Origin of the sequence: Gryllotalpicola koreensis, assembly GCF_039538185.1 — a bacterium.
Lineage (GTDB): Bacteria > Actinomycetota > Actinomycetes > Actinomycetales > Microbacteriaceae > Gryllotalpicola > Gryllotalpicola koreensis.
In genome coordinates, this window is sequence record NZ_BAABBW010000002.1 from 113,022 (window position 1) to 227,119 (window position 114,098).

The 114,098-nt window shown below is 69.9% G+C and carries 108 protein-coding genes, 5 tRNA genes and 3 pseudogenes (2 of these 116 cut by a window edge); 85 read left to right on the top strand and 31 right to left on the bottom strand.

Annotated elements, in window-relative coordinates:
• From ABD708_RS05470 to pepN, 5 genes are all read right to left on the bottom strand, one after another.
• Window positions 1-260: the 5' portion of a response regulator gene (locus ABD708_RS05470; protein WP_425553260.1), read on the bottom strand. It extends 346 nt beyond the left edge of the window; the window shows 260 of its 606 coding nt (coding positions 1-260); its start codon is at window positions 258-260; the stop codon falls past the left edge of the window.
• A 38-nt stretch (window positions 261-298) separates the two neighbouring features.
• Window positions 299-1,564 (bottom strand): sensor histidine kinase, encoded by a 1,266-nt coding sequence (locus ABD708_RS05475; RefSeq protein ID WP_344752290.1) that lies wholly within the window; start codon window positions 1,562-1,564, stop codon window positions 299-301.
• Between the two features lie 12 nt (window positions 1,565-1,576).
• Window positions 1,577-2,491 carry an ABC transporter permease gene (locus ABD708_RS05480; RefSeq protein WP_344752291.1) on the bottom strand — a complete coding sequence of 305 codons (915 nt, stop codon included), beginning with the start codon at window positions 2,489-2,491 and terminating at the stop codon, window positions 1,577-1,579.
• Window positions 2,488-3,399: an ABC transporter ATP-binding protein gene (locus ABD708_RS05485; RefSeq protein ID WP_344752292.1), complete on the bottom strand. Its 912-nt coding sequence runs from the start codon at window positions 3,397-3,399 to the stop codon at window positions 2,488-2,490. Before ABD708_RS05485 ends, ABD708_RS05480 begins: the two co-directional genes overlap by 4 nt.
• 92 nt (window positions 3,400-3,491) lie before the next feature.
• Window positions 3,492-6,053 (bottom strand): aminopeptidase N, encoded by a 2,562-nt coding sequence (pepN, locus tag ABD708_RS05490; RefSeq protein WP_344752293.1) that lies wholly within the window; start codon window positions 6,051-6,053, stop codon window positions 3,492-3,494.
• Window positions 6,054-6,098: 45 nt separating this feature from the next.
• Between pepN and ABD708_RS05495 the strand changes: the two genes are divergently transcribed.
• The 6 genes from ABD708_RS05495 to ABD708_RS05520 all read left to right on the top strand — a co-directional run bounded on the left by ABD708_RS05495 (window position 6,099) and on the right by ABD708_RS05520 (window position 11,901).
• Window positions 6,099-6,701 (top strand): mycothiol-dependent nitroreductase Rv2466c family protein, encoded by a 603-nt coding sequence (locus tag ABD708_RS05495; RefSeq protein WP_344752294.1) that lies wholly within the window; start codon window positions 6,099-6,101, stop codon window positions 6,699-6,701.
• 86 nt (window positions 6,702-6,787) lie between these two features.
• The gene (locus tag ABD708_RS05500) at window positions 6,788-7,489 is read left to right on the top strand and encodes an ABC transporter ATP-binding protein (RefSeq protein WP_344752295.1); all 702 of its coding nucleotides are present in this window, start codon (window positions 6,788-6,790) and stop codon (window positions 7,487-7,489) included.
• Window positions 7,486-8,823, top strand: coding sequence for a permease (locus ABD708_RS05505; RefSeq protein ID WP_344752296.1), 1,338 nt, complete (start codon window positions 7,486-7,488; stop codon window positions 8,821-8,823). The genes ABD708_RS05500 and ABD708_RS05505 overlap by 4 nt, the downstream gene beginning before the upstream one ends.
• Before the next feature lie 85 nt (window positions 8,824-8,908).
• Window positions 8,909-9,397 (top strand): ribose-5-phosphate isomerase, encoded by a 489-nt coding sequence (locus ABD708_RS05510; RefSeq protein WP_344752297.1) that lies wholly within the window; start codon window positions 8,909-8,911, stop codon window positions 9,395-9,397.
• Between the two features lie 15 nt (window positions 9,398-9,412).
• On the top strand, window positions 9,413-10,429 hold the full coding sequence (locus tag ABD708_RS05515; protein ID WP_344752298.1) for an Fpg/Nei family DNA glycosylase: 1,017 nt from the start codon (window positions 9,413-9,415) through the stop codon (window positions 10,427-10,429).
• On the top strand, window positions 10,408-11,901 hold the full coding sequence (locus tag ABD708_RS05520; RefSeq protein WP_344752299.1) for an amidohydrolase: 1,494 nt from the start codon (window positions 10,408-10,410) through the stop codon (window positions 11,899-11,901). The genes ABD708_RS05515 and ABD708_RS05520 overlap by 22 nt, the downstream gene beginning before the upstream one ends.
• On the opposite strand, the gene ABD708_RS05525 is transcribed toward ABD708_RS05520, so the two are convergent.
• On the bottom strand, window positions 11,836-12,510 hold the full coding sequence (locus ABD708_RS05525; protein WP_344752300.1) for a Pr6Pr family membrane protein: 675 nt from the start codon (window positions 12,508-12,510) through the stop codon (window positions 11,836-11,838). The genes ABD708_RS05520 and ABD708_RS05525 overlap by 66 nt on opposite strands.
• An 86-nt stretch (window positions 12,511-12,596) precedes the next feature.
• Between ABD708_RS05525 and ABD708_RS05530 the strand changes: the two genes are divergently transcribed.
• The 6 genes from ABD708_RS05530 to clpX all read left to right on the top strand — a co-directional run bounded on the left by ABD708_RS05530 (window position 12,597) and on the right by clpX (window position 17,083).
• A tRNA-Gly gene (locus ABD708_RS05530) sits at window positions 12,597-12,667 on the top strand.
• Window positions 12,668-12,697: 30 nt separating this feature from the next.
• A tRNA-Pro gene (locus ABD708_RS05535) sits at window positions 12,698-12,775 on the top strand.
• A 35-nt stretch (window positions 12,776-12,810) separates the two neighbouring features.
• Window positions 12,811-14,229: a trigger factor gene (tig, locus tag ABD708_RS05540; RefSeq protein WP_344752301.1), complete on the top strand. Its 1,419-nt coding sequence runs from the start codon at window positions 12,811-12,813 to the stop codon at window positions 14,227-14,229.
• 164 nt (window positions 14,230-14,393) lie between these two features.
• Window positions 14,394-14,984, top strand: coding sequence for an ATP-dependent Clp protease proteolytic subunit (locus ABD708_RS05545; protein WP_344752302.1), 591 nt, complete (start codon window positions 14,394-14,396; stop codon window positions 14,982-14,984).
• Window positions 14,985-15,009: 25 nt separating this feature from the next.
• Complete coding sequence (locus ABD708_RS05550; RefSeq protein ID WP_344752303.1) at window positions 15,010-15,678, top strand: ATP-dependent Clp protease proteolytic subunit; 669 nt, start codon at window positions 15,010-15,012, stop codon at window positions 15,676-15,678.
• 124 nt (window positions 15,679-15,802) lie between these two features.
• Window positions 15,803-17,083, top strand: coding sequence for an ATP-dependent Clp protease ATP-binding subunit ClpX (gene clpX / locus ABD708_RS05555; RefSeq protein WP_344752304.1), 1,281 nt, complete (start codon window positions 15,803-15,805; stop codon window positions 17,081-17,083).
• 8 nt (window positions 17,084-17,091) lie between these two features.
• Here clpX and ABD708_RS05560 read toward each other — a convergent pair whose 3' ends face one another.
• Window positions 17,092-19,137, bottom strand: a complete 2,046-nt coding sequence (locus ABD708_RS05560; RefSeq protein ID WP_344752305.1) for a M3 family metallopeptidase — start codon at window positions 19,135-19,137, stop codon at window positions 17,092-17,094.
• Between the two features lie 79 nt (window positions 19,138-19,216).
• Between ABD708_RS05560 and ABD708_RS05565 the strand changes: the two genes are divergently transcribed.
• The gene (locus ABD708_RS05565) at window positions 19,217-19,807 is read left to right on the top strand and encodes an ArsR/SmtB family transcription factor (RefSeq protein WP_344752306.1); all 591 of its coding nucleotides are present in this window, start codon (window positions 19,217-19,219) and stop codon (window positions 19,805-19,807) included.
• Entirely contained in the window at window positions 19,804-20,010 is a 207-nt protein-coding gene (locus tag ABD708_RS05570; protein ID WP_344752307.1) for a hypothetical protein, read from the top strand. The genes ABD708_RS05565 and ABD708_RS05570 overlap by 4 nt, the downstream gene beginning before the upstream one ends.
• Window positions 20,011-20,013: 3 nt before the next feature.
• On the opposite strand, the gene ABD708_RS05575 is transcribed toward ABD708_RS05570, so the two are convergent.
• From ABD708_RS05575 to ABD708_RS05590, 4 genes are all read right to left on the bottom strand, one after another.
• A complete protein-coding gene (locus tag ABD708_RS05575) occupies window positions 20,014-20,283 on the bottom strand; it encodes a hypothetical protein (RefSeq protein WP_344752308.1) in 270 nt (89 codons plus the stop codon).
• 17 nt (window positions 20,284-20,300) lie between these two features.
• A complete protein-coding gene (locus tag ABD708_RS05580; protein WP_344752309.1) occupies window positions 20,301-20,687 on the bottom strand; it encodes a GNAT family N-acetyltransferase in 387 nt (128 codons plus the stop codon).
• Between the two features lie 103 nt (window positions 20,688-20,790).
• Complete coding sequence (valS, locus tag ABD708_RS05585) at window positions 20,791-23,370, bottom strand: valine--tRNA ligase (protein ID WP_344752310.1); 2,580 nt, start codon at window positions 23,368-23,370, stop codon at window positions 20,791-20,793.
• 63 nt (window positions 23,371-23,433) lie between these two features.
• A complete protein-coding gene (locus tag ABD708_RS05590) occupies window positions 23,434-24,495 on the bottom strand; it encodes a hypothetical protein (protein ID WP_344752311.1) in 1,062 nt (353 codons plus the stop codon).
• Window positions 24,496-24,742: 247 nt separating this feature from the next.
• Between ABD708_RS05590 and ileS the strand changes: the two genes are divergently transcribed.
• Genes ileS through ndk form a run of 4 tightly spaced genes read left to right on the top strand, consistent with a single transcriptional unit; the run spans window position 24,743 to window position 30,124 of the window.
• A complete protein-coding gene (gene ileS, locus ABD708_RS05595) occupies window positions 24,743-27,964 on the top strand; it encodes an isoleucine--tRNA ligase (RefSeq protein WP_344752312.1) in 3,222 nt (1,073 codons plus the stop codon).
• Window positions 27,961-29,343, top strand: a complete 1,383-nt coding sequence (locus tag ABD708_RS05600) for a bifunctional folylpolyglutamate synthase/dihydrofolate synthase (protein WP_344752313.1) — start codon at window positions 27,961-27,963, stop codon at window positions 29,341-29,343. Before ileS ends, ABD708_RS05600 begins: the two co-directional genes overlap by 4 nt.
• Window positions 29,340-29,705 (top strand): DUF4233 domain-containing protein, encoded by a 366-nt coding sequence (locus ABD708_RS05605; protein ID WP_344752314.1) that lies wholly within the window; start codon window positions 29,340-29,342, stop codon window positions 29,703-29,705. Before ABD708_RS05600 ends, ABD708_RS05605 begins: the two co-directional genes overlap by 4 nt.
• Window positions 29,702-30,124, top strand: a complete 423-nt coding sequence (ndk, locus tag ABD708_RS05610) for a nucleoside-diphosphate kinase (RefSeq protein ID WP_344752315.1) — start codon at window positions 29,702-29,704, stop codon at window positions 30,122-30,124. The genes ABD708_RS05605 and ndk overlap by 4 nt, the downstream gene beginning before the upstream one ends.
• Before the next feature lie 21 nt (window positions 30,125-30,145).
• Here ndk and ABD708_RS05615 read toward each other — a convergent pair whose 3' ends face one another.
• Window positions 30,146-30,757: a vitamin K epoxide reductase family protein gene (locus ABD708_RS05615; protein WP_344752316.1), complete on the bottom strand. Its 612-nt coding sequence runs from the start codon at window positions 30,755-30,757 to the stop codon at window positions 30,146-30,148.
• A gap of 255 nt (window positions 30,758-31,012) precedes the next feature.
• Between ABD708_RS05615 and ABD708_RS05620 the strand changes: the two genes are divergently transcribed.
• Window positions 31,013-33,448 (top strand): Rne/Rng family ribonuclease, encoded by a 2,436-nt coding sequence (locus ABD708_RS05620; protein ID WP_344752317.1) that lies wholly within the window; start codon window positions 31,013-31,015, stop codon window positions 33,446-33,448.
• On the opposite strand, the gene ABD708_RS05625 is transcribed toward ABD708_RS05620, so the two are convergent.
• On the bottom strand, window positions 33,419-33,685 hold the full coding sequence (locus tag ABD708_RS05625) for a DUF4031 domain-containing protein (RefSeq protein ID WP_344752318.1): 267 nt from the start codon (window positions 33,683-33,685) through the stop codon (window positions 33,419-33,421). The two genes, ABD708_RS05620 and ABD708_RS05625, sit on opposite strands and share 30 nt — an antisense overlap.
• Before the next feature lie 204 nt (window positions 33,686-33,889).
• Between ABD708_RS05625 and rplU the strand changes: the two genes are divergently transcribed.
• The 10 genes from rplU (at window position 33,890) to ABD708_RS05675 (ending at window position 40,605) form a co-directional block, all read left to right on the top strand.
• Entirely contained in the window at window positions 33,890-34,198 is a 309-nt protein-coding gene (gene rplU, locus ABD708_RS05630; RefSeq protein WP_344752319.1) for a 50S ribosomal protein L21, read from the top strand.
• Between the two features lie 28 nt (window positions 34,199-34,226).
• Window positions 34,227-34,484 (top strand): 50S ribosomal protein L27, encoded by a 258-nt coding sequence (gene rpmA, locus ABD708_RS05635; RefSeq protein ID WP_120790651.1) that lies wholly within the window; start codon window positions 34,227-34,229, stop codon window positions 34,482-34,484.
• Window positions 34,485-34,559: 75 nt separating this feature from the next.
• The gene (gene obgE / locus ABD708_RS05640; RefSeq protein WP_344752320.1) at window positions 34,560-36,083 is read left to right on the top strand and encodes a GTPase ObgE; all 1,524 of its coding nucleotides are present in this window, start codon (window positions 34,560-34,562) and stop codon (window positions 36,081-36,083) included.
• 13 nt (window positions 36,084-36,096) lie between these two features.
• Complete coding sequence (gene proB / locus ABD708_RS05645) at window positions 36,097-36,861, top strand: glutamate 5-kinase (RefSeq protein WP_425553249.1); 765 nt, start codon at window positions 36,097-36,099, stop codon at window positions 36,859-36,861.
• Window positions 36,862-36,871: 10 nt separating this feature from the next.
• A complete protein-coding gene (locus ABD708_RS05650) occupies window positions 36,872-38,167 on the top strand; it encodes a glutamate-5-semialdehyde dehydrogenase (RefSeq protein ID WP_344752321.1) in 1,296 nt (431 codons plus the stop codon).
• A 40-nt stretch (window positions 38,168-38,207) separates the two neighbouring features.
• Window positions 38,208-38,441 carry a hypothetical protein gene (locus tag ABD708_RS05655; RefSeq protein WP_344752322.1) on the top strand — a complete coding sequence of 78 codons (234 nt, stop codon included), beginning with the start codon at window positions 38,208-38,210 and terminating at the stop codon, window positions 38,439-38,441.
• 21 nt (window positions 38,442-38,462) lie between these two features.
• Window positions 38,463-39,065, top strand: a complete 603-nt coding sequence (gene nadD, locus ABD708_RS05660; RefSeq protein WP_344752323.1) for a nicotinate-nucleotide adenylyltransferase — start codon at window positions 38,463-38,465, stop codon at window positions 39,063-39,065.
• Window positions 39,062-40,099, top strand: a complete 1,038-nt coding sequence (locus ABD708_RS05665; RefSeq protein ID WP_344752324.1) for a hypothetical protein — start codon at window positions 39,062-39,064, stop codon at window positions 40,097-40,099. The genes nadD and ABD708_RS05665 overlap by 4 nt, the downstream gene beginning before the upstream one ends.
• A gap of 13 nt (window positions 40,100-40,112) precedes the next feature.
• On the top strand, window positions 40,113-40,487 hold the full coding sequence (gene rsfS, locus ABD708_RS05670) for a ribosome silencing factor (protein ID WP_344752325.1): 375 nt from the start codon (window positions 40,113-40,115) through the stop codon (window positions 40,485-40,487).
• A 42-nt stretch (window positions 40,488-40,529) separates the two neighbouring features.
• A tRNA-Ala gene (locus tag ABD708_RS05675) sits at window positions 40,530-40,605 on the top strand.
• Between the two features lie 57 nt (window positions 40,606-40,662).
• On the opposite strand, the gene ABD708_RS05680 is transcribed toward ABD708_RS05675, so the two are convergent.
• Window positions 40,663-42,171: an MFS transporter gene (locus tag ABD708_RS05680; protein WP_344752326.1), complete on the bottom strand. Its 1,509-nt coding sequence runs from the start codon at window positions 42,169-42,171 to the stop codon at window positions 40,663-40,665.
• Between the two features lie 26 nt (window positions 42,172-42,197).
• Window positions 42,198-42,857 carry a type 1 periplasmic-binding domain-containing protein gene (locus tag ABD708_RS05685; protein WP_344752327.1) on the bottom strand — a complete coding sequence of 220 codons (660 nt, stop codon included), beginning with the start codon at window positions 42,855-42,857 and terminating at the stop codon, window positions 42,198-42,200.
• Between the two features lie 128 nt (window positions 42,858-42,985).
• Here ABD708_RS05685 and ABD708_RS05690 point away from each other — a divergent pair, with 128 nt between their 5' ends.
• The 3 genes from ABD708_RS05690 (at window position 42,986) to ABD708_RS05700 (ending at window position 47,448) form a co-directional block, all read left to right on the top strand.
• Window positions 42,986-44,200 carry a HupE/UreJ family protein gene (locus ABD708_RS05690; protein ID WP_344752328.1) on the top strand — a complete coding sequence of 405 codons (1,215 nt, stop codon included), beginning with the start codon at window positions 42,986-42,988 and terminating at the stop codon, window positions 44,198-44,200.
• 66 nt (window positions 44,201-44,266) lie between these two features.
• On the top strand, window positions 44,267-46,264 hold the full coding sequence (locus ABD708_RS05695) for a purple acid phosphatase family protein (protein ID WP_344752329.1): 1,998 nt from the start codon (window positions 44,267-44,269) through the stop codon (window positions 46,262-46,264).
• Between the two features lie 95 nt (window positions 46,265-46,359).
• A complete protein-coding gene (locus tag ABD708_RS05700; RefSeq protein ID WP_344752330.1) occupies window positions 46,360-47,448 on the top strand; it encodes a WxL protein peptidoglycan domain-containing protein in 1,089 nt (362 codons plus the stop codon).
• Between the two features lie 2 nt (window positions 47,449-47,450).
• Here the strand turns inward: ABD708_RS05700 and ABD708_RS05705 are convergent, their stop codons facing one another.
• The 4 genes from ABD708_RS05705 to ABD708_RS05720 form a co-directional block, all read right to left on the bottom strand.
• Complete coding sequence (locus ABD708_RS05705; protein ID WP_344752331.1) at window positions 47,451-48,725, bottom strand: sugar ABC transporter permease; 1,275 nt, start codon at window positions 48,723-48,725, stop codon at window positions 47,451-47,453.
• Complete coding sequence (locus ABD708_RS05710; protein ID WP_344752332.1) at window positions 48,722-49,480, bottom strand: ATP-binding cassette domain-containing protein; 759 nt, start codon at window positions 49,478-49,480, stop codon at window positions 48,722-48,724. The genes ABD708_RS05705 and ABD708_RS05710 overlap by 4 nt, the downstream gene beginning before the upstream one ends.
• Before the next feature lie 84 nt (window positions 49,481-49,564).
• Window positions 49,565-50,635, bottom strand: coding sequence for a sugar ABC transporter substrate-binding protein (locus ABD708_RS05715; RefSeq protein WP_344752333.1), 1,071 nt, complete (start codon window positions 50,633-50,635; stop codon window positions 49,565-49,567).
• 126 nt (window positions 50,636-50,761) lie between these two features.
• The gene (locus tag ABD708_RS05720) at window positions 50,762-51,886 is read right to left on the bottom strand and encodes an aggregation-promoting factor C-terminal-like domain-containing protein (RefSeq protein ID WP_344752334.1); all 1,125 of its coding nucleotides are present in this window, start codon (window positions 51,884-51,886) and stop codon (window positions 50,762-50,764) included.
• A gap of 148 nt (window positions 51,887-52,034) precedes the next feature.
• Between ABD708_RS05720 and ABD708_RS05725 the strand changes: the two genes are divergently transcribed.
• Window positions 52,035-53,399, top strand: coding sequence for an MFS transporter (locus tag ABD708_RS05725; protein WP_344753351.1), 1,365 nt, complete (start codon window positions 52,035-52,037; stop codon window positions 53,397-53,399).
• Here the strand turns inward: ABD708_RS05725 and ABD708_RS05730 are convergent.
• The gene (locus ABD708_RS05730; protein WP_344752335.1) at window positions 53,377-54,423 is read right to left on the bottom strand and encodes an FUSC family protein; all 1,047 of its coding nucleotides are present in this window, start codon (window positions 54,421-54,423) and stop codon (window positions 53,377-53,379) included. The two genes, ABD708_RS05725 and ABD708_RS05730, sit on opposite strands and share 23 nt — an antisense overlap.
• Complete coding sequence (locus ABD708_RS05735; RefSeq protein ID WP_344752336.1) at window positions 54,424-55,494, bottom strand: App1 family protein phosphatidate phosphatase; 1,071 nt, start codon at window positions 55,492-55,494, stop codon at window positions 54,424-54,426.
• Window positions 55,495-55,613: 119 nt separating this feature from the next.
• Between ABD708_RS05735 and ABD708_RS05740 the strand changes: the two genes are divergently transcribed.
• The 11 genes and pseudogenes from ABD708_RS05740 (at window position 55,614) to holA (ending at window position 66,305) form a co-directional block, all read left to right on the top strand.
• Window positions 55,614-56,264, top strand: coding sequence for a TetR/AcrR family transcriptional regulator (locus tag ABD708_RS05740; protein ID WP_344752337.1), 651 nt, complete (start codon window positions 55,614-55,616; stop codon window positions 56,262-56,264).
• A gap of 74 nt (window positions 56,265-56,338) precedes the next feature.
• Complete coding sequence (locus tag ABD708_RS05745; protein WP_344752338.1) at window positions 56,339-57,082, top strand: ABC transporter ATP-binding protein; 744 nt, start codon at window positions 56,339-56,341, stop codon at window positions 57,080-57,082.
• Window positions 57,079-57,789, top strand: coding sequence for an ABC transporter permease (locus ABD708_RS05750; RefSeq protein ID WP_344752339.1), 711 nt, complete (start codon window positions 57,079-57,081; stop codon window positions 57,787-57,789). The genes ABD708_RS05745 and ABD708_RS05750 overlap by 4 nt, the downstream gene beginning before the upstream one ends.
• Window positions 57,786-58,526 carry an ABC transporter permease gene (locus tag ABD708_RS05755; protein ID WP_344752340.1) on the top strand — a complete coding sequence of 247 codons (741 nt, stop codon included), beginning with the start codon at window positions 57,786-57,788 and terminating at the stop codon, window positions 58,524-58,526. Before ABD708_RS05750 ends, ABD708_RS05755 begins: the two co-directional genes overlap by 4 nt.
• The gene (locus ABD708_RS05760; protein ID WP_344752341.1) at window positions 58,502-59,452 is read left to right on the top strand and encodes an ABC transporter substrate-binding protein; all 951 of its coding nucleotides are present in this window, start codon (window positions 58,502-58,504) and stop codon (window positions 59,450-59,452) included. Before ABD708_RS05755 ends, ABD708_RS05760 begins: the two co-directional genes overlap by 25 nt.
• Before the next feature lie 137 nt (window positions 59,453-59,589).
• The gene (gene leuS, locus ABD708_RS05765; RefSeq protein ID WP_344753353.1) at window positions 59,590-62,148 is read left to right on the top strand and encodes a leucine--tRNA ligase; all 2,559 of its coding nucleotides are present in this window, start codon (window positions 59,590-59,592) and stop codon (window positions 62,146-62,148) included.
• A 96-nt stretch (window positions 62,149-62,244) separates the two neighbouring features.
• On the top strand, window positions 62,245-62,913 hold the full coding sequence (locus tag ABD708_RS05770) for a helix-hairpin-helix domain-containing protein (RefSeq protein ID WP_344752342.1): 669 nt from the start codon (window positions 62,245-62,247) through the stop codon (window positions 62,911-62,913).
• Window positions 62,910-63,392 (top strand): annotated as a pseudogene (locus ABD708_RS19430) (DUF4131 domain-containing protein); the annotation flags it as partial. The gene ABD708_RS05770 and the pseudogene ABD708_RS19430, both read left to right, overlap by 4 nt.
• Window positions 63,381-64,340 (top strand): annotated as a pseudogene (locus ABD708_RS19435) (ComEC/Rec2 family competence protein); the annotation flags it as partial. The pseudogenes ABD708_RS19430 and ABD708_RS19435, both read left to right, overlap by 12 nt.
• 183 nt (window positions 64,341-64,523) lie before the next feature.
• Window positions 64,524-65,267, top strand: a pseudogene (locus tag ABD708_RS19440) (ComEC/Rec2 family competence protein); the annotation flags it as partial.
• Window positions 65,268-65,306: 39 nt separating this feature from the next.
• The gene (holA, locus tag ABD708_RS05780) at window positions 65,307-66,305 is read left to right on the top strand and encodes a DNA polymerase III subunit delta (RefSeq protein ID WP_344752344.1); all 999 of its coding nucleotides are present in this window, start codon (window positions 65,307-65,309) and stop codon (window positions 66,303-66,305) included.
• A 46-nt stretch (window positions 66,306-66,351) separates the two neighbouring features.
• Here the strand turns inward: holA and rpsT are convergent, their stop codons facing one another.
• The gene (gene rpsT, locus ABD708_RS05785; protein WP_344752345.1) at window positions 66,352-66,612 is read right to left on the bottom strand and encodes a 30S ribosomal protein S20; all 261 of its coding nucleotides are present in this window, start codon (window positions 66,610-66,612) and stop codon (window positions 66,352-66,354) included.
• Window positions 66,613-66,751: 139 nt separating this feature from the next.
• Between rpsT and ABD708_RS05790 the strand changes: the two genes are divergently transcribed.
• The 4 genes from ABD708_RS05790 to hemW are packed head-to-tail and all read left to right on the top strand — an operon-like array spanning window position 66,752 to window position 71,656.
• On the top strand, window positions 66,752-67,912 hold the full coding sequence (locus ABD708_RS05790; RefSeq protein ID WP_344752346.1) for a pyridoxal phosphate-dependent aminotransferase: 1,161 nt from the start codon (window positions 66,752-66,754) through the stop codon (window positions 67,910-67,912).
• A 15-nt stretch (window positions 67,913-67,927) separates the two neighbouring features.
• On the top strand, window positions 67,928-69,781 hold the full coding sequence (gene lepA / locus ABD708_RS05795; protein ID WP_344752347.1) for a translation elongation factor 4: 1,854 nt from the start codon (window positions 67,928-67,930) through the stop codon (window positions 69,779-69,781).
• Window positions 69,778-70,440, top strand: coding sequence for a DUF1990 domain-containing protein (locus ABD708_RS05800; RefSeq protein WP_344752348.1), 663 nt, complete (start codon window positions 69,778-69,780; stop codon window positions 70,438-70,440). The genes lepA and ABD708_RS05800 overlap by 4 nt, the downstream gene beginning before the upstream one ends.
• A complete protein-coding gene (gene hemW, locus ABD708_RS05805) occupies window positions 70,430-71,656 on the top strand; it encodes a radical SAM family heme chaperone HemW (RefSeq protein WP_344752349.1) in 1,227 nt (408 codons plus the stop codon). The genes ABD708_RS05800 and hemW overlap by 11 nt, the downstream gene beginning before the upstream one ends.
• Here the strand turns inward: hemW and ABD708_RS05810 are convergent, their stop codons facing one another.
• Complete coding sequence (locus ABD708_RS05810; protein ID WP_344752350.1) at window positions 71,657-72,028, bottom strand: DUF4870 domain-containing protein; 372 nt, start codon at window positions 72,026-72,028, stop codon at window positions 71,657-71,659.
• A gap of 101 nt (window positions 72,029-72,129) precedes the next feature.
• Here ABD708_RS05810 and hrcA point away from each other — a divergent pair, with 101 nt between their 5' ends.
• The 16 genes from hrcA to ABD708_RS05890 all read left to right on the top strand — a co-directional run bounded on the left by hrcA (window position 72,130) and on the right by ABD708_RS05890 (window position 87,002).
• Window positions 72,130-73,173: a heat-inducible transcriptional repressor HrcA gene (gene hrcA, locus ABD708_RS05815; RefSeq protein WP_344752351.1), complete on the top strand. Its 1,044-nt coding sequence runs from the start codon at window positions 72,130-72,132 to the stop codon at window positions 73,171-73,173.
• 25 nt (window positions 73,174-73,198) lie between these two features.
• Window positions 73,199-74,311 carry a molecular chaperone DnaJ gene (gene dnaJ / locus ABD708_RS05820; protein WP_344752352.1) on the top strand — a complete coding sequence of 371 codons (1,113 nt, stop codon included), beginning with the start codon at window positions 73,199-73,201 and terminating at the stop codon, window positions 74,309-74,311.
• 7 nt (window positions 74,312-74,318) lie between these two features.
• A complete protein-coding gene (locus ABD708_RS05825; RefSeq protein WP_344752353.1) occupies window positions 74,319-75,047 on the top strand; it encodes a 16S rRNA (uracil(1498)-N(3))-methyltransferase in 729 nt (242 codons plus the stop codon).
• Between the two features lie 23 nt (window positions 75,048-75,070).
• Window positions 75,071-75,421 (top strand): histidine triad nucleotide-binding protein, encoded by a 351-nt coding sequence (locus tag ABD708_RS05830; RefSeq protein WP_344752354.1) that lies wholly within the window; start codon window positions 75,071-75,073, stop codon window positions 75,419-75,421.
• A 52-nt stretch (window positions 75,422-75,473) separates the two neighbouring features.
• Window positions 75,474-76,481 carry a PhoH family protein gene (locus tag ABD708_RS05835; RefSeq protein WP_344753355.1) on the top strand — a complete coding sequence of 336 codons (1,008 nt, stop codon included), beginning with the start codon at window positions 75,474-75,476 and terminating at the stop codon, window positions 76,479-76,481.
• A gap of 3 nt (window positions 76,482-76,484) precedes the next feature.
• Entirely contained in the window at window positions 76,485-76,946 is a 462-nt protein-coding gene (ybeY, locus tag ABD708_RS05840) for an rRNA maturation RNase YbeY (RefSeq protein WP_344752355.1), read from the top strand.
• 6 nt (window positions 76,947-76,952) lie between these two features.
• The gene (locus ABD708_RS05845) at window positions 76,953-78,158 is read left to right on the top strand and encodes a hemolysin family protein (RefSeq protein ID WP_344752356.1); all 1,206 of its coding nucleotides are present in this window, start codon (window positions 76,953-76,955) and stop codon (window positions 78,156-78,158) included.
• Window positions 78,151-79,056 carry a GTPase Era gene (gene era, locus ABD708_RS05850; RefSeq protein ID WP_344752357.1) on the top strand — a complete coding sequence of 302 codons (906 nt, stop codon included), beginning with the start codon at window positions 78,151-78,153 and terminating at the stop codon, window positions 79,054-79,056. Before ABD708_RS05845 ends, era begins: the two co-directional genes overlap by 8 nt.
• A 98-nt stretch (window positions 79,057-79,154) precedes the next feature.
• Complete coding sequence (locus tag ABD708_RS05855; RefSeq protein ID WP_344752358.1) at window positions 79,155-80,354, top strand: sensor histidine kinase; 1,200 nt, start codon at window positions 79,155-79,157, stop codon at window positions 80,352-80,354.
• On the top strand, window positions 80,351-81,022 hold the full coding sequence (locus ABD708_RS05860) for a response regulator (protein WP_344752359.1): 672 nt from the start codon (window positions 80,351-80,353) through the stop codon (window positions 81,020-81,022). Before ABD708_RS05855 ends, ABD708_RS05860 begins: the two co-directional genes overlap by 4 nt.
• 80 nt (window positions 81,023-81,102) lie before the next feature.
• A complete protein-coding gene (locus tag ABD708_RS05865) occupies window positions 81,103-81,741 on the top strand; it encodes a M15 family metallopeptidase (protein WP_344752360.1) in 639 nt (212 codons plus the stop codon).
• Window positions 81,738-82,865 (top strand): alanine racemase, encoded by a 1,128-nt coding sequence (gene alr / locus ABD708_RS05870; protein ID WP_344752361.1) that lies wholly within the window; start codon window positions 81,738-81,740, stop codon window positions 82,863-82,865. The genes ABD708_RS05865 and alr overlap by 4 nt, the downstream gene beginning before the upstream one ends.
• Complete coding sequence (locus ABD708_RS05875; RefSeq protein WP_344752362.1) at window positions 82,862-83,830, top strand: D-alanine--D-alanine ligase family protein; 969 nt, start codon at window positions 82,862-82,864, stop codon at window positions 83,828-83,830. Before alr ends, ABD708_RS05875 begins: the two co-directional genes overlap by 4 nt.
• 122 nt (window positions 83,831-83,952) lie before the next feature.
• A complete protein-coding gene (gene leuA / locus ABD708_RS05880; RefSeq protein ID WP_344752363.1) occupies window positions 83,953-85,725 on the top strand; it encodes a 2-isopropylmalate synthase in 1,773 nt (590 codons plus the stop codon).
• Window positions 85,726-85,806: 81 nt separating this feature from the next.
• The gene (locus ABD708_RS05885) at window positions 85,807-86,418 is read left to right on the top strand and encodes a ClpP family protease (protein ID WP_344752364.1); all 612 of its coding nucleotides are present in this window, start codon (window positions 85,807-85,809) and stop codon (window positions 86,416-86,418) included.
• Window positions 86,415-87,002 (top strand): ClpP family protease, encoded by a 588-nt coding sequence (locus ABD708_RS05890; protein WP_344752365.1) that lies wholly within the window; start codon window positions 86,415-86,417, stop codon window positions 87,000-87,002. The genes ABD708_RS05885 and ABD708_RS05890 overlap by 4 nt, the downstream gene beginning before the upstream one ends.
• A gap of 11 nt (window positions 87,003-87,013) precedes the next feature.
• On the opposite strand, the gene ABD708_RS05895 is transcribed toward ABD708_RS05890, so the two are convergent.
• The 3 genes from ABD708_RS05895 to ABD708_RS05905 all read right to left on the bottom strand — a co-directional run bounded on the left by ABD708_RS05895 (window position 87,014) and on the right by ABD708_RS05905 (window position 89,062).
• On the bottom strand, window positions 87,014-87,331 hold the full coding sequence (locus ABD708_RS05895) for a helix-turn-helix domain-containing protein (RefSeq protein WP_344752366.1): 318 nt from the start codon (window positions 87,329-87,331) through the stop codon (window positions 87,014-87,016).
• 137 nt (window positions 87,332-87,468) lie between these two features.
• Window positions 87,469-88,296, bottom strand: coding sequence for a class I SAM-dependent methyltransferase (locus tag ABD708_RS05900; RefSeq protein ID WP_344752367.1), 828 nt, complete (start codon window positions 88,294-88,296; stop codon window positions 87,469-87,471).
• Complete coding sequence (locus ABD708_RS05905) at window positions 88,289-89,062, bottom strand: trimeric intracellular cation channel family protein (RefSeq protein ID WP_344752368.1); 774 nt, start codon at window positions 89,060-89,062, stop codon at window positions 88,289-88,291. Before ABD708_RS05905 ends, ABD708_RS05900 begins: the two co-directional genes overlap by 8 nt.
• Before the next feature lie 49 nt (window positions 89,063-89,111).
• Here ABD708_RS05905 and recO point away from each other — a divergent pair, with 49 nt between their 5' ends.
• From recO to ABD708_RS05930, 5 genes are all read left to right on the top strand, one after another.
• Entirely contained in the window at window positions 89,112-89,852 is a 741-nt protein-coding gene (gene recO / locus ABD708_RS05910) for a DNA repair protein RecO (protein ID WP_344752369.1), read from the top strand.
• Window positions 89,849-90,664, top strand: coding sequence for an isoprenyl transferase (locus ABD708_RS05915; protein ID WP_344752370.1), 816 nt, complete (start codon window positions 89,849-89,851; stop codon window positions 90,662-90,664). The genes recO and ABD708_RS05915 overlap by 4 nt, the downstream gene beginning before the upstream one ends.
• On the top strand, window positions 90,661-91,125 hold the full coding sequence (locus ABD708_RS05920) for a DUF402 domain-containing protein (protein WP_344752371.1): 465 nt from the start codon (window positions 90,661-90,663) through the stop codon (window positions 91,123-91,125). The genes ABD708_RS05915 and ABD708_RS05920 overlap by 4 nt, the downstream gene beginning before the upstream one ends.
• 9 nt (window positions 91,126-91,134) lie before the next feature.
• Window positions 91,135-91,647 carry a GNAT family N-acetyltransferase gene (locus tag ABD708_RS05925; RefSeq protein ID WP_344752372.1) on the top strand — a complete coding sequence of 171 codons (513 nt, stop codon included), beginning with the start codon at window positions 91,135-91,137 and terminating at the stop codon, window positions 91,645-91,647.
• 156 nt (window positions 91,648-91,803) lie between these two features.
• Window positions 91,804-92,493 carry a DsbA family oxidoreductase gene (locus tag ABD708_RS05930; protein WP_344752373.1) on the top strand — a complete coding sequence of 230 codons (690 nt, stop codon included), beginning with the start codon at window positions 91,804-91,806 and terminating at the stop codon, window positions 92,491-92,493.
• 112 nt (window positions 92,494-92,605) lie between these two features.
• Here the strand turns inward: ABD708_RS05930 and ABD708_RS05935 are convergent, their stop codons facing one another.
• Together ABD708_RS05935 and ABD708_RS05940 are read right to left on the bottom strand one after the other, a co-directional pair.
• The gene (locus tag ABD708_RS05935) at window positions 92,606-93,481 is read right to left on the bottom strand and encodes a hypothetical protein (protein ID WP_344752374.1); all 876 of its coding nucleotides are present in this window, start codon (window positions 93,479-93,481) and stop codon (window positions 92,606-92,608) included.
• Between the two features lie 21 nt (window positions 93,482-93,502).
• Entirely contained in the window at window positions 93,503-93,991 is a 489-nt protein-coding gene (locus ABD708_RS05940; RefSeq protein WP_344752375.1) for an aminoacyl-tRNA deacylase, read from the bottom strand.
• 43 nt (window positions 93,992-94,034) lie between these two features.
• On the opposite strand from ABD708_RS05940, the gene dusB reads away from it, so the two are divergent.
• The 8 genes from dusB to ABD708_RS05980 all read left to right on the top strand — a co-directional run bounded on the left by dusB (window position 94,035) and on the right by ABD708_RS05980 (window position 104,765).
• Complete coding sequence (gene dusB / locus ABD708_RS05945; protein ID WP_425553250.1) at window positions 94,035-95,228, top strand: tRNA dihydrouridine synthase DusB; 1,194 nt, start codon at window positions 94,035-94,037, stop codon at window positions 95,226-95,228.
• The gene (locus tag ABD708_RS05950; RefSeq protein WP_344752376.1) at window positions 95,218-96,486 is read left to right on the top strand and encodes a deoxyguanosinetriphosphate triphosphohydrolase; all 1,269 of its coding nucleotides are present in this window, start codon (window positions 95,218-95,220) and stop codon (window positions 96,484-96,486) included. Before dusB ends, ABD708_RS05950 begins: the two co-directional genes overlap by 11 nt.
• 29 nt (window positions 96,487-96,515) lie before the next feature.
• Window positions 96,516-98,360: a DNA primase gene (dnaG, locus tag ABD708_RS05955; protein WP_344752377.1), complete on the top strand. Its 1,845-nt coding sequence runs from the start codon at window positions 96,516-96,518 to the stop codon at window positions 98,358-98,360.
• A gap of 95 nt (window positions 98,361-98,455) precedes the next feature.
• Entirely contained in the window at window positions 98,456-100,096 is a 1,641-nt protein-coding gene (locus ABD708_RS05960; protein ID WP_344752378.1) for an ABC transporter substrate-binding protein, read from the top strand.
• Between the two features lie 66 nt (window positions 100,097-100,162).
• Entirely contained in the window at window positions 100,163-101,266 is a 1,104-nt protein-coding gene (locus ABD708_RS05965) for an ABC transporter permease (protein ID WP_344752379.1), read from the top strand.
• A 1-nt stretch (window position 101,267) separates the two neighbouring features.
• Window positions 101,268-102,245 (top strand): ABC transporter permease, encoded by a 978-nt coding sequence (locus ABD708_RS05970; protein WP_344752380.1) that lies wholly within the window; start codon window positions 101,268-101,270, stop codon window positions 102,243-102,245.
• Entirely contained in the window at window positions 102,242-103,936 is a 1,695-nt protein-coding gene (locus ABD708_RS05975) for a dipeptide ABC transporter ATP-binding protein (RefSeq protein WP_344752381.1), read from the top strand. Before ABD708_RS05970 ends, ABD708_RS05975 begins: the two co-directional genes overlap by 4 nt.
• Before the next feature lie 10 nt (window positions 103,937-103,946).
• On the top strand, window positions 103,947-104,765 hold the full coding sequence (locus tag ABD708_RS05980) for an ATP-binding cassette domain-containing protein (protein ID WP_344752382.1): 819 nt from the start codon (window positions 103,947-103,949) through the stop codon (window positions 104,763-104,765).
• Window positions 104,766-104,780: 15 nt separating this feature from the next.
• On the opposite strand, the gene ABD708_RS05985 is transcribed toward ABD708_RS05980, so the two are convergent.
• Together ABD708_RS05985 and def are read right to left on the bottom strand one after the other, a co-directional pair.
• Window positions 104,781-104,853: transfer RNA gene (locus ABD708_RS05985), tRNA-Asn, on the bottom strand.
• Between the two features lie 73 nt (window positions 104,854-104,926).
• A complete protein-coding gene (gene def, locus ABD708_RS05990; RefSeq protein WP_344752383.1) occupies window positions 104,927-105,493 on the bottom strand; it encodes a peptide deformylase in 567 nt (188 codons plus the stop codon).
• Window positions 105,494-105,533: 40 nt separating this feature from the next.
• On the opposite strand from def, the gene ABD708_RS05995 reads away from it, so the two are divergent.
• The 8 genes from ABD708_RS05995 to ABD708_RS06030 all read left to right on the top strand — a co-directional run bounded on the left by ABD708_RS05995 (window position 105,534) and on the right by ABD708_RS06030 (window position 112,459).
• The gene (locus ABD708_RS05995; protein WP_344752384.1) at window positions 105,534-106,451 is read left to right on the top strand and encodes a DMT family transporter; all 918 of its coding nucleotides are present in this window, start codon (window positions 105,534-105,536) and stop codon (window positions 106,449-106,451) included.
• 64 nt (window positions 106,452-106,515) lie between these two features.
• Window positions 106,516-107,751, top strand: a complete 1,236-nt coding sequence (locus tag ABD708_RS06000; protein WP_344752385.1) for a glycosyltransferase — start codon at window positions 106,516-106,518, stop codon at window positions 107,749-107,751.
• Window positions 107,742-107,815: transfer RNA gene (locus ABD708_RS06005), tRNA-Ile, on the top strand. Before ABD708_RS06000 ends, ABD708_RS06005 begins: the two co-directional genes overlap by 10 nt.
• Before the next feature lie 122 nt (window positions 107,816-107,937).
• Complete coding sequence (locus ABD708_RS06010) at window positions 107,938-108,876, top strand: NAD(P)-binding protein (protein ID WP_344752386.1); 939 nt, start codon at window positions 107,938-107,940, stop codon at window positions 108,874-108,876.
• Window positions 108,877-108,906: 30 nt separating this feature from the next.
• The gene (locus ABD708_RS06015; RefSeq protein WP_344752387.1) at window positions 108,907-109,419 is read left to right on the top strand and encodes a P-loop nucleotide/nucleoside kinase family protein; all 513 of its coding nucleotides are present in this window, start codon (window positions 108,907-108,909) and stop codon (window positions 109,417-109,419) included.
• A gap of 29 nt (window positions 109,420-109,448) precedes the next feature.
• Window positions 109,449-111,125 (top strand): bifunctional 3'-5' exonuclease/DNA polymerase, encoded by a 1,677-nt coding sequence (locus ABD708_RS06020; protein WP_344752388.1) that lies wholly within the window; start codon window positions 109,449-109,451, stop codon window positions 111,123-111,125.
• 29 nt (window positions 111,126-111,154) lie between these two features.
• Entirely contained in the window at window positions 111,155-111,991 is an 837-nt protein-coding gene (locus tag ABD708_RS06025) for a DUF1684 domain-containing protein (protein ID WP_344752389.1), read from the top strand.
• A 15-nt stretch (window positions 111,992-112,006) separates the two neighbouring features.
• Window positions 112,007-112,459 carry a nitroreductase family deazaflavin-dependent oxidoreductase gene (locus tag ABD708_RS06030; RefSeq protein WP_344752390.1) on the top strand — a complete coding sequence of 151 codons (453 nt, stop codon included), beginning with the start codon at window positions 112,007-112,009 and terminating at the stop codon, window positions 112,457-112,459.
• A gap of 30 nt (window positions 112,460-112,489) precedes the next feature.
• Here the strand turns inward: ABD708_RS06030 and ABD708_RS06035 are convergent, their stop codons facing one another.
• Window positions 112,490-114,098, bottom strand: the 3' portion of a protein-coding gene (locus tag ABD708_RS06035) for an FtsX-like permease family protein (RefSeq protein ID WP_344752391.1). It continues 1,193 nt past the right edge of the window; the window shows 1,609 of its 2,802 coding nt (coding positions 1,194-2,802); its start codon lies off the right edge, out of view — the gene reads right to left on this strand; the stop codon is at window positions 112,490-112,492.

Consider the following 114,098-nt stretch of genomic DNA (forward strand, 5'->3'; position numbering starts at 1 on the left):
AATCCGCTCGCACCCGCCCGCAGCGCGCCGAACGCGTACTCGTCGAGGTCGAAGGTGGTGAGCACGAGCACCCGCGTCTCCGGCAGCTCGACCGCGATGTCGGCGGTGGCGGCAATGCCGTCGACCCCGGGCATCCGCACGTCCATCAGCACCACGTCAGGACGGGTGCGGCGCGCGAGTTCGAGAGCGGAGGCGCCATCGGATGCCTCGCCCACGACCTCGATGTCGGGCTGAGCCTCCAGCACCATGCGGAAGCCCATGCGGACGAGGGACTGGTCGTCGGCGATGGCGACACGCGTCACGTGCTCTCCTTCGATCGAGGTTGCGGGTTTCGGGGAAGCGCGGCGGCGAGGTGCCACCCCGCTCCGTTGTCGTGGTGGCCGGAAGACAGGGTGCCGCCGAGCGATGCCACCCGTTCGCCAAGCCCGATCAGGCCCCGTCCGGCGCCGACCGACGGCGTCGGCATGCCCGGCAGCCCGTCGTCGTCGACGACGACCGCGATAGGGTCGCCGTCGGCGTCGATGAGCACCTCGACGCGCGTCGGTCCGTGCGAATAGCGCAGCGCGTTGGTCAGGCCCTCCTGCACGATGCGGTAGACGGCGAGCTCGAGGGCCGGGTCCTCGGGCAGCGCGCCCTCGCTGCGGAAGGCGATCGGCAGGCCGAGTTCCCGGAAGCGTTCCACGAGCCGGGGCAGATCGGCGGCCGTCGGCTGCGGGGCGAGCGTCGCCTCCTCGCGGTCGCTGCCGAGCACCCCGAGCATCTGGCGCATACCGGAGAGCGCCTCGCGCCCCGTGTCGGCGACCTGTCTCATCGCGGCGGCGGCGCGCGCGGCATCCGTCTGCGCGGCGAGCGCCGACCCGTCGGCCAGCGTGACCATCACGGTCAGCGAGTGCGAGACGACGTCGTGCATGTCGCGCGCGATGCGCGCCCGCTCGGCGACGGCGGCGAGCAGAGCCTGCTGGTCGCGCTCGCGTGCGAGCTGGCGCGCCCGGTCGATGAGCGCCGCGAGGTAGCGCTTGCGGTTGCCGACCGTGATGCCGATGGCGAGCGCGATGAGCAGCTCGAAGCCGAAGATCGGCACCCACTGGGCGGGAAGGTGGGAGGCGGTGCGGGCGGCTCCGAAGGGGGAGGCGAGCCACACATACAGCGTCGAGGCGGCTTCGACGATTCCGGCGCCGACCCACGCGGCGGCGTTGGAACGGTACACGGCGAGGCTGTACACGCCGAAGACGGGGATCAGCTCGGAGGCGCCGGTGTCGGTGAACGGCACCGGGATCAGCGCGATGCAGAGCACGCCGAACGCGAGGACCGGGCGAGTGCGGCGCAGGCGGATACCGGCGCAGGAGGCCACGACGAGAAGGGCGGCGATCACCGCACCCCAGCGGCCGAGCGCCGTGTGGGAGCTCGTGATCAGCGAGATGAGCGTGATCAGGGTGGCGGGCAGCCCCCAGAAGATGGCGATGAGCCAGTCCGCGAGCTGCTCGTGCCGCGCCCAGAATCGCCGGACGACCCCCGGCTGGCGAGGCAGCCGGAGGTCGTCGTGGGCGTCAGGAGCGGCGGTCACGCGACTCCGCGATCAGGCGTCGCGACGCTTGAGGAGCGTGATCGCGGCGATGCCGACGGCCAGCACCTCCGCACCCAGAACGCCGAAGCCCTGCCAGCCGTTGAGGCTGATGGTGTCCGAGGTGGCCGAGACCGTGGTCTGGCCCCCGCCGGTCGTCTGCGCGGCCGTCGAGGCGTCGCTCGCATACGCGAACAGCTGCCCGCCTGCGTTCGACGGCAGGAACGCGCTGACGTCGGCGGGCCAGTGCGTGCCGCTCAGCAGAGCGCTCAGGATCTGCAGGATGAGCGGCGCGACGAGCAGCAGGCCCAGGGTGATGGCAATGCCGCCGGCGCTGACGCGCACCAGGCTGCCGATGCCGAACGCGAGCAGGGCGATCAGCACGACGTAGACCGAAGAGCCGAGGATCGGCAGGAAGATCTTCGAGTCGCTGAGGCTGAAGTCGACGTTCTGCCGCCCCAGGATGGGGTGCACGGCGAGAGCGGCGATCCAGGTCGACACGGCGCTCACGACGAAGGTCGCGACGGCCAGCACGAGTGCCTTGGCGAAGAACGCGCCGAGGCGCCGCGGGTCGGCGGTGAACGTGCTGCGGATCATGCCCGTGGCGTATTCGCCCGAGATGATCAGCACGCCGAGCACGCCGACCACGAGCGAGGTGAAGTTCACTCCGAGCGTGACGACGGTGACGGCGATCGTCCCGGCCGAGTCGCCGGTCAGATGCGGGTTGCTCGTGCCGCCGAAGTTGCCGACCGAGGCGATCAGGATCGGGAAACCGATGTTGAGCACGAACAGGATGCCGAAGCACCACATGGTCGAGCGGATGCTGCGCAGCTTGATCCACTCGCTGCGGACCAGCCGGGGGAAGCTCAGGCGGATGTTGTCGAGCCCCGCGAGCGCGTTGCTCTGCGTGGGTGCGGTTGCCGTGGTCATGACACCACCTCCGAGTGGTATTCGACCTCGTCCTGGGTGAGTTCGAGGTAGGCCTGCTCAAGGCTGGCCGTGACAGGGGTGAGTTCGTGCAGCACGACGCCGGCGCGGGCCGCGGCCTCGCCGATGGCCTGCGCATTGATGCCGTTGACCGACAGCGCCCCGTCGGCCGCTTTCTGCACGTTGACGTCGGGCGATGCGATCGCCCCGATCAGCAGATCGGGAGTGGGCGTGCGCACGGTGACGCGCTGGCCGGATGCCCCCGAGAGGATCTCGCCGATCGGGGCATCCGCCAGCACCTTGCCGCGTCCGAGCACGACGACATGGTCCGCCGTCTGCGCCATCTCGCTCATCAGGTGGCTCGAGAGGAACACGGTGCGGCCCTGCGAGGCGAGGTAGCGCGAGAGCTGCCGCACCCAGAGCACGCCCTCGGGGTCGAGGCCGTTGACCGGCTCGTCGAGGATGAGCGTCTGCGGGTCGCCGAGCAGCGCGACGGCGATGCCGAGGCGCTGGCCCATGCCGAGCGAGAAGCCGCCGACCCGCTTCTTGGCGACCGACTCGAGGCCGGTCATGTGAATCACCTCGTCGACGCGCGTCTTCGGGATGCCGTGCGTCGCGGCGAGGGCCAGCAGGTGGTTGAACGCGCTGCGGCCGGTGTGCACCGCCTTCGCCTCGAGCAGGGCGCCGACCTGTCGCAGCGGGTCGCGCAGGCTGGCGTAGGGCCTGCCGTCGATGGTGGCGGATCCCGAGGTCGGGCGGTCGAGCCCCATGATCATGCGCATGGTGGTCGACTTGCCGGCGCCGTTCGGGCCAAGGAACCCGGTGACGACTCCGGGCTGGGCGGTGAACGAGATGTCGTCCACCGCGAGCTTTGGACCGTACCTCTTCGAGAGGTGCTGGATTTCGATCATGCGCCCACCGTATTGAAAACGGGCCCCGGCAGGCATCAGCCGCGGGGCCCGTTTCGAGGCGCGGACGCCTCAGACCTGGGTACTACGAACGATCAGTTGTCCGCTGCCTGCACGCGCAGCGCGCGCTTGACGCGGGCGAGGTTCTCGACCACGAGGCGGCGCAGCGCGGCGGGCTCCGGGTTCGCGTCGACCCAGGCGCGGGTGGCATCCGCCAGCTCCTGGTTCGCGAGCGTGAACGGATAGAGCCCGTTGATGAGCCCGGCCGCGATCGCGTAGCTGCGCGAGTCCCAGATGGTGCGCAGGCTGTCGAAGTACTTCGCGATGTAGGGCGTGAGCAAGGCAGGGTCGTGCGCGCGCTGGAAGCCGGCGCCCGTTGCGCGGACGATCAGGTTGGGCGCGCCGTCCTGTTCGACGACGGAGGCCCAGGCCGCGGCCTTCCCTGCGGCGGTCGGCAGCGCTGCGCGGGCGTGGGCTGCCGCCTGGTTGCCGCTCGCGGTGTTGTCGCCCGCGAGCGCCGCGTCGATCTCCTCGGTGCCGGCCTTGCCGCCCACGACGAGCGACTGCAGCAGCTCCCAGCCGAGGTCGGTGTCGACCTCGAGCCCGGGCAGGGCGACCGAGCCGTCGCGGAGCCCGGCGACGGTCGCAAGCTGCGCGTCGGTGCGCGCGAGCTGCGCGAACACCTTCACGAACTGGAACTGCGCATCGCTGCCCGGCTCGGCCGCCTGCGCGAGGGCCCAGATGCCGTCGGCTGCCGCGATGCCCGCGGCCTCCTGGCGCGCGGGCGCAACGTAGGCCCCCACCGACAGCACGAGCTGGTTCAGGGCGGTGCGCATCGTGGTCGACCCGGTCTCAGCGCCGACGTTGTTCAGCACGAGCTGCACGAAGTCGCTCGCCTTCGCCTCGGCGTCGCGCGTGGCATCCCATACGGCGCCCCAGACGATCGAGCGCGCGAGCTCGCTGTCGATCTTGCCGAGGTGCGCGATCGCCGTCTGCAGCGAGCGCTCGTCGAGCCGGATCTTCGCGTAGGCCAGGTCGTCGTCGTTGAGCAGCACGAGGTCGGGCTGTGCGAGCCCGACGAGCTCGGTCACCTCGGTGCGCTCGCCGTCCACGTCGAGCTCGACGCGGTGCGTGCGCGACAGCTTGTCGCCTGACAGCGTGTAGAAGCCGATCGCGAGCCGGTGCGGGCGGATCGTCGGGTAGTCGGATGCCGCGGACTGCAGCACCGCGAACGAGGTGATGTTGCCCTCGGCATCCGTCTCGATGTCCGGTCGCAGCGTGTTGACGCCCGCCGTCTCGAGCCACTTCTTCGACCAGTCGGCGAGGTCGCGCCCGCTCGTCTTCTCGAGCTCGGCGAGCAGGTCGGCGAGCGTGGCGTTCGAGAACTCGTGCTTCACGAGGTACTCGTGCACGCCGGCGAGGAACGCGTCCTGCCCGACCCAGGCCACGAGCTGCTTGAGCACCGACGCGCCCTTGGCATACGTGATGCCGTCGAAGTTGACCTGCACGTCTTCGAGATCGCGGATGTCGGCGACGATCGGGTGCGTCGAGGGCAGCTGGTCCTGGTTGTACGCCCACGACTTCTCGGTCGAGGCGAAGGTCGCCCAGGCCTCCGTCCACTCAGTGGCCTCGGCGGTGGCAAGCGTCGACGCGTACTCGGCGAACGACTCGTTGAGCCAGAGGTCGTTCCACCACTTCATGGTGACCAGGTCGCCGAACCACATGTGCGCGAGCTCGTGCAGCACCGTGACGACGCGGCGCTCGCGCACGGCATCCGTCACCTTCGACCTGAAGACGTATGCCTCGGTGTGCGTGACCGCGCCCGCGTTCTCCATCGCGCCGGCGTTGAACTCGGGCACGAAGACCTGGTCGTACTTCGCGAAGGGGTAGGGGTAGCCGAACTTCGACTCGAAGAACGCGAAGCCCTGCCGGGTCTTCTCGAAGATGTAGCCGGCGTCGAGGTAGGGCACGAGCGACTTGCGCGCGTAGACGCCGAGGGGGATCGTGCGGCCGTCGGCCGAGGTGAGCTCGCTCGTCTCGCCCTGGTACGGGCCCGCGATGATCGCGGTGATGTACGAGGACAGCACGGGCGTCGGGTCGAAGACGAAGGTGTGCGCGTCCTTGAGGGATTCCCCGTCGATGGGCCCCGAGAAGATCGGCTCGGGGGTGGGGGAGTTGCTGATGACGATCCAGTCCGACGGCGTCGTCACCGTGAACTGGAAGCTCGCCTTGAGGTCGGGCTGCTCGAACACCGCGAAGACGCGCCGCGAGTCGGGCACCTCGAACTGCGAGTAGAGGTACACCTCGCCGTCGACCGGGTCGACGAAGCGGTGCAGGCCCTCGCCGGTGTTCGTGTAGAGCGCGTCGGCGACGACGACGAGGGTGTTGGATGCCGCGAGCTCGGGCAGCTGGATGCGCACTCCGTCGTTGACGGCCGCCACATCGAGCTCTGCGCCGTTGAGCTTCACCGAGTGCACGGTCTTCGAGATGAAGTCGATGAAGGTCGACGCGCCCGGGGTCGCCGAGAAGGTCACCTTCGTCTCGCTGCGGAAGACCTCGGGGCCGGTCGTCAGGTCGAGTTTGACCTCGTAGGCGTGGGTCTGGACGACCGCCTTGCGTTCGGCGGCTTCGATTCTCGTGAGGTTCTCTCCGGGCATGACCTCAACCCTACGTAAGTCGCACGGGCGGAGTAGAAACGAGGCATGGCTACCTCCGTTGACTTCTGGTTCGACCCCTCGTGCCCCTGGGCCTGGATGACCTCGCGCTGGGTCGACGAGGTGAGCGGTGCGCGCGAGCTTGGCGTGACCTGGCACATCATGAGCCTCGCGATCCTGAACGAGGACAAGGATGTGCCGCAGAGCTACCGCAAGAACTTCCCGCGCTACCTGCGCTACGCGCGGCTCGTGACGGCTGTCGAGCAGCTCGAGGGGCAGGCGAAGGTGAAGCCGCTGTACGACGCGCTCGGCACGCGCATCCACCCGGGCGGCTCGAAGGACGCCGACGAGGTAATCGCCGGCGCGCTCGCCGAGGTGGGCCTGCCCGCCGAGTACGCGGCCTATGCCGACAGCGACGCGTACGACACCGAACTGCGCGCGAGCCACAATGACGGCATCGAGCGGGTCGGGCAGGAGGTCGGCACCCCGATCATCGCCGTGAACGGCGCCGCGTTCTTCGGCCCCGTGATCTCGCCGACGCCGCGCGGCGAGCAGGCGCTGACGCTGTGGGACGGCATCGTCGCCGCCGCGTCGTACGACGGCTTCTTCGAGCTGAAGCGCACCCGCACGAGGGCACCGCAGTTCGACTGATCTAGGTCGGCGGTATGACGGATGCCGCCGCGATCCCCGCCTCGCGGCCGATGCGCCCGGCATCCGTCGCCAACCAGCCTTGAGGCATGCAGAACCTCATCGAGGCCCGCAGCCTCTTCAAGGACTTCGGGCCGACCCGCGCCCTGCGCGGCGTCGACCTCGCCGTCGCGGCGGGAGAGTCCGTCGCGATCATGGGCCCCTCCGGCAGCGGCAAGACCACGCTGCTGCACTGCCTCGCCGGCATCGAGACGCCGGGCGCCGGGCAGGTGCTGTTCGACCGGCTGGGCGAGGTCGTCGATGTCGCGGCTCTCTCCGACCGCCGCCGCAGCGAGCTGCGCCGCACGGCGTTCGGCTTCGTCTTCCAGCAGGGCCTGCTGCTTCCCGAGCTCACGGCCGGCGAGAACGTGGCGCTTCCCCTGCTGCTGCTCGGCAGGCCGCGAACGGATGCCGAAGCCGAAGCCGCCCGTCTGCTCACCCTGCTCGGCATCGGCGACAAAGCGGGCGCGCGCATCGGCGAGCTCTCCGGCGGCCAGCAGCAGCGCGTCGCCATCGCCCGCGCCCAGGCGGCACAGCCGTCGGTCGTCTTCGCGGACGAGCCGACCGGCGCCCTCGACTCCGTGACCTCTGCCGAGGTCATGACCGCGCTGCTCGCCTCGACGGTCGGGTCGGGGCGAGCGCTCATCGTCGTCACGCACGACGCCGGTGTGGCCGCCCGCTGCGACCGGACGCTGCACATGGCCGACGGGGTCATCGTCGAGGCGCCGGCCCGCGTGGGGGAGGCGTCATGAGGCTCGTCGCCCTCACCCGGGTGTTCGCGCGCCGCGCCGGCGGCGACGCCGCCACCCTCGTGCTGTCCGTGGTCGCCTTCGCCGTCGTGACGCTGTGCACGACGGTCGTCACCGGCGGCGCCTTCGCGTTCTTCACCTTCACCGGCCCGAACGCGAGCACCTACCGCATCCTCGCGCTGCTCGCGCTCATCCTGCTCGTGATCCCGCTCGCCTCGCTCGGCGGTGCGGCGGCCCGTCTCGCCGCCCGACGCCGGGACACCAGGCTGTCCAGCCTGCGGCTGCTCGGCGCGTCGGCGGGCCTCGTCTCGGCGCTCACGGTCGTGGAATCGACGGCGGTCGCCCTCGCGGGGGCGGTGGTCGGCGCCGCGGCATCCCTGCTCGCCCTGCCGCTCTTCGGCCTGTTGCACTTCGATGGCCGGGCGCTCGGCGGCGCCATCTGGCCGCCGTTCTGGGTGTTCTTCGCGGTCATCGGCGCCGTCGCCCTGTTGAGCGCTGTGAGCGCGACCATCGGCCTGCGCTCGGTCGTGCTCACGCCGCTCGGTGTGCGCACCCGCGTGGTGGGCGCGCGCGTCCGGTGGATCCGGGTCGTGATCGGCGCCGTCGTCGTCATCGGCGCCTACGTCGCGCTCAGTGCGCTGAATCTCATCGGCGGCATCGGCGGCATGATCCTCATCTACGCGGTTCTGCTCGGCTGCTTCGCGGCGGTGCTGTCGGTGCTCGGTGCGGTCGGCCCGGTCGTGCTGCGGATGTTCGGGCGCCGCTGGCTGAAGCGGGCTGCTCGGCCCGCCCGGCTGATCGCCGCGCGCACCGTTCTCGACGACGTGAAGGCGGCGTGGCGGCAGGTCGGGGCGCTGTCCTCCGTGAGCTTCGTCGCGGTGTTCGCGGGTGTCGGCGTCGCGCTCACGGGCTCGGACTCGACGAGCTCGGTCGCGCGGCTCCTCGCTGCCGACATCCGCACCGGCGTCGTCCTGACGCTGATCATGTCCTTCGCGATGGTCGCCTGCGCGATCGGCGTCAACCAGGCGGCGGCGATCCTCGACCGCCGTGCGCTCTATGTGAGCCTTGATCGGGTCGGCATGCCGGTAGGAGTGATGGATGCCGCGCGCCGACGCGCCGTGATGGGCCCGCTGCTCGTCGTGACGATCGGCTCGGCCGTCACCGCCGCGATCGTGATGTTCCCGCTCACCGGCTACGCACTGCTGGTCAAGCCGCTCGCGGTCGGGATCATCGCGGGCTGCCTCGCGCTCGGCATCGCGCTCGTCTGGGCGGGCCTCGCCGCGACGCGTCCCGTCCTCACGCGCGTTCTCGCCACAGGCATGCCGGATCCCGCGTGATCGCTACGCTGATCCGCCCGCCGGTCCCCGCCCGGCGGGCCCGCGAGGGCGCCGTACACGCCGCCGCCCTCGCTACGCTGAATCCATGCGCATCCACATCGCCACGGACCACGCCGGACTCGACCTCAGCCAGAAGATCCAGGCGCATCTGCGCGAGGCGGGCCACGAGGTCGTCGACCACGGCCCGACGGCGTACGACGCGCTCGATGACTACCCGGCGTTCTGCATCAACGCGGCGCAGGCGGTCATCACCGACCAGCGGGCGGGCACCGAGGCGCTCGGCGTCGTCTTCGGCGGCTCCGGGAACGGCGAGCAGATCGCGGCGAACAAGGTGAAGGGCATCCGCGCCGCTCTCGTCTGGAACGACTCGACGGCGCTGCTCGCCCGCCAGCACAACGACGCGAACGTCATCTCCATCGGCGCGCGCCAGCACACCGAGGACGAGGCGATCCGCTTCATCGACCTGTTCATCGCCGAGCCGTTCAGCGAAGAGGAAAGGCACGCGCGCCGCATCGCCCAGCTCGCCGAGTACGAGGCCACCGGCGACATCGCCGGCAAGGGCGTCGACCACTGACGGAGGCCGCCCACCATGCCTGAGGGCCACTCCGTCCACCGCATCGCCCGCCAGTTCGCCCGCAACTTCGTCAGGCATCGGGTGGCTGTCTCGAGCCCGCAGGGCCGATTCGCGGCCGGCGCGAAGATGCTCGACGGAGCCACGATGACGCGGGCCACCGCGGTCGGCAAGCAGATGTTCCTCGAGTTCGACAACGGCCTGTGGCTGCGCGTGCACCTCGGGCTGTACGGCGCGTGGGATTTTGCGGGCGAGATCACGACGGATGCCACGATCCGCTCGGCCGGCGGCCGGATGGGCCAGACCAACCAGCGCGGCACCGAGATCGACGGCGAGCCGCTCGAGACGGACCGCGACTACCTGGACGACGCCGCGGGCGAGGACTCCGTGCGCTCGATCGGCGCCCCGCGCAAGGCGCGCCTGCACATGGCCGAGTCGGAGAAGGAGAACGACGACGCCAACTTCGAGTTCCCACCGCCGCCCGTTGGCCAGGTGCGCGTGCGCCTGCTCACCGACACCGCTTGCGCCGACCTGCGCGGGCCCACCGCGTGCGAGGCGATCTCGGCGTTCGAGGTGCAGCAGGTCATCGACCGGCTCGGCCCCGACCCCCTCAACGACGCGTCGCAGGAGGCCGAGGATCGTGTCGTCGCCGGCATCCGCAAGTCCAATCAGCCGGTCGGCCAGCTGCTCATGGACCAGTCCGTCGTCTCCGGAATCGGCAACGTGTACCGCGCCGAGCTGCTCTACCGCGCCCGGCTCAACCCCTTCACCCCGGGGAAGAAGGTGCCGGAAGAGACGGCTCGGCAGCTCTGGCGCGACTGGGTGCACCTGCTCGACGTCGGGGTGCGCACCGGGCAGATGATGACCATCGACGGCCTCACCGGCGAGGCCTATCGCAAGGCCATGGCGAAGCGCGACGACCGGCATTGGGTCTACCACCGCACGGGGCTGCCGTGCCGCACCTGCGGCACCCACATCGCCATGCAGGACATGGCGAACCGCAAGCTGTACTGGTGCCCGACGTGTCAGGCCTGACCTTCAGCGGAGCACGACTGCTCGACGGCCGCGTCGTCGACGTGACGGTGTCGGGCGGCCTCATCACTGCCGTGACCCCGGCGGGCGAGCTGCCCGCCGTCGGCGAGCATGTCGAGCTCGACGGCCACCTGCTGATCCCAGGGCTCTGGGACCGGCACACGCACTTCGCGCAGTGGGCGCAGTCATCGCGCCGGGTGCAGCTCGGTGATGCGGAGTCGGCGGCGGATGCCGCGGGCGTGCTCGCCGCGCACGCCGAGGCGCACCCCGACGGAGCCGTGGTCGGCGTCGGCTTCCGCGATGCGCTCTGGCCCGACCGGCCGCACTTCTCGCTTCTGGACGACGCGCTGAGCCCAGGGGGAGTGAGCGACGACGCCGACCCTGAGCGGAAGGTCATCGCGATCAGCGCCGACCTGCACACCGTCTGGCTCAATTCGGCGGCGCTCAGGGCGCACGGCTTCTACGAGCACCCGAGCGGAGTGCTGCGCGAGCAGGACGCCTTCGCCGTGATCGACGCGCTCGGCGACGTGTCCGTCGACACCGTCGACCGCTGGGCGCACGAGGCGGCCGAGGCCGCAGCCGCGCGCGGCGTGGTCGGCATCGTCGACTTCGACATGGACTTCGCGCCGGATGCCTGGCGGCGGCGCTTCGCCGCGGGCTTCGACGAACTGCGCGTCGAGGCGGCGTTCTATCCGCAGGACCGCGAGCAGGCTTTCGCACTCGATCTGCCGAGCGGTACCCCGCTCGAGGAATCCGGGCTGCTCGTCCTCGGACCCCTCAAGGTGATCACGGACGGTTCGCTCAACACGCGCACCGCGTACTGCGACGCCCCGTACCCGGGCCGCTCCGGCGACGACCGCTTCGGCCTGCTCACGGTGCCCCCGAACGAGCTCGCTCCGCTCCTCGCGCTCTCGGCGCGCCGGGGGATACACGCCGCCGTGCACGCGATCGGCGACCACGCGGTCGCGTACGCGCTGGACTGCTTCGGAGCAACCGGAGCGCGCGGCACGATCGAGCATGCGCAACTTCTCCGGCCGGAGGACCTGCCCCGCTTCGCCGAGCTCGGCGTCACCGCGAGCGTCCAGCCGGAGCACGCCATGGACGACCGGGACGTCGCCGACCGCTACTGGCGCGGGCGCACCGGCCGAGCGTTCCCGCTGCGCAGCCTGCTCGACGCGGGCGCGCAACTCGCCTTCGGCTCCGACGCCCCCGTCGCGCCGCTCGACCCCTGGCTCGCGATCGCCTCGGCCGTCTTCCGCACGCGGGGTGGCCGTACGGCGTGGCACGGGGAGCAGCGCCTGACGTTGCAGCAGGCGGTGCAGGCATCCGTTCGCTCCTCGATCGCCGTCGGTCAGCCGGCCGACCTCGTCGTGCTGGGCGCCGACCCGCGCGCGGCGGACGTCGCCGAGCTACGCAGCCAGCCTGTCGTCGCCACGATGGTCGCGGGTCGCTTCAGCTACGACGCGATTCGTTGAGCGCCGCAACAGAATGCCGCTCGTGCGGCTCGCGGCCCAGAACGCGTACGCGACGACGATCGCGATGACGACGATCGCGGCGCAGTAGAGCGCGACGCTGCCATAGCCGGACGCGGGGTCGAGGAACGGATAGGGCACCCAGTGATCCGTGGCCCCGCGGGTGAGCGTGACGCCGAGCCAGACGACCGCGTACGGGAAGATCACCCAGACTTTCGAATACCGCAGCGGGGCGCGGTCGCCGATCAGCAGCCAGTCGAGCAGCACATAGGCGGGCATGACCCCGTGCACGATGGCGTTGGTCCAGACGATCTCGGGCGGCCCCAGGGGCGCGAGCAGCGTCCAGTACACCGAGCCGACGATGAAGAGGTAGGTGGCGACGGCGCCGCGCGCGTATTCGAGCCAGCGCAGCCGGCGCCCCGTGAGCAGCGCGACGGCTGCGAGAGTCAGCACGAAGCCCGCGGCGAGGTTGTTCTGGTTGGTGAAGTAGCCGAACCAGTCCCACGGCCAGATGTCGCCGCCGTGGGTCGCGTCGTAGACGAACGAGCGGGTGACGGCGATGAGCATGAGGGCGCTGAATCCGAATCGCAGCACTGCGACGGTGTACTTCACGTCGGCGAGCGTAACCCACGGCCCGAAACCCGGCAGGCCCATGCCTTATGCTGGACAGGCTGCCTTCCGGCGGCAGAACACCCTTCGGGGGCGTAGCTCAATGGTAGAGCCTCAGTCTTCCAAACTGATTACGCGGGTTCGATTCCCGTCGCCCCCTCGCGGTACCACCGTGCGGATCGCATGCATCCGGGGCGTAGCTCAGCTTGGCTAGAGCGCCCGCTTTGGGGGCGGGAAGTCGCAGGTTCGAATCCTGTCGCCCCGACCACCGCCGCAGAAGTCCACCATCTAGGAGAACCACCAGTGCCCACCACGGTCGAACAGCTGAGCCCGACGCGCGTCAAGCTCACCACCACGGTCACGCCGGAGCAGCTGAAGCCCAGCATCACCCACGCTTACGAGCACATCGCCGCCGACGTCACCATCCCCGGCTTCCGCAAGGGCAAGGTGCCGCCGGCCATCATCGACACCCGCGTCGGCAAGGGCGCCGTGCTCGAGCACGCGATCAACGACTCGCTCGACGGCGCCTACCGCGAGGCCGTCACCGAGACCAAGGTGCGCCCGCTCGGTCGCCCCGAGGCCGACGTGGTGACCGTTCCCGATGTGAACACCTTCGCCGGCGACCTCGTCGTCACCTTCGAGGTCGACGTGCGCCCCGAGATCACCGTCCCCGACTACGACAAGGTCGCGATCACCGTCGAGTCGTCCGAGATCACCGACGCCGACGTCGAGGAGGAGCTCGACCGCCTGCGCAGCCGCTTCGGCACGCTCGTCACGGTCGACCGCCCGGCCAAGTCCGGCGACTTCGTTCAGATCGACCTGCAGGCGAAGATCGGCGACACCGTCGTCGACAACGCCGAGAACATCTCCTACGAGCTCGGCTCCGGCGACCTGCTCGACGGCCTCGACGACGCGCTGGAGTCCCTCACCGCCGGCGAGGAGACCACGTTCCGCTCGAACCTGCTCGGCGGCGACCACGAGGGCGAGGAGGCCGAGATCTCGGTCACCGTCAAGGCCGTCAAGGAGCGCGAGCTGCCCGAGGCCGACGACGACTTCGCCCAGATCTCGAGCGAGTACGACACCATCGCCGAGCTGCGCGAGGGCCTCAAGTCCGAGGCCGCCAAGTCGAAGACCTTCGCCCAGGGCAACGAGGCGCGCAACAAGCTCGTCGACCTGCTGCTCGAGCAGGCTGACATCCCCGTGCCTGAGGCCGTCATCGAGGACGAGATCCACCGCCACCTCGAGGCCGAGAACCGCCTCGAGGACGACGAGCACCGCGCCGAGGTCAAGGAGGCGAGCGAGAAGGCCCTGCGCACGCAGATCCTCTTCGACGAGATCGCCGAGGCCGAGAAGGTCACCGTGAGCCAGAACGAGCTCACCTCGTACCTCGTGCAGGCATCCGCCCAGTACGGCATGGACCCCAACGAGTTCATCAAGATCCTGGCGGACAACGGCCAGATCCCGCAGATGGTCGGCGAGGTCGCGCGCAGCAAGGCGATCTCGATCGCGCTGGGCAAGGCCGTCGTCACCGACGAGGCCGGCAACGCGGTCGACCTGAGTGAGTTCGCCGCCGTGCAGAACGACGAGGACGACTCCGACATCATCCTGCAGGCCGAGCCGCAGCCGACCGAGGACGAGGCCGTCGAGAGCGCGGCTGAGGCCATCGCCGAGGCGAACAAGCCGGCCAAGAAGAAGACGAAGAAGAAGGACGACGCCGAGTAGTCGACGAGTCCACATGACGGATGCCGGGGCTGATGCGCCTCGGCATCCGTTGTCGTTAATCAGCACTGCAGTGCTCTGCATGCGCCGTGGGCGAACAGCCCCGGTCCCGTGCGTTGGCCCCCGATAGATTCATTGAAGCTACTCACTGAAACGGAGCATCACACATGGCCGAACCGACACTGACTCCCAGTGTTTTCGATCGACTGCTGAGGGACCGGATCGTCTGGCTCGGCGAAGAGGTCCGCGATGACAACGCGAACGAGATCGCCGCGAAGCTCCTGCTCCTCGCCGCAGAGGACCCCAAGAAGGACATCTACCTCTACATCAACTCGCCCGGCGGCTCGATCACGGCCGGCATGGCGATCTACGACACCATGCAGTTCGTGCCGAACGACATCGTGACCGTCGGCATCGGCATGGCCGCGTCGATGGGGCAGCTGCTGCTGACCGCGGGCACCAAGGGCAAGCGCTACATCACGCCGAACGCGCGCGTGCTGCTGCACCAGCCGCACGGCGGCTTCGGCGGCACCGCGAGCGACATCCAGACGCAGGCCGCTCTCATCATGGACATGAAGAAGCGCCTCGCCGAGATCACGGCCGCGCAGACCGGAAAGACCGTCGAGCAGGTCACCGCCGACGGGGACCGCGACCACTGGTTCAACGCGCAGGAGGCGCTGGAGTACGGCTTCGTGGACCACATCCGCGACAGCGCCGTCGATGTCGCCGGTGGCGGCGGCACGGACCGGCAGGCGTAGGCGAGCGAAGAAGAGAGACTGACTGATGGAGAATCCCACGTTCATGGCGGGCGGCAGCGCCCTCCACATGCCGAGCTCGCGCTACATCCTGCCGAGCTTCGAAGAGCGCACGGCCTACGGCTACAAGCGCCAGGACCCGTACGCGAAGCTGTTCGAGGACCGCATCATCTTCCTGGGCGTCCAGGTCGACGACGCGAGCGCCGACGACATCATGGCCCAGCTGCTCGTGCTCGAGAGCCAGGACCCCGACCGCGACATCGTGATGTACATCAACTCGCCCGGCGGCTCGTTCACCGCGATGACGGCGATCTACGACACGATGCAGTACATCCGCCCGCAGATCCAGACGGTCGTGCTCGGTCAGGCGGCTTCTGCCGCCGCCGTGCTCACCGCGGCCGGCACGCCGGGCAAGCGCCTCGCGCTGCCGAACGCCCGCATCCTGATCCACCAGCCGGCGGTCGGCGAGGCGGGGCGCGGGCAGGCGTCCGACATCGAGATCCAGGCCAACGAGATCATGCGCATGCGCACCTGGCTGGAGGAGACGCTGGCCAGGCACTCGGGGCGCACCCAGGAGGAGGTCAACAAGGACATCGACCGCGACAAGATCCTGTCGGCGGCCGAGGCCCAGGAGTACGGCCTCATCGACCAGGTGCTCTCCAGCCGGAAGACCATCCAGGCGGCTCTGACCAAGTAGCCGCATCGGCCGGATAACACTCGGGGCCGACATCGCGCAGATACCTGCCGATGTCGGCCCCTCGCGTTAGGCTCGTCACCAGGCAGCCCGCCACCCGCGATTGCACTTTCGGAGGAGTTTAGGAATGGCACGCATCGGAGAGAGCGCCGACCTGCTCAAGTGCTCGTTCTGCGGGAAGAGCCAGAAGCAGGTCGTGCAGCTGATCGCCGGCCCCGGCGTGTACATCTGCGACGAGTGCGTCGAGCTGTGCAACGAGATCATCGAAGAGCGCATGGCGGATGCCGAGGCGGGCGCCTCCGGTGAGTTCGAGCTTCCCAAGCCGAAGGAGATCTACTCCTTCCTCGAGGAGTACGTGATCGGGCAAGACGCCGCGAAGAAGGCTCTGGCCGTCGCCGTCTACAACCACTACAAGCGGGTGCGTGCCCGAAACGCGATCGGTCCGGCCGACGTCAAGGCCGACGAGGTCGAGATCGCGAAGTCCAACATCCTGCTGATCGGCCCGACGGGCTGCGGCAAGACCTATCTGGCGCAGACCCTCGCCAAGCGGCTCAACGTGCCGTTCGCGGTCGCCGACGCGACCGCCCTCACCGAGGCGGGCTATGTCGGCGAAGACGTCGAGAACATCCTGCTCAAGCTGATCCAGGCCGCCGACTACGACGTCAAGCGCGCCGAGACCGGCATCATCTACATCGACGAGGTCGACAAGATCGCCCGCAAGGCCGAGAACCCGTCGATCACCCGCGACGTCTCCGGCGAGGGCGTGCAGCAGGCGCTGCTCAAGATCCTCGAGGGCACCGTCGCCTCCGTGCCGCCGCAGGGGGGCCGCAAGCACCCCCACCAGGAGTTCATCCAGATCGACACGACGAACGTGCTGTTCATCGTCGCCGGCGCCTTCGCCGGGTTGGAAGACATCATCTCGGCTCGCGCAGGCAAGAAGGGCATCGGCTTCGGCGCCCCCTTGCATGTGAAGGGCGACGATCTCAACCTGTTCAGCGAGGTCCTTCCGGAGGACCTGCACAAGTTCGGGTTGATCCCCGAGTTCATCGGCCGCCTTCCCGTCGTCACGACGGTGACCCCGCTCGACCGCGAGGCGCTGATCCAGATCCTCACCGTTCCGAAGAACGCGCTCGTCAAGCAGTACCAGCGCATGTTCGAGCTCGACGGAGTCGAGCTGGCCTTCGAGCCCGGCGCTCTCGAGGCGATCGCCGATCTCGCCGTGCTGCGCCAGACGGGCGCCCGCGGCCTGCGCGCCATCATGGAAGAGGTGCTCGGGCCGGTGATGTTCGAGGTGCCGTCGACCGACGAGGTCGCCCGCGTCGTCATCACCCGCGAGTCGGTCGAGTCGAATGCCGCGCCGACGATCGTCCCAGTGCGCGCTTCGCGCCGCGAAGAGAAGTCAGCCTAGGGCCTCGTTCAGTCGAGCAGGCCGCGGCGCTTCAGCAGCGGCTCGAGCTCAGCGCGGCGCCCGCGGAAGTCGACGTAGGCCTCGATCGGGTCCTTCGTTCCGCCGACGCCCAGCAGGCGCGAACGGAAGCGGTCGCCGTTGTCGCGCGTCAGCCCGCCGTTCTCCTTGAACCACTCGACGGTGTCCGCATCGAGCACCTCGCTCCAGATGTACGAGTAGTACTGCGCGTCATAGCCGCCCGAGAAGGTGTGGGCGAAGTACGAGCTCTGATAGCGCGGCGGCACGGGCGCGAAGTCGAGGCCGACGGCGGCGAGGGCGGATGCCTCGAACGCGGCGACATCGGTCACGGCATCCGCCTGGTCCGGACTCAGCACGTGCCATGCCTGGTCGAGCAGCGCGGCGCCGAGGTACTCGCTCGTCGCGAAGCCTTCGTTGAACGTCTCGGATGCGACGATCCGGTCGACGATGTCCTGGGGGATCGGCTCGCCCGTCTCGTAGTGCTTGGCGTAGTTGGCGAGCACCTCGGGCCACAGCATCCACATCTCGTTCACCTGCGACGGGAACTCGACGAAGTCGCGGTGCACGCTGGTGCCCGCGAAGCGCGGGTAGACCGCGTGTCCGAACAGCCCGTGCAGGGCGTGCCCGAACTCGTGGAAGAGGGTGTGCACCTCATCGAAGGTGAGCAGCGTCGGCTCACCTGCCGCCGGCTTGGGAACGTTGTGGTTGTTGACGACGATGGCCGTCGGCTCGCCGAGGAGCTCGGACTGGTCCACGAGGCTGTTCATCCAGGCGCCGCCGCGCTTCGAGTCGCGCGTGTAGAGGTCGTACAGGAAGAGCCCCAGCGCCGAGCCGTCCGCGTTGAACACCTCGAAGACGCGCACGTCGGGGTGGTACCCGACGAGGTCGGGGCGTTCGGTGAAGGTGAGTCCAAAGAGCTTCGTCGCGGCGAAGAACACGCCGTCGTGCAGCACCCGCTCGGCCTCGAAATAGGGACGCAGCGCCGCTGTGTCGACGTCGTACTGCGCGACGCGCACCTTCTCGGTCCAGTAGTCCCAGTCCGCGGAGGAGACGGCGGTGCCCGCGGTCGCCTCGAGCGCCTCGTGTTCGCGGCGCGCGTTGCGCCCCGCGGCGGGCGCGAGCGCGCCGAGCATGTCGGCGACGTTGGCCGCAGTGCCCGCGGTCTGGCCGGCGGTGACGAAGTCGGCGTGGCTCGCGAAGCCGAGCAGCTGGGCGCGCTGCGCCCGCAGCCGCACGAGCTCGAGCACGATCGGTCGGTTGTCATTGGCGCCGTCGCGGGCCCCGCGCGAGCGTGACGCCGTCATGATGCGATCGCGCACCTCGGGGCGAGTGAGCGAGGCGAGCCAGGGATGCCCCGTCGGAAGCACCAGCGTCACGAGGTACTTCCCCTCGAGCCCGCGCTCCTTGGCGGCCTCGGCGGCAGCGGACAGCTCGCCCTCGCCGAGCCCCTCGAGCTCCGCAGCCTCGTCGAAGACCACGGCGAGTTCGTTGGTGTCCGCGAGCAGCTGCTTCTCGAACTTCGCCTGAAGGCCGGAGATGCGCTGGTTCAGGGCCGACAGCTCGGCCTTGGCCGCGTCGTCGAGGCCGGCACCGGCGAGGGTGAAGTCCACGAAGTAGCGCTCGACGAGGTAGCGCGACTCGGCGTCGAGATCGTTGCGGGACGGCAGCCCGTCGTGCACCGCACGGATGCGCTCATAGAGCGCCGCGTTGAGCTTGATGGCGTCCTCGTGGGCAGCCATGCGCGGCGCGAGGCGCTCGTCGAGCGCGTTCGTCGCGTCGGTCGAGTCGGCCGACGACTTGTTGTAGAAGACGTAGGCGACGCGGCGCAGCGTCTGGCCGGCGCGCTCCAGCGGAATGAGGGTGTTCTCGAACGTCGGCGCCTGAGGACTCGCCGTGATGGCCTCGATCTCCGCGAGGTGCTCCGCGAACGCGGCGTCGAAGGCGGGCTCATAGTGCTCGTCCGCGATGAGGGCGAACGGCGGAAGCCGGTAGTCGAGCGTGCTGGGGGAGAGAAGCGGGTTGGAGGCATCCGTCATGTCTCAAATCTAGCGAGGCGCCCGCAACTCATGCAAAGAAACAGTTGCAAAGAATCATTTGCATATTTACAGTGGGGTCATGACCGAACGCCAGCACCGCGACCTCGACCTGGCCGCGCTCAAGGGGCTCTCGCACCCCCTGCGCGTGCGCCTCTTCGACACGCTCAGCTCGCTGGGCCCGATGACGGCGAGTCGTCTGGCGGAGCAGCTGGGGGAATCGAGCGGCGCGACGAGCTATCACCTGCGTCAGCTCGAGAAGCACGGCCTCGTGCGCGAGGTGGAGGGGCGGGGAACCGCCCGTGAGCGCTGGTGGGAGCGCACGCCGGGCTCGGTGACGATCAGCGACCGCGGCCCCAACGACACGCCCGCGGGCCGCCAGATCGTCGAAGAGGTCTCGCGCCAGCAGCAGGAGCTGCAGTCGCAGAACGTGCGCGAGTTCCTGCGCTATGCGCGCGAGCGGCTGCCGGAGGCCTGGCAGCTCGCGAACGACTTCACCCTGAGCAACCAGTTCCTGCCACCCGAGGTCGTCGAAGAGCTCGTCCGCCGCTTCCACGAGCTGCTCGACGAGATCATCGAGCCATACCGGGGCAAGCAGCTCCCGGGCACCCGCCCCGTCCAGATCCAGTTCAACGCCTTCGCCCTCATCGGGGGAGAGGAAATGACCGAATGACCGCCATCTCCGTGCGCGCCGCACACACCGCACCGTCCGACCGCCTGTTGATCCAGCTCGGCCTCGCGCTCGTGCGTCTCGGCCATGCCCGAGCGCGGCGCCGCGAGCGGATCCTGCGCCGCGAACGCGCCATGATCGCCGCCGAGCGGCGACTCGCCGAGTACGAGCGGGGGATGCTCGACGTGATCGGCGCCCGCCGATAGCAGCTACTCGGCTGCAGCGCCCTCGGCGTGCGCCTCGAAGTCGTTCGAGGTGATCGTGGCGGTGCCGCTTGCCGTGTTGTAGCGGATGACGGTGCCGTCGTCGAGCTCGACGACGGGCTTGCCCTCGAGCCACGTCAGCGTCCAGCGCCAGGTAGACGCGTCGACACCGTCGGCGCGGAGCTCCTCTTCGACGGCCCTGACCGCCGCCGTGACCACCTCGGGCAGGGTTGCCGGGGCGACGCCGCCGACAGGCCAGCGAGTGCCGAGCTGCATCACGCCTCCGTATGCGTTCAGGCGGGCTGCGCCGCGGTCTGCAGTTCAAAGTACGCCGACGAGCTCGCCTCGCCGCCGGCGTCGGCCAGAACAGGCGGCAGAGTCTCGCCGTCGGCCTGGGTCCACCTGATGACGCTCGCGCCCTGGGCGGCGGCGGCCTCGCGGACCGCGTTGAACAGCTCCTGTGCGACGGACTCGTCGCCTGCGTGGATCGCGTCGACAAAGACGCCGGTCTCGCCGAGCAGCGGCCGCGGGAACGCGTGGAAGTGGACGAAACCGCTCACATCGCCCTCCTCGTCGAGTGCGACGAGAGCCGACTCGGGGTGAGCAGGGTCCGAGAGCCAGGTCCACAGCTGCAGGGCGCGTTGCTCGGTCAACTCGACCCCGCGTTCCGACGCGTACACCTCATACAGGCTCAGTCATGGGAAGAAATCGCTGTCGCGAGCTTCCCGGATCGTAACGGTCATTGCACCCCTCCTGCGGCGACGATAGCGCGAATTGTGCTGATCAGGCGAGATCTCCGAGCGTGACGTCGCGCACGGCGACCTCCTCGGCGATCTCGTAGGCGATCGCCGAAATGCGCCCGACGGCCTTCAGATCGTCCTCGGCGAGCCGCAGCGCGGCGAGCTGCTCCTCGGTCCCCGTGAGCGTCAGCGAGACGATCGGCGTCTTCTGCGAGACCTTCGCGTCGGTCTTGGCGCGGCGGATGCCCACGAGCGCGCTGCTGGCGACCGAGAGCACCGCTGCGCCGTCGCCGGCGACGGCGAGCTCGTCGACCGCGGGCCACGCGGCGGTGTGCACCGAGCCCTCGTTGAACCAGCTCCAGGTCTCCTCGGTCGCGAACGGGATCACCGGCGCGAACAGGCGGATCATGACGCTGAGCGCGAGGCGCAGGGCGGCGACGGCGGATGCCTGGCCCGAGGCATCCCCGGCTCCATGAGCCCGCTCCTTGACGAGCTCGAGATAGTCGTCACAGAACGTCCAGAAGAACGACTCGGTGATCTCGAGCGCGCGGGCGTGGTCGTAGGACTCGAGCGCGGCGGTCGCATCGGCGACCACCTTGGCGAGCTCGCGCAGCATCGCCTTGTCGAGCTCCGCGGTGATCTCGGCGCCTGCGGCGGCCTCGAAGCCCAATACGAACTTCGCCGCGTTGAGCACCTTGATCGCGAGGCGGCGGCCGATCTTGATCTGCGTGGGATTGTTCATGTCGAACGCCGCGTCGGCGCCGAGACGGCTGGAGGCCGCCCAATAGCGCGTGGCGTCCGAGCCGTGCTGGTCGAGGATCGCGGCGGGCGTGACCACATTGCCCTTCGACTTCGACATCTTCTTGCGATCGGGGTCGACGATGAAGCCGGAGATCGCGGCGTGCCGCCACGGCAGTGAATCATGCTGCTGCACCGAGCGAAGCAGGGTCGAGAACAGCCAGGTGCGGATGATGTCCTGGCCCTGCGGGCGCAGGTCGAACGGGAAGAGCGCGCCGAAGAGCTCGGGGTCGCGCTCCCACCCGGCGGCGATCTGCGGGGTGAGCGACGACGTCATCCAGGTGTCCATGATGTCGACCTCGCCGACGAAGCCGCCGGCCTGGCCGCGCTGCGATTCGTCGAAGCCGACGGGTGCGTCAGACGACGGGTCGACGGGCAGTGACTCGGCCGTGGGCAGGATCACCTGGTCGAACTGCGTCTCGCCGTTCTCGTCGACGCGATACCAGACGGGCAGTGGCACACCGAAGAAGCGCTGCCGCGAGATCAGCCAGTCGCCGGCGAGGCCGTTCACCCAGTTCTCATAGCGCACGCGCATGAAGTCCGGGTGCCAGTCGAGGCCGCGGCCGGCCTCGAGCAGCCGTGCGCGCAGCGCCTCGTCCTTCCCGCCGTTCTTCACGTACCACTGGCGGGTCGAGACGATCTCGAGCGGGCGGTCGCCCTTCTCGTAGAACTTCACCGGGTGCTGGATGGGCTTGGGCGCGCCGATGAGCTCGCCGGACTCGGTGAGCAGCTCGACCATGGTCTTCTTCGCGGTGAACACGGTGGCGCCGGCGATGCGGGCGTACGCCTCGCGCCCGGCATCCGTCGTGATCGCCTCAGGCGCGTCCGCGACGATGCGGCCATCGAAGCCGATGATCGCGCGCGTCGGAAGCTGCAGCTCGCGCCACCAGGTGACGTCGGTGATGTCGCCGAAGGTGCAGATCATCGCGATGCCGGAGCCCTTGTCGGGTTGCGCGAGGTGGTGGGCGACCACCGGCACCTCGACGCCGAACACGGGCGTGCGCACCGTCGTGCCGAACAGCGGCTGGTAGCGCTCGTCGTCGGGGTGCGCGACCACCGCGACGCAGGCAGCGAGCAGCTCGGGGCGCGTCGTCTCGATGAACACGTCGCCATCGGCGCCGTGGAAGGCGAGCCGGTGATAGGCGCCGGGCTGGTCGCGGTCCTCGAGCTCGGCCTGCGCGACGGCGGAGCGGAAGGTCACATCCCACAGGGTCGGCGCCCAGTCCTGGTACGCCTCGCCGCGCTCGACGTTCTTCAGGAACGCGAGCTGCGACGCGCGGATCGACTCCGGCCCGATCGTGCGGTAGGTCTGCGCCCAGTCGACCGAGAGGCCCAGCTTGCGCCACAGCGCCTCGAACTGCTTCTCGTCCTCTTCCGTGAGGCGCTCGCACAGCTCGATGAAGTTGCGGCGCGAGACGGGTACCTGGTCGGCGGCGCGGCTGGACTTGTTGTCCCCGCCCTCGTACGGCGGCACGAAGTCGGGCGTGTACGGCAGCGACGGATCGCAGCGCACGCCGTAGTAGTTCTGCACGCGGCGCTCGGTCGGTAGCCCGTTGTCGTCCCACCCGATCGGATAGAACACGGTCTTGCCCCGCATGCGCTGGTAGCGCGCGATCACATCGGTGTGCGTATAGCTGAAAACGTGGCCGATGTGCAGCGAACCCGACGCGGTCGGCGGCGGCGTGTCGATCGAGTAGATCGAGGAGCGATCGGATGCCTCGAGTGCGGCCTTCTTGTCGAAGGCGTACGTCCCAGACCGCTGCCAGGACTCACCCCACTTGGATTCGAGGCCCTCGAGGGCGGGCTTGTCAGGGATCGCAGTCATGTCGGGGCCTCATTCGGTATATGCGGCACCGCGTCAGAGGGTGCCTGAGTGTGGGATGTGCGCTCAGTCTACCGGTCGGCGCTGCGGATGGCCGTGTTGCCTGCGCGCCTGCCGCCTGGCGAGGGCGCGCCAGATGCCGACGGCGATCGCAGCGAGGGCGTACGGCCCGGCGACCGTGAGGGCGCGCCAGATGAGCAGGCCCGCCGTCGCGGCGTCGACCGCGGGGCCGCCGCCCGTGCCGAACAGCGCGAGAAGGATCGCGACGTCGACCACGCCGACGCCCTGCAGCGGGAACATCGTGAGCGGATAGGCGAAGAAGAAGATGGTCGCGATCGCGAGGGTGCTCGCATCGGACGGCGTCACGCCCACGAAGCGGAACGCGAGGAGCACGAGTGCGAACTCGACCCCCAGCATGACGGCCAGCACCAGGGATGCCCGCGGCAGACGTCGCGGCAGGCCTCCGGCCGCAGCCTGCTGGAAGGTGGCGCAGGCCTGCGCCCACCGCTCTGGCTCGACGCGGGGGCGGAAACGCTGCGCGACGCGGCCCGCCCACCTGCCGAGCCGGAGCGCGGTCTCCTGAGCGCTCGCCACCATCAGCATCGCGGCGACGAGCACGGCCGCGAAGGCGAGGCTGACCATGTCGAGCAGTTGAAGGGGGCGGTACGCACCGGTGACGGCGACCAGCAGGAATCCGACGATCGGGATGCCGAACCGGGCGACGAACATCGTCAGGGTGTTCAGCACCGACCCGGCGAGGGCTGAGCCCGTCGAGATTCCGCCCGAGCTGAAGATCGCCACGCGGGCCGCGATCTTCCCCGGGGCCGACGCGAACGCGGCCGTCGTCAGCGCTGTCACGTCGGTGGCGAAAGCGCGCCAGAAAGTGACGCCGGGAATGTAGATCGTCAACGGCAGCGCACTGAGCAGCTGCCGCAGCACCAGCACCGCGAGCAGCACGACGATCTCCCACCAGCGCAGCCGGCCGAGGGCGGTGCCGATCGCGCCGACGTTCAGATCGTGCATCGTGCGAACCACCGCGATGATGACAAGTGCGACCAGCACCAGCAGCCCGATCCGCAGCACCCACCGCCACGTGCGGGAGCGGGTGTTCGCGGATGCGATCGCCATGGCCGCACCTTAGCGCGCTCCTCACCCGTCGGGGCGCGGCACCCGATAGACTTTTCCGCATCGACTGCGATCCGGCCATCACCGGGGAGTCTTCGGAAGAACGGCGCGAGCCAAGTAGAACCGAACGGGTCGGGCCCGTCACAGCCTAGGAACGAGAGGGTGAGACATCCGTTCTCACCAATCGAGGTGGTACCGCGCGACGTGAGCCGCGTCCTCGTCTGAAGCACAAGACACCCGAGGAGCCCCGTTGCCGTACCCCAAGTCCGATGAGCCGGAAGTCGTGCCGAGCCCGCGCTTCCCGGAGATCGAGCAGAAGGTGCTCGCGTTCTGGAAGCGCGACGACACCTTCCGCGCTTCGGTCGAGCAGCGCGACGGATGCCCGGAGTGGGTGTTCTACGACGGGCCGCCGTTCGCGAACGGCCTGCCGCACTACGGCCACCTGCTGACCGGCTACGCGAAGGACCTGTTCCCGCGCTATCAGACCATGCGCGGCAAGCAGGTCAAGCGCGTCTTCGGCTGGGACACGCACGGCCTGCCCGCCGAGCTCGAGGCCGAGCGTCAGCTCGGCATCAACGGCAAGGCCGACATCGAGAAGATGGGCCTCGCCGCGTTCAACCGCGCCGCCAAGGAATCCGTGCTGCGCTACACGCAGGAGTGGCAGGAGTACGTCACCCGCCAGGCGCGCTGGGTCGACTTCGACGGCGGCTACAAGACCCTCGACCTCACCTTCATGGAGAGCGTGCTGTGGGCGTTCAAGCAGCTCTACGACAAGGGCCTCGCCTACGAGGGCTACCGCGTGCTGCCGTACTGCTGGCGCGACGAGACCCCGCTCAGCAACCACGAGCTGCGCATGGACGACGACGTCTACAAGATGCGCCAGGACCAGACCGTGACGGTCACCTTCCCGCTCGTCGGTGAGAAGGCCGAGGCGCTCGGCCTCACCGCCGTGCGCGCGCTCGCGTGGACGACCACGCCGTGGACGCTGCCGACGAACCTCGCGCTCGCGGTCGGCCCCGACATCACCTATGCCGTGGTGCCCGCGGGCCCGAACGGCGCCGCCGACACGCCGGAGGAGGCGGGGGAGTACCTGCTCGCCCGCGAGCTCGTCGGGAACCACGCGAAGGACCTCGGCTACGACGATGCGGCGCAGGCGCTGGCATCCGTCACCCGTGAATTCACGGGCGCGCAGCTGGCGGGCGTGCAGTACGACCGACTCTGGGATTTCTATGCGGATGCCGAGACCTGGGGCACCCAGAACGCGTGGCGCATCCTCGTCGACGACTACGTGACGACCGCCGACGGCACCGGCATCGTGCATCAGGCGCCCGCCTACGGTGAGGACGACCAGCGGGTCTGCGAGGCGAACGGCATCCCCGTGATCGTCTCGGTGGACGACGGCGGGAAGTTCCTCGCCAACGTGACGCCGGTCGCCGGGCTGCAGGTGTTCGACGCGAACAAGCCGCTCACGCAGCTGCTGCGCGCCGAGGGCCGGCTGTTGCGCCTCGCGAGCTACGAGCACTCCTACCCGCACTGCTGGCGGTGCCGGAACCCGCTGATCTACAAGGCGGTCTCCAGCTGGTTCGTGCGCGTCACCGAGTTCAAGGACCGCATGGTCCAGCTCAACCAGGAGATCACCTGGGTGCCCGAGAACGTCAAGGACGGCCAGTTCGGCAAGTGGCTCGAGGGCGCCCGCGACTGGTCGATCAGCCGCAACCGCTTCTGGGGCTCGCCCATCCCGGTGTGGAGATCGGATGACGCGAACTACCCGCGCATCGACGTGTACGGCTCGCTCGAGGAGCTCGAGCGCGACTTCGGCGCACTGCCCCGCAACGCGGAAGGCCAGGTCGACCTGCACCGGCCGTACATCGACGAACTGACGCGACCGAACCCCGACGACCCGACGGGCCGCTCCACCATGCGACGCATCGCCGATGTGTTCGACGTGTGGTTCGACTCGGGCTCGATGCCGTTCGCCCAGGTGCACTACCCGTTCGAGAACCAAGCCTGGTTCGACTCGCACAATCCGGCGGACTACATCGTCGAGTACATCGGGCAGACGCGCGGCTGGTTCTACGTGCAGCACGTGCTCGCCACGGCGCTGTTCGACCGGCCGGCGTTCCGCTCGGCGCTCAGCCACGGCATCGTGCTCGGCTCCGACGGGCAGAAGATGTCGAAGAGCCTGCGCAACTATCCCGACGTGTCGGAGGTCTTCGATCGCGACGGCTCGGATGCCATGCGGTGGTTCCTGATGTCGTCGTCCGTGATCCGCGGCGGCAACCTCATCGTGACGGAGGAGGGCATCCGCTCGGGCGTCCGTGAGCTGCTGCTGCCGCTGTGGAGCTCGTACTACTTCTTCACGATCTACGCGAACGCCTGCGGCTACGAGGCCAAGCGGTCGACGGCGTCGGGCAACGAGCTCGACCGCTACATCCTCGCCAAGCTGCGCGAGACCGTCGAGACCGTCACCGAGCACTTCGACGACCTCGACAGCCCGTTCGCCGCGGCTGCCCTGCGCGACTTCGCCGACGTGCTCACCAACTGGTATGTGCGCCGCTCCCGCGACCGGTTCTGGGTCGGCGTCACGGAGTCGGGCGAGAACGCCGAGGCATTCGACACCCTCTTCACCGTGCTCGAGACGCTCTGCCGCCTCGCCGCGCCGCTGCTGCCGCTCGTCACCGAGGAGATCTGGCAGGGGCTCACCGGCGGTCGCAGCGTGCACCTCACCGACTGGCCGGAGGCGGCCGAGTTCCCGGCGGACCACGAACTGGTCGCGGCCATGGACGCCGTGCGCCAGATCGCCTCGACGGGCCTCTCGCTGCGCAAGGCGGGCGGCTTGCGCGTGCGGCTTCCGCTCGCGAAGCTGACGGTCGTGGTTCCGGATGCCTCGCGCCTGGCTGGCTTCGAGGGAATCCTGCGCGACGAGCTGAACGTCAAGGCGGTCGCATTCGTGGCCGAGACCCCGACCAGCGCCGACGACTACGGCATCACCCGCCGGCTGTCGGTCAACGCGCGCGCTGCGGGCCCCCGCCTCGGCAAGCAGGTGCAGGAGGCCATCAAGGCTGCGCGCACGGGCGACTGGTCCGAGGCCGACGGCATCGTGACGGCCGGCGGCATCCCGCTCGAGGCGGGGGAGTACGAGCTCGTGCTCGAGGTGGCACAGAGTGCCGGAGATGCCTCAGAGGCGCTGGCACTGCTGCCTGCCGGCGGCTTCGTGCTGCTCGACACGCACGTGACGCCCGAGCTCGCCGCCGAGGGAACCGCGCGCGACCTGATCCGCAGCGTGCAGGACGCGCGCAAGGCGGCGGGGCTCGACGTGAGCGACCGCATCCGGCTGCGGTTGACGCTTGATCAGGAGTCCGCCCGCGCCGCACGCACGCACGCCGAGCTGATCGCGGCCGAGACCCTCGCGGTCGACTACGCCGTCGCCGAGGGCGAGCAGAGCATCGAAGTCGAGAAGGTGCACGCATGAGTGACAGATCGCACCGGGATGCCGCCGACGCGGTGTACGCCCAGCTGCTGACACGCGTCGGCGAAGGCAAGCCCGAGCGCCGCCTCGATGCGACCCGGCGCGCCGTCGAGGTGCTCGGCGACCCGCAGAAGGCGTACCCGATCATCCACATCACGGGCACTAACGGGAAGACGTCGACGAGCCGCATCGCCGAGAGCATCCTGCGCGCCTACGGGCTGCGCACGGGCCTGCTGACGAGCCCGCATCTCGAGCGCTTCAACGAGCGCATCCTGATCGACGGCGAGCCGATTGACGACGAGGCCCTCGCCCGCAACTGGGAGGAGATCACGCCGTATCTGGAGCTCGTCGACGCCGAGCTCGAGGCGGCGGGCCGGGCGCGTCTCACTTTCTTCGAAGCCGTCACCGCCCTCGGTTTCGCGTGCTTCGCCGACGCCCCGATCGATGTCGCCGTCGTCGAGGTCGGCATGGGCGGCGAATGGGATTCCACGAACGTGGGCGACGGGACCGTCGCCGTGTTCACGCCGATCTCGCTCGACCACATGGCCCAGCTCGGGAACACCGTCGCTGAGATCGCCCGCACCAAGGCGGGCATCATCAAGGACGGCGCAACGGTCGTGACCGCCCGGCAGACGCCCGAGGCGATGCGCGAGCTGCAGGCCGCGGCGGCGCAGCACGGGGCATCCGTCATCTCCCAGCCTGCGCAGTTCGACGTGACCTCGACGTCCGTCGCCGTCGGGGGCCAGCTCGTCGACGTGCGCGGCGTGGCGGGCGCCTACGACGGTCTCGCGCTGCCGCTCTACGGCGACCACCAGGCGCAGAACGCGGCCGTCGCGATCGCCGCCGTCGAGGCGTTCATCGGCGGGGGCGAGCACGCGCTGACCTACGACCTCGTCGCAGAGGGCATCGCGGGGGCGACGTCGCCCGGCCGGCTGCAGCTCATCGGCACCGAGCCGACGGTGATCGTGGATGCCGCGCATAATCCGTCCGGCGCCGCCACCCTGCGCGCCGCACTCGAGCGCTTCTTCGACTTCGACGAGGTCGCCGTCGTGCTCGGCGTGCTCAAGGACAAGGACGCGCACGGCATCATCGACGCACTCGGCCCGGTCGCGACCCAGCTGATCGTGACGCAGTCGCATTCCGAGCGCGCGCGGGCGAGCGAGGACCTCGCCGAGGACGTCTACGAGTGGACCCACGAGCACGTCGACGAGGCCGACGACCTCGGTGAGGCGATCGAGGCCGCTCGCGCCTGGGCGCTCGAGGGCGAGAAGCGCGCCGTCGTCGTGACCGGCTCGATCACGCTCGTCGGCGAGGCCATGACGCTCGCGGGCGAGCGCGGCTGGAAGAGCACGCGCCCCGGCGACGGGGAGGGCGACGAGTGAGGCAGCGCGGAGTCCGGGAATCCGTCGGCTCGATCGTGCTCGGCTTCGAGCTGATCGTGCTGTTCCTCGGCACGCTCGTCGCGTGGGGGCTGCACGCCGCTCCCGCGGGCATCGTGATCGGCGGCGGGGCGGGGCTCATCGTGCTCGCGATCGTCGCGATCCTGACCCTGCGCTACCGCATCGGGACCTGGATCGGATTCGCCGTCCAGATCCTCGCCGTCGTCGCGGGCGTCTGGGTGCACATGATGTTCATCGTCGGCGCGCTCTTCCTCGCCATCTGGATCTACGCGATGTACTCGGCCGAGCGCGCCGAGCGAATCAGGGCGAATCAGCCCGCCAACGGAACGGAGAACCCGCAGTGAGCACCCCTGTCGAAGAGACCCTCGTCCTCGTCAAGCCGGACGGGGTCGCCCGCAATCTGACCGGCGAGATCCTGCGCCGCATCGAGGCGAAGGGCTATCAGCTCGTCGACATCCGCCTCGTCGAGGCCGACCTCGATCTGCTCTCGCAGCACTACGCCGAGCACCAGGGCAAGCCGTTCTACGAGCCGCTGCTCGAGTTCATGCAGTCGGGGCCGATCGTCGCGATCCGCGTGGCGGGTCAGCGCGTCATCGAGGGCTTCCGCTCGCTCGCCGGCACAACCGACCCCACGACGGCGGCGCCCGGCACGATCCGCGGCGACCTGGGCCGCGACTGGGGTCTCAAGGTGCAGCAGAACCTCGTGCACGGCTCCGACTCGCCCGAGTCGGCCGCGCGCGAGCTCGCCCTGTGGTTCGCGTAGAGCGCCGGTCCGTTCCCGAGCTCAGCCGAACAGCTGGCTGATCAGGTCGAGCCGCAGCTGCGCCTCGAGGGCGATCACCACGTAGAGTGCGAGCGAGAGCAGCGGCACCCAGGTGATCAGCGCGCTGCCCGCGCCGATCAGCCGGGTGCCGTATCGCCCCGCCGCCATGTTGTGCAGCGTCACGGCGAGCCACATCGGGATCACGACGGCGTAGACGAGCGAGCACCACGGGCACAGCGTGCCGATGAAGAAGATGCTCTCGGTCGACAGCCACCCGATGAAGATGATCGCGAACCAGTGGCCGGCGTTGAAGACGAGCCAGAACCAGTTCGGGAAGCGCACCCGCCCGAGCATCGCGACGCCGACGATGACCGGCGCGGTGAACATCATGAGTCCGAGCATCGGATTCGGGAATCCGAAGACGCTGCCCTGCCACGATCCGATGTTCTTGCCGCACTGGATCGCCGCCGAGACGGTGCAGCCGAGCTTCGTGCCTGGGTCGGCAAGCAGGGCGAGATCGTCCTTCATGAGCGAGAACGAGGCCAGCAGGCCGAGCGCGCCGCCGACGATCAGCAGGATCGCGAGCGCGAGGTGGCGGGGAGGGGCTTCGATCTCGGTGGCGGTCTCAGACACGCCCTGAGTATCGCATGCCTCCTTCGGCATGAACCGGGTCGGAAGACACGCCGTGCGATAATGAGGTGCAGGTCATCCCGCGAGGCGGACGATGACCACAGAGAACAAGGTTTTCGCGCACCCCAAGCGTGTGCGAGCAGGCGGGCGACACGGCCCGCCGGAAGGTTTGCGGCGGCTCGCGAAGCCGCCCCTGGAGAGTTCCCGTAGCGACCGGGGTGAAGGCTTCGGCCGCTCGGTACGAGGAGTGCACCAGCGATGGTGGAAAAAGATGAATACAACGGTTCGAACGATGGCAAGCGCCGTGGGCGCTTCTTCGGCGGGCGGCGGCGCAAGACGGACGAGGCGGATGCCCGGCCAGAGGCCGTGACCACGGAGACGGTCGCCGTCCCTGCCGCCGAGACCGTAGAGGCGGCGGCCGTCGGAATGCCGGCCGAGCCGAAGCCCGCGGTCGATGAAGAGGCCATCGCCGCCGAGCAGGACCACCCGCTCGCCCCCGCCGTGCCGCAGCCGTTGACCACGCCGATTCCGGTCGTGGGCACGCAGGCCGGCTCGGTCACGGGCCCCGTCTCGACCACGATGCTGCTTTTCCAGGCGCCGCCGGCGCTGCCGACCCCCGCCTTCGACGAGGAGGACGAGACGGATGCCGATGCCGGCGCCCCCGGCACGCGACGCCGTCGCCGCCGCGGCGGTGCAGGCGGGGCATCCGACGACCAGCCGCGCGAGCGGCAGCAGCCTGCCAAGCGCGAGCCCGAGCTCATCACCGAGCCGCAGAAGGTCAAGGGCTCGACGCGTCTCGAGGCGAAGAAGCAGCGCCGCCGCGACGGCCGTGATGCCGGCCGCCGCCGCGCGGTCATCACCGAGGCCGAGTTCCTCGCCCGACGGGAGGCCGTCGACCGCACCATGGTCGTCCGTTCCAAGGGCGGCCGCATCCAGATCGGCGTCCTTGAGGACAAGGTGCTCGTCGAGCACTACGTCGCGAAGTCCCAGGAGGCGTCGCTGATCGGCAACGTCTACCTCGGCAAGGTGCAGAACGTGCTGCCCAGCATGGAAGCCGCGTTCGTCGACATCGGCCGCGGCCGCAACGCCGTGCTGTACTCCGGCGAGGTCGACTGGGAGGCCGCGCAGGCCGAGTCCGGCGAGAAGAACCAGCCGCGCCGCATCGAGCTCGCGCTGAAGCCCGGCGACAAGGTCCTCGTGCAGGTCACGAAGGACCCGGTGGGCCACAAGGGCGCCCGCCTCACGAGCCAGGTGTCGCTGCCCGGCCGCTACCTCGTGTACGTGCCGAACGGCTCCATGAACGGCATCAGCCGCAAGTTGCCGGACACCGAGCGCGCGCGCCTCAAGAAGATCCTCAAAGCGGTCCTGCCCGACAACGTCGGCGTTATCGTCCGGACCGCGGCCGAGGGGGCCACCGAGGAGCAGCTCACCCTCGACGTCACGCGCCTCACCTCGCAGTGGGCGTCGATCCGCGAGGCCGTCGAGAAGGTGCAGGCGCCCGCTCTGCTGCACAGCGAGCCCGACCTGCTGATCAAGATCGTCCGTGACGTCTTCAATGAGGACTTCCAGAAGATGGTCATCCAGGGCGACGACGCCCGCGAGACCATCGAGCGCTATCTCGGCCACGTCGCGCCCGACCTGCTCGACCGCGTCGAGCCGTATGCCGGCGACAAGGACGACGCGTTCGACGAGTACCGCATCTCCGAGCAGATCGAGAAGGCGCTCGACCGCAAGGTCTGGCTGCCGTCCGGCGGTTCGCTGATCATCGACCGCACCGAGGCGATGACGGTCATCGACGTCAATACGGGCAAGTTCGTCGGTTCCGGCGGCAACCTCGAGGAGACAGTGACCAAGAACAACCTCGAGGCGGCCGAAGAGATCGTGCGCCAGCTGCGGCTGCGCGACATCGGCGGCATCGTCGTGGTCGACTTCATCGACATGGTGCTCGAGTCCAACCGCGACCTCGTGCTGCGACGTCTTGTCGAGTGCCTGAGCCGTGACCGCACGAAGCACCAGGTGGCCGAGGTCACCTCGCTCGGCCTCGTGCAGATGACCCGCAAGAAGCTGGGCCTCGGCCTGCTCGAGACCTTCAGCGAGCCCTGCGAGGTCTGCGCCGGCCGCGGCGTGATCGTGCACCACGACCCTGTCGTGAAGCATCGCGTGCAGCAGCCCGAGCGCGGCGGCGAGCGTCGGCGCGGGCGCGGCGGCAGCGGCGCGGCTTCGAACAACGGCAATGGGAACGGCAACGGCGCGCATGCGCATGAGGGCACGCACCAGCTCACCGAGGAGGCGCGCAGCAGCCTGGCCCGCATCGCGGCCAGCACGCTCGGTCACCCGGTGACCGGCGCCGTGCCCGTCGTCGAGGTCGACGCGCAGCTCGAAGAGGCCGCCGCGGAGGAGGCGCCGCGCTCCGGCAGCCGTCGCTCGCGCTCGCGCCGCGCACGCGGCGGGGAGGCGGGGGATGCCCCGCAGGGCGAGCCGCAGCAGGAGGCATCCGTCATCGAGCTGCCGCAGGCGCAGCCCGTGCAGGAGCCGCGCATGGTCAATGCAGAGGCGACCGCGCAGCTGCTCGACTCCGTGCTCGACGCGCTGCCGGCGAAGCAGGCTCCGCGCCGCAGCCGCCGCGTGTCGACAGGCGCGCTGACGGCCGAGTCCGGTGCGGGGTCAGCGCCGGTCGACCGCGCGGACGCGTAGGCCGCTCGCGCGCAGGCGCTCGACGAGCTGCCGCATCGACACCGGCTGGGCGCCGAGGGCGACGAGCTCGTCGTAGCGCTCGGCCGGAACGTCGTAGTGGTCGAGATCGAACGCACGGCGTGGCACTCCGGCTCTGTCGGCGAAGGCGTGCAATTCTGAGAGCGACGCATCGCTGACCAGGTGCGACCACAGCGTGCCGTGAGCCGGCCACGCAGGGCGGTCGATCAGCACGGTCATGGGCGTCGAGCCTACCGGAGCGCCCCGTGCGCAAAGGCGGCACCGGTTTTGACCGGCCATGCGCCATCAGGTACTCTTGATTGTTGGCGTGCGCTGGCTCTTGCCGTGCCCCCACCCCCGGTTTCCCGCGCCTCACCTGGCCGGTCATCAAACCAGAAATCAAGCATCGGAGCGGCTTCGCTCCCCGGAGAAGTAGGTACTCAAGTGGTTTTCGCAGTTGTGCGCGCCGGCGGTCGGCAGGAGAAGGTCGAGGTCGGCACCATCGTGACGCTCGACCGCATCAAGGCTGACGAGAACGGCAACGTCGAGCTCGCCCCGGTGCTGCTCGTCGACGGCGACAAGATCACCTCCGACGCCAAGGCGCTCGCCAAGGTGAAGGTGACCGCTGAGGTCCTCGGCGACCTCCGCGGCCCGAAGATCGTGATCCAGAAGTTCAAGAACAAGACCGGTTACAAGAAGCGCCAGGGCCACCGTCAGGACCTCACGCGCGTCAAGGTCACCGGCATCAAGTAAGACCCGAGAGACATAGAGGCAGACTGAGATGGCACACAAGAAGGGCGCGAGCTCCACTCGTAACGGCCGCGACTCCAACGCGCAGCGCCTCGGCGTCAAGCGCTTCGGCGGCGAGCAGGTCAACGCGGGCGAGATCATCGTCCGCCAGCGCGGCACCCACTTCCACCCCGGCGCCAACGTGGGCCGCGGCGGCGATGACACCCTGTTCGCCCTCTCGGCCGGCGCGGTCGAGTTCGGCGTCAAGGGCCGCCGCAAGGTCGTCAACATCGTGACGGCCGAGGCGTAATTCCGCGAGTCGTTGAGATTCAATGGAGGGGCGGGCTTCGGCCCGCCCCTCTTCTTTTTCTAAGGAGCACACCTCATGGCGACGTTCGTCGACCACGTGACCCTGCACCTGCGGGCCGGTCACGGCGGCAACGGCTGCGTGAGCGTGCGCCGTGAGAAGTTCAAGCCGCTGGCCGGTCCCGACGGCGGCAACGGCGGCCACGGCGGCGACATCGTGCTCGTCGCCGACCCGCAAGTGACGACGCTGCTCGGCTACCACCGGCGGCCGCACCAGTCGAGCGACAACGGCGGCTTCGGCATGGGCGACATGCGCCACGGGGCCCGAGGTGAGGATCTCGAGCTGCCCGTGCCGGTCGGCACCGTCGTGAAGACGCCAGACGGCGACGAGCTCGCCGACCTCGCCGAGCCCGGTATGCGCTTCGTCGCAGCCGCCGGCGGCGTCGGGGGGCTGGGCAATGCGGCCCTCGCCAACCCGAAGCGCAAGGCGCCCGGATTCGCCCTGCTCGGCACGCCCGGGTGGGAGGGCGACGTCGAGCTCGAGCTCAAGACGATGGCGGATGTCGCGCTGGTCGGCTACCCCTCTGCGGGCAAGTCCTCGCTGGTGGCGGCGCTGTCGGCGGCGAAGCCGAAGATCGCGGACTACCCGTTCACGACCCTCACCCCGAACCTCGGGGTCGTGCAGGCGGGGGAGTCCCGCTACACGATCGCCGACGTGCCGGGCCTCATCGAGGGCGCCAGCGAGGGCAAGGGCCTCGGCCTCGATTTCCTCCGTCACGTCGAGCGCTGCACCGCGCTGCTGCACGTGCTCGACTGCGCGACGCTCGAGCCCGGCAGGGACCCGATCACCGACCTCGAGGTGATCCTCGCCGAGCTCGGCAGGTACCCGGTTCCCGCCGGCCAGACGCCGCTGCTCGAGCGCCCGCAGCTCGTCGCGCTCAACAAGATCGACGTGCCGGACGCCGCAGAGCTCGCCGACTTCGTGCGCCCCGAGCTCGAGGCCCGCGGCTTCCGTGTGTTCGAGATCTCGACGGTGAGTCACGCGGGGCTGCGCTCGCTGTCCTTCGCGCTCGGCGAGTTGGTTGACGCGGAGCGCGCCCGCCTCGCGAGCGAGCAGGAGGAGAGGCCGCGCATCGTCATGCGCCCGCAGGCCGTCGACGCCGCACCCTTCACGATCAAGGTCGAGGGCGGCAGCGACGGCACCTATTACCGCGTGCTCGGCCAGAAGCCCGAGATGTGGGTCGCTCAGACCGACTTCCAGAACGACGAGGCCGTCGGCTTCCTCGCGGACCGGCTCGCGAAGCTCGGCGTCGAGGACGGGCTGTTCGCGGCGGGCGCCGTGGCCGGCGACACCGTCGTGATCGGCCCCGGCGGTGGCATCGTCTTCGACTGGGAGCCGACGCTGACCTCGACGGCCGAGCTCGTGACCGCGCCGCGCGGCACGGACGAGCGCCTCAGCCAGAGCGGCCGCGCGACGCGCCGCGAGCGCCGCGAGCAGTACTACGAGCGGATGGACGGCAAGGCCGCCGCACGCGCCGAACTCGACGCCGAGCGCGAGGCCGGCATCTGGAACGACGACGATCTCGAAAGGGAAGACGATTAGCACCCGCACCACCGTGGCCGAGGCCAAGCGCATCGTCGTGAAGGTCGGCTCGTCGTCGATCAGCGGCGACAACTCCTGGCAGATCGCTCCGCTCGTCCTCGCGCTGGCTGCGGCGCACCGCCGCGGCGCCGAGGTGGTCCTCGTCTCATCGGGCGCCATCGCGACGGGCATGCCGTTCCTCGAGCTCGATGCGCGGCCCGACGACCTCGCCACCCAGCAGGCCGCCGCGGCGGTCGGCCAGAGCGTGCTCGTGCACCGCTACCAGGCCGCGCTCGACCCCTACGGCATCGTCGCCGGGCAGGTGCTGCTCACTGCCAATGACATGGAGGACCCGACGCATCGCGAGAACGCGCACCGTGCGATGGAGCGGCTCCTCGCCCTGCGCATCCTGCCGATCGTCAACGAGAACGACACCGTCGCGACCAACGAGATCCGCTTCGGCGACAATGACCGGCTCGCGGCGCTCGTCGCCCGCCTGATCGGCGCCGAGGTGCTCGTGCTCCTCTCCGACGTCGACGCGCTCTACACGAAGCCGCCGCAGCAGCCGGGCGCCGAGCCCATCCCGTACGTCGGCATCGGCGACGAGCTCGAGGGGGTCGAGATCCAGGCGACCACGGTGAACAGCGTCGGCACAGGCGGAGCGCTGACGAAGGTGTCCGCCGCGCGGCACGCGGCCGAGGCGGGCATCGCCGTGGTGCTGACGTCGACGCATCTCGTCGCGGACGCCCTCGATGGGGCATCCGTCGGCACCTACTTCGAGCCTGCTCCCGCGAACTAGACTGGGCGGCATGTCCCTGCTCGAGAACGCCGCGCCCGCGGCGGCGGGCGACCTCGACTCCGCCGCCTTCCTCGCGAAGCTCGACGCCGCGAAGTCCGCTGCCCGGGTGCTCGCCACGACGAACACCGCCGCGAAGGACGCCGCACTCGAGGCCATCGCCCAGGATCTGCTCGCGTGCGTCGACGACATCGTCGCAGCCAATGCCGAAGACCTCGCGCGCGGCCGCGAGAACGGACTCAGCACAGGCCTGCTCGACCGCCTCACGCTCACCCCGCAGCGCGTGCAGGGACTCGCGGATGCCGTGCTCGACATCGTCGGCATCGCCGACCCCGTCGGCGAATCCGTGCGCGGCAAGACCCTTCCGAACGGTGTGCACCTCGAGCAGGTGCGGGTTCCGTTCGGCGTCGTCGGCGCCATCTACGAGGCGCGCCCCAACGTCACGGTCGACATCGCGGCGCTCGCGCTCAAGAGCGGCAACGTCGCGGTGCTCCGGGGCGGCTCGGCCGCCGAGCGCACGAATGCGGTGCTCGTCGCGGTGATCCAGGCGGCTCTCACGCGCACTGGCCTGCCTGCGGCATCCGTGCAGACCATCGACGAGTTCGGCCGCCCAGGGGCCGCCGCGCTGATGCGGGCGCGCGGCCACGTCGACCTGCTCGTGCCGCGGGGCAGCGCGCAGCTGATCCAGACCGTCGTCACCGAGTCGACCGTGCCCGTCATCGAGACCGGTGCGGGCGTCGTGCACATCGTGCTCGATGCGAGCGCGCGCGAGGACTGGGCCGTCGACATCGTGCGCAATGCGAAGGTGCAGCGGCCCAGCGTCTGCAACGCGGTCGAGACCCTGCTGGTGCATGCGGACGCCGCGCAGCGGCTGCTTCCGCCGGTGCTGGGCGCTTTGCGCGCGGAGGGCGTGACGATCCACTCCGACGAGCGGGCGCTCGCGATCTTCCCCGACGCGGTGCCCGCCACCGAGGAGGACTGGGAGACCGAGTACATGAGCCTTGACCTCGCCGTGCGCGTCGTCGACGACCTCGACGAGGCCGTCGAGCACATCCGCCGCTACTCGACGAGCCACACCGAGTCGATCGTCACGAACGACCTCGCGAACGCCGACCGCTTCCTCGCCGAGGTGGACTCCGCGGTCGTCATGGTGAACGCCTCGACGCGTTTCACCGACGGCGGCGAGTTCGGCTTCGGCGCCGAAGTCGGCATCTCAACCCAGAAACTGCACGCGCGCGGGCCGATGGGACTTCCCGAGCTCACCAGCACGAAGTGGCTGGTGCGCGGCTCAGGGCAGATCCGCGGATAGACTGAGCCCGACGCCCCACGTCGAAAGGAACGAATCCGCAATGCTGCACACTGCCGTCCTCGCCGCGTTCGAGTACCAGGAACACGAGCTTCCTATCCCGGCGATCGTCTACGGCATCATCGGTGCAGTGGTGTTCATCTTCCTCGGCGCCGTGACGTGGAGCTACAAAGACGTGTCGCGGCGGCATGCGCCGTCCGGGGACCCCGAGGCCGCGCAGCACCAGACGTCGACCGGCTCGGAGTCGCACAGCGGCGGCCACCCGGGCCACCACTAGGGCCGGCAGCCAGCAGCTCGCATGGTCGCGCCTCAGCTCGGCCGCCGACGCGTCGGGGTCATGGGTGGAACCTTCGACCCGATCCACCACGGCCACCTGGTCGCGGCCAGTGAGGTCGCGCAGTCGTTCGGGCTCGACGAGGTCGTCTTCGTGCCCACCGGGCAGCCCTGGCAGAAGGGGCCGGTGAGCCCGGCCGAGCACCGCTACCTGATGACCGTCATCGCGACGGCATCCAACCCCCGCTTCACGGTCAGCAGGGTGGATATCGACCGGCCGGGGCCGACGTACACGATCGACACTCTGCGCGACCTCAAGGCGCAGCGCCCAGATGACGAGCTCTACTTCATCTCAGGCGCCGATGCGATCGCCCAGATCCTCACCTGGCACGACGTCGAGCAGCTCTGGGAGCTCGCTCACTTCGTCGCTGTGAGTCGTCCGGGACATGAACTGAGCATTACGGGTTTACCCAAGGGCGACGTAAGCTTGTTGGAAGTTCCGGCACTGGCGATCTCCTCCACGGATTGCCGCAGCCGGGTGAGCAGGGGCTTCCCCGTCTGGTACCTGGTTCCTGACGGCGTTGTCCAGTACATCTCCAAGCATCATCTCTATCGGAGCGTGGCATGACGTTGAGGCAGGATCAGCAGCAGCCGCTGACGCGCCGTCAGCTTCGCGAAAGGGAGCGGGCGGCTCAGGAAGCCGGCACCGGCGAGCAGCAGGTCCCCGCGGTCGAACTCCCGTTCTCCGCTTCTCCGCCTCAGCCGGCCGTGCCGGCACCGGTTCCCGCAGACCTGCGTCCCGTCATCTCGACGGATGCCCCGCAGGCGCCCGCCCCGGACACGGTGCCGCCGGCAACTCCGGCCGCCCCCGTCGTGCCGCTGACGCGCCGCCAGCTGCGCGCGCTGCAGCAGGCGCAGGAGATCCAGTCGGCTCCGGTCGAGGAGGCCGCGCAGGCGCCGCAACCGGCCGAGCAGGCATCCGCGCCCATCGTCGATGTGCCGATCGGCGCCCTGCCGCTGCCGCAGCCGCCCGTGCTGCCGCCCGTCGTCATCCAGTCGGCGCCCGAGACGGAGATCCCGGCCGCGTTCACGGCCGCCACGCCCGAGGTCATCGACGATGCGCCTGTCGGCCCGACCACGGGCGAGGTGCGCGCCTACCAGCCGCCGACCGGTCACTGGTCGCTCAGCGCCAGCGAGAGCTTCGACGACGTGCTCGCCTCGGGTGTCGCCGACGCGCACATTCGATCGGTCGAGTCCTCGGGCGCGACCACCGCGTCGAACGCGCTCATCATCCCCGTCGTGCCCTCGGCCGTCGATATGACCGGCCCGCTGAACGCGACCGGCGAGATCCTGTTGACGGGGTCGATCGACCTGCCCCGCGGCCTCGGTTCGACCGGCCAGGTGCAGGGTCATTTCGACGGCTCAGACATCGACCGGCTGCTCGATCAGCATGACCGCGACGTCGCTCCCAACTCCAGCGTCGAGCCGGTGGCCGCGACGAAGGCGGTCTCGACGCACGTCCCGACCGTCAGCACCAATATCGTTCCGCCCAAGAAGACGAGCCACCGCGTCGGCGCGATCGTCGGCATCTCCGCCGGCGGCGTCGCTGCGCTCGGTGTGATCGGCGCGGTCATCGCCGGGTTCGTCTTCCACGCATTCTGAGAGAGACCACTGCATGACGGCATCCGCCCAGGCCCGAGAGCTGCTCCACCTGGCTGCGACCGCAGCCGACTCGAAGGCCGGCGAGGACCTGGTCGCGCTCGACGTCAGCGGCCCGCTGCCGCTGACCGACATCTTTCTGCTGGCATCCGGCAACTCCGAGCGCAACGTCGTCGCGATCTCCGATGCGGTGGAGGACGCGCTGAACGAGGCCGGTGTGAAGACGTTGCGCCGCGAGGGGAAGGAGCAGGGCCGCTGGGTGCTGCTCGACTTCGGCGACCTCGTTGTGCACGTCTTCCATCAAGAGGACCGGCAGTACTACTCCCTCGAGCGGCTGTGGCGCGACTGCCCCGTCGTGCCCCTCGATTTCTTGGCACGCTCATCGCTGTAGTAAGCTGAACGGGTTGCCGCGAGAGCGGGAACAACCCGGTACGGGTCTGTGGCGCAGCTGGTAGCGCACCTGCATGGCATGCAGGGGGTCAGGGGTTCGAGTCCCCTCAGATCCACCAAGAAATCCCGGTCAGAACATGATTCTGGCCGGGATTCCTCGTTTGCTGAACGTGGCGCTAGTCGTCGCTGTTCTTCTGCGTGAGATCCAGCGACCCGGTCAGCGTCTTGTCTGCAAGCGAGGAGTTCGGCAGCGCGGGGGAGCGATCCGAGCCGTCGGCGCCCTCGCCCGCGTGGCGCGCCTCGATCTCGCGGTTCATCTCCACGAGCTGCTCGTCGCTCAGCCTGTAGCGGCTGATGATGACGATCGCGAGGATCAGCAGGATCGCCGGGATCACGGACACGAGCCAGAGGATGCCCTGCTGCGCGGAATCCGATTGCCGCTCCGTGTCCGACACGTAGCCCGTGACCGCGAGCACGATGCCGGGCACGACACCGCCGAGCGCGAAGCCCGCCTTGAAGAAGATGCCGGTGAGCGCGTTGACGATGCCCGAGATGCGCCGCCCGGTCTTCCACTCGCCGAAGGTGATGACCTCGGGCACGAGCGCCCACATGTAGCCGGTCGCGACGATGATGCCGATCGACCGGATGATCTGCGCCACGAGCACCCACGCGACATGGTGGGAGGGGTCCGGGATGAAGTAGAGCATCGCGAGACCGACGATGCCCACGAGCAGGAACGCGATGAACAGCGCGCGCTTGCCGATCGCGCGGCGGATCGCCGGGACGAGCGGCAGGAAGACGAACGCGGGCAGGACGCCGAGCGCGTTGAACCAGCCCGCGAGGTCCTCCCGGTGCACGACCTCGGTCATGTAGTAGGCGGCGCCCGAGTTGCCGACCGCCATCATCGCGAACGCCGTGACGAAGAAGAACGCGAGCGTGCGCAGGTGCTGGTTGCGGCGGAATTCGACGAGCAGGTCGGAGAGCTTCACGTCCTCTTGGTGGGCGGTGTCCATGACGACGCGCTCACGGGTCTGGCTGAAGCAGAACACGAGGACCACGAGCCCGACCGCGGCGAAGATCGTCATGGTGGTCTGCCAGGCGCCCGCGGCATCCGGCGTTCCCCAGTCGCCCGTCGGCGAGATGGCCTGCACGATCACGGGAACGCCGAACGCGACCGCGAGGCCGCCGATGTTCGCCATGAACATGCGCGTCGTGGTGAGGACCGAGATCTCCTGGTTGTCGCGCGTGAGCGACGCGTTCAGCGCGCCGTAGGGCACGTTGAGCAGCGTGTACAGCATCGACAGGCCCACATAGGTGATGTAGGCGTAGAGCAGCGAGCCCGAGAAGCCGTTCCAGAAGACGAGGACCGCGAAGACGGAGAGGGGGATGCCGGCGAGCACCAGATACCCGCGGTAGCGGCCCCACGGCGTGGTGTGCTTGTCGACGAAGGTGCCGACCAGCGGGTCCCAGACGACGTCGATGAGGCGCACGACGAGGAACATCGTCGCGGCGACGCCGGCGCCGAGGCCGAACACCTGCGTGTAGAAGAACAGCAGGTAGGTCGCGACCGTGTTGTAGATGAGGTTCTGCGCGAGATCGCCCGCGCCGAATCCGATGCGCTGCAGCCAGCTCAGGCGATGGAAGCCGTGCTCGGCGGCGTCGGGGCTTGCGTCAGTGCTCGCCATGGTTTCCGAGTGTAGAGCCGGGCCCGTCAGTCGATCCAGAGCACGACACCGGTCATCCCGGTGAGGACGGCGGCGATGCCGGCACGGATGCCGCGGCCGCAGCGCTCGGCGGTGAAGCTCGCCGCGTCGTAGCTCGAGGACATGCCGAGGCCCTCGCCGCGGAAGGAGGCACCCGTCCAGTCGACGGCGGTGACGTTGCCGGTGGGCTCGGCGATCTCGGCGCCGACGACGAGGAACTGCTGGTCGAGGTGGTTCGCCGTCACGGTCGCGAGCGGGTCGATCAGGTCGTTGCCGGCCGTCACGATGAGGTCGGGGTTCAGCTTCATCGCCTGCACGATGCCGTCGATGAGGTCGTCGCCAGCGGCGACCGTGCGCAGTTCGACGTCTTCGGCGTTCGCCCACGACGTGATCGCCGCGACGAGCGTCTTCGTCGGCCGGTCGCTGCCCGCCTTCAGCAAAACGACACGCATTCCGGGCGACGGGTGGACATTCTTCCACGAGCCGGGCGCTGGGTGCACGGTCGCCTCCGGACTCGGCGAGGTCGCAGGAGCGAAGCCGACGGCCGGCTCTCCGACGGCGGTGGGGTCGGGGTGAGGAGCGCTCCAGTCGGACTGCGCGCAGCCGGCCAGAACGGCGGTCGCGAGGAGCGCGGCGGTGAGCGCGGCGAGAGGGCGATGGAGGGGCACTCAACCACCTTCGCCGATGCGGCGAGCCGCTCGGCGCGATTCCGAAGCGCGTTCACCTTCCGTTCGTTTGCCGACAGGAATCCATTAATTCTCGCACTGAATGGTCATAGGCAACCCGAAGGAGTTCCATGCCCGCCCCCGCCCGCAGGGTCGCCCTGACGCTGCTCGCCGCCGCCGCGGTCGCCGTGCTCGGCTTCCTGACCTCGGCGCCGGCCGCCGCCCACGGCTTCACCTCGGTCGTCTACGCCACGGTGACGGGCGACCGCTCGGGGCACGTGCGCGCGGTTGTGGATCTCGAGTACGACCTGCTGGTGGTCTCCGCCGCCGACGCGCAGGGCGACGGCGCGCTGTTCGAGGCCGGGCAGCCGGCCTTCGACGACGGCGATGAGAAGGCAGAGGCGGCCGCGCTCGACGCGCACGCCGACACGGTGCTCGGCTATGTGGCCGAGCACTTCACCGTGGCATCCGCCGGCACGCCCTGCACCCCGCGGATCGACGGGCCCGCGACGATGAGGCAGCGTGACGGCGCCCCCTACGCGACCATCGTCTTCGACTACGCCTGTCCCAAGCCGAGCCCGGCGCACGTGATCACGAGCACGCTCTTCCCGGATTCGGAGGGCTATGTGCGCGACACGAAGACCGTGCTGAGCTACACCCTTGACACGCACTCCGGCAGCGCGGCCCTCGACGCCCAGCAGCCGTCGTTCTCCACTGAGCAGAGCACGGGGGAGCGGTTCTGGGAGTTCTTCCGGCTGGGCGCCGAGCACCTGCTCGGCGGCATCGACCACATCCTGTTCCTGCTCGCCCTCATCGCCGGCTCCCGCCGCCTCCGCGAGGTGATCTACGCGGCGACGACCTTCACGCTCGCGCACTCCGTGACCTTCATCCTCGCGGCGACGCACGTGGTGAGCGCCCCGGCGGCCCTCGTCGAACCCGTCATCGCCCTCTCGATCACTGCCGTCGCGGCCTGGTACCTCTGGCGGCTCTGGCGCGGGCGAGCGGATGCCGCACGGCTCGACATCGCGCGCGGGCCGCTGGGGCTCGACCGGCCCGGCTGGCTGCGCCTCGGCGTCGTGTTCGTCTTCGGGCTCGTGCACGGGCTGGGCTTCGCCAGCGCTCTCGGCATCGACGAGCCGTGGTCGTGGACGCTGCTGTGGTCGCTGCTCGTCTTCAACGTCGGCATCGAGGCCGTGCAGCTGTCGATCATCGCGATCGTCTTCCCGCTGCTCGCCCTGCTGCGGCACCGCTCGCCGCGGCTCTTCATCTGGGTGACGGTCGTCATCGCCACCGCCGTCTCGATCGCGGGTCTCGTCTGGTTCGTCCAGCGGGTGCTCGGACTGTGAGACGCCCCTTGAGCTCATCCCCGAAGAAACACAACGCAGTTCCCATCTCATAGAACGGATCACCCCATGCCCGAAACCGCAGCAACGCACATGCTGCGCCGCGGTCGCCGTCGCGCGACCGTCGTCCTCTCCGCCGTCGCGCTCGGCGCGTCGTGCGTGCTCGGCGGCATCGCCGCCGCCCCCGCCCCCGCCCTGGCCGCCGACACCCCGTCGGCGAACCAGACCGGCATCGTCCTGGGCGTCGGCGCCACGGAGTCCCAGCGCATCCTGAGCTGGTACACCGCCGTCGACACCGCGCAGGAGGTGCAGCTCGCCCCCACCGCCGCACTGGTGGACGGCGCGTTCCCCGCCGACGCGCTGAGCTTCGCCGCGCTCGGCGCCGCGAACACGACGACGACCGGCTACAACCGGCACGCGACGCTGGACGGCCTGCAGGAGAACACGCAGTACTCGTACCGCGTGGGCTCCGACGGCGACTGGTCGGCGACCTACTCGTTCAAGACGCAGTCCTTCGACGGGCCGTTCGACTTCCTGTTCTACGGCGACCCGCAGATCGGCTCGTCGGGCGACGCCGTGGCCGACGGCGCGGGCTGGGCCGACACCTTGAACGTGTCGCTGGCCGCGAACCCGAACGCCGAGCTGCTCGTCTCCGGCGGTGACCAGGTCGAGACCGCGAACACCGAGGCGCACTGGAACAACTTCCTGATCTCCGACAAGCTGCGCCAGTACCCGTGGGCGGCCACGATCGGCAACCACGACGTCGGCGGCAAGGCGTACGAGCAGCACTTCTACACGCCGAACACCGATCGCACGGCCCCGTACTACAGCAACGGGAACCCTGCGGGCGCCAGCTCGGGCGGCGACTACTGGTACATCTACAAGGACGTGCTGTTCATCGACTTGAACAGCAACAGCTACGCCACCTCGCAGGGCGGCGGCGGCGATGCCGCGCACGTCTCCTATGTCACCGACGTGGTGAACCAGCACGGCGCCGAGGCGAAGTACACCGTGCTCGTCTACCACCACGCGATCTACTCGCCGGCCGATCACGCCAAGGACGGCGACAACAAGGTGCGCCGCGTGGACTTCCCGACGACCTTCTCGAAGCTCGGCGTCGACCTGGTGCTCCAGGGCCACGACCACAGCTACTCGCGCAGCTATGAGATCAAGAACGGCGCGAAGGCGAACCCCGACGAGCAGCCCGGCCAGGAGGAGGTCAACGTGGGCCCCGGCGGCGTCATCTACGTCACCGCGAACTCGGCCTCCGGCTCGAAGTACTACGACATCACCGCCCCCGATAACAGCGGGACGAGCGGCGCCGGCAACGGCGCAGACCCGCTGAAGCCGCAGGACTACTGGTACAACTCCGTGCAGAACCAGGAGCACGTCCGCACCTATGTGAAGGTGTCCGTGCAGGCCGACCAGCTCGTCGTGCAGAACATCCGCAGCGGCACCTGCGCCGCGCCGAACGCGGCCGTCGAGCGCGGCAAGGTCGCATGGTGCGGGCCGGACAGCGGGGCATCCGCCGCGCAGCCCGTCGGCTCGATCGTGGACAAGGTGACCATCCGCCCGAACCACGGCGACGGACAGGACATCCAGGTCACCGTGCCGCAGGCCGCCCCCGGCGAGTTCGGCTGGACGATCGACGGCCGCAACGGCCTCGTCGACCTCGGCACCGCCGTCGAGAAGCCGGGCGACTACTTCGAAGCACAGGGCCAGATCAACCCGATCGCCGTGACCGACACACGCAACTCGCGTGCGCCGTGGTCGATCTCGGCCTCGGTCGGGGACTTCCGCGACGGCGCCAACACCTTCTCGGGCAAGTTCCTCGGCTGGACCCCGAAGGTCACCACCCCCGGAGCGGGTGCGGCGGCGGGCGCGCCCGTGAAGTCGGGCTTCGACGGCGGCGACGGCCTCTCGGTGTCCCGCACGCTCGGCACCGCGGGCCAGGGGCACGAGCGCGGCACGGCGAAGCTCGGCGCCGGCCTCGATCTCAAGATCCCGACCGAGGTGAGCAAGGGCAGCTACCGCGGCACGCTCACCATCACCGCGCTGAGCGAGTAGCCCGCGCAGCATCACAGACGACCCGGCGCGGGTGGGACACGCACGCCCACCCGCGCCGGGTCACCACCGTCTCACCACCCACCGGCAGGAACGCCATGCACACCATCACCTCTCGCCGCCCGACGCGCCCCGTGCGCGCGCTCATCGCCCTCGCCACTGCCGCGCTGCTGCCGGCCCTCACGCTTCTCGCGGCAGCCCCCGCCCGCGCCGCCGGCGACGACGATGTCACCTGGACCGTGCGGACCGCCTCGAACTCCTACGGCGCCGAGCGCACGAGCTTCCGCTACACGGCGGGCGTCGGCACGAAGCTGTCGGACGCGATCGTCGTGACGAACCGAGGCGACGAGCCGCTCGACCTCGGGGTCTACGCCGCCGACGGCTACACGACCTCAGCCGGCCAGCTCGACCTGCGGCTGCCCGATCAGAAGCAGCGCGGAGTGGGCGCCTGGGTGACGGCGTCAGCCGACACGGTCCGCGTCGCACCGGGGGAGACGAAGCAGGTGCCCTTCCAGGTGGCAGTGCCGAAGGGCAGTGCCCCTGGCGACTATGTCGGCGGCATCGTCACGACGCTGACGCAGCCCGGGCAGGCATCCGGCATCAACGTCGACCGCCGCCTCGGCATCCGCATCGCGCTGCGCGTCAGCGGCGCACTCAGCCCGGCGCTCGCGGTCACGGACGCCCGGGCGCACTTCAGCGGCGGCCTGAACCCCTTCGCCGGCGGCGACGCGACCCTCAGCTACACGATCCGGAACACGGGGAACACGACGCTGTCGGCGACGCAGAGCGTCTCCGCAGCCGGTCCGTTCGGGCTCTTCCCCGTCGCGGCCGGGAAGATCGCGCCGCCGCCCGCGCTGCTGCCGGGGGAGAGCCGGAAGGTCACGGTGCCGCTCCACGGCGTCGCCGCCGCGTTCTGGTTCGCCGCGACCGCGAAGGTCACGCCGACGTTCGTCGACGCGTCCGGCTCGACGAACCCGCTCGCCGCGGTGACGGCGACCGCAACGGCGCCGGCCGTCCCGTGGATGCTGCTCGTCGTCATCCTCGTGATCGCCGCGCTGGCGTTCGGAGCGGGGATGCTGCAGCGCCGACGCCGCGCCCGGGCGAAGCAGCGCGAGGAAGCGCGCGTGCAGCAGGCCGTCGAGCAGGCTCTGGCCGACGCCGCCGAGACGGCGCCGGCCGAGCGCTGACGCTATCGCCGGAACAGGCTGCCACCTGAGCGCAGCCGCGACAGTGCGTCGATCGTCGCGGCGAGCACCAGCACGGCGCCCGCGATGACGTTGTTGAGGCCGGAGGGCAGATTGAGCAGTCCGAGGCCGTTCGTGATCACCGTGATCACGAGCGCGCCGACGGCGGCGTGCACGAGCCGGCCGCGGCCCCCGAACAGGCTGACGCCGCCGACCACCGCCGCAGCGACACCCGACAGCACGATGTCCTTGCCGGCGGTGGCATCCACCGATCCCACGCGCCCCGCCGTGAACAGACCGGAGCCCACCGCGAGGAACGAGCAGATCACGAACACGAGGAAGCGGATCAGCACGACGTTCACCCCCGAGCGGCGCGCCGCCTCTGCGTTGCCGCCGACCGCGTAGATGTAGCGGCCGAACTTCGTGCGGTCGAGCACGAAGGTGCCGATCCACAGGACCGCGAGCACGATCGGCACGACGATCGGCACGCCGCGGATCGCGATGATCGACGACGAGCGGTCCTGGCTGAGCAGGAACACGGCGATGCCGCCGAGCACCAGCAGCGCGCCCGACTTGACGAAGACGAGCGAGAGCGGGCCGTTCGGCACCTTCGCCGCGGTACGGCGGCCACGATCCCAGAACGCGGTGGCGAGCGACAGCGCGACGAACACCGCGAGCATGAGCCAGCCGCCCCACACCGGCAGGTTGCTGTTCATCAGCGCGACGATCGCGGGGGTCTGCACCTGGTAGTTGCCGCCCGCGCCGATGATGATCAGCTCGAGCCCCTGGAAGCCGAGGAACAGGCCCAGGGTGACGACGAAGGAAGGGATGCCGACCCGTGCCACGAAGAAGCCGATGAAGGAGCCGATCGCGAGGCCCGCCACGAAGGCGATGAGCAGCGCGAGGAACCAGTTCAGCTTCGTGGCATCCGTCAGCACGATCCAGATGCACATCGTGAGGCCGCCGGTCACGCCGGCGGACAGGTCGATCTCGCCGAGCAGGATGACGAACACGAGCGCCATGCCGAGCATGACGAGTTCGGCCGACTGGGTGAGCAGGTTCGCGAAATTGCGCTCGGTGAGGAAGTACGGGCTCAGGAACGAGAACAGGATGCTGAGCACGATGAAGCCGGCGACGGCGGGCAGCGCCCCCATCTCGCCCTGGCGCACGCGTGAGGCCCAGCCGCGGATCTGGTCGCCGAGGCTGCCCTCCTGGCCGCTGCCGATCAGGTCGCTCGTGGGCTCGGGGAGAAGGGTGGTCGTGTTGGTGTCGTTGCTCATGCGCCGGCTCCGCTCGGGGTGTAGGTCTTGCTGCCGGTGATGTAGCCGACGACGTCGTCGTACGTGGTCTCCGCGGTGCGCACCTCGGCCACCATCGTGCCGAGGTACAGCACGCTGATGTAGTCCGCCACCTTGAAGACGTCGGCGAGGTTGTGGCTGATGATGATGACCGCGACGCCCTGGCTCGCGAGGCGCTGGACGAGGCTCAGCACCTGCTCGGTCTGGGCGACGCCGAGCGCCGCGGTCGGCTCGTCGAGGATCACGACCTTCGCCTTCTTGAGCACCGCGCGCGCGATGGCGACGGTCTGGCGCTGTCCGCCGGAGAGCGAGGCGACCTTCTGCCGCACCGACTTGACGGTGCGGACGTTGAGGGAGCGCAGGACCTCTGAGCTCTGCCGCTCCATCTTGCCCTCGTCGAAGGTGCCGGCGACCAGCTCTTCACGGCCGAGGAACATGTTCTGGACGATGTCGAGGTTGTCGCAGAGCGCGAGGTCCTGGTAGACGACCTCGATGCCGAGGGCGGAGGCGTCGCGCGGGTGGGTGAGCGAGACCGGCTCGCCCTCGAAGCGCACCTCGCCCTCGTCATAGGGCTGCACGCCGGCGAGGCCCTTGATGAGCGTCGACTTGCCGGCGCCGTTGTCGCCGACCAGGGCGGTCACCTTGCCCGGGTAGGCGCGCAGCTCGACGCCGCGCAGCACGTTCACGGGCCCGAAGCTCTTGACGACCCCCGTCAGCTCGATGATGGGAGTTTCCATGTGGGGATTCCTTCCGGACGTCAGGCGGAGGGGCCGGAGGCCGGATTCACCGGCACACCGACCCCTCCGCCCGGGTTGCTCCGACTACTTGACGCCGTAGGTGGTGCAGGCGGCGGCGACGGCTCCGGTGCAGAGATCGGATGCCTTGGCGTCACCGGCCTGGACGACCTTCTCGACATCGGCGGCCTTCACCAGCACGGGCGTGACCGCGATGTACGGCGTGCCGTCGTCGAGCTTCTTGTCGACCTTCGGCTTCTGGCCCTTCAGCAGCTCGATCGCGAGGTCGCTCGCGGCCTTCGCCTCATCGGGCACGTGCTTCCACACGGTGCCCGTCTGCTTGCCCAGGAGGACGTTCTGCAGGCCCTCGGTCGAGGCATCCTGGCCCGAGACCGGAACCTTCAGGTGGTTCTTGTCGAGGATCGAGATGACGCCGGCCGCGTCGGTGTCGTTGGCGACCCACACCGCGTCGACCTTGCCGCCGAGCGAGGTCAGAGCCTGCTCGAAGTTGGTCGCGGACTTGGCGCCGTCCCAGACACCCGGCGGCTCCTTGGCGGGCTTGATGCCCGCATCGCCCATGACCTTGGCTGCGCCGTCATGGAACATCTTGGCGTTGCCGTCGGTCGGGTCGCCGCCCATGTAGACGACGACCGCGGTCGCCGGGTCCTTGTTCTCGGCCTTGAGGCCGTCGACGATCGCCTGGCCCTCGAGCTCTCCGACCTTCTCGTTGTCGAACGACACGTAGTAGTCGGCGCCGGCGATGGGACGGTCGTAGGCGATGACGGGGATGCCTTGGGCCTTCGCCTTCTTCGCCACGGAGACGCCCGCGCCGTTGTAGTCGACGAGCAGCATCACGCCGCAGCCCTGCGAGAGCTCCTGGTCGGCGATGGTGGCGTACTTGCTGGTGTCGCCCTGGGCATTCTGGATGTTGGTCTTGAAGCCGGCGCCCTCGAGCGCCTGCTTCAAGTCGGGGCGGTCCATGTTCTCCCAGCGGGGCGAGGACGCCGCGTCGGGCAAGATGACGCAGGCCGTCTTCGAAGATGCTTTGCCGGCCGAGCCGGACTTGCTGTTGTTGCCGCCGCTGCCAGAGCACCCGGCCAGCACCAGTGCTGCCGCGGATGCCAGAACAGCGAGCGAAACCAATGAGCTGCGCTTCACGTCGCGCTCTCCTTCGATTGCTGTGTGAGCGAGAACTCTCTCGCTGCCACGTCGTCATTGAGCGTGGCATAGGAATCATGCCTGAATCCGGCGACTATTGCACGGAACCGGTTAAGGGTTTTTCTGTCAGTACCAGTTCGGCGTGTGCGACATCTCGAAGGACCACGCGCCGCAGGGGGTTCCATACGAGCTCTTGATGTACGCGAGACCCCAGTTGATCTGGGTCACGTAGCTCGTCATCCAGTCGCTGCCGTATGTTGCCATCTTCTGCCCGGGCCAGGCCTGGGGGATGCCGTAGGCGGCGCTCGACATGTTGTAGGCGTTCACCCGCCAGCCCGATTCGTGCGTCCACAGGTCGTACAGGCAGCCCCATTGATCGCCGCCCCAGCCGTGGGCGCCGAGCTGCGAGCGGGCATACGCCTGAGCGGCCGCGGGGTCGGGCGTGATGCTCCGCGAGACCTGGTACAGGTACGAGCTGTCGCCCTGCGCGGCGCGCTGCGCGGCCAGCGCCGCGAGATACGCCTGGTGCTCCGCGTCCAGCTGCTGCAGGCGCGCGCTCTCGTTCTTGAGCTCGGCCATCTGCGCGAAGGCGGTCTTGCTCTGCGCCTGCGACTTCGCGAGCGCGCTGTCGGCGTTCTTCTGCGCGGCCTGCGCCGACGCGAGCGCGGTCTGGGCGTCGCCGGCCAGCTTCTGCCTCACCTGGCGGGCGGCGGCGGCCTCGGCCGACAGGGACGCGGCGACGTTCGACTGCTGGGTCGCCTGGTCGCGCAGGCCCGCGGCGAGATCGGTGAGGCGGCTCATCGCGCTCAGCTTGTCGAGGAGCTCGGATGCCTTCCCGCGGTCCAGCAGCAGCAGCTGGGTGGTCAGCCCGCTGTTGCCGCCGGCCAGGTACAGCTGGGAGGTGATCGAGCCGAAGCGGCGGTCGGCCGACGTGGCGGCCTGCTTCGCGGCATCCGCCTGCGCCTGCAGCTTGTCCGCCTTGGTGCTGGCGGTCTGGTACGCCTGCTCGGCCTTCGCATAGTCGTTCTGCTTCTCGAGCGCGGTGGCGGCCGCAGCGATCGCGGCGCTCTGGTTCTTGCGCACGAGTCCCTGGATCTTGGCGTACTCGGCCTGCGACGCCGCCGCGTTCTGCTTCGCGGCCTGGATCTCGGCCTGGGTGGGCCACTGCTGGTCGGCCGCCGCGGGAGCGGCCGCGCCGATGCCGCTCACCAGCACGGCGGCGACAGCCGCGGCCAGGGCGCTCAGGGTCACTCTCGTCCTACGCATACGCACGTCACCCTACAAAGCGCGGGGCGGGGCGGGCCGCGCGAACACGCGGTGACCCGAGAAATCCTGTCGACCCCCGCACGGGGGACAGTGCTGGGCGCATGTCGCACGCCGGTGCTTGACTGGGCGAGTGATGCAGCGCACGGTCCTGCTGGTGGCGATCCTCGCCTCGTTCGTGGCCTTCCTCGACGGCAGCATCGTGAACGTGGCACTGCCGGCGATCGAGCGCGAGCTCGGCGGGGGCCTCGCGCTGCAGCAGTGGGTGGTCGACGCGTACCTCGTGACCCTGGGCGCGCTCATCCTCGTGGCGGGCTCGCTGAGCGACCTGTTCAGCCGCACCCGAGTGCTGTTCGCGGGGCTGATCGGCTTCGGTGCGGCATCCGTGCTGTGCGCCGTCGCGCCGACGGCCGGCGTGCTGATCGCCGCGCGGGCGGTGCAGGGCGTGGCCGGCGCGCTGCTCGTGCCGAGCTCGCTCGCCCTGATCATCTCGGCTTTCGAGGGCGAGGACCAATCGAAGGCGATCGGCCGGTGGACGGCATGGACCGGCGTCGCCATGCTCATCGGGCCGTTCCTCGGCGGGGTGTTCGTCGACGCGCTGTCCTGGCGGTGGGTGTTCGCGGTCAACGTGCTGCCCATCGCGGTCACGCTGATGCTGCTCAGCCGGCTGCCCAAGGCGGCGTCGCGCCCGGGCGCCCGCGTCGACGTTCCCGGTGCCGTGCTCGGTGCGCTCGCGCTCGGCGGCATCGTGTTCGCGCTCATCGAGCAGGGCCAGCGCGGCTGGGCCGATGTCGTCGTGCTCGCCTCCGCGGTGATCGGCGTCGCGGCGGCCGTCGCGTTCGTGCTCGTGGAGCGCCGGGCGCGGCAGCCGATGCTGCCGCTGTCGATCTTCCGCGTGCACGACTTCGCCGTCGGGAATGTCGCGACCGCCGCGATCTACGCCGCGTTCTCGCTCGGCCCGCTGATGGTCGGGCTCTACCTGCAGCAGGTCGCGCACCTCGCCGCGTCGCTCGCCGGGCTCGCGCTCGTCCCGTCGACGGTCGTCTCGCTGCTGCTCGCGGGGCGGTTCGGGGCACTGGCGGGCAAGATCGGCGCACGATGGTTCATGGCAGCCGGCCCGACGATCGTCGCGATCGGATTCCTCACGATGCTGCTGATCAGAGACCCGTTCGACTACTGGACCCAGCTGCTGCCCGGCACGGTCATCTTCGGCTTCGGCGTCGCGATGACCGTCGCCCCGCTGACCTCGGCCGTGCTCGGCGCGACACCGCCCGCGCAGGCGGGCATCGCCTCGGCGGTCAACAACGCCGTCGCGCGCGTCGCGGGCCTGGTCGCGATCGCGTGCGCGGGATTCATCGTGGGGGAGCACCTCGACCTCGCCGGACTGCAGCGCACGATCATCGTGCTCGCCGTGCTGCTGGTCGCGGGCGGGGCGGTCTCGGGCGTCGGCATCCGCGACGAGTTCCTGCAGAACCGGGCTACACCAGCTCCTCGCCCGTGATCTCCTCGCGGATGCGGCGCAGGTCCTCGAGCAGTGAGCCGATCAGGATCCAGTGCGTCGGGTCGGGGCGCGCCACCGTGAGCGGGGCGGTGAGCGCGGGCGGCTCGACGACGTGATCGGATGCCTCGGCCGCGGCCTCCGCGGGGGTGAGCCGCAGCAGCCTGAGGTCATGCGCGGCCCGCCGGGTCTCCTCCGCGAGCGCCGCGATGGTCGGCTCATCGAGCAGCTCGTCGGTGTAGCGGTCGTGCAGCGTGCGCGTCATCGCGGTGGTGCGGTTCACGAGGTGCGCGAGACGGTCGCGCAGCGCGAGCGCCTCGGTGAGGCCCGGCTGATGGCGGTTGCGCCTCGGATTGATCGACAGCGACTCGTCGGCGGCCTTCAGCGCGGCATCCGTCTTCTCCACCATCGGGCGCAGCAGCCGCGCGAGCACCAGCAGCTCCTCGAGCCGCGCCGGGCTCTGCGGCGCGGTGAGGGCGCCGGCGATCGCGTCGATACGGTCGGCGATCTCGTCGAGCAGCTCGTCGACGGCGGCCCGCGCGGGCGCGATCGCGATCGGCGGCACGACGAAGATGTTCACGACGAGGCCGATCGCGGCGCCGATCACGGTCTCGACGATGCGGTCGACCGCGTAGCCCGGCGTCGTCGCGCCGAGAGAGAGCACGAGCATCGCGCTGATCGGCACCTGCACCGAGGTCGTCGGGGTGAGCCGGAGCGCCCACGACACGGCGATCGCGGCGACGATCGAGAGCAGCACGACCCAGTAGCCGCCGCCGAACACGATGCCGACGATGTACGCGACGAGAACCCCGGCGATGACGCCGAGACTGCGCTCGACGGCCCGCGACAACGACTGGTTGAGGCTCGGCTGCACCACGAGCAGGGCGGCGATGCCGGCGAACGCGGGGAGCTGCCCCGGGATGATGAGGCCCGCGACGATCCACGCCGCGATGGTCGCGAGCGCCATCTTCGCCGCCTGCAGCAGCGGGATGCGGGCGGAGGCGCGCAGCGTGTCGAGGTAGCGCACCTAGACCCGTCTGCCTTCGTCGTGGTGCCCGCCGACGAACCCCAGGTCGCGCAGCTGGCGGTACAGGCTCATGCCGTCGGGGCCGTAGACCCAGGGCACGCCGCCCGCCTCGCTGTGCCGCTCGGCCTTCGAACGGCCACCGGCGAGCACCGCCTCCGTCGGGTAGAGCTGCCTGATCGCGACCGCGGCGACGGAGTCCGGATGCTGCGCGATGAACTCGCTGTAGATCGCCTCGTCGTGCTGGCCGTCGTCGCCGAAGAGCAGCCATTTCACGTGCGGGAACTCGCTCGCCAGGCGGTGGAGGTTCTCCTCTTTGTGGACGCGGCCGCTGCGGAAGAAGCGGTCATGCGTCGGGCCCCAGTCGGTCAGCAGCAGGGGGCCGGAGGGGAAGAGGTTGCGGGTCAGGAACCGACGCAGCGTCGGCGCGACGTTCCACGGGCCCGTCGAGAGATAGACGAACGGCACACCGCGGTGCTCCGAGCGGATGCGCTCGTAGAGCACCGCCATGCCGGGCGTCGGCACGCGGGCGTGCTCGTTGAGCACGAAGGTGTTCCATCCGGCGAGGAACGGCCGCGGCAGCCAGGTCACCATCACCGTGTCGTCGACGTCGCTCACGACGCCGAACTCGGTCTCCGACCCCACGATCAACAGGGTCGCCGTAGTGGGGGAGTCGATCCCCTGCAGGTGCAGGGTGATCTCGTGCCGCCCCGGCGGCAGTTCGACGGGCACCACCTGGTCGATGACGCCGCCGCGGTCGGGTTGCAGCAGGTACTCGGCGCCCGCGATCTCGGCGACGACGGGCACGTCGTTGATCGGCACGCTCGTGAAGCTCCGCCAGCCGCGCACGCTCTCCTCGCGTCTGCGATACTGCCCGCCGAACCGGGTGCCGGGGCGCGGGTCTTTCGCGAGCACGACACGCCCGAGCACGCGGGCCCAGTGCGGAGTGCCGTAGCCCGCGTACGGGACGACCGTCGGCAGGAATCCCTTGGCCCGCGCGCGCTTCGCGCGATAGCGGTTCACCGCGTCGTCGAACTGCGCCGCGCGGTGCGGGTGGGTGCCTTGCCTGGACATCGGAAAGAGTCTGGCATGCCCACACGACGCGCCGATTCAGGAATCCGCAAGTGAAGCCCCGTCAAGAACTGACGGTCTACACTCAACCGCAAGACCACATCGAAGGGGACTTAACTTCCGTGCCTATCCACGACCTGGCCAAGGACCCTGAGCGCTCACTGGCCGCGCTCGTTCGCACAGAGCCGATTCAGGAGCGCAGCGCAGCGCGAGTCGACGCCTTGCTGGACGCCGCGGCCGCTGTCGTCGACGAGATCGGCTTCGACCGCCTGACGACGGCGATGGTCGCGGAGCGGGCGGATGCCTCGATCGGCACGGTCTACCGCTATTTCCCCGACCGCATCGCCCTGCTGCAGGGGCTGCGCGAGCGCGCCATAGGGCGCTTCCGCGTCGCCGTGGTGCAGCGCATCGAAGAGGTCCGCCCGGGCACCTGGCTCGAGGCGGTCGAGTGCTCGATCGACGCATCGGCCGCGATGTACCGCACCGAGCCCGGCTTCCGCATCATCCGCTTCGCCGACGACGAGCGCGGCAACGAGGGGACCGGCGAGTTCTCGGGCGAGACGGCAGCGTTCTCGCGCGGCCTCGCCGAGGTCCTCTCTGCCGAGTTCGGCCTCCCCGCCGGCGAGGACCTCGAGTTCCGCCTCGGCATCGCGGTCGAGATCGGCGACGCTCTCGTCGGGCGCGCATTCGCGTCGTCGGCCGAGGGCGACGAGCGCTACATCGACGAGGCGCGCGCCGTGATCGGCGCCTATCTGGGCCGCTTCTACAGCTGAGTCGCCGCCGTGCACCGTGTACGCGTATTGCGGACATCGTTGCCAGTGTCAGTGGTCCGTGGTCGGATTGACCCGTGATCGAATTCCGCGCCGTCACGAAGCGCTTCCCTGACGGCACGCTGGCCGTCTCAGAGCTCGACCTGGTGATCCCACCGCGTCAGGTGACCGTCTTCGTCGGCTCCTCCGGCAGCGGCAAGACGACGATCCTGCGCATGATCAACCGCATGGTCGACCCGTCGAGCGGCTCGATTCTGATCGACGGCGTCGACATCGCCACCCGCGAGCCCGTCGCCCTGCGCCGATCCATCGGCTACGTCATGCAGAACTCGGGCCTGCTGCCGCATCGCACGGTCGTCGACAACATCGCGACGGTGCCGCTGCTGCGGGGTGAGAAGAGGGCGGATGCCCGGGCGAAGGCGCGCGAGCTGATGACCGTCGTCGGCCTCGATGCCACGCTCGCCGACCGCTACCCCGCCCAGCTCTCCGGCGGCCAGCAGCAGCGGGTCGGCGTCGCCCGCGGGCTTGCGGTCGACCCCAACATCCTGCTGATGGACGAGCCGTTCGGCGCCGTCGACCCGCTCGTGCGCGTCGAGCTGCAGACCGAGCTGAAGCGGCTGCAGCACGAGCTCGACAAGACCGTGGTCTTCGTCACCCACGACATCGACGAGGCGTTCCTGCTCGGCGACCAGGTGGTGCTCTTCAAGCCGGGCGGCATCATCGCGCAGGCCGGCGCGCCCGCCGAGCTGCTCGAGAAGCCGGCCGACGACTTCGTCTCGCAGTTCATCGAGGCCGGCCGGCCGAGGAGCATCCTCCGGTGAACTGGGTCGTCACCAACTGGAGCCAGGTGTCGGAGTACGGCCTGGCGCACATCTGGCTGTCGATCCCGCCGATCGTCCTGGGCTTCGTGATCTCGATCCCGATCGGGTGGATCGCGAACAGATTCGCCTTCTCGCGAGGTGCGATCCGCGTCGTGTCGCCGGTGCTGCTCGCGATCGCCGGCATCCTGTATGCGGTCCCCTCGCTCCCGCTGTTCACGCTGCTTCCTTCTCTGATCGGAACCAAAATCCTCGACCCGATCAACGTCGAGATCGCCTTGACGCTGTACGCGCTCGCGCTGATGGTCCGCACGACGGCCGACGGTCTCGCATCCGTCTCGGGCGACGTCAAGCTCTCCGCGTCGGCGATCGGCTACAGCACCTGGCGGCGGTTCTTCGGGGTCGAGCTGCCGCTCGCCGGGCCGGTCCTGCTCGCCGGCATCCGGGTCGTCTCGGTGAGCACCGTGTCGCTCGTGACCGTCGGCTCGGTCATCGGGGTGAACAGCCTGGGCTTCTTCTTCATCGAGGGCTACCAGCGGGCGTTCTTCACCGAGGTGTGGGTCGGCATCATCGGCACCGTGCTGATCGCCCTCGTCTTCGACACGCTGCTCGTCCTGCTGGGCCGCTGGCTCATGCCGTGGACGAGGCGGCAACGGGTCGTCGCCCGGGCCACCGCCACGGCCCAGAGTCGATGGGCGGTGCTGCGATGAACTCGTATTCGCAGGCGTTCGCCTGGCTGGCCGAGGCGGCGCATTGGTCGGGGCCTGCCGGCATCCCGCAACGGGTTCTCGAGCACCTCGGCTACACGGGGCTCACCCTCGTGATCGCCATCGCTGTCGCGCTGCCCGTCGGTCTGTTCATCGGGCACACCGGCCGCGGGCGCGAGATCATCGTGCCGTTCACCGGCGCGCTGCGCGCGCTGCCCACCCTCGGGCTGCTGATCGTGCTCGCGCTGGCGGTCGGCAGCGGCATCCTCGCGCCCCTGATCGCCCTCGTCATCCTCGCGCTGCCGCCGATCATCGCCGGGGCGTACTCCGGCCTCGAGTCGGTCAGCCGCGAGGTGGTCGACGCCGCCCGGTCAGTGGGCTTCACGGGTTCCGGCGTACTTTGGAAGGTGGAAGTCCCGCTGGCGCTGCCGCTCATCGTGGGCGGCATCCGATCCGCCGCCCTGCAGGTGATCGCCACCTGGACGGTCGCCGCGTACCTTCCGTTAGGAGGCCTCGGCCGCTTTCTTTACGATGCGTTACCCAATCAGGATTACGCGCAGCTTCTGGCTGGTTCGATTCTTGTGATCGTGCTTGCGCTGCTGGTCGACGGGCTGTTCGCCCTGATCCAGCGGCTGGTCACTCCCCGGGGAGTGAGCGCAGGGCGCACCGCCGACATCCGCACCAAGACGCAATCACCCACCCGAAAGGACCCGTCATGGCTCGCACCAGAAAAGGCTTGATCGCCGCAGCAGGCGCTCTCAGCCTCGCAGCCCTCGTACTCACGGGCTGCTCCGGCAACAACGGCAACCCGCTTTCGAACGACTCCGGGTCGAAGGGGTCGTCCGACACGATCACCATCGGCTCGGCCGCGTTCCCCGAGTCCGCGATCCTCGCCTACATCTACGCCGACGCGCTCGAGGACGCCGGCGTCAAGACCACGGTCAAGGCGAACATCGGCCAGCGCGACCGCTACATCGCCGCGCTCAAGGACAACGAGATCCAGCTGGTTCCGGAGTACACCGGCAACCTGCTGCAGTTCCTCGACCCGAAGGCCACCGCCAGCTCGAGCGACGACGTCTACAGCGCGCTGCAGTCCGCCCTGAAGACGGGCGGCGACAAGCTCGACGCGGGCAAGGCCGAGGTGCTCGACCAGTCGCCCGGGCAGGACGCCGACTCGTACACCGTCACGAAGAAGTTCAGCGAGCAGTACGGCGTGACGAGCCTCGCCGACCTCAGCAAGGTCAAGGTGCCGCTCTCGGTCGGCGCGAACCCCGAGTTCGCGACGCGCCCCTACGGCATCCCCGGCCTCAAGTCGGCCTACGGCGTGACGGCGACGCTCAAGCCGTTCAGCGACAGCGGCGGCCCGAACACGCTGAAGGCGCTGCTCGACAACACCGTGCAGCTCGCGGACATCTACACGAGCGACCCGTCGATCAAGGCGAACGACCTCGTCACCCTGAAGGATCCGAAGAACCTCATCGCCGCGCAGAACATCGTGCCGCTCATCGCGAGCGACAAAGCCTCGGCCAAGGTGAAGGACACGCTCAACAAGGTCTCCGCGAAGATCACGACCGCCGAGCTGAGCGACATGCTCACGAAGAGCTACACCGACAAGCAGTCGTCGGACGCGATCGCGAAGGCCTGGGTCAAGGCGAACGGCTTCTGATCCGGCATCCGTGAGTCCCGAACGCCCCCTGCCGCTCGCAGGGGGCGTTCGTCATGCTCCGGTAACCTTGAGAGTCGGCGCCCGGCGCCGGAACACGCAGCACGGAAGACAGGAAACACGTGGCAGACGAGCAGACGGTGACGCGGGAGAGCGACGAGGAGCGCGAGGCGCGCTACGACTTCGCCGCCATCCAGGACAAGTGGGCTCCCGTGTGGGAGGCGCTCAAGCCTTTCGCGACCGACGACCCGGCCGACAAGCGGCCGCGCAAGTACGTGCTCGACATGTTCCCGTACCCCTCAGGCGACCTGCACATGGGCCACGCCGAGGCGTTCGGCTTCGGCGACATCGTCGCCCGCTACTGGCGCCAGCAGGGCTTCAACGTGCTGCACCCGATCGGCTGGGACAGCTTCGGGCTGCCCGCCGAGAACGCCGCCATCAAGCGCGGCTTCGACCCCCGGGGCTGGACCTACGACAACATCGCCCAGCAGAAGGCGTCCTTCAAGATCTACGCGCCCAGCTTCGACTGGTCGCGCGAGCTGCACACGAGCGATCCCGAGTACTACAAGTGGAACCAGTGGCTGTTCCTCAAGCTGTACGAGAAGGGCCTCGCCTACCGCAAGGACGGCAGCGTCAACTGGTGCCCCAACGACCAGACCGTGCTCGCCAACGAGCAGGTCATCGACGGGCACTGCGAGCGCTGCGGCTTCCTCGTCACGAAGAAGAAGCTGACGCAGTGGTACTTCCGCGTCACGGATTACGCCGACCGCCTGCTCGATGACCTGAACCAGCTCGAGGGCACCTGGCCGACGCGCGTGCTGACCATGCAGCGCAACTGGATCGGCCGCTCGGTCGGCGCCGATGTGCGCTTCACGATCGAGGGGCGTGACGAGCCGGTGCCTGTCTACACGACGCGGCCCGACACGCTCTACGGCGTGACGTTCATGGTGGTCGCGCCCGACTCCGACCTCGCTCAGGAGCTGGCGGCCGGGGCATCCCCCGAGGTCAAGGCCGAGTTCGACGCCTACCTCGAGAAGGTGCGAGGCACGACCGAGATCGAGCGCCTCTCGACCGAGCGCGAGAAGACCGGGGTGTTCCTCGGCCGCTATGCGAAGAACCCGCTCACGGGTGAGCGCCTGCCGATCTGGGCGGCCGACTACGTGCTCGCCGAGTACGGCCACGGCGCGATCATGGCCGTGCCCGCGCACGACCAGCGCGACCTCGACTTCGCCCGCGCCTTCGACCTGCCGGTGCGCGTCGTCGTCGACACGAACGCGCCCGTCACCGGCGCGATCCCCGTGATCACCGGCGACGAGCTGCCCGACGAGCCCGAGCCCGTGCTGCCCGACCCCGCCGTGACCGGCGAGGCGCTCACCGGTGTCGGCCGCCTGATCAACTCGGGCCCGTTCAACGGGCTGAGCAAGAACACGGCCATCACGAAGGTCACGGAGGCGCTGCAGGCCTCCGGAATCGGGGGAGCCGCGCGCAACTACCGCCTGCGCGACTGGCTGATCTCGCGGCAGCGCTACTGGGGCACGCCCATCCCGATCATCCACTGCCCGGTGGACGGCGAGGTGCCGGTGCCTGAGGACCAGCTGCCGGTCGTGCTGCCGGATGCCGCGGGCCTCGACCTGCGCCCGAAGGGCTCGAGCCCGCTGGGGGCGGCGGAGGACTGGGTGAATGTCACCTGCCCGACGTGCGGCGGCCCCGCCAAGCGGGACAGCGACACGATGGACACCTTCGTCGACTCGTCCTGGTATTTCCTCCGCTTCCTGTCGGCGAACGACGACACGCGCGCCTTCGACCCGGCCGAAGCCCTGAAGTGGGCGCCGGTCGACCAGTACGTCGGCGGCGTCGAGCACGCGATCCTGCACCTGCTGTACGCGCGTTTCATCACGAAGGTGCTGTTCGACCAGGGCCTGATCGACTTCACCGAGCCGTTCATGTCGCTGCTGAACCAGGGCCAGGTACTCATGGACGGCTCGGCGATGAGCAAGAGCAAGGGCAATCTCGTCGAGTTCGCCTCGCAGCTGCGCGAGTACGGCGCCGACGCCCTGCGCGTCACGATGGCCTTCGCCGGCCCGCCGGAGGACGACATCGACTGGGCCGACGTCTCGGCGACCGGCTCGTCGAAGTTCCTGGCCCGCGCGTGGCGCATCGCGCGCGACGTGACCTCGTCGCCCGACGTGATCTGGAAGGACGGCGACCTTGCGCTGCGCAAGCAGACCCACCGTTTCCTCGCCGATGCACCGGGTCTCGTCGAGTCGTTCAAGTTCAACGTCGTCGTCGCGCGCCTCATCGAGCTCGTGAACGCGACCCGCAAGGCGATCGACTCCGGCCCGGGCGCAGCCGACCCGGCCGTCCGCGAGGCGGCCGAGGTCGTCGCGATGTCGCTGAACCTGTTCGCGCCGTACACCGCAGAGGACATGTGGCAGCTGCTCGGCTACGAGCCGACGGTCGCCAATGTGCAATGGCGCAAGCCCGAGCGCACCCTGCTCGTGGAGGAGACCGTGACCGCGATCGTGCAGGTCAACGGCAAGGTGCGCGACCGGCTCGAGGTGCCGGCCAAGATCGGCGCCGATGAGCTCGAGCAGCTCGCGCGCTCGTCCGCGGCGGTGGCGCGCGCCGTCGGCGATCAGCAGGTCGTCAACGTGATCGTGCGGGCGCCCAGGCTCGTCAACATCGCGACCAAGCCTTAGGGCACTTCCCCAGCACAGCGCGCGGCAGCGCACGGGCATCCACAAAACGGATGCCCGGCACGTCGCCGTCCCGGAGCCGGCTTCTAACCTCACCGGGTGAGCGATTCCGAACCGGACCCGGGCGAGGTGCTGGCCGACTCCGCGCGGGTCGGCTCGCGCTGGCGCGTCGGGCTCGGCGCGGCCGTCGTGCTGCTCGTGCTCGGCGTCGCTGTCGCGGTGATCGCGGGACTCGTCTCCGGCGGCGGGGGAGCCCAGCCGATCGCCGAGCTCACCCCGTCTCCGGGCGTCGGGGTCACCCCCGCGTCGCCGGTGCCGACGGCGATGGCATCCGTCGTCGTCCATGTGCTGGGGCAGGTGAAGCGGCCTGGAGTGTACGAGCTTCCCGACGGCGCGCGCGTGATCGACGCGATCGGCGCCGCGGGCGGGTTCGCCGCGGGCGCCGATCAGGGCGGGCTGAATCTCGCCCAGGTGCTCACCGACGGTGAGCAGGTGGCGGTGCCGAAGCCGGGTCAGATGCCAGTGGCATCTGACCCCGCCGGCTCGGCCGGCGGCACCACTCCGGCTCCTGGGGCGAAGGTCGACCTGAACTCGGCGACGCCCGAGCAGCTCGAGACACTGCCGCGGGTGGGTCCCGCGATGGCGCAGCGCATCATCGACTGGCGCACCCAGAACGGGCGCTTCGCGTCCGTCGACGACCTGAAGAACGTCTCGGGCATCGGCGACAAGACCTTCGAGCAGCTCAAAGATCTCGTGGTGGTGCGATGAGGGTGCGCGGCGTCGACCTGCGGCTGGCTGGTCCGGCCGCCGCCGCATGGCTCGCGGCCGGCGTGCTGCTCGCCCGGCCGGGTGCGGCCTGGTGGTGCGCGGCGGCCTGCCTCGTGCTCGCGGTCTGCGGGGCCGTGATCGGATTCCTGCGCCGCAGCCGCCTCGCCGGGCTGGTCGTGCTCGTCCTGGCGGCGATCGGCCTCGCTGCCGCTGCGACCGCCATCGCCGCCCCCGTGCGTCACCCGCCGGCGCTCGACGCGGCGGCCGACGGGCACACGGTCGCCCTTGTCGCGACGGTGGACTCCGGCGCCCGTGCCGCCGCGGGCAGTCCCTTCGGCGGCGGCGACCGGGTGAGCTTCCGGGTCACCGCGACCGAGCTTACGGTCGGGCGCGAGCGCATCACCGGCCGCATCCCCGCACTTGCCTACGCGAGCCGCAGCGGTCGTGCGCTGCAGATCGGCGAGCGGGTGCGCATCAGCGGCACCGCGAAGAGCGGGCCGCCCGCCGACGACGTCGCCCTGATCGTCTACGCCGACGCCGTTCACGAGACCGCGCCGCCGCCCGCATGGCTCGCCTGGTCGGACGGACTGCGCGCCCGCTTCGACGCCGCGACCGCCCGCCTGCCCGGCGACGGCGGCGAACTGCTTCCCGGCCTCGTGATCGGCGATGAGACCCGGGTCGGCGCCGACTTGGACTCCGCGATGAAGGCGGCGTCACTCAGCCATCTGACCGCCGTCTCCGGATCGAACTGCGCCGTGATCATCGCGGGGCTGCTCGCACTCGGTGCCGCCGTCGGCCTGCCACGCGGCTGGCGCGCCGCGCTGGCCCTCGCGGGCCTCTCCGGCTTCGTCGTGCTCGTCACCCCGGGCGCGAGCGTGCTGCGCGCCGCCGTCATGGCGGCGATCGTCGTGCTCGGCACCGCGCTGGGGCGGCCAGGCCGCGCCGTTCCCGCTCTCGCGCTCGCGGTGCTGGTGCTGCTCGTGCAGAATCCCTGGCTGGCCCGCGACTACGGCTTCGCGCTCTCGGTCGTCGCGACGGCAGCGCTGCTCGTGCTCGCCCCGCCACTCGCCCGCAGACTCGAGCGCTGGCTGCCCCGCTGGCTGGCACTCGGCCTGTCCGTGCCGCTGGCTGCGCAGCTCGCCTGCCAGCCCGTGCTCGTGCTGCTGAATCCGACGGTGCCGCTGTACGGCGTCGTCGCGAACGTGCTCGCCGAGCCGGCCGCGCCGCTCGCCACCGTGATCGGACTGATCGGATGCCTGCTCGTGCCCCTCTCCACCCAGCTGGCGGCGCCGCTGCTGTGGGCGGCGTGGGGTCCCGCCTCGTGGATCGCGGGCATCGCGCGCACCTCGACGGGGCTGCCCGCGAGCGCCCTGCCCTGGCCGGGCGGTGTCGCCGGCTTCGGCCTCGCGACGGTGCTCATCGTCGCCCTCGTCGCGGTCGTGGCGCGACCGCGCACGGTGCGGGGCCGACGGGTGCGAGGCGCGACGGCCGGGGCATCCGCCCTGCTGCTCGTCGCCGCGCTCGGCCTGCAGGCCGGTCCGGCCATCGCCGCCAAGGCGGCGATGCCACGCGACTGGGTCGTCGGCCTGTGCGACATCGGGCAGGGCGACGCGATCGTCGTGCGCGACGGGGCGAGCTACGCACTCATCGACACCGGGCCCGACCCGAAGGCGCTCACGGCCTGCCTGCACCAGCTCGGCATCCGCCGCCTCGCCCTGCTCGTGCTGACGCACTACGACGCCGATCACGTCGGGGGCCTCGACGCGGTCGCGGGCATCACGAACACCGCGGTGATCGGCACACCGCCGCCTGGTGACGCGGCCGCCGCGCGGCGCGTGGAAGAGCTGCGCGAGCACGGGGTGCGGACCCGCTTCGGGCTGCGCGGCGATCAGGGCTCGCTCGGCGGACTGCGCTGGCAGGTGCTCTGGCCCGACGGCGTCCACCCCGACATGTCGACGAGCAACGAGGGCGGCGTCACGCTCGAGGTCGAGGGGCACGGCATCCGGATGCTGTTCCTCGCCGACCTCGACGAGAAAGCCCAGGACGCCGTGCTCGCCGACGGCGCGCTGCCGCGCGTCGACGTCGTGAAGGTCGCCCATCACGGCTCAGCGGATCAGAGCGCGAGGCTGTACGGCCTCATCCATGCGCGCCTCGGCCTGATCTCGTCAGGCCTCGGCAACAGCTACGGTCACCCGACGGCGAAAGCGCTCGCCCTGCTGCGCGCGGCGGGAACGCAGCTCGCCCGCACCGACCTCGAGGGCACCGTGCTCGTGACCGCCCGCGACGGGGCGCTCGCCCTGTGGACACAGAAGAAGGCGACGGATGCCGCCCTGTGGACTCCCGCCCGGCGATGACGGCGCGCGCGGCTAGGCTGGGAGAGGCAAGGAGGACGAGTGGCCGCGAAGACCGCCATCCCGCAGGTGAGTTGGGCGCAGGTGAAGCCCGCTCCCGTCGTGCTGGTCTCCGGGACGGAGACCGTGCTCGCCGACCGTGCGATCCGCCTGCTGCGCGATCAGCTGAAGGACGCCGACCCGAGCCTCGAGGTCAGTGACCTCGACGCGGCGGACTACGCGCCGGGCGAGCTCGTGACCCTCGCGAGCCCGTCGCTGTTCGGCGAGCCGCGGCTGATCAGGGCGAGCGGAGTCGAGAAGGCATCCGACGCGTTCATCCTCGAGACGCTGGACTACCTGGCCGCGCCCGATGACGGCGCGGTGCTCGTGCTGCGCCACGGCGGGGGAGTGCGTGGGAAGAAGCTGCTCGATGAGATCCGCGCCGGGCGCGGCGGCGGCATCGAGGTGGTCTGCGCCGAGCTCAAGCGCGATTCAGACAAGTTCGACTTCGCCCGCGACGAGTTCCGCCGTGCGGGCAAGAAGATCACGGCTCCGGCGCTGCGCGCCGTCGTCTCGGCGTTCGCCGACGACCTCGCCGAGCTCGCGTCCGCGTGTCAGCAGCTGATCAGCGACAGCGCGGCCGAGATCGATGAGAAGGTCGTGGACAGCTACTACGGCGGCCGCGTCGAGGTGAACTCCTTCGCGGTGGCCGACGCCGCGATCGCGGGCCGCTACGGCGAGGCCCTCGTGACGCTGCGGCACGCGCTCGCGAGCGGAGCCGACCCGGTGCCGATGGTCGCCGCGTTCGCGAGCAAGGTGCGCACCATGGCGAAGCTGAAGGGCTCCCGCGGTGCCGACGGTCAGCTCGCGAGCCAGTTCGGCCTCTCACCGTGGCAGGTCAAGCGCGCCCGCGAAGAGCTGCAGGGGTGGGATGAGCGCGGCCTCGCCGTCGCGATCCAGGCGCTGGCCGCGGCCGACGCCGAGGTGAAGGGCGCGGGGCGCGACCCCGTGTTCGCGCTCGAGCGGCTGGTGCGCATCGTGAGCGCGAAAGGGCGCGCCTAGGCAAAGAAAAAGGCCCCGCCGAGGCGGGGCCTTGATCGTGGGCTGCTTACAGGCTGTTCACCAGCTTGGCCAGGCCCGACTTGCGGTTCGCGGCCTGGTTCTTGTGGATGACGCCCTTGCTGACGGCCTTGTCGAGCTTCTTCGACGCGGTCTTGAGCGCGGCGGCGGCCTTCTCGGCGTCACCGGCGGCGACGGCGGTGCGGGTCGCGCGGACGAGCGTCTTGAGCTCGCTCTTGACGGCCTTGTTGCGCTCCTCGGCCTTGCGGTTGGTCTTGATGCGCTTGAGCTGCGACTTGATGTTTGCCACTGAGATGTTCTTTCGGTTGAACGGACTGATGAAGGCCACCAGGTGGTAGAGGGGCACCGGCGGCGATTCGCACGCGTGTGGGACACGTGCGGAAGTCGACCACTCATGCTATCAGAGCGTCCCCGATAGCCTCGAGAGCATGCCAGAGCTCGCGCGCCACATCGCCTCCGTCCCGGCATCCGGGATCCGCCGCGTCTTCGACGTCGCGCATCACCTGCCTGACGTGATCATGCTGGCGATCGGCGAGCCCGATGCCGAGCCGGCTCCGCACATCGCGGCCGCTGCCGCGCGCGCGTGGGCCGACGGCTTCACCGACTACACGCCGAACGGCGGCATCCTCGAGTTCCGCGAGGCGGTCGTGAACAAGCTCAAGGCAGTGAACGGCATCGATGTCGGGCTCGACCAGGTCTGGAGCACCATCGGCGCGACGCAGGCGCTCTACCAGGCGCAGGGGCTCGTGCTCGATCCGGGCGACGAGATCCTCGTGCCCGACCCCGGCTACACGACGTTCCCGATGGCGGCGCGCATGCACAGCGCGGTTCCCGTGCGCTACGCGCTCAGGCCGGAGAACGGATTCCTGCCGCAGACCGCCGACCTCGAGGCCCTCGTCACTCCGCGCACGCGGGTGCTTCTCATCAACTCGCCCTCGAACCCGCTCGGCGCGGTCTTCCCCGAGGAGACCCTGCGGGAGCTGCTCGATTTCGCCCGCCGCCACGACCTCTGGGTGATCAGCGACGAGGTGTACGAGTACTTCGCCCACGGCCGGAAGCACGTCAGCATCGCGAGCCTCGCGGAGCCGGGCGACGACCGCGTGCTGTCGGTGTTCTCGCTCTCGAAGACGTACGCGATGACGGGCATCCGTGCGGGCTATCTCGTCACCCCGCCGGGGTTCGGCGACGAGCTGCGCCGCGTGCAGGAGGGCTCGATCAGCTGCATCAACGCGCCGGCGCAGTACGCCGCCATCGCCGCGCTCACCGGCCCGCAGGACGCCGTGGCCGAGGCCGCCGCCCACTACCGCGACAACGTCGCGCAGGCGACGGCGCTGCTCACCGAGCGCGGCATCCGCCACTACGAGCCGCAGGGCGCCTTCTACCTCTGGGTCGACGTGTCGCACGCCATCTCGTACGACACCGGCGGCGACGTGCTGGCCTGGGCCGAGCGCTTCGTCACCGAGAAGCGGGTCGCCGTCGCGCCCGGCAGCGCCTTCGGGCCGTCGGGCGAGGGCTGGATCCGGGTGTGCGCGGCGAGCCCCACCGACGCCCTGCTCGAAGGGCTGAGTCGGCTTCCACCTGTCGTCTGAGAGAATCGTCGGGACATGTCACCACGAGCCCAGACGGCCCTCGAGCCCGCAGCGACCGACCCGGCGCGCATCCGCAATTTCTGCATCATCGCGCACATCGACCACGGCAAGTCCACGCTGGCCGATCGGATGCTGCAGTTGACCGGCATCGTGCAGGAGCGAGACATGCGCGCGCAGTACCTCGACCGCATGGACATCGAGCGCGAGCGCGGCATCACGATCAAGAGCCAGGCGGTGCGGATGCCGTGGCAGCGCGGCTCCGACACCTACGCCCTCAACATGATCGACACCCCCGGCCACGTCGACTTCACCTACGAGGTCTCGCGCTCGCTCGCCGCGTGCGAAGGCGCGATCCTGCTCGTCGACGCGGCGCAGGGCATCGAGGCGCAGACGCTCGCGAACCTGTACCTGGCGCTCGAGAACGACCTCGAGATCATCCCGGTGCTCAACAAGATCGACCTGCCCGCGGCCGACCCCGACAAGTACGCCGCCGAACTCGCGAACCTGATCGGGGGCAGCCCCGACGACGTGCTGCGCGTCTCGGGCAAGACGGGCCAGGGCGTCGACGTGCTGCTCGACCGCGTCGTCGAGCGCATCCCAGCCCCGAAGGGCGACGCCGACGGGCCCGCGCGGGCCATGATCTTCGACTCGGTCTACGACGCGTACCGCGGCGTCGTCACCTATGTGCGCATGGTCGACGGCACGCTCACGCCGCGCCAGCGCATCCAGATGATGTCGACGCGCGCGACGCACGAGCTGCTCGAGATCGGCGTGAGCTCGCCCGAGCCGACGCCCACCAAGGGACTCGGCGTCGGCGAGGTCGGCTACCTCATCACGGGTGTGAAGGATGTGCGCCAATCGAAGGTCGGCGACACCGTGACCGACGCGGTGAAGCCCGCCAAAGAGGCGCTCGCGGGCTACACCGACCCGAAGCCGATGGTGTTCTCGGGCCTGTACCCGATCGACGCGAGCGACTACCCCGAGCTGCGCGAGGCCCTCGACAAGCTGAAGCTGTCGGATGCCGCGCTGAACTACGAGCCCGAGACCTCGGTGGCTCTCGGCTTCGGCTTCCGCTGCGGCTTCCTCGGCCTGCTGCACCTCGAGATCGTGACGGAGCGGCTCGAGCGCGAGTTCGGCCTCGACATCATCACGACCGCGCCGAGCGTGGTCTACGAGGTGACGACGGAGGACAAGAAGACCGTCACCGTCACGAACCCGTCCGAGTTCCCGACGGGCAAGATCGACTCCGTGCGCGAGCCGATGGTGCGCGCCGCGATCCTCGCGCCGAAGGACTACGTCGGCACGATCATGGAGCTCTGCCAGTCGCGCCGAGGCACGCTCATCGGCATGGACTACCTCAGCGAGGACCGGGTCGAGATCAAGTACACGATCCCGCTGGGCGAGATCGTCTTCGACTTCTTCGACCAGCTGAAGAGCCGCACACAGGGCTACGCGAGCCTCGACTACGAGCCCGCCGGCGAGCAGGAGGCCGACCTCGTCAAGGTCGACATCCTGCTGCAGGGCGAGCAGGTCGACGCGTTCAGCGCGATCGTGCACCGCGACAAGGCCTACGCCTACGGCGTGCTGATGACCGGCCGCCTCAAGGAGCTCATTCCCCGCCAACAGTTCGAAGTGCCTGTGCAGGCGGCCATCGGGGCCCGTATCATCGCCCGCGAGTCGATTCGCGCGATGCGCAAGGACGTGCTCGCCAAGTGCTACGGCGGCGACATCACCCGCAAGCGCAAGCTGCTCGAGAAGCAGAAGGAGGGCAAGAAGCGCATGAAGATGGTCGGTCGGGTGGAAGTCCCGCAGGAGGCGTTCATCGCCGCGCTCTCCGGCGACACGGAGCGGAAGGACAAGGACAAGTGAACGCCGTCCGCCGCGGTCGCGACGGGGCATCCGAATCTCCCGTCACCTACGGCGCGATCGGCGGCACTCAGGCGGCCGACCTGCTGCAGTACCCTCCGCACGGCTACAAGCCGATGGAGCGCAGCGTGCGCCTCGGCAGCGGGGAGGAGCGCTGGGAGACGTCCAAGGCGGCGCTCATGTCGTGGGGCGTGCAGCGCGGCGCCGGCCTCAAGGTGACCAACGTCGACCTCGGCACGGGGGAGCAGTACGCGGGCATCCGCTACAACGAGGACGGCACGCCCGCCGGCATGCGCGAGACCGGGGGCGGCGAGTCGGTGTTCAACGACGAGGGCGAGCCGCTGATCTCCAACGGCATGTCCGCCGTGCTGCGCACGAAGGTCGGCCCGATCATGGTCGACGCGCCCGTGCGCATCGTCTATGTGATCGACGACCCGAAGCGCGTCGGCTTCGCCTACGGCACCCTGCACGGGCACCCCGAGAGCGGCGAGGAGTCTTTCGTGCTCGAGCACCGCGACGACGACTCGGTGTGGCTCACCGTGCGCAGCTTCTCGCGCCCCGCCTCGTTCGGCTGGCGGCTGCTCGCGCCGGTCGCGAGCACGGTGCGCAAGGGCATCACCGCGAAGTACCTGCGCGCGCTGCATCCGATCAATGCCGCCTAGCGCCCTTCCCCTCGGCGACCCGGCGCCCACTGACGGGCGGCTGCCCGCACAGGCCGCCGTCGGTGCCGACGGCCGTGACTTCGGCGTGTACCTGCACGTGCCCTTCTGCCGGGTGCGCTGCGGCTACTGCGACTTCAACACCTACACGGCGAACGAGCTGCGCGGCGTGAGGCAGACCGATTACGCCGACCAGGCGGTGGAGGAGATCGGATTCGCCGCCCGAGCGCTGCAGGAGTCGGGGGTGCCCTCCCGCCCGGTCTCGACGGTGTTCTTCGGCGGCGGCACGCCCACCCTGCTGCCGGCGGGCGACCTCGGCCGCATGCTCGCGGCGGTGCGCGACACCTGGGGCCTCGCCGAGGGTGCTGAGGTGACCACCGAGGCGAACCCCGACTCGGTCGACGCCGCCGCGTTGCGCGCGCTCGCCGACGCCGGCTTCACGCGGGTCAGCTTCGGCATGCAGTCGGCCGTGCCGAGCGTGCTCGCGACCCTCGAGCGCACGCACGACCCCGAGCGCGTCCCGCTCGTCGTCGCGTGGGCGCGCGACGCGGGACTCGACGTCAGCCTCGACCTGATCTACGGCACCCCCCGGGAGAGCCTCGACGACTGGCGCCGTTCGCTCGACGCGGCACTCGCGATGGCGCCCGATCATCTGAGCGCCTATGCGCTCATCGTCGAGGAAGGCACTAAGCTCGCCCGGCAGATCCGCCGCGGCGAGGTCGCCCAGCCCGACGACGACCTCACGGCGGACATGTACGAACTGGCGGATGCCGCGCTCGGCGCCGCCGGCTACCACTGGTACGAGGTGTCGAACTGGGCGAAGGCGCCTGAGCATCGCTCGCGGCACAACCTCGGCTACTGGCGCGGCGCGGACTGGTGGGGCGTGGGCCCCGGCGCGCACAGTCACGTCGGGGGCGTGCGCTGGTGGAACGTCAAGCACCCCGCCGCCTACGCGGCGCGTGTGCTGCAGGGCGAGTCGCCCGCCGCAGGCCGCGAGACGCTCGATGACGAGACGCGGCGCATCGAGGACGTGCTGCTCAAGGTGCGCATCGTCGAGGGGCTGCCGACCGCCGAGCTCGACGACGAGGCGCGCGGCGAGGTGGCCGGGCTGATCGCCGAGGGGCTGATCGACGGCGCGGCGGCGATCAGCGGAAGCATCCGTCTCACCCTGCGCGGGCGCCTGCTGGCCGACGCCGTCGTGCGTCGACTCGTGCCCTGACTACTTGAAGAACTTGATGGCGAGCGGGTAGGTGTACGGCTCGCCGCGGTTCGCCGCAAGCGCGCCGAGGATGCTGAAGATGATGTTCAGCACCCACGCCGCGGCGAGGATGACGAAGCCGACGATGATGATGGACAGGATCCAGCCGATGATCTCGACGATGATCAGTGTGATCTGGAAGTTCAGCGTCGTGGTCGCGTGCTGCCGGATGAACGGCCCCCGGTCCTTGTAGACCACGTAGATGACGATCGCGCCGATGAGCCCGGCGAACAGGCCGCCGGTGATGAGGTTGAGGCCGCCCGCGATGACGTGCGTGAGGACGGACCAGGTGCGCTCCTCATCGGGGCGCAGGGGCGGCGGTGTGTACGACAAGGTGTGCGACCTCCCGGCACATAGGTTAGGTGTCAGCGTAGCCGCGATAGTATTGGCACTCATAGGTCCTGAGTGCTAGTCGTGTGAGGGAGGCGTCGTCGATGGTTTCTGAGCGGGGGCTCGCCGTGCTCCGCGCGATCGTGCAGGACTATGTGTCGACCCGTGAGCCGGTCGGCTCGAAGAGCATCGTCGACAAGCACCACTTCGGCGTCTCGGCCGCGACGATCCGCAACGACATGGCGCTCCTCGAGGACGAGGAGCTGATCGCGGCGCCGCACACGTCTTCCGGCCGGGTGCCGACCGACAAGGGCTACCGCGTCTTCGTCGACCAGCTCGCCGACGTCAGGCCGCTCAGCTCGGCGCAGCGGCACGCGATCGAGATCTTCCTCGGGGCATCCGTCGACATCGACGACGTGCTCTCGCGCACGGTGCGCGCGCTGGCGCAGCTGACGCACCAGGTCGCGCTGATCCAGTACCCGTCCGTCTCCCGCGCGCGCATCCAGCACCTCGAATTCGTGGCGCTCGCGCCGCGCCGCGTGCTGACGGTGCTCATCGCCGACACGGGCGTGGTCGAGCAGCGCGTCGTCGAGCTCGGCGTCGACTACGACGAAGCGGCTCTGCGCGCCCTGCGCGACGCGGCGAACGGCACGCTGGTCGGCATGCCGATGGCGGATGCCGCGACGACGCTTCCCACGATCGTCGACGCCTTCCCCGAGAGCGCCCGCCCGCTCGTCGGCGAGCTGTTGGGCTCGGTGGCGGGCATCATCGGCGCGACCAAGCAGGAGCGCCTCATCATGGCGGGCACCGCGAACCTGGTGCGCACCGAGCACGATTTCACCGGCAGCATCTTCCCGATCATGGAGGCCATCGAAGAGCAGGTCGAGCTGCTCAAGCTCTTCAGCGAGATGGCCGCCGAGCAGCACGGCGTCGTCGGCAACCGCGACGTGAGCGTGTCGATCGGGCGCGAGAACGAGCCCTTCGGGCTCGCCGAGACCTCGGTGCTGACCACGGGCTACGGCGCGGCGGGCGGCGCGGTCGCGCGCCTCGGCGTGCTCGGCCCGACGCGCATGGACTACTCCACCAACATGGCCGCGGTGCGCGCCGTCGCCCGCTATCTGAGCCGCGCGCTCGGCGATCAGGCCTGAACCCCGAACTAAGGAGCCGCCACCTGTGGCAGCAGACCACTATGAAGTCCTGGGCGTCGATCGCGACGCCAGCCCCGACGAGATCAAGAAGGCGTACCGCCGGCTCGCGCGCGAGCTGCACCCCGATGTGAACCCGAGTCCAGAGGCCGCGGAGCGTTTCAAGCTCGTGACCCACGCCTACGACGTGCTCTCCGACCCCCAGCAGCGCCAGCAGTACGACCTCGGCCCCCAAGCCGGGCCGTTCGGCGGCGGCGCGCAGGGCTTCGGCGGCTTCGAGGACATCTTCTCGACCTTCTTCGGCGGCGGGGGCGGCAGCCGCGGCCCCAAGTCGCGGCGCGAGCGCGGCCAGGACGCGCTGTTGCGCGTCGAGATCGACCTCGCCGACGTGATCTTCGGCGCACACCGCGACCTCGAGGTCGACACCGCGGTCGTCTGCGACCGCTGCCAGGGCTCGTGCTGTGAGCCGGGCACCCACCCCGTGACGTGCGACATCTGCAACGGCACCGGCTCGATCCAGCGCTCGGTGCGGTCTCTGCTCGGCAATGTGATGACCTCAAGCCCCTGCGGCACCTGCCGCGGCTACGGCACGATCATCGCGACGCCCTGCGTGACCTGCCAGGGCCAGGGCCGCGTGCGCGCGCGCAAGACGATCCCCGTCGACATCCCCGCCGGGGTCGACACCGGCCTGCGTCTGCAGCTGCCCGGCCACGGCGAGGTCGGCCCGGCCGGCGGCGCCAACGGCGACCTGTACCTCGAGATCAAGGTCAAGCACGACGACGTCTTCAGCCGCGACGGCGACGACCTGCTGGCGACGCTCGAGGTGTCCATGCCCGACGCGATCCTCGGAACGACAACCTCGTTCCACGCCCTCGACGGCGATGTCGACATCGAGCTGCGTCCGGGAACGCAGAGCGCCGAGATCATCACCGTCAAGAACCGCGGCATCACGCACCTGCGCGGCAACGGCCGCGGCGATCTGCGCATCGGCGTCCAGGTGGTCACGCCCACCAAGCTCGGGCGCAGCGAGCGCGAGCTGATCGAGCGCTTCGCGCAGCAGTACAAGGGCGACAAGCCGCGGCTCTCGCAGTTCCAGCAGGGGCTGTTCGCCAAGATCCGCGACCGGTTCCTCAACCTGTAGCGAGCCCGTGGCGAATTTCTACCTGCTCGAGGAGCTCGCCGACGCGAGAGCCGGCGGCACCGTCACCGTGGCGGGCGCCGAGGCGAAGCACATCGCGACGGTCGCGCGCACGCGCGTCGGCGAGCGGCTGCTCGTCGGCAACGGCCGGGGCCTCGTCGTCGACGGCGTGGTCGAGCAGGTGACGCCGGCGTCGGTCTCGGTGCGGGCCCTGCAGGTGGAGCAGACGGATGCCGCGAGCCCGCGCATCCTGCTTGCGCAGGCGCTCGCGAAGGGCGACCGTGACGAGCTCGCGATCCAGGCGGCCACCGAGTTGGGCGTCGACGGGGTGATCCCGTGGCAGGCCGAGCGCTCGGTCTCGCGCTGGGCCGGCCCGAAGCTCGACAAGGGCCGGGAGCGCTGGGCGACGATCGTGCGCGAGGCGGCGAAGCAGTCGATGCGGCCGTGGCTGCCTGCTGTCGCGCCGCTCGCCACGACGAAGGAGCTCGCGGGGCTCGGCGCGCGCCACCGCGTTCTCGTGCTGGAGCCCGGCGCTCGGCATCCGATCACCTCCCTCACCCCTGATGGGCGCGATCTGCTGCTCGTGGTGGGGCCTGAGGGCGGTGTCGCGCCGGCTGAGCTCGAGGTGCTCGAGGCAGCGGGGGCCGAGCTCGTGCGGCTCGGGGACACCGTGCTGCGCACCTCTACCGCCGGCCCCGCCGCCCTCGCGGTGCTCAACGCGGCGCTCGGCCGCTGGTGACCTCTGATCCCTAGACTGGAAGCATGAGCGACCGCGCCCCCTCCGTCTTCTCGCGCATCATCGCGGGCGAGATCCCCGCAGACGTCGTCTACGACTCCGAGCGCGTGATCGCGTTCAAGGACATCGCGCCCCAGGCGCCCGTGCACCTGCTCGTCGTGCCGAAGACCGAGGAGTACGCGAACGTCGGCGAACTCGCCGCCGGTGACCCTGAACTGCTCGCCGAGGTGGTCGAGACCGCGCAGCGGCTCGCCGACGAGCACGCCGACGGCGACTACCGCCTCATCTTCAACACCGGCCCCGGCGCGGGCCAGACCGTCTTCCACGTGCACGCGCACGTCCTCGCCGGCGGCCTCACGGAAGGATCCCTTGTCTGACACCCCAGCCCCGCAGCCGTCGGAGGCGCACCTCGAGATCGACGGCGTCGCCATGGTGCGGCTGCTCGGCCCGCAGGACAGGCTGCTGACGACGCTCGAGAAGCAGTACCCGGCGGTGCAGGTGCACGTGCGCGGCAACGAGCTCACCCTCGTCGGCGACCCGGAGCAGGTCGCGAGCGCCCGCACCCTGGTCGAGGAGCTCATCGCGCTCGTGCGCAACGGCCACGACCTGCACCCCGCCGAGGTGAGCCGCGGCCGCCAGATGGTCGACGCGGGCCTCAGCCCCTCCGCCGTGCTCGGCGAGGCGATCCTGCAGGTGCGCGGGAAGACGATCCGGCCGATGACGCCCGGCCAGGCCGACTATGTGCACGCGATCGATCAGAACACGATCGTGTTCGGCATCGGGCCCGCCGGCACCGGCAAGACCTACCTCGCCATGGCGAAGGCCGTGCAGGCGCTGCAGCGCCGGGAGGTCGAGCGGATCATCCTGTCGAGGCCGGCTATCGAGGCGGGGGAGCGGCTCGGCTACCTGCCCGGCACCCTGACCGACAAGATCGACCCGTATCTGCGGCCGCTGTATGACGCGCTCAACGAGATGATGGACCCTGAGCTCGTGCCCAAGCTGCTCGCCGCGGGCACCATCGAGGTCGCGCCGCTCGCCTATATGCGCGGCCGCACCCTGAACTCGTCCTTCGTTGTGCTCGACGAGGCGCAGAACACCACGCCCGAGCAGATGAAGATGTTCCTCACCCGGCTCGGCTTCGGCTCGCACATGGTGATCACGGGCGATGTCACGCAGATCGACCTGCCCGCAGGGGCATCCGGTCTCCGTCTCGTCACGCGCGTGCTGAAGGACATCGACGACATCGAGTTCTCGTACCTGACGAGCGACGACGTCGTGCGCCACAGCCTGGTGGGCCGCATCGTCGACGCCTACACCGAGTACGACCAGCGGCAGCAGGCGCAGCACTTCGAGCGCGAGCAGGCACGTGATTTCGCGAACCGCGCGGAGCGCCGCGCCGCCGACCCGAACCTCCGACCCAGAAGGCCGAGGACCTAGCTCGTGACGATCGAAGTCAACAACGAGTCCGCAATGGAGGTCGACGAGGCCGCCCTGCAGCGTCTCGCCGTCTATGCGCTCGACGCGATGCACGTGAGCCCAGAGGCCGAGCTCGCGATCCTGCTCGTCGATGAGGCCGCCATGGAGCAGCTGCACGTGCAGTGGATGGACGAGCCCGGCCCGACCGACGTGCTCAGCTTCCCGATGGACGAGCTGCGCCCAGGAACCGAGGACCAGCCGAGCCCCGCCGGCCTGCTCGGCGACGTCGTGCTCTGCCCGCAGGTGGCGCAGCTGCAGGCCGAGAAGGCCGGGCATGGGACGCAGGAGGAGCTCCAGCTGCTCACCGCCCACGGCATCCTGCACCTGCTCGGCTTCGACCACGCCGAGCCCGCGGAGGAGCGCGAGATGTTCAGCATCCAGCGCGACATCCTCGTCGGCTTCGCGCTGCAGGAACGGCGCCGGTAGGCGAGCTTGTTCGCCGCCCTGCTCTTCATCGGCGCGTTGCTGCTCGTCGCGCTCGGTGGCTTCCTCGCCGCCCTCGAGTCCGCGCTGTCCGCCACCGGCGGCGAGTTCCGCGACCAGAACGCCGTCAGCTTCCTGCGCATCGTCGCCGAGACGACGGCCGCCGTGCTCGTCACACTCGGCTTCGTCATCGTGCTCGACCACTGGTGGCTCGCCCTCATCCTGAGCGCGCTCATCATGACCGGCGCGAGCTTCGTGCTCGTCGGCACGAGCCCCCGCAGCGTCGGCCGCGCCCACCCCGAGGGGCTGCTGCGCTTCGCCCGCCCCCTGCTCGTCGCCGTGCGCACCGTGCTCGGCCCCGTCGCCGGCTTGCTGGTCGCGTTCGGCGACCGGGTCACGCCCATGCGGGCCCGCTCGACGGTCGGCAGTGAGGAGCAGCTGCTCACCCTCATCGACGACGCCGCGTCGCACGACGTGCTCGAGGAGCAGGACGCCGAGCTGATCCACTCCGTCTTCGAGTTCGGCGACCGGCTCGTGCGCGAGGTGATGGTGCCCCGCACCGACATGGTGACAGTGGATGCCGATGCCACCGTCGCGGCGGCGATGAGCGTGTTCCTCGGCCGAGGCGTCTCGCGCGTGCCGGTGATCGGCGAGGGTCCCGACGACGTCACCGGCGTGCTGTACCTGCGCGATGTCGCGCGCCTCGTGTACGAGCGACCGAGCGGGGCGGATGCCTCGGCTGCGGCATCCCTGCAGCGGCCTGCCGTCTTCGTGCCGGAGTCCAAGCCGGCCGACGCGCTGCTGCGGCAGATGCAGCTCGAGAAGAACCACCTGGCGCTCGTCGTCGACGAGTACGGCGGCATCGCCGGCCTCGTCACCATGGAAGACCTGATCGAGGAGCTCGTCGGCGAGATCACGGACGAGTACGACAAAGGCGCGCCGCTGATCGAGCCGCTCGGCTCGGATGACAGCGGGTTCCGCGTCAGCGCGCGCCTGTCGACCGACGAGCTCGGCGAGCTGTTCGACCTCGAGCTCGACGACGACGACGTCGACTCGGTCGGCGGCCTGCTCACGAAGGCGCTCGGCCGCCTGCCTGAGCCCGGCGATTCCGCGGTCGTCGCAGGCCTCGAACTCACGGCCGAGCGCACCGAGGGGCGGCGCGGCCGCCTCGCGACCGTGCTCGTGCGGCGTGCCACCATGGAGAGCAATGAGTGAGTCATCCGCCGCCGGTTTCAAAGCCGGGTTCGTCAGCTTCGTGGGCCGCCCCAATGTCGGCAAGTCGACGCTCACCAACGCGCTCGTCGGCGAGAAGGTGGCGATCACCTCGTCGAAGCCGCAGACCACGCGCCGCGCGATCCGGGGCATCGTGAACCGGCCAGACGCGCAGCTCGTCATCGTCGACACCCCGGGCGTGCACCGCCCCCGCACCCTGCTGGGCGAGCGGCTCAACGCCGTCGTGGAGGAGACGCTCGCGTCGGTCGATGTGATCGGCATGTGCTTTCCGGCCGACGAGAAGATCGGCCCGGGCGACCGCTTCATCGTCGAGCGCATCGAGGGAGCGCCGCGTGCGAAGAAGGTCGCGATCGTGACCAAGACGGATGCCACGGGCAAGACCGCCGTCGCCGAGCAGTTGCTCGCCGTGAGCGCCCTGCGCGACTGGGACGCCATCATCCCGATCTCCGCGGCGAAGGGCCGCCAGCTGGACGAGCTCGTCGACGAGCTCGTGAAGCTGCTGCCGGAGTCACCGAAGCTCTACCCCGACGATCAGCTCACCGACGAGGCGACGATCGACCGCATCGCCGAGTTCGTGCGCGAGGCGGTGCTCGAGGAGGCCCGCGAGGAGCTGCCGCACTCGCTCGCCGTCACGATCGACGACATGGTCGAGCGCGAGGACAAGGACCTGGTCGAGATCTACGCCAACCTCTTCGTCGAGCGCGACAGCCAGAAGGCGATCGTGATCGGCCGGGGCGGCGCGCGCCTCAAGCAGATCGGCGCCGATGCGCGTGCGCAGATCGAGGGGCTGCTCGGCCGCAAGGTGTTCCTGTCGATCCACGTGAAGGTCGCGAAGGATTGGCAGAGCGACCCGAAGCAGCTCGGACGGCTGGGTTTTTGATCAGCGCGCGTGCGCCGTGGCAGCAGCCTCCTACATCTCGCGGATGATTCCGCCTGTGGCTGCGTGGCCGTCGCAACACGCCCAACTACCGTTGGTGCATGCGCACGATCACGGGCCGGCAGTTCGGCTTCGACGTCGCCGCGGCTGCGCTGTTCGCGCTCGTGTGCGGATTCATCATGCTGGTGAACCTGCGCGGGCTCGGGTCGGAGCGGTTGCAGTTCGTTCCGCTCCTGCTCATCACGGCGGCGGTGGCACTGCGGCGCCTGTCGCCGGCGGTCGCTCTCGCGTTGGCGTGGATCTCGGCGATCGCGCAGCTGGGACTCCGACTCGACCCATCGATCCACAACCTCGGCATCTGCGCGGTGCTGTTCGCCACCGCCGCATACGGCGGTCGAGTGCTCCGCTGGTTCGGCCTCGCCTCCGCGGTCGCGGGGGCGACCGTCGCCACGGCTTACCTGCTGGTCGTCCAGAGCTGGTTCGGCGGCGTCTCCTACTATCCGCTGCTGTTCCCCGGCCAGCTGCGCGACTTCTCCCTGCTGTTCATCGGGTCGCTCGCACTGCTGGTGCTGTCTTGGGTCTCCGGTCTGCTGATCCGCTCGACCCGCGCCGGACGGGCGGCGCGTGAGAGAGAGGAAGAAGCGCGGCACGACGCCGACCTTGCCGAGTACCGCGTCGTCGTCGAGCAGGAGCGCAACCGCATCGCACGCGACATGCACGATGTGGTCGCACACTCTCTCGCCGTGGTCATCGCGCAGGCGGACGGAGCGCGATTCGCGGCATCCGCCCGTCCCGAGGTCGCCGTCGGAGCGCTCGAGACGATCTCGAGCGTCGCGCGCGATGCGCTCGGAGACGTCCGGATGCTGCTCGCCGAGCTGCGGCACGACGAGGGGTCGACCCCGCAGCCGAGTGTCGCGGATCTCGACGCGCTGTTCGGCCAACTGCGGGGCGCGGGCCTCGAGCTGCGCGTGCACGAGTCCGGCGAGCGGCGCTCGCTCGGGGCGGGCCACGACATCGCCGCATATCGCATCATTCAGGAGGGCCTCACGAACGCGCTGCGGCATGGCACACGGGGGGAGCCCGTCGATCTGACCCTGTTCTGGGCCGCCGACGCCCTGCATCTCGAGCTGGTCAACGCCGTGGGGTCCGCGACGGACACGGCAGGCGTCGGCCACGGACTGCCCGGCATGCGCGAGCGCGCTCAGCTCGCGGGCGGCATGCTCGAAGCGCGTGCCGACGACGTCGGCCACTTCGTCGTGCGGGCCGGCATCCCGTTCGGGCCGGCCGGGGTGACGACATGACCGCGATCCGCGTGGCGCTCGTCGACGACCAGGCGCTGTTCCGCGCCGGCGTCCGCATGCTCATCGAGTCGCAGGACGACCTCGTGTTCGCCGGCGAGGCAGGCGACGGCGCGGCGGCGCGCGAGTTGGCCGCGCGCAGCAGGCCCGACGTGGTTCTGATGGACGTACGGATGCCGCGCGTCGACGGCATCCAGGCGACGCGCGACATCCTCGCCGACGCTGCCGCGGGCGGCTACCAACCGCCGCGCATCATCATGCTCACGACCTTCGACCTCGACGAGAACGCCGCCCGGGCGATCCGAATCGGCGCGAGCGGATTCGTGCTGAAGGACGCAGACGCCGAGTTCCTGCTCGCCGCGATCCGCACGGTGCACCAGGGCAATTCGGTGATCGCCGCCGCCGCGACCCGCGAGTTGTTCGCCCACGTCGACCGCGGAGTCGAGCGGCGGCCCGCGCCGCCCAGCTGGGGCGAGCTGACCCAGCGCGAGCGGGAGATCTTCCGGCTCGCGGCCCGCGGGCTGTCGAACGGGGAGATCGCCGCTGCCGAATTCCTCTCCGAGGCGACCGTGAAGACCCACATCAGCCGTGTGCTCGCGAAGCTCGGCCTGCGCGATCGGGTGCAGCTCGTCGTGTTCGCCTATGAGCACCTGCTGCCGACGGAGGACTGAGCAGCGTCATCCTCTGGGATGACCCGAAGCAGACTTTCGGACGACGCGCAGCCGGCCCGGGCATCCGTAGCGTCGGGATCATGTTGCTGCTCTCCGACCCGCGCGTCGCGCTCGTCCCGGTCCTCGACGACTCCGAGCCCCTGATCCCGTTCCCCGCCGTCATCGGGAACGCGACCGGCCTCACCGGAGAGACCGTGCACGTGCGCCGCGGACTCGGCGCGCGCCTCGTCACCGCCGCGCTCAGCCTGCCGGAGGGGGTCTCGTTCAAGATCGCGGAAGGGCACCGCAGCGTGGAAGCGCAGCTCGGCATCATCGCGCGGTACTCCGACGAGGTGCGCCGTGCGCATCCCGGCCTCGACCGGCGCGAGCTCGCCCGGCTGGTGAGCCGCTTCGTCTCGCCCATCTCGGTCGCCCCGCATGTCGCGGGGGCGGCCGTCGACGTGACCCTCGTCGACGACTACGGCGCCGAGCTCGACCTGGGCACCGAGATCGACGCCACCCCGGAGGCGAGCGGCGGCGCCTGCTACTTCGACGCCCCCGGCATCTCGGCCCGGGCCCGGGCCAACCGTGAGCTGCTCGCCCGGGCGCTCGGCGGCGCGGGGCTCGTCAACTACCCGACCGAGTGGTGGCACTGGTCGTACGGCGACCGGTACTGGGCTCTCGTGACCGCCGCTCCGCACGCGCTCTACGGCGCGGTCGAAGAGGGAGTGGCGGCGTGACCGGCGCGCGGCTGCTCGTCGACGCCGACGCGATCGCGGCCAACACGCGCCTCTTCGCGAGCCTCACCGCAGGCGAGCTGATGGCGGTCGTCAAGGCGCAGGGTTACGGCGCGGGCGCCGGGCTGGTCGCCCGCACGGCGCTCGAGGCCGGGGCGACGCGCCTCGGCGTGACGAGCGTCGCCGAGGCGCTGGCCCTGCGCGTGGCGGGCATCGACGCCCCGATCCTCAGCTGGCTGAACCCGATCGACGCGGACTTCAGCGCCGCGATCGCGCACGACATCGACCTTGCGGCGCCCGGCGTCGCGCACCTCGACGCCGTCCGGCGCGCGGCGCGGGGGCTGGGCCGACCTGCCCGTGTGCACCTGCAGGTCGACTGCGGTCTCGCCCGCGAGGGCTGCCCGCCCGAGCTGTGGCCGCAGCTGCTCGCCGTCGCCGCCGCGGCGTCCGCCCGCGGCGAGCTCGACGTCGTGGGCGTCATGGGGCACCTGAGCTCGGCGGACGACCCCGCCGACCCGGCGAACCGCCGCGAGCGCACCCGTTTCGCGCATGCTTTGCGGCTCGCGCGGGCCGCGGGGCTGTTCGTGCCGCTGCGGCACCTCGCAGCGACCTCGGCCACCCTGACCCAGCCCGGCGCGCGGCACAGCATGTGCCGCGTCGGGGCGGGGCTCGTGGGCATCGACCCGACCGGAACTCACCGGCTGCGCGGCGCCCTCGCCCTCGAGGCGCAGATCGTCGACGTGCGCGATGTGGCAGCGGGAACGCCCGTGGGATACGGCCACAGCTGGCTCGCACCGCGCGCGACGCGGCTCGCCCTGGTGGCGGCGGGGTACGCCGATGGCGTGCCGCGCACGGCGACGACGGATGCCGCGGTGCTCGTCTCCGGCCGGCGCCGCCCGATCGTCGGGCGGGTCTCGATGGACCAGTTCGTCGTCGACCTCGACGGCGCACCAGCGCTGCCGGGGGAGTACGTGACGGTGTTCGGTCCGGGTGACCGCGGCGAGCCGACCGTGGCGGAGTGGGCCGCGTGGTGCGGCACCATCCCGAACGAGATCGTCACGGGGGTCGGACCGCGTGTCGAACGGATGCCGGTCGCGGCATCCGCGCCCCTGGCGGTCGCCCGTTGAGCGGCCGCACCCGCGTCGCGATCATCGGCGGCGGCGCGAACGGCGAACACGAAGTGTCGCTCGCCTCGGCCGCGGCGGCGCGTGCCGCGCTCGACCGCGACCGCTATGAGTCGGTGGCATTCACCATCGAGCGTGACGGCGGCTGGCTTCTGGACTCGCGGCGCGTCAGCTTCGCCGAGGCCGTCGCCGAGCTCGCCCGGTGCGAGATCGCCCTTCCGCTGGTGCACGGTGCGCCGGGGGAGGACGGCACCCTGGCGGCGCTGTGCGAGCTCGTCGGCGTGCCGCATGTGGGCAGCGGAATCGGCGCCGGCGCGCTCGCGATCGACAAGCACGCCACCAAGCTCGTCGCGGAATCCGTGGGCCTGCACACCGCGGCAGGCGCCCTGCTCACCCCCGCGACCCGCGACGCCTACGCCTGGTGCGGTCCCGTCGTCGTCAAGCCGGTGACCGCGGGGTCGAGTCGCGGCGTGACGGCCGTGCGCGCGGCATCCGATCTGCCTGCCGCGCTCGACGCGGCCTTCGCCTGGGACGCGCGGGTGCTCGTCGAAGAGCTCGTCGTCGGCCGTGAGATCGACATCGCCGTGTTCGAGTCGCGTGGGGAACCGCGCATCAGCCCGCCGCTCGAGATCCGCTCGGAGGGCTTCTTCGACTACGACGCGAAATACGGCGAGCGGCACGACTCCGAGGTCGTGTTCGAGGTGCCCGCGCGGCTCACCCCGCTCGAGCTGCGCCGCCTCGAGCAGGGTGCCCTGGCGCTCTACCGCGCCCTCGGCTGCCGCGGCGTCGCGCGCCTCGACTTCTTTCTCACCGCCCGAGGCTGGGTGCTCAACGAGGTGAACACGGTGCCGGGTTTCACCGCGGTGTCGCAGGTGCCGCAGATGTTCGCCGCCGCGGGCATCCCATACTCCGAACTGCTCGAGCTGCTGATCGATGAGGCGCTGAGTCAGACTCGGGTGTTACTCTGATCCCAATGTTCGGCCAGCTCCTCCTTAGCTGCCGCGCCGAGTCCTCCATCTGAGGCCAGACTCGTCGCGGAGTTTTCTGTCGGCTTCTTCCCTGAACGTCAGAGAGCAAGAGAGTCAGAGCGATGAAGAACAACCAGAAGCCGAGCTCGATGCCGATCCACCGGTATCGCCCCTTCCACGAGCAGATCACCGTCGAGCTGCCCGACCGCACGTGGCCGACCAAGCGCATCACCGAGGCGCCGCGCTGGTGCGCGGTCGATCTGCGAGACGGCAACCAGGCCCTGATCGACCCGATGAGCCCCGAGCGCAAGCGCATCATGTTCGATCTGCTGGTGAGGCTCGGCTACAAGGAGATCGAGGTCGGGTTCCCCTCTGCGAGCCAGACCGACTTCGACTTCGTGCGCAGCCTCATCGACGAGGGCGCCATTCCGGACGACGTGACGATCCAGGTGCTGACGCAGAGCCGTGACCACCTGATCAAGCGCACTTACGAGGCCATCGCCGGCGCGAAGCAGGCCATCGTGCACCTGTACAACTCGACCAGCATCCTGCAGCGCGATGTGGTGTTCCGCACCGACGTGCAGGGCGTCATCGACATCGCGCTGCACGGCGCGCGGCTGTGCCGAGAGTACGAGAAGACCATTCCCGAGACGCAGGTGTTCTACGAGTACTCGCCCGAGTCGTACACGGGCACCGAGCTCGAGGTCGCCGCGCGCATCTGCAACGAGGTGCTCGAGGTCTTCGAGCCGACGCCCGAGCGCAAGGTCATCATCAACCTGCCCGCCACGGTCGAGATGGCGACCCCGAACGTGTACGCGGACTCGATCGAGTGGATGTCCCGCCACCTGAACCACCGCGAGAACGTCATCCTCTCGCTGCACCCGCACAACGACCGCGGCACCGCGGTCGCCGCCGCCGAGCTGGGTTACCTGGCCGGCGGAGACCGCATCGAGGGGTGCCTCTTCGGCAACGGCGAGCGCACCGGCAACGTCGACCTGGTGACGCTCGGCGTCAACCTGTTCACGCAGGGCATCGACCCGCAGATCGACTTCAGCGACATCGATGACATCAAGCGCACGGTGGAGTTCTGCAACCAGCTGCCCGTCGGCGAGCGCGTGCCGTGGGGCGGCGACCTGGTCTTCACGGCGTTCTCGGGCTCTCACCAGGATGCGATCAAGAAGGGCTTCGAGAAGATGGCGGCGGATGCCGCGGCCGCCGGTGTCTCGGTCGACGAGATCGAATGGGCCGTGCCGTACCTGCCCGTCGACCCGCGGGATCTCGGCCGCAGCTACGAGGCCGTCATCCGCGTCAACTCGCAGTCCGGCAAGGGCGGCGTCGCGTACCTGCTGAAGACCGACCACGCACTCGACCTGCCGCGCATGCTGCAGATCGAGTTCTCGGGCGTCGTGCAGGCGAAGACGGACGCCGAGGGCGGGGAGGTCTCGAGCGACGAGCTCTGGGCGGTCTTCCAGGACGAGTACCTGCCCGCCGCCGACGCCGACGACAAGTGGGGCCGCTTCGAGCTGCTCGGCACGAAGATCGACAGTGAGGCGACGGGGGAGTGCTTCTTCACCGCGCGCCTGCGGGACGGCGACGGCGTCGACATCGCGAGCGGCGAGGGCAACGGCCCGATCGACGCCTTCATCAAGGTGCTGGAGCAGCGCGGCATCCGCGTCTCCCTCTATGACTACGTCGAGCACACGATGAGCGCGAGCGGCGACGCGAAGGCGGCCTCGTACGTCGACCTCGACGTGAACGGCACGCGCCTGTGGGGCGTCGGGATCGACGCGAACACGTCGATCGCGTCGCTCAAGGCCATCGTGTCGGCCGTGAACCGGGCGATCCGCGCGCAGCAGGCGGCTGACGCGCCCGAGACCGAGCTGGTCGGCGCCTAGCTTTCAGCCTTCTGCTCTCGGCAGATCGGCCCTCGGCAGAAAACGCCGAGGGCCGATCGCCCTGCGGGTGACAGTGGGGTCATGACAGACGAAGCCCCCAAGACCCCGGTGTTCACCGAGCGCGCCCGACGCGAGCTGTTCGAGCAGCGCGTGCTCGTGCTCGACGGCGTGCTCGATGACGACAACGGCACACTGCTCACAACCGAGCTGCTCGCCCTCGCGGCAGAGGACCCTGCCGCCGACATCGCACTGTGGATCCACTCGCCTGGCGGATCGGTGCCTGCCATGCTGGCGATCCGCGACGTGATGCGGCTGGTGCCCTGCGATGTGTCGACACTCGTGCTCGGCATGGCGGCCAGCGCCGGCCAGTTCCTGCTCTCGGCGGGCGCACCGGGCAAACGCCGCGCGCTGCCGCACTCGCGCGTGCTCATGCACCAGGGCTCGGCTGGCATCGGCGGCACGGCGGTCGACGTCGAACTGCAGGCCGATGACCTGCGTCGCCTGCGCGACACCGTGCTGGGGTTGATCGCCGCCGACACGGGCCAGCCGATCGAGCGGGTGTTCGAGGACTCGCTGCACGACCGCTGGTACACGGCCGAGCAGGCGAGGACTTACGGATTCATCGACGAGATCGTCTCGGCCTTCGATGAGGTGCGCCCGCGGGGCCGCGACCGGGCAGGGTTCCACGCATGAGCAGCTACACGATCCCCAACGTGATCGCCCGCGACGCGCGCGGCGAGCGGATCATGGACGTCTACTCGCACCTCCTGACGGAGCGCATCGTCTACCTCGGCACCGCCATCGACGCCGGCGTCGCCAACACCCTGATCGCGCAGTTCCTGCACCTCGAGGCGGACAACCCCGAGAGCGACATCCAGCTCTACATCAACTGCGAGGGCGGCGACCCGAGCGCGATGCTCGCGATCTACGACACCATGCGGTATATCCGGCCGCAGGTGGCGACGACGTGCGTCGGGCAGGCCGTCGCAGTGGGCGCGGTGCTGCTCGCCGCAGGGGCGGAGGGGAAGCGTGCGGCGCTGCCGCACACCCGGGTGATCCTGCACCAGCCGGCCGCGCAGGGTCGCGGGGCGATTCCCGACCTCATCCTGCAGGCCGACGAGGTGGTGCGCATTCGCGCCGATCTCGAGGGGATCCTCGCCCGGCACACCGGTCAGAGCGTCGAGACCCTGCGCGCCGACACCGACCACGACCGCATCTTCACGGCCGAGGCCGCGCGGGCCTACGGACTGCTCGACCACGTCATTGAGCAGCGGTGACGGATGCCGGCTCAGGCGGCCAGGGCGAACATCGACGGGCCGCGCGGCGCGTGCACCGGCGCACTCTGTGTCGCGCGCAGCCCCTCGGCCACCGCGACCGTGAGATCGAGCAGTGTGACATCGAGCGCGTCGGCGACGGCGGCGATGACCTCGCTCGACGGCTCCTTCGCGCCGCGCTCGATCTCGGAGAGATACTGCGTCGAGACCCCGGCCCGGCGAGCGGTTTCGTTCAGCGTCTCGCCGCGGCCGTGGCGCAGCGCCCGGAAGCGGTCGCCGAGCATGTGCCGCCAGAGCGGCTGACGATCGAAGTGCGGCGTCGGTTCTGACATGGCCACATGCTAGGCCGCGGATTCGGCGGCGCTCCCGCCGTTCTGCTCAGAGCAGAACGTGGCACCGCCGGCGAGTACAGAGTCGTTGCTCGCACGACGACCGCATTCGCGCGAATACTCCGTACTCGGCGGCGCGATCAGCCGCGCGCCACGATCGAGAAGGTCATCGGGACGCGCTCACGGCCTTCAGGCAGCACCCAGTTCGCGCCCTCGGGCACCATCCCGGCAAGGAATGGCCATTGCAGCGTGTCCTGCTCGCCGAAGGCCTCGATTGTGAGGCCCACCCCGAGCAGGGCGCCGATGATCTCCGACAGCGGGTGCTGCCACTCGTACTGCGCGGAGTTCGTGAGGCGCGCATCGCCCGCGTAGCTGAACTCGTTGTCGAAGCGCGACGGCTCCGGCGAGTGGAAGTAGGGGTACGTCACGGCGAGCACCCCGTCGGCGCGATCCGGATCGAGGGTCATCACCATGGGGTGCGACTCGCGGATGTAGAAGAGGCCACCGGGCTTCAGCAGAGCGCGGATGGTGCGCGCCCAGGCCGCGAGATCGGGCAGCCAGCACAGCACGCCGATGCTCGTGTAGACCACGTCGAACTTCTCGTGGATGAGATCGGATGCCGCATCGACGGTGGTCTGCACGAAGCGCGCCTCGAGCCCGGCCCGCTCGGCCAGGGTGCGCGCCGCAGCGACGGCCTCGCCCGAGAAGTCGAGCCCCGTCACCTGCGCGCCGAGCCGCGTGAAGCTCAGTGTGTCGGTGCCGATGTGGCACTGCAGGTGCAGCAACGACAGGCCATTGACCGAGCCGTTCGGCAGGTGGGGCGCCATCAGCGCCAGGTCGTCGCGCACGACGGAGGAGATGCGCGCGGAATCCGCCACGAACCCGTCGGTGTCGTAGGCGACGAGGTGCCCGGCGACGCGCTCGTCCCAGTTGGCGCGGTTCGCGTCGAGGGGCGTCGGGTCAGTCATCCGTTCTCTCCTTGCCGTCGCCACGCGACACGACCTTGTAGACCGGGATCGTGCCGGTCGGAGTGGCCACGTACTCGCGCGGTGCGGTCTCGCGGCGGCGCAGCAGCCCGAAGCCGACGCGTGCCCGCGAGAGCTCGAGGCTGCGCTGCTCGGGAAGGCTCCAGCCGAACGCCACGGCGAGCAGCCGCACCGCGAAGACCACCGCGGCGCAGATCGCGGCCGAGAGGAACACCGACACGTTCGCGTCGTGCAGCAGCACGAGCGTGAGCGTGCCCGCGCCGGCCGCGACGGCGTAGAGCGAGCCGACGTGCATGACCGTGATCGGCATGTTGAGCAGGATGTCGCGCAGCATGCCGCCGCCCACCGCGGCGATCAGTCCGACGAACGCGGCGGGCACCTCTGGCAGGCCGAAGGCGAGCGCCTTGGTCGTGCCGATCGCGCCAAACAGGCCAAGGGTCAGCGCATCGAGCACGGTGATGACGGGGTCGATGCTCGAGAACACGCGGGCGAGCAGCATGCCGATGAGCGCTGCCGCGATCGCGACCGGGATGTACCAGTTGCTCGAGAGCGCGACGAGCGCCGTGCCGAGCGAGACGTCGCGCAGGATGCCGCCGCCGAGCCCCGTCGCCACACCGATGAACGCGACGCCGAACAGGTCGATGCGCCGCTCGCGGAAGCCGCTCGCATAGGCCGCTCCCTGGATGCTGCCGACGGCCACCGCGGCGAACTCGGCCCATGCCGGAATGCTGAAAGTCGCGCCGCCCACGGCTGACCATCCTGCCAGTCGAACGGCACGCACGCTGAGATAATCGATCGTGCCTGTTTACCGTGACGAGGCCGTCGTCCTGAGGACCCACAAGCTGGGCGAGGCCGACCGCATCGTCACGCTGCTCTCGCGGCGGCACGGGAAGATCCGCGCCGTCGCCAAGGGCGTGCGGCGCACGGGCTCGAAGTTCGGGGCACGGCTCGAGCCGTTCATGGTCGCCGACCTGCAGCTCTACGAGGGGCGCAGCCTCGACGTGATCCAGCAGGCCGAGACGCTCGGCGCGTACGGCGCCGAGATCGCGGGCGACTACGCCAGCTATACCGCGGCGAACGCCATGGTCGAGACCGCCGACCGGCTCACCGAGGCCGAGGGCTCGCTGCAGCAGTACCTGCTGCTCGTCGGGGCGCTGCGCTCCCTCAGCCGCCGCGAGCACACACCGGGTCTCACCCTCGACTCCTACCTGCTGCGCAGCCTGTCGATCGCCGGCTGGGCGCCGTCGTTCGGCACGTGCTCGCGCTGCGGCAAGCCCGGACCGCACGACCGCATCGTGCCCCAGCTCGGCGGCGTCGTCTGCGACGACTGCGCCCCGCCCGGCACCGCTCACGTCGACGCGGCCACCCTCGGGCTGCTGGGAGCGCTGCTCTCCGGCGACTGGAGCGCGGCCGAGGCATCCGATGACTCCACGCGCTCACGCGCGAGCGGTATCGTCGCCGCCTACCTGCAATGGCATCTCGAGCGCGGCCTGCGCTCGCTGAACCACGTCTCTCGAGAGGTCCCGCCCGCGCTGTGACTCCCAAGCCCTTCACCCACAAGGACGCCGTCGCCTACCGTCCCGTCGACTGGACCGGCATCTACCCGCCGACCCTGCCGAAGGCGGCGGTGCCCGATCACGTCGCGATCGTGATGGACGGGAACGGCCGCTGGGCGAACCGGCAGGGGCTGCCGCGCGTCGAGGGGCATCGCGCCGGCGAGGCCGCCCTGCTCGACGTCGTCGCGGGGGCCCTGCAGATCGGCGTCAAGCACCTGAGCGTCTACGCGTTCTCGACCGAGAACTGGGTGCGCTCGCCCGACGAGGTGCGCTTCCTGATGGGCTTCAACCGCGACGTGCTGCACCGCCGCCGCGACCAGCTCAACGAGTGGGGCGTGCGGGTGCGCTGGGCGGGCAGGAAGCCCCGGCTCTGGGCATCCGTCATCAAGGAATTGCAATACGCGGAAGAGCTGACCAAGGCGAACGACACCCTGACGCTCACGATGTGTGTGAACTACGGAGGCCGCACCGAGCTCGCCGATGCGATGCGGGGCATCGCCGACGACGTCGCGGCCGGGCGGCTGCGCCCCAGCGCGGTGAACGAGAAGCTGATCCAGCGCCGGCTGTACCTGCCTGATCTGCCCGACGTTGACCTGTTCGTGCGGTCGAGCGGCGAGCAGCGCACCTCCAACTTCCTGCTGTGGCAGTCCGCGTATGCCGAGATGGTGTTCCTCGACACGCTCTGGCCCGACTTCTCGCGCACCGACCTCTGGGAGGCCGTCGAGATCTTTGCGCGCCGCAGCCGGCGCTTCGGGGGCGCGGTCGACGCGCCGACAGCCGGGGGCACGCCGTGATCGTCCGCTTCGAGGAGTACGACAACACCTCCCTCGAGACGCTCACGTGCCAGGCGCGCAGCGCGGACTCGCGCGGGGCGTGGTTCACGATCGATCCGGATTCCGCGCTGTTCGTGCCCTGGAACGCCGACTGGTGCGTGCGCTTCTACACCGGCGACGTCGGCGGCCTCGAGGTGTTCGCCCAGGCGGTGAAGCCCGTGCGCATCTCGGCCGAGCTGATCGAGTTCATCGCGCTCGACCTCGGCGTCGAGGTCGAGGACGGCGCCGTCCGCCTCACCGGCGAGGACGAGTTCGAGTGGAACCAGGTCGCGCAGGACTACCCGGCCGATCTCATCGCCCGCGCGCAACGCGCGGTCAACGAGGCGTTCGAGCGCATCATGCTCGCCGAGTACCCCTTCGACCGCTCGGCGGCCGACATCGTCGAGGCCCTGCGTAATGTGCAGGACACATCGGCTGAATAGGTTGATCAGGTGGAGATCAGACTGCGAACGGATGCCGACATGCCGGCTCTGCTCGCCGCGCTGAAGGCCACCCACGAGGTCGACAAGTACCCCGTTCTGCCGAACCACGTGACGCGCGAGTGGCTGCTCGAGGGGGACGACGGCATGGCCTGGGTCGCCGAGGACGGCGCCGACGTGGTCGGTCACGTCGCGGTCGCAGAGACCGAGGAGGACCCGGACTCGCTCAGCGTGCACCGCCTCTTCGTGCGTCCGAGCGCGCGCGGCCATGGCGTCGCGAGCGCGTTGCTCACCACCGTCGAGACGTACGCGCGACTGCTCGGGCAGGACCTGTTCCTCGAGGTGCTGAGCCACAACGTCGACGCGATCCACCTCTACGAGAGCCGCGGCTGGTTCCGGGCGGGCGGCTACACCGCCGTCTGGGCAGGCCCCGATGGGAACCATGCCGAGATCAACCTGTTCGCAGCCCCGCACAACGACCCCACGCACGTGCTTCGCCTCGGTTCGGGGCGTCCCACGGAATAGGCGCCGTCCGCGATTCCGCTTTGTCACAAGACGAACGATTCGTCACATGAAATCGACGGCTACGACCCGCCAATCGTGCGAAATGTGACGAATCGTGCGGACGGGGTGGGTGATGCGGAGCGGGAATAGCGGAGAGAGCCGACCGTTGACCATGAGGTGACGGAAAATGCGCAGCCCATCAAGGTCGACATCTGGTCGGACATCGCCTGCCCCTGGTGCTACATCGGGAAGCGGAAGTTCGAAGCGGGCAGCGGGCTGTTCGCGGGTGGCGGCGACGGCCGCGGTGTCGAGATCGAGTACCACTCCTTCGAGCTGAGTCCCGACACGCCCGTGGACTTCGAGGGCGGCGAGGCCGAGTTCCTCGCCCGTCATAAGGGGATTCCCGAGGCTCAGGCGCAGGAGATGCTCGACCGGGTGACCGGCATCGCGGCATCCGTCGGCCTGGCCTACGACTACGACCACCTGCAGCACACCAACACGGTGCTCGCGCACGAGGCGATCCACTTCGCGAAGGCCCACGGCAAGCAGCTCGAGCTCACCGAGCGGCTGCTCTCGGCCTACTTCCTCGAGGGCCGCCACGTCGGCAAGGTCGAGGAGCTCTCCGCTCTGGGTGGTGAGGTGGGGCTCGATCCGGATGCCCTGACCGCCGCTCTCGAGTCGCACGAGTTCCTCGGGGCCGTGCGCAAAGACCAGCAGACCGCGGCCGAGTACGGTATCAACGGCGTGCCGTTCTTCGTGATCGACGGCAAGTACGGCGTCTCGGGGGCCCAGGAGGCACAGACCTTCGCGCGCGTGCTCGAGCAGGTCTGGAACACGCGTGCCGAGGCCGAGGAGGTCAGCGCGTGAAGCTCGTGCAATTGGGAGAGACGGATGCCGCAGCCTGCGTCGACGGCGTCTGCGAGATCCCGGGCACCGCTCAGCAGGCCGACGCCGAGCTCGAGTCGGTCGACAACCGGGGTTAGCCGCCGCTCCGCGCGTGCCTCGTAACGGTGTAGAGCCCTCGGGTGACCGAGCCCAGCCCGATACCGGCGAGGCTGGCGAGCAGCACGAGGAGGCCGCCGCCGAACGCGGCCGCCGCGAATACGTTGAACAGGACGCCCCAGAGCGCAACGTTGAACGGGGCACGGCTTGCCGCTCGCTGCGTCGCGGACGGGCCGGGCCACCACACGAGCGGAGCAGACCAGGCGAGCGCCATCACGACCAGAAGAAGCCAGGTGCCGAGCAGGTTCGGGGTCGGGACCAGGTAGTAGAGCGCGGCGATCACGAGCATCGCGACGGACATGATCGCGCTGATGATCAGGTCGGTGCGCTGCGATTTCGTGAACTTCAGGGAACGCGGGCGGCGCTTCTGCACGGCAGTATCTGCGGCCGGATCCGCCGCCCGGCGGCGGCCGACGATGAGATAGCGCAGCTGGACGCCGAGCATGAACCCGCCGACCTGCGCAACGACGCCGGCCGACATGGCCGCCGGCCAGGACGGGCCGAAGGCCAGCATTCCTGCGAACAGCCCGGCGACCGTGAGTACGACACCGATGACGGGCGGAGCCGCCGCCCACACAGCCGCGCCCCAGGCGACAGCGACCGCACAGCCGGTCAGGACGACGCCGATGCCGCCGCCCTGGCCCGGGCGAACGAGCCCCGCGTGCAGTCCATAGACGATTCCGTAGGCGACCGCGAGTGCGGCGATGTACCAACCGAGGGCAGGAACGGCGGCACCGCGCCAGTCCAGCGCGTCGCGCCATGCCGCGCGCCTCCGCCGGCGTTTCGCGCTGGCGCGCTTCCGCGCCTTCCGGGCCTCGTCGGTGCCCGTCCTGTCCACCGCCGCATCCCCCATGCCGCGATCCCCCCTCTGCTGCTATTCCGGCTCGGTGATGTCGGCGACGACCGCGCCGAACGAGGCGATCAGCTCGTCGGCGGAGACGAACGCCGAATATCCGTGGGCGCCCGCGCCCATCGCGACTTTCTGACCGACGAGCGTCTCATCGGCATACACCGGCCACTCGCGTGCAGAGCCGAGCGGCGTGATCGTGCCGCGCTCGTAGCCGGTCGCCTCGAGCGCGAGCGACGCGTCGGGCAGCTGCAGCTTGTTGACGCCGACCAATGCGCGCAGCTTCGGCCACGAGATCTTGCGCCCGCCCGGCACGAGCGCGAACAGGAAGTCGCCGTCGTGCCGCTTCACAACGAGGGTCTTGACGATGCCGCCGGGCTCGATACCGAGAACGTGTGCGGCCTCAGCGAGCGAGTTCGCGGCGGGGCGGGAGACGACCTCGACGGCGAGGCCTCGAGCTGCGGCATCCGCCTCTACTCGCGCCGTGCCGATCAAGCCGTCGAAACGGTCATCCACGTAGCTCGCACCCTTTCAGCGTCCATCTGAGAAACTTGGAGAGATGTCCACCGCAACCCTAGCTGTCCAGAAAGCACAGGCCGCCGCGCCGCTGATGCTGGGCGAGCACCAGATCGACGTGCCCGTCGTGCTGGCTCCCATGGCCGGCATCACGAACACGGCGTTCCGCAGGCTCTGCCGCGAGTTCGGCGTGGGGCTCTACGTCAGCGAGATGATCACGAGCCGCGCGCTCGTCGAACGCAACGCCGAGACGATGCGGCTCATCGGCCACCACCCGTCCGAAACCTTCCGTTCGGTGCAGCTCTACACAACCGACCCGGTGACCGTCGGCGACGCCGTGCGCGTCATCGTTGCCGAGGGCCTCGCCGACCACGTCGACCTGAACTTCGGCTGCCCGGTTCCCAAGGTCACCCGCAAGGGCGGCGGCAGCGCGCTGCCGTGGAAGCTCGGCCTGTTCCGCGAGATCGTCGAGAGCGCGAAGGCCGCGGCCGAGCACCTGCCGCTCACCGTCAAGATGCGCAAGGGCATCGACGACGAGCACCTCACCTACCTCGACGCGGGCCGCATCGCGCAAGACGCGGGCGTCGCCTATGTCGCCCTGCACGGCCGCACCGCCGCCGACATGTACTCGGGGCACGCCGACTGGTCGGCGATCGCGAATCTCAAGGACGCGCTCGACATCCCCGTGCTCGGCAACGGCGACATCTGGTCGGCCGACGACGCCCTGCGCATGATGCGCGAGACCGGCGCCGATGGCGTGGTGGTGGGGCGCGGATGCCTGGGGCGGCCGTGGCTCTTCGGTGATCTCGCCGCAGCGATGCGGGGGGAGTGGCACGAAGGCGCCGGGCTGAATCCATCAAGATCCCAACCCACCTTGGGCATGGTCGCGCAGGCGTTCCGCCGTCACGCCGAGTTGCTCGTCGAGTTCTTCGAAGACGAGGGGCGCGGCTGCCGCGACATCCGCAAGCACGTCGCCTGGTACTTCAAGGGCTACCCTGTCGGGGGCGAGCTGCGGGCGAAGCTCGCCACCTCGTCGAGCCTCGCGGAGATCGACGAGCTGCTCGCGACGATGGACTGGGACGCGCCGTACCCGGGTGAAGGCGCCGAGGGCGCGCGTGGTCGCCAGGGCAGTCCGCGCACGCCGTCGCTGCCCGACCGCTGGCTGGAATCACGCGAGCTCGATGGCGCAACCCGCGCCGACATGTCCGCCGCCGAGGTGCACAACAGTGGCGGCTGAGCCGCGCCCCACCGCCCCGTCTCCTTATGGGGAGTTCGACACAGAGCGGTGGATGCCCGAGGAGCACTCCAACCGCCGCAGCGACTTCGCCCGTGACCGTGCCCGCCTGTTCCATTCGAGCGCGCTGCGCCGGCTCGCCGCCAAGACTCAGGTGCTGAGCCCCACCGTCGGCCTCGATTTCGCGCGCAACCGCCTCACCCACTCGCTCGAGGTCGCCCAGATCGGCCGTGAGCTCGCGACCAACCTCGGGCTCAACCCCGACGTCGTCGACACCGCCTGCCTCGCGCACGACCTCGGCCACCCGCCCTTCGGGCACAACGGCGAGCGGGCGCTCTCCGAATGGGCCGCAGATATCGGCGGCTTCGAGGGGAACGCCCAGACGCTGCGGGTCGTCACGCGCCTCGAACCGAAGGTGTTCGGGCCCGACGGGCGCCCCTACGGTCTGAACCTCACCCGCGCGAGCCTCGACGCGAGCACGAAGTACCCGTGGCCGATCCAGCAGGCGGTCAACGACCCCTCGGGGCGCGCGAAGTTCGGCTTCTACGCCGACGACACGGACGTGTTCGAGTGGCTGCGACAGGGCGCGCCCGATCGGGTGCGGTGCATCGAGGCGCAGGTCATGGACCTCTCCGACGACATCGCCTACTCGGTGCATGACTTCGAAGACGCGATCGTGAACGGGTTCATCGACGTAGGCGTGCTCGCCTCGGCATCCGATCACGACGCCCTGATGGCCAAGGTGAAGGAGTGGGTGGGCGACGAGTTCTCCCGCGACGAGCTCGAGGCCGCGTACGAGCGGCTGCGGGCGATGGAGCAGTGGATCCACGCGTGGAACGGCTCGCGCCTCGCCCAGGCCCAGCTGAAGAACCTCACGAGCCAGCTCATCGGCCGCTTCGCGCGCAACGCCACGGTCGCGACCCGCATGGCGTACCCGCGGCCGAGCCTCACGCGCTACGGCGCTCAGATGGTCGTGCCCGCCGAGGAGGCGGCCGAGATCGGCGTCATGAAAGGGCTCACCGCCGCGTTCATCATGAGCAACAACGAGCGTCAGCCCGTCTACCACCGCCAGCGCGAGCTGCTCACAGGCCTCGCCGATGCGCTGCTCGCCACAGGACCCCGCGATCTCGACCGCGGCTTCGCCGAGGACTGGGAGAAGGCGGCCGATGATGCGGGCCGCAAACGCGCCGTCGTCGATCAGGTCGCGAGCCTCACCGACCAGAGCGCGATCGCCTGGTTCGAGAGGCTCGTGCAGCAGTAGCGTGCACCCGCGACCGTAGGATCGAATTCATGCCCGGCCTCATCCGTCACAGCGACATCGACGAGGTCAAGGCGCGCACGAACATCGCCGATGTGATCGGCGAGTACGTCGCGCTCAAGCCGGCCGGCATCGGCTCGATGAAGGGCCTGTGCCCCTTCCACGACGAGCGCAGCCCGAGCTTCAATGTGCGGCCACAGCTGGGCTTCTATCACTGCTTCGGCTGCGGCGAATCCGGCGACGTCTACAAGTTCCTGCAGACCATCGACCACGTGACCTTCGCCGAGGCGGTCGAGCGGCTCGCGGCGCGCGCCGGCTACCAGCTCACCTACGAGGACGGCGGCAGCACGCAGGAGGATCGCGGCACCCGCGCCCGGATCCTCGCCGCGAACAAGGCCGCAGAGGAGTTCTACGTCGCCCGACTCACCGCGCCCGACGCCGAGCCCGGCCGGCGCTTCCTGGGTGAGCGCGGCTTCGACGCCGCGGCCGCGGCGCGCTTCGGCGTCGGCTACGCCCCGAAGAGCTGGGACGAGCTCACGAACCACCTCAAGGGCAGGGGTTTCGGCATCGATGAGCTGGCGGCGGCCGGCCTCGTCTCGCAGAACGACCGCGGGGGAGCCTACGACCGCTTCCGCGGCCGCGTCATCTGGCCGATCCGCGACGTGACAGGCACGACGGTGGGCTTCGGCGCACGCCGGCTCTTCGACGACGACAACGGACCCAAGTACCTCAACACGCCCGAGACCGCGGTCTTCCACAAGGCCCAGGTGCTCTACGGCCTCGACATCGCGAAGCGCGACGTCAGCAAGGGCAAGCAGGTCGTGGTCGTCGAGGGCTACACCGACGTGATGGCCTGCCATCTCGCGGGCATCACGACCGCGGTCGCGACCTGCGGAACGTCCTTCGGCCCCGATCACGTGAAGCTGCTGCGCCGTGTGCTCGGCGACGAGGGCGGCGAAGGGCAGGTCGTCTTCACCTTCGACCCCGACGCCGCGGGCCAGAAGGCGGCCGAGCGCTCGTTCACCGTGCTGCAGGAGCAGCGCATCGCCGCGCAGACCTACGTCGCCGTCGGGCCGGAGGGACTCGACCCCTGCGACCTGCGGCTCGCGAAGGGCGACCAGGCCGTCGCGCAGATGATCGCCGACAAGAAGCCCATGTTCGAGTTCATGCTGCGGCAGGTGGTCACCCGCTTCGACCTCGACACCGTCGAGGGCCGGGTCGGCGCGCTGCGCGCGGGGGCGCCGATCGTGGCAGGCATCCGTGACCCCGCTCTGCGGCCTGGATACACGCGCGAGCTGGCCCGCATGGCCGGCGCCGAGCTGAGCGAGGCGCAGGCGGCGGTGCGCGCGTTCTCGAACCGCGGCAGGCAGGCGACGGATGCCGCACCGCAGCTGCCTCAGGAGACGATCACCCTCGCCGACCTCGGCAGGGACCCCATCACGACGACCGAGCGGCAGGCGCTCATGGCCGTGCTGCAGCTGCCGGAGGCGGTCGGCAGCGAGCTCGTGGGCCGGGCCGTGCAGGCGCGCTTCTCGAACCCGACGCTCGAGCTCGTGAAGAGCGCGGTCGCGGCGAACATCGACGCGTTCGGTGCGCCGGACTGGTTCGCCCGCATCCGCGCGGAACTGCCCGAGCAGTTCCGCCCGATCGTCGAGCAGCTGGCGTTGTCGCCGATCCCCGAACGCAGCGAGGACGCGGCAAAGATCTGGGCGAAGGCGATCGTCGCCTCGCTCATCGAGAAGGACATGGTGACGCTCAAGGCCGAGCTGCAGAGCCGGCTGCAGCGCACCGACCCGTCGGATTCCGACACCCGCATCGCGATCAGCAGGGCGATGGCCGAGTTGGAGCTGGAGCGACGCAGGTTGCGCGGCGAGTAGGCCCAGGCCGGTTGGTTAACGCACGAGAAACAAGCCGAGTCCTAGGCTGTACCGACCACATTCCTGTTCCTCACAAAGAAAGTGAGTCCAACGGCATGAATTCCGCTACGGCTCGTCGCGCCCGGTTCCTGGTGGCGACCGCCTCCCTCGCGGCGGCGACGCTCATCCTGACCGGGTGCTCCGGCGGCAAGTCCGGCAACACCGGCTCTGCCTCGAAGAGCATCACGATCGGCACGACCGACACCGTCACCTCGCTCGACCCGGCCGGCTCGTACGACAACGGCTCGCTGTCCGTCCAGGTCAACGTCTTCCCGCTGCTCTTCGACTCGCCCTACGGCAGCCCCGACGTGAAGCCCGACATCGCCGAGAGCGGCAGCTTCGTCGACTCGAACACCTTCGAGGTGAAGCTCAAGCCGGGCCTCAAGTTCGCGAACGGGCACGACCTCACGGCATCCGATGTCAAGTTCACCTTCGATCGCCAGCAGGCGATCGGCAAGTCGGGGGCAGACGGCGGCAACGGTCCGAGCTCGCTGCTCGCCAACCTCGAGAACACCACCGTCAAGGACGACAGCACGGTCGACTTCCATCTCAAGGTCGCCAACGACCAGACCTTCGAGCAGGTGCTCTCGAGCGAGGCAGGCTTCATCGTCGACGAGCAGGTCTTCAGCCCGACGAAGCTCACGCCCGACAACGACATCGTCAAGGCGGATGCGTTCGCCGGCCAGTACAAGATCACGAGCTACAAGGTCAACCAGCTCATCGAGTACAAGAAGTACTCGGGCTACCAGGGCCTGCTCGCGCCCGCGAAGACCGACACGATCATCGCGAAGTATTACAAGGATTCCTCGAACCTGAAGCTCGACGTGCAGAGCGGCGGCATCGACGTCGCCTACCGCAGCCTGTCGGCACAGGACGTCGACGCGCTCAAGAAGCAGAAGGACAAGGTGACGGTCACCACCGGTCCCGGCGGCGAGATCCGCTACATCGTCTTCAACTTCAAGACACAGCCCTTCGGCACCGGCCAGCCCGACGCCGACCCGAAGAAGGCGCTGGCCGTGCGCACGGCCGTGGCCGACCTGGTGGACCGTCAGGCGCTGAGCGAGCTGTACAAGAACACCTACACGCCGCTGTACTCATACGTTCCCGACGGCCTGACGGGCGCGAACACCGCGCTCAAGGGTCTCTACGGCGACGGCAACGGCGGCCCTTCGAAGGACAAGGCGACAGAGGCGCTGAAGGCGGCGGGCATCACCACGCCCGTGCAGCTCGACATCACCTACAACAGCGACCACTACGGCCCGCAGTCCGGTGACGAGTACGGCCTCATCAAGGACCAGCTCGAGTCGAGCGGTCTGTTCAAGGTCAACCTCGCGGGCGTCGAGAACGTGCAGTTCTCGAAGGATGCTCCGAACGACGGCTACCCGGTCTTCCAGCGAGGCTGGTTCCCCGACTACGCCGACGCGGACAACTACCTGACGCCGTTCTTCCCCCAGGGCGGCTTCCTGCACAACCACTACGACAACCCGCAGGTCGACTCGCTCATCACCAAGGAGCTGGGCGACAAGGACGCGGCTTCCCGTGCGAAGACGATCGGCGACATCCAGGATGCCGTCGCGAAGGACCTCGACACCATCCCGCTCTTGCAGGGCACTCAGGTCGTCGTGACCGGCAAGGATGTCAAGGGCGCCGTGCTCGACGCCTCGTTCAAGTTCCGCTACGCGACGCTGAGCAAGTAAGCACGACCGTGCTCGGGGGCGGCCGCATGGCCGCCCCCTTGCACTGCTCCGGAAGGACCCGTGTTCATGACGACTTCGCCAGAGACCATCCCCTCGCCGTTGGCGCCCGCCCCGGCGCAGCCGCGGGGCGCCGCGAGTCTGCGAGGCGGCGGCGGACTGCTGCGCTACCTGGTGGTGCGGTTCCTGCTGATCTTCCCCACGATCTTCGTCCTCGTGACGGTCGTCTTCTTCCTGATGCGCGCCACGGGCGACCCCATCACGGCGGCCCAGGGCGGCCGGCTCGCTCCGGCGGAGCTCGCGCGGCGCATCCACGCAGCAGGGTACGACCGCCCACTCATCGTGCAGTACCTCGACTTCCTCGGCGGCATCCTGCACGGCGACTTCGGAACCACGTACTCCGACCACCAGCCTGTGACGACGGTGCTGGTCACGTATGGCACGGCCACGCTCGAGCTCGCCTTCTACGCGCTGATCGTCGCCTTCATCGTCGGCATCCCGCTCGGCATGCTCGCCGCGTGGATCCGCGACCGCTGGGGCGACGCCCTGTTGCGCGTGCTCGCGATCGTGTTCTACGCGACGCCGATCTTCTTCTCCGGGCTGCTGATGAAGCTCGTCTTCTCGATCAGGCTCGGCTGGCTGCCGGTCGACGGGCGAGCGGACACCGGCACCGAGCTCGAGCTGCAGCTGCTGCCGCACCCCACCGGCATCTACCTCATCGACGCGTTCCGCACCGGCGACCCCGCCGCCGTCGGCGACGTGCTCAGGCACGCCGTGCTGCCGGGCGTCGCCCTCGGACTGCTCACGGCCGGCGTCTTCCTGCGCCTGGTGCGCACGAACGTCATCGGCACGCTCAACACCGAGTACGTGACCGCCGCGCGCAGCCGCGGCGTGAGCGAGTACCGCCTGGTCACGAAGCACGCCTACCGGCCCGCGCTCATCCCGATCATCACCGTCATCGGCCTGCAGATCGCGATGCTGCTCGGCGGCGCCGTGCTGACCGAGACGACCTTCGAGTGGAACGGCCTCGGCTACCAGCTCAACCACTATCTCGAGGCCCGAGACTTCGTCGCCGTGCAGGGCATCGTCGCCCTGCTCGCCGTCATCGTCGCCGTCGTCAACTTCATCGTCGACGTCATAGCCGCATTCATCGACCCGAGGGTGAGGTACTGAGATGACGACGGTCACCCTCAAGCGGCGCGGCGCCTGGCTCGACCGCATGCCGATCGCCAAGCAGGTGCGCCAGAGCGTCGGCGTGCAGCGCTTCATGCTCGTCACGGGCATCGTCATCACCGCGGTGTTCGTGCTCGTCGCGATCTTCGCCCCGCTCCTCGCCCCGTACGGCTTCGCCCAGCTGCGCGACGCGAACGGCATCTTCCCCCGCCAGGCGGCCCCCTCGGCGGCCCACCCGTGGGGCACCACGGTGGCGGGCTATGACGTGCTGAGCCGCACCCTCTGGGCATCCCAGACCGCGCTGCTCGCCATCATCGTCGCGGTCGTGCTGTCGCTCATCCTCGGCGTGCTGCTGGGCCTGCTCTCCGGCTACTTCGGCGGCCCGCTCGACCGCGTGCTCGTCGTGGTCTGCGACGCGATCTACGCGTTCCCGACCCTGCTGCTCGCGATCATCGTGTCGATCATGATCAGCCACGGGCAGTCGGGCCTCTGGAACGGGGTCTTCGCCGCGGGCATCTCGATCACGGTCGTCTACATCCCGCAGTACTTCCGCGTGGTTCGCGCCGAGGTCGTGCGCATCAAGGCAGAGGCCTATGTGGAATCCGCCAAGGTCCTCGGCACGAGCAACGCGCGCATCATCTTCCGCCACGTGCTGCGCAACTCGGTGCGCACTCTGCCGCTCATCATCACGCTGAACGGCACGGATGCCTTCGAGACCCTCGCCGGCCTCGGGTTCCTCGGGCTCGGCATCGAGCCCACCTCCGCGGCCGAGTGGGGCTACGACCTGCAGAAGGCCGTCGCCGACGTCACGAGCGGCATCTGGTGGACCGCGCTGTACCCCGGCCTCGCCATCGTGCTGCTGGCGCTCGGCATCTCGCTCATGGGCGAGAGCCTCAACGACCTGGCCGACCCGCGTCTGCGCCGCCGCGGAGCCGCGAGCGAAGTCACCGAAGCCGAGGCAGAGGAGGTCGCGTCGTGAGCGACGTCGTCGACATCACCGACCTGACCGTCCGGTTCGCGACCGACGCCGGCTCCGTGGCCGCCGTGTGCGGCGTCAGCCTGTCGGTCGCTCCGCGCGAGATCGTCGCGATCGTGGGCGAGTCCGGCTCGGGCAAGTCCGTGACCGCCAAGTCGATCCTCGGCATGCTGCCCGAGACGGCGAGCACGGGCGGCACGGTGGTGCTGCGCGGCCGCGACTCCGAGCTCGGAGTCGACGTCGTGCGCCTCGACAAGCGCACGCTGCGCGAGATCAGGGGCCGCGACGCCGCGATGGTGTTCCAGGAGCCGTCGACCGCGCTGAATCCCGTCTACCCGATCTGGTGGCAGATCGCGGAAGGGCTGCGGGCGCACGGCAAGGTCGGCAGGCGGCAGGCGCGCAAGCGCGCCGTCGAGATCCTGCACCGCGTCGGCATCCCGGAGGCCTCGACACGCATCGACTACTACCCGCACGAGTTCTCCGGCGGCCAGAAGCAGCGCATCGTGATCGCGATGGCGCTCATTCTCGGCCCGAGCCTGATCATCGCCGACGAGCCGACCACGGCACTGGACGTCACCGTGCAGGCCGAGATCCTCGAGCTGCTGCGCTGGTGCCGCGACGAGTACGGCTCGTCGATCGTGCTCATCACGCACAATATGGGCGTCGTCGCCGACCTCGCCGATCGCGTGGCCGTCATGTACCAGGGCGAGATCGTCGAGCAGGCGGATTCCACGACGCTGTTCGCCTCGCCCCGGCATCCGTACACCCAGTCCCTGCTCGCCGCGGTCCCGCGCGTCGGCGCCGGTCATTCGCGGCTCAGCGTGAGCGAGCGGGCGACGGATGCCCCAGCCGAGCAACCTGCCGGCGAAGCCGTCGTGCGCGCCCAGGGGCTCGAAGTGACCTACCCCGGCCGCCTCGGCCGCGCCGGATTCCGCGCCGTGCGCGGCGTCGACCTCGAGATCGGCGCGGGCGAGGTGCTCGGGCTCGTGGGGGAGTCGGGCAGCGGCAAGACCACCATCGGGCGCGCGATCGCCGGCCTCACGCGGGTCACGGGCGGGTCGCTCACGGTGCTCGGCCACGAGATGTCCGGCATCCGCGAGCGCGACTTCCGCCCCGCGCGCAAGGACATCGGCTTCGTCTTCCAGGACCCGGCGTCGAGCTTCAACCCGCTGCTCACCATCGGCGACGCGATCGCCGAGCCGATGCTGGTGCACGGCGCGGTGCCGTCGGTGGCCGCCGCCCAGTCACGCGCGCGCGAGCTGCTCGGCGCCGTGCAGCTGCCCGAGGAGTACGCGCAGCGCTTCCCGCACGAGCTCTCCGGCGGTCAGCGGCAGCGCGTCTCGCTCGCCCGCGCGCTCGCGCTCGAGCCGAAGCTCGTGATCTTCGACGAGCCGACCTCGGCCCTCGACGTCTCCGTGCAGGCCCGCGTGCTCGAGCTGATCACCCGCTTGCAGGCCGAGTTCGGCTTCGCGGGGCTGTTCATCAGCCACGATCTCGCCGTCGTCGATCTGATCGCGACCCGCATCGCGGTCATGCACACGGGCGAGATCGTCGAGTCCGGACCCAACGCGCAGGTGCTCGGCGCCCCGCAGGACCCGTACACGCAGAAGCTGCTCGCCTCGCTGCCCGTGCCGGATCCGGTGGCGCAGGCGGCACGGCGGGCCGAGCTGAAGGAGCTCGCCGCGGCTCAGTAGGCTCGGGAAGGTGAAGACGCACCCGGCGGGCGAGGCGAGCCCGATCGTCGTTCAGGACCTTTCGGCGCAGTACCGCACGAAGGGACGCGTCAGCGGCTACGCGCTGCGCGGGGTGAGCTTCGAGGTGCGCGCGGGCGAGGTGCTCGGCGTGCTGGGGGAGTCCGGTGGTGGGAAGAGCACCCTCGCGCGTATTCTCGCGGGCGAGCTCGTGCGAAAGGGGGCCGGCGGCTACGACATCCGTATTTCCGGCGGCGATGCGTTCGTCAACGGCGTCGCCCTGCGCACCATCTCGCAGGCCAAGCGCAACCGCCTCACGTTCCACACCGCGTACCTCGCGCAGGACGCCAACGACCGGCTCGAGCGCAGCTCGACAGTGGCCGAGCTGCTGCAGCAGCCGATCTTCGCCCGCGACAAGCGCTTCGACCCTCAGGCAGCGCAGAACCGCGCGCTGACGGTGCTCGACGCGGTGAGCCTGCCCCTCGCCGTGATGGAGAAGTACCCCTACGAGCTCTCCGACGGGCAACGCCAGCGCGTCGCCCTGGCCCGCGCGCTCGTGCTCGGGCCGAACGTGCTGATCGCCGACGAGCCGACCGCGGGCATCGACGTGACCGTGCGTGACACCGTGCTGCGGGTGATCACGCAGCTGCGGCAGGACCCGCGGTTCGCGGGCCTCGTCATCACCCACGACCTCGCGGTGCTGCGGCAGCTCGGCGCGAAGGTCGCGATCGTGCACGACGGCGTGATCGTCGGGTACGGGGAGATCGACGACGTCTTCCGGAATCCGGACCACCCGTACGTGTCGCGCCTGGCGAAGGCGCTGGGAGCGTGACCTTCCGGTCAGATGCTCCCCGGCTTGGACTCGAACCAAGAACCTATCGGTTAACAGCCGATTGCTCTGCCAATTGAGCTACCGAGGAAAGCGGCCCGGAGGCCGGGCAACGAGGACTAGCTTAACCGGTCGAAACCGCGCTCTCCAAATCGGGCGCGCGCTCAACCCTCGAGCTGATCGACGCCCGGCTGCCAGGCCTGACCGGGCACGCCCCAGCCGCGCTTTCGGCTGATCTTCTGCCACTCCTTGTCGAACGGGCGGGGCAGGCGGTCGAGGTACAGGATGCCGTCGAGATGGTCGTACTCGTGCTGGAAGATGCGCGCCAGCCAGCCCTCTGCCTCGATCTCGAACGGGGTGCCGTCGAGGTCGACGGCCTTGAGAATCGCGGCGGGGGAGCGGCGCAGCGGGAACCGCTCGCCGGGGAACGAGAGGCAGCCCTCGATCTCCTCCTCCTCGTCGGCGTCGCCGACGGGAGTCGGGTGGATCCAGAGCACCGGGTTGATGGCGACGCCGCGGTGCTCGATGTCGTCGTCGTCCGTCCAACCGAACACGAACAGGCGCTTGTCCACGCCGACCTGCGGCCCGGCGAGGCCGACGCCGGGTGCGGCATCCATCGTCTCGTACATGTCGGCGACCAGCGTGCGCAGTTCGTCGTCGAACACGGTGACGGGCTGGGCGGGCCTGTGCAGCACGGGCTCACCCTGGATTCGGATCGGGAGTACGGCCATTCGCCCAGGATATCGGCGCTGCGTCCGGTAACTTTCTCACGTGCCAGCCGCCTCGATCGGGCTCGATCCCCTGAGTCTCGACCCCCGCCAGTTCATCGGCATACCGCTCGCCCTGGTCGGCGCGGTGTTCCTTTCGCTCGGCGCGCAGCTGCAGCATCGCGGCGTGACCAAGGTCGACGATGCGAGCACGACGGATGCCGCGAAGGGCGGCCTCGACTTCGGCCAGTTGCGCTCGCTGCTCGCCCGGCCGAGTTGGGTGACAGGAACGCTCATGCTGGGCGCGGCGATCGTGCTGCAGCTCACGAGCCTCGCGTTCGCGCCCCTGATCGTCGTGCAGCCGCTCGGCGCCTTCGCGCTGGTCGTGACGGCCGTCGTCAACTCGCGGGTCATGCACCATCAGCTGAATCGGCTGACGATCCTCGCCATCTGCCTGTGCGTCGCCGGCGTCGGGGCGTTCGTCGTCGTGGCAGCGTTCCAGGCGCGCGAAGTGCCCGTCACCGAGCGGGCGCTGGTCGAGATCCTGATCATCCTGGGCTGCGTGCTCGTGCTCGCGGCGGCGATGTTCGCCGCGTTCCGCAAGCGGATGCGCGCGCTGATGTACGTCATCTCCGCCGGCATCCTGTACGGCTTCGTCGCGACCCTCGCAAAGGTCGTGATCGCCCGCCTGCAGCAGCACGAGTTCGATCTGCTCACGGGTGTGTGCGTGGCCGCGCTCATCGCCGCCGTCGCCCTGGGCGCCTACTTCGTGCAGAACGCCTACGCCTCGGGGCCGCCCGACCTGGTGATCGCCGGCCTGACGGTCATCGACCCGCTGGTCGCCGTGACGATCGGCATCACGATCCTCAACGAGGCTCTGCAGGTGGGCCCGCTCACGATCGCCGTGTGGCTCGTGACCGGGGCCGTCGCGATCGCGGGTGTCTTCCTCTTGGCGCGTCATCACCCGCAGATGCCGAGCTGACCTGCCTAGACTGGGGCCGCCGTACCCCTCGGCATCCCCCGTTCTTCCCACAAGGACTCACGACGTGACCGATTCGAGCGACGAGCCCCTGCAGCCGCTGACGATCCTGCTCGGCTGCGACACCTTTTCCCCCGATGTGAACGGCGCCGCGCGCTTCGCGGAGCGCCTGGCCGCCGGCCTCGTGGAGCGCGGCCACACGGTGCACGTGATCGCACCGTCCACCACCGTGTTCAAGACCGGTGAGTGGGACGAGATGCACGAGGGTGCGCGCCTGCACATGCATCGCCTGTTCAGCCTGCGCTGGTACCCGCACCCGTGGCTGCGCTACATGATGCCGTGGACGATCCGCCGCAACACCGCCCGCATCCTCGACCGGGTGAAGCCCGACGCCGTGCACTTCCAGTCGCACTTCGTGGTCGGGCGCGGGCTCACCGACACGGCGCGGGCGCGGGGCATCCGTGTCGTCGCGACCAATCACACGATGCCCGAGAACATGATCGAGCACACGACGCTGCCGAAGCCGCTGCAGCCGGTCCTGCTCAAGTGGGCATGGTGGGACGCGAAGCGGATTCTAAAGCGGGCGGATGCCGTGACGACGCCCACTCGGCGCGCCGCCGACTACCTCGAAGAGGCGACCGGGATCACCGGCGTGCACGCGATCGGCAACGGGGTGCGGGTCTCGGACTACACGCCCGACTTCGAGCACCGCGGCAACCGCATCGTGTTCGTCGGGCGGGTGACGAGCGAGAAGCGCCTCGAGGTGCTGGTGCGCGCCGTCGCCCTGCTGCCGACGGACCTCGAGTGGTCGCTCGAGATCGTCGGAGACGGCGAGCAGCGGCATCACCTCGAGCGGCTGGCCGCCCAGCTCGGCGTGAGCGAGCGCGTCTCGTTCGCCGGCCTCGTGTCGGACGCCGACCTCAAGAAGGCCTACACGCGCGCCGACGTGCTCGCGATGCCGTCGACGGCCGAGCTGCAGTCGATCGTCACGATGGAGGCGATGTCCTCCGGCCTGCCCGTCGTCGCGGCCGACGCGATGGCGCTGCCGCACCTCGTCCATGACGGAGAGAACGGATTCCTGTTCCGACCTGACGACGCGCAGGATCTCGCCGCGAAGCTCGCGAAGATCCTGACGCTGCCCGATGAGGAGTTCCGGCGCATGAAGAAGGCATCGCTGCGGCTCATCCAAGTGCACGACATCGAGCGGACGCTGACGACCTTCGAGTGTCTGTATCGTGGAAAGCCGGTGGTGGACCCTGTGACCGAGCTGGACCCGGAGGACCCCGTCACCGAGGGGCGGTAGCTCAGCCGGTTAGAGCAGGGGACTCATAATCCCTGGGTCGCGGGTTCAAGTCCCGCCCGCCCTACTTTTGCTCCTCGTTTCGTGCCCGACATTTGTTGCATCAGTTCACATACGTGCAACGAAATGCCTATATGGTGTCCTCCTAACAGGGGACACGCCCGATGGCCCCTTTTTTCGAGGACGAACATGACGCAGCGCCCTGCGCACCTTGAGAGTGCGCCTGCACAGAGTGTCGATTTCCTGGTCATCGGAGCTGGACCGACCGGTCTGGGTGCCGCAGCCCGACTCGAGAGGCGCGGGGCAGAGTACCTTCTCGTCGACGCGAGCGCTCAGGTCGGTGGAGCAGCAGCCGCCGAGACCGACGCCCGCGGCTTCTCGTGGAGCGTCGCCGGCGCCAGCGGCGCGCAGTGGCAGGCCATCGCCGAGCGGCTCGTCGACCCGAACCGGCTGTGGCTCGGCACGCGTATCGCGCATGTCGACGTCGCACGCCGCACCGCGATCCTCGCCGACGGCCGCGCCGTCGAGTACCGCTGGTGCGTCTCGAGCGCCCCGCTGCCGACGGCGCTGAGCTGGGCGGGTGCCCGCGACCTCGGTGTCGGGCTGCACGCGCACCGCGTGCTCGCGGTCGGGGTGGGATTCCGCGGCAGGGTGCCCGCCGGCCTGGCATCCGCCCTCGACGCCGAGCACGCGCCCTGGTCGCGCCTCATCGACAGCTCGCAGCTCGCCCCGGCGGGCCACTGGAGCGTCCTCGCCGAGCTGCGCATCCCCGGCCGCGACGACATCGACACGGTGCGCGTCGTCGACTCGGTCGTGAAGGCCCTCGCCGCGTACGGCGCGGCGCCGACGACGCCGGCCACGATCTGGACGCGCGAGTTCGCACCGGCCCGCCCCGAGCCGAGTGAGGATCGCGACGAGCTGCTGCGCGCGATCGACGAGCGACTGAGGGCGAACGGATTCTTCAGCCGGGGCCTCCTCGGTGGCTGGCGGCCCGAGGCATCCGATCTCGGCGGCGCGTACCGTCAGGGCGGCGAGGCCGTCGAAGCGGCGCTCGCGGGTGCTGCGGAAGAGGCGTACTGGTCGGGCGGTGCCCGGCCGGTGGCGGCCGAGGCGGAGACCGCCGCCTGAACGGTGCCACCGCTTGCTAGCGTGGCGGGCATGCTGATCGCGATGGCGGGACTGCCAGGAAGCGGCAAGAGCGCCATCGCCGGGGAACTCGCGAGGCGGCTGCCCGCCGCGCATCTCGCGGTCGACGAGCTCGAGGACGCGATGCTCCGCGCGGGACTGCGCAACAGCTTCGAGGTGGGCCTCGCCGCCTACCTCGGCGCGGAGGCCCTTGCCGAGGCGAATCTGCGCATCGGCGCCCATGTGGTCGTCGACGCCGTCAACGACCATGCCTACGCTCGCGGCCAGTGGTACCAGCTGGCCGGCCGGGCCGACGTGCCGCTCGTCTTCGTCGAGGTCGTCTGCACGGACGTCGAACTGCATCGCCAGCGCCTCGAGCACCGCCGTCGGCCCTACACGGCGCTGCCGGAGCCCACCTGGGAGTCGCTGTTGCCGCGCCGCGCCGCGCTCGCGCAATGGGCCGACGAGCGCATCACGGTGGACACCGCGAACGGCAATCCCGCCGCCCTCGCGACACGCGTGCTGGAGGAGCTCAGCGGGCGGTGAATGTCGGTGATGTGTTCGATACTTGAAGCGTGCACATCGTCCTCGACCGCAGGCCCGATGGCGGCGTGACGGCGACCGAGCTCGACGCGGCGGCCATGCCGCACGGGACCGCCGCGGTCGAGGCATCCGATCTCGCGGAATTCGTGCGCAGCCGCGAACCCGAGCATCCCCGCTGGGTGTGGTCGAGCGCGGCCCGGTGGTACCCCGCGCTGCTCGCAGCGGGGGTGCGCGTCGAGCGGTGCGTCGACCTGGCGCTGTGCCGGCGCATCCTGCGCACCTCGCTGCTCACCGCGGACTCGGAGCTCGCGCATGAGCCGGCGACCGGGTGGGACGACCTGGCGCGCATCGCGACGGCGGCCGCCGAGACGCCCGGCGCACCCACGCTCTTCGAGGTCGGCGAATCCGCGCCTGCGGCGGCCCTCGACCCCGTGCGCGAGTTCCAGGCGCAGCAGGCGGCGGCGATCGGCGCGACGCAGCCGGCGCCGCTCCGGCTGCTGCTCGCCGCGGAGTCCGCCGGCGCGCTCATCGCCGAGGAGATCCGCTTCACCGGCATGCCGTGGCGCGCCGACGTGCACGACCGCGTGCTCACCGAGGCGCTCGGCCCGCGCGCGCCCGACGGCCGCCACCCGGCCCGGCTCGAGGCGCTCGCGGCGAAGATCCGCGAGCTGCTGGATGCGCCGCGCCTCAATCCCGACTCGCAGCCCGAGCTGCTGGCCGCACTGCGCCGCGTCGGACTGGACGTCACCTCGACAAGGAAGTGGGAGCTGCGCGAGCTCGAGCACCCGGTCATCGAGCCGCTCCTCGAGTACAAGAACCTGTATCGGCTGTTCACCGCCAACGGCTGGGCGTGGCTCGACACCTGGGTGCACGACGGCCGATTCCGCCCCGACTACGTCGTCGGCGGCGTCGTGACCGGCCGCTGGGCGACGAGCGGCGGCGGTGCGCTGCAGCTGCCCAAGAACATCCGGCGTGCGGTCGTCGCCGATCCGGGGTGGAAGCTCGTTGTGGCCGACGCGGCGCAGCTGGAGCCGCGGGTGCTCACAGGGCTCGCATCCGATGTGAACATGGCGGATGCCGGGCGCGGCCGCGACCTCTACGACTCGGTCGTCGCGGCCGGTGTCGTCGCGAGCCGTCGCGAGGCCAAGGTCGCCATGCTCGGCGCGATGTACGGGGCGACGACGGGGGATTCCGCGCGGCTGATGCCCGCGCTTCGCCGCGCCTTCCCGCAGGCGATCGGGCTCGTCGATCGGGCGGCCGAGCAGGGTGAGCGCGGCGACCAGGTGATGAGCAGGCTCGGCCGCACCTCGCCCCGCCCGGGCGGAGCCTGGCGCGAGGTGCAGGACCGCGCGAGCCAGCCGGGCGCCTCCGCTGCCGATGAGCGCCGGGCGCGGTCGCAGGCGCGCGACTGGGGGCGCTTCACGCGGAACTTCGTGGTGCAGGCATCCGCCGCCGAATGGGCGCTGTGCTGGATGGCCGAGCTGCGCCTGCGGCTCGCCGAGCTGGGCAGCGACCTCGTGACTGCGCCGCACCTGGTCTTCTTCCTGCACGACGAGATCATGGTGCACACGCCCGAGCGATTCGCGCCGCAGGTCGAGCGACTCGTGCGTGACGCGGCCGCGCAGGCGGGGCGGCTGCTGTTCGGAACATTCCCCGTCGACTTCCCGTTGCAGGTGGCGACCGTCGACACGTATGCAGATGCGAAGTGATCGCGCCGCCCCGACTTAGGATCGAGCCCATGACTGACACCATCACCCCCGCAGAGCGCCTGGCCACCTTCCGCAGCCGCCGCGAGGAGTCGGTCAAACAGCCGCAGGGCAGTCTTGCCCTCGTGAACACGCAATGGATCACGGGCGACCCCGAGGGCGCCCAGACCGTGTGGGGCGTCGCGGGCACCTACTACCCGCTGCCCGCCGGCGAGAAGGGCCTGCGGCTGGTCGCGACCGCAGCCGACGGCATCCGTGTCGATGGCGAGCCCGTCGACGGCGAGGTGATCCTCTCCGCCAAGGACGGCGACAAGCCCAGCGCCATCACCTTCGACGACCACACCACGGGCACCGTGATCGTGAACGAGGCGGGCACCGAGTACGCGCTGCGTGTGTGGGATGCCAAGTCGGAGGACCTCGAGAACTTCGGGGGCATCGACGCCTATGACTACGACCCCGCGTGGGTCATCACGGCGACGTTCACCCCGGTCGAGGGCCTGTCGGTCGGCTTCGAGCACATCAAGGACGAGGGCGAGCGCGAGACCGCGATCCCCGGTGAGATCACCTTCGAGAAGGACGGCATCGCCTACAACCTCGCCGCCTTCAAGTCGGGCCGTGCCCTTCAGCTCGTGTTCGCCGACGCGACCAACGACGTCGAGACCTATTCGGTCGGCCGCTTCCTGTTCGTGGCGCCGAACCCCGACGGCACCATCACGCTGGACTTCAATCTCGCGGTGCTGCCCCCGTGCGCGTTCAGCTACCAGTTCAACTGCCCGCTGCCGCCGAAGCAGAACCGCTTCTCCGTGCCGATCCGCGCGGGCGAGAAGAACGCGCTGAACAAGGCGGGCGAGCTGCTGCACGCGTTCTGAGAACGGATGCCTGACATGAGCGAGCCACGACGGTACGTCAAGCCCGGTGCCTTCACAAGCCGGGTCTTCAATCCCGTGGTCGGCTGGCTGACGCGCCGCGGCATCCGCTTGGCCGGCTCAGCCGTGCTGGAGGTACGCGGTCGCAAATCGGGCGAGCCCCGCACGACGCCGGTCAACCCGCTCTCGCTTGACGGTGAACGGTATCTGTTGGCGCCGCGGGGCGAGACCGAATGGGTGCGGAACATCCGGGTGGCTGGGCGTGCGGCGCTCGTCTACGGCCGGAGGCGTGAGGAGTTCACGATTGTCGAGGTGCCTGATGCCGAGAAGCTGCCGATCATCCGTGCCTACCTGAAGGCATGGGCGTGGGAGGTGGGTTCGTTCTTCGAAGGCATCTCGGTGAAGTCGAGCGACCAAGAGGTCGCCGCGGTCGCCTCCGGCTTCCCGATCTTCCGCATCGTCGCAGCCTGACGAACCTCGCACTTCTCGGCGGGGCTCTCATCAGGCGATGGCGCTCCTGGTGGCGCGGCTGCGCGGTCGGCCCCCGGTGAGCCACGAGATCGCCGCGATCACCAGGGTGGTTCCGACGATCGCGAGGGCCGTCTCACCCCACGGCATCACGAACAAGCTGGTGCGGGAGGTGCCGTCGATCGCGAAGGCCCCGATCGTGCCGGTGAGGGCGCCGAGCAGCATGCCGATGCCGGTGATCATCACCGCCTGCCACGCCGCAAAGCGCCGCCGGACGCGCGGGGCCGCGCCGATCGCGTCGAGTACCTCGACGTCACGGCGGCCGTCGCTGCGGGCGAGCGCAAGGGCCACACCCGCGGCGCTGAGCGCGAGGAACGCGCTCGCGGCGAGTGCGCTCCAGACCTCGAGACGGGCCGCTCCCGACTGCGGCCCAGAATCGTACTGAGCACTCGCCTCTGCTTCCCCGGTCAGGCGCTGCAGTGAGCCATTGAGCGCATCGAGCTCGGTCTGATCGATCCGGTGCTTCGGCTGCACGAAGGTCCCCATCGGCTGTGTCGGCAGTCCGATGCGCGCTGCGGCGGCCGGTGCGACGACAGCCATCACGGCGAGGTCGTGGCCGGCCGGCTGATAGACGGCATCGACGGTCGCGGGGTCCTGCGCCGGGGACGTTGGATCGAATCCGCTGAAATGCTGTGCATCGAAGTACCCGATGGTCAGCGTCTCGTCGTGCAGCAGTTGCCGATGAAGAACGACCGCGCCGCCGGCCTCGAGCGTGCGCGTGGCGGCGACGGACGGGGTGCGCCCCAAGATCGTCGTGAGGTCGGCGGCGTCCCCGACCACGATGCGGGGGACCTCCGCGTTCCAGTTCACGCCGTTGACGCTCCAGTCCCGGCACCGCGGGTCGTTGGCCTTGAAGGAGACGGTCGGCGGCTGATCGGGATTGGTCGCGGGGCACCGTTGGGATGGGGGAATCACGACATCCGCGTACCGAGCGGTGTCGCTCGGGCTGGTCTCCGGTGGAAGCGAGGCTCCCGAGACCGTCGCAACCCGCGCGGCGCCGATGCCGTCGGCGACGGCACCGCGCACCTCGGAAGCCGACGGGCTGGCACTCTGCCCGAATTGCGCGGGGATGAAGAGTTGGCCGGGCTCCACGGAGTACTGCCAGGATGCCGTGTCGGTCGCGCTCTGGGAGGCGAACAGGGTCGCAGCGAAGATGGCGATGAAGCTGGTTGCCATGATCGCGCCCAGCGCGGGCACGGTGCGCGTGTGGTTTCGCGCGAGGTCGCGCCCGGCAAGACGGGCTCCGACGCCGAGGCGGCCGACGAGCCGTGCCGTCCAGCGCACGATGACGCTCGCGCACAGCAGCAGGCCGAGCTGAGTGATGATGATTCCGGCCGCGAGACTGTAGCCGCCGAGTTGCGACAGCCGGGTCTGGTGCTGCGCGACCCAGCTCTGATGCGCACCGGGGCCGAAGGTCACCGCTTCGGACTGCAAGGTGAGCAGATAGGCGTTGAAGAGACCGCAGACAAGGCTCAGCGCGACGCCTGCGGCCACGATGATGGCTCCCACCACGGGCCGTCGGCGGCTGGGCTTCAGCGGCTTGCGCGTTCCGCGCAGCGCGGCGACCGTGTCAGCGCGCGAT

Excerpts from the sequence above, each read along its gene's own strand:
- ABD708_RS05485 (WP_344752292.1), bottom strand. The coding sequence starts at position 3,399 with ATGATCGAAATCCAGCACCTCTCGAAGAGGTACGGTCCAAAGCTCGCG.
- ABD708_RS06025 (WP_344752389.1), top strand. The coding sequence starts at position 111,155 with ATGACTGACACCATCACCCCCGCAGAGCGCCTGGCCACCTTCCGCAGC.
- dnaG (WP_344752377.1), top strand. The coding sequence starts at position 96,516 with ATGCCCGGCCTCATCCGTCACAGCGACATCGACGAGGTCAAGGCGCGC.
- ABD708_RS05830 (WP_344752354.1), top strand. The coding sequence starts at position 75,071 with ATGAGCGACCGCGCCCCCTCCGTCTTCTCGCGCATCATCGCGGGCGAG.
- ABD708_RS05665 (WP_344752324.1), top strand. The coding sequence starts at position 39,062 with ATGACGTTGAGGCAGGATCAGCAGCAGCCGCTGACGCGCCGTCAGCTT.
- ABD708_RS05650 (WP_344752321.1), top strand. The coding sequence starts at position 36,872 with ATGTCCCTGCTCGAGAACGCCGCGCCCGCGGCGGCGGGCGACCTCGAC.
- ABD708_RS05575 (WP_344752308.1), bottom strand. The coding sequence starts at position 20,283 with ATGCAGCTCGGCACTCGCTGGCCTGTCGGCGGCGTCGCCCCGGCAACC.
- lepA (WP_344752347.1), top strand. The coding sequence starts at position 67,928 with ATGTCACCACGAGCCCAGACGGCCCTCGAGCCCGCAGCGACCGACCCG.
- ABD708_RS05895 (WP_344752366.1), bottom strand. The coding sequence starts at position 87,331 with ATGTCAGAACCGACGCCGCACTTCGATCGTCAGCCGCTCTGGCGGCAC.
- ABD708_RS05935 (WP_344752374.1), bottom strand. The coding sequence starts at position 93,481 with ATGGGGGATGCGGCGGTGGACAGGACGGGCACCGACGAGGCCCGGAAG.
- leuA (WP_344752363.1), top strand. The coding sequence starts at position 83,953 with ATGAAGAACAACCAGAAGCCGAGCTCGATGCCGATCCACCGGTATCGC.
- obgE (WP_344752320.1), top strand. The coding sequence starts at position 34,560 with ATGGCGACGTTCGTCGACCACGTGACCCTGCACCTGCGGGCCGGTCAC.
- ABD708_RS05790 (WP_344752346.1), top strand. The coding sequence starts at position 66,752 with ATGCCAGAGCTCGCGCGCCACATCGCCTCCGTCCCGGCATCCGGGATC.
- ABD708_RS05885 (WP_344752364.1), top strand. The coding sequence starts at position 85,807 with ATGACAGACGAAGCCCCCAAGACCCCGGTGTTCACCGAGCGCGCCCGA.
- ABD708_RS05565 (WP_344752306.1), top strand. The coding sequence starts at position 19,217 with ATGACCGAACGCCAGCACCGCGACCTCGACCTGGCCGCGCTCAAGGGG.
- ABD708_RS05545 (WP_344752302.1), top strand. The coding sequence starts at position 14,394 with ATGGCCGAACCGACACTGACTCCCAGTGTTTTCGATCGACTGCTGAGG.
- ABD708_RS05690 (WP_344752328.1), top strand. The coding sequence starts at position 42,986 with ATGCCCGCCCCCGCCCGCAGGGTCGCCCTGACGCTGCTCGCCGCCGCC.
- ABD708_RS05900 (WP_344752367.1), bottom strand. The coding sequence starts at position 88,296 with ATGACTGACCCGACGCCCCTCGACGCGAACCGCGCCAACTGGGACGAG.
- valS (WP_344752310.1), bottom strand. The coding sequence starts at position 23,370 with ATGACTGCGATCCCTGACAAGCCCGCCCTCGAGGGCCTCGAATCCAAG.
- ABD708_RS05655 (WP_344752322.1), top strand. The coding sequence starts at position 38,208 with ATGCTGCACACTGCCGTCCTCGCCGCGTTCGAGTACCAGGAACACGAG.
- ABD708_RS05705 (WP_344752331.1), bottom strand. The coding sequence starts at position 48,725 with ATGAGCAACGACACCAACACGACCACCCTTCTCCCCGAGCCCACGAGC.
- pepN (WP_344752293.1), bottom strand. The coding sequence starts at position 6,053 with ATGCCCGGAGAGAACCTCACGAGAATCGAAGCCGCCGAACGCAAGGCG.
- ABD708_RS06015 (WP_344752387.1), top strand. The coding sequence starts at position 108,907 with ATGCTGATCGCGATGGCGGGACTGCCAGGAAGCGGCAAGAGCGCCATC.
- ABD708_RS05600 (WP_344752313.1), top strand. The coding sequence starts at position 27,961 with ATGAGTGACAGATCGCACCGGGATGCCGCCGACGCGGTGTACGCCCAG.
- ABD708_RS05890 (WP_344752365.1), top strand. The coding sequence starts at position 86,415 with ATGAGCAGCTACACGATCCCCAACGTGATCGCCCGCGACGCGCGCGGC.
- dusB (WP_425553250.1), top strand. The coding sequence starts at position 94,035 with ATGTCCACCGCAACCCTAGCTGTCCAGAAAGCACAGGCCGCCGCGCCG.
- ABD708_RS05755 (WP_344752340.1), top strand. The coding sequence starts at position 57,786 with ATGAACTCGTATTCGCAGGCGTTCGCCTGGCTGGCCGAGGCGGCGCAT.
- hemW (WP_344752349.1), top strand. The coding sequence starts at position 70,430 with ATGCCGCCTAGCGCCCTTCCCCTCGGCGACCCGGCGCCCACTGACGGG.
- ABD708_RS05495 (WP_344752294.1), top strand. The coding sequence starts at position 6,099 with ATGGCTACCTCCGTTGACTTCTGGTTCGACCCCTCGTGCCCCTGGGCC.
- ABD708_RS05515 (WP_344752298.1), top strand. The coding sequence starts at position 9,413 with ATGCCTGAGGGCCACTCCGTCCACCGCATCGCCCGCCAGTTCGCCCGC.
- ABD708_RS05855 (WP_344752358.1), top strand. The coding sequence starts at position 79,155 with ATGCGCACGATCACGGGCCGGCAGTTCGGCTTCGACGTCGCCGCGGCT.
- ABD708_RS05860 (WP_344752359.1), top strand. The coding sequence starts at position 80,351 with ATGACCGCGATCCGCGTGGCGCTCGTCGACGACCAGGCGCTGTTCCGC.
- ABD708_RS05965 (WP_344752379.1), top strand. The coding sequence starts at position 100,163 with ATGACGACTTCGCCAGAGACCATCCCCTCGCCGTTGGCGCCCGCCCCG.
- ABD708_RS05510 (WP_344752297.1), top strand. The coding sequence starts at position 8,909 with ATGCGCATCCACATCGCCACGGACCACGCCGGACTCGACCTCAGCCAG.
- ABD708_RS06030 (WP_344752390.1), top strand. The coding sequence starts at position 112,007 with ATGAGCGAGCCACGACGGTACGTCAAGCCCGGTGCCTTCACAAGCCGG.
- ABD708_RS06010 (WP_344752386.1), top strand. The coding sequence starts at position 107,938 with ATGACGCAGCGCCCTGCGCACCTTGAGAGTGCGCCTGCACAGAGTGTC.
- rsfS (WP_344752325.1), top strand. The coding sequence starts at position 40,113 with ATGACGGCATCCGCCCAGGCCCGAGAGCTGCTCCACCTGGCTGCGACC.
- ABD708_RS05570 (WP_344752307.1), top strand. The coding sequence starts at position 19,804 with ATGACCGCCATCTCCGTGCGCGCCGCACACACCGCACCGTCCGACCGC.
- ABD708_RS05760 (WP_344752341.1), top strand. The coding sequence starts at position 58,502 with ATGGCTCGCACCAGAAAAGGCTTGATCGCCGCAGCAGGCGCTCTCAGC.
- rpmA (WP_120790651.1), top strand. The coding sequence starts at position 34,227 with ATGGCACACAAGAAGGGCGCGAGCTCCACTCGTAACGGCCGCGACTCC.
- ABD708_RS05710 (WP_344752332.1), bottom strand. The coding sequence starts at position 49,480 with ATGGAAACTCCCATCATCGAGCTGACGGGGGTCGTCAAGAGCTTCGGG.
- era (WP_344752357.1), top strand. The coding sequence starts at position 78,151 with ATGAGTGAGTCATCCGCCGCCGGTTTCAAAGCCGGGTTCGTCAGCTTC.
- ABD708_RS05625 (WP_344752318.1), bottom strand. The coding sequence starts at position 33,685 with ATGACCGTGCTGATCGACCGCCCTGCGTGGCCGGCTCACGGCACGCTG.
- ABD708_RS05550 (WP_344752303.1), top strand. The coding sequence starts at position 15,010 with ATGGAGAATCCCACGTTCATGGCGGGCGGCAGCGCCCTCCACATGCCG.
- ABD708_RS05480 (WP_344752291.1), bottom strand. The coding sequence starts at position 2,491 with ATGACCACGGCAACCGCACCCACGCAGAGCAACGCGCTCGCGGGGCTC.
- ABD708_RS05735 (WP_344752336.1), bottom strand. The coding sequence starts at position 55,494 with ATGTCCAGGCAAGGCACCCACCCGCACCGCGCGGCGCAGTTCGACGAC.
- hrcA (WP_344752351.1), top strand. The coding sequence starts at position 72,130 with ATGGTTTCTGAGCGGGGGCTCGCCGTGCTCCGCGCGATCGTGCAGGAC.
- ABD708_RS05725 (WP_344753351.1), top strand. The coding sequence starts at position 52,035 with ATGCAGCGCACGGTCCTGCTGGTGGCGATCCTCGCCTCGTTCGTGGCC.
- ABD708_RS05590 (WP_344752311.1), bottom strand. The coding sequence starts at position 24,495 with ATGGCGATCGCATCCGCGAACACCCGCTCCCGCACGTGGCGGTGGGTG.
- ABD708_RS05700 (WP_344752330.1), top strand. The coding sequence starts at position 46,360 with ATGCACACCATCACCTCTCGCCGCCCGACGCGCCCCGTGCGCGCGCTC.
- ABD708_RS05865 (WP_344752360.1), top strand. The coding sequence starts at position 81,103 with ATGTTGCTGCTCTCCGACCCGCGCGTCGCGCTCGTCCCGGTCCTCGAC.
- ABD708_RS05500 (WP_344752295.1), top strand. The coding sequence starts at position 6,788 with ATGCAGAACCTCATCGAGGCCCGCAGCCTCTTCAAGGACTTCGGGCCG.
- ABD708_RS05695 (WP_344752329.1), top strand. The coding sequence starts at position 44,267 with ATGCCCGAAACCGCAGCAACGCACATGCTGCGCCGCGGTCGCCGTCGC.
- ABD708_RS05680 (WP_344752326.1), bottom strand. The coding sequence starts at position 42,171 with ATGGCGAGCACTGACGCAAGCCCCGACGCCGCCGAGCACGGCTTCCAT.
- ABD708_RS05620 (WP_344752317.1), top strand. The coding sequence starts at position 31,013 with ATGGTGGAAAAAGATGAATACAACGGTTCGAACGATGGCAAGCGCCGT.
- ABD708_RS05970 (WP_344752380.1), top strand. The coding sequence starts at position 101,268 with ATGACGACGGTCACCCTCAAGCGGCGCGGCGCCTGGCTCGACCGCATG.
- ABD708_RS05835 (WP_344753355.1), top strand. The coding sequence starts at position 75,474 with ATGGTGCGGCTGCTCGGCCCGCAGGACAGGCTGCTGACGACGCTCGAG.
- def (WP_344752383.1), bottom strand. The coding sequence starts at position 105,493 with ATGGCCGTACTCCCGATCCGAATCCAGGGTGAGCCCGTGCTGCACAGG.
- ABD708_RS05960 (WP_344752378.1), top strand. The coding sequence starts at position 98,456 with ATGAATTCCGCTACGGCTCGTCGCGCCCGGTTCCTGGTGGCGACCGCC.
- ABD708_RS05560 (WP_344752305.1), bottom strand. The coding sequence starts at position 19,137 with ATGACGGATGCCTCCAACCCGCTTCTCTCCCCCAGCACGCTCGACTAC.
- nadD (WP_344752323.1), top strand. The coding sequence starts at position 38,463 with ATGGTCGCGCCTCAGCTCGGCCGCCGACGCGTCGGGGTCATGGGTGGA.
- clpX (WP_344752304.1), top strand. The coding sequence starts at position 15,803 with ATGGCACGCATCGGAGAGAGCGCCGACCTGCTCAAGTGCTCGTTCTGC.
- ABD708_RS05505 (WP_344752296.1), top strand. The coding sequence starts at position 7,486 with ATGAGGCTCGTCGCCCTCACCCGGGTGTTCGCGCGCCGCGCCGGCGGC.